The sequence below is a fragment of the Azospirillum canadense genome (genome assembly GCF_025961225.1).
Lineage (GTDB): Bacteria > Pseudomonadota > Alphaproteobacteria > Azospirillales > Azospirillaceae > Azospirillum > Azospirillum canadense.
Genome location: NZ_JAOQNG010000007.1, coordinates 951008 through 1066350 on the forward strand (window position 1 = coordinate 951008; position 115343 = coordinate 1066350).

General features: G+C 67.2%; 98 protein-coding genes and 4 pseudogenes (2 of these 102 running past the window's edge). 31 read left to right on the forward strand and 71 right to left on the reverse strand.

Features of this window, described 5'->3' with window-relative positions; all coding sequences use genetic code 11:
* Positions 1-847: the 5' portion of a YihY/virulence factor BrkB family protein gene (locus tag M2351_RS32020; RefSeq protein WP_264660047.1), read on the reverse strand. It extends 68 nt beyond the left edge of the window; only the first 847 of its 915 coding nucleotides appear in the window; it begins with the start codon at positions 845-847; its stop codon lies beyond the left edge, outside the window.
* Between the two features lie 406 nt (positions 848-1253).
* Here M2351_RS32020 and M2351_RS32025 point away from each other — a divergent pair, with 406 nt between their 5' ends.
* The 4 genes from M2351_RS32025 (at position 1254) to M2351_RS32040 (ending at position 5837) form a co-directional block, all read left to right on the forward strand.
* Entirely contained in the window at positions 1254-2027 is a 774-nt protein-coding gene (locus tag M2351_RS32025; protein ID WP_264660048.1) for a M48 family metallopeptidase, read from the forward strand.
* A 58-nt stretch (positions 2028-2085) separates the two neighbouring features.
* Positions 2086-3900, forward strand: a complete 1815-nt coding sequence (gene nhaA / locus M2351_RS32030; protein ID WP_264660049.1) for a Na+/H+ antiporter NhaA — start codon at positions 2086-2088, stop codon at positions 3898-3900.
* Positions 3901-4177: 277 nt separating this feature from the next.
* Positions 4178-4510 (forward strand): hypothetical protein, encoded by a 333-nt coding sequence (locus M2351_RS32035; RefSeq protein ID WP_264660050.1) that lies wholly within the window; start codon positions 4178-4180, stop codon positions 4508-4510.
* 52 nt (positions 4511-4562) lie between these two features.
* A complete protein-coding gene (locus tag M2351_RS32040) occupies positions 4563-5837 on the forward strand; it encodes a DUF6745 domain-containing protein (RefSeq protein WP_264660051.1) in 1275 nt (424 codons plus the stop codon).
* A gap of 116 nt (positions 5838-5953) precedes the next feature.
* Here the strand turns inward: M2351_RS32040 and nhaA (M2351_RS32045) are convergent, their stop codons facing one another.
* Positions 5954-7132, reverse strand: a complete 1179-nt coding sequence (gene nhaA, locus M2351_RS32045; RefSeq protein ID WP_264660052.1) for a Na+/H+ antiporter NhaA — start codon at positions 7130-7132, stop codon at positions 5954-5956.
* A 241-nt stretch (positions 7133-7373) separates the two neighbouring features.
* The gene (locus M2351_RS32050) at positions 7374-7529 is read right to left on the reverse strand and encodes a hypothetical protein (RefSeq protein ID WP_264660053.1); all 156 of its coding nucleotides are present in this window, start codon (positions 7527-7529) and stop codon (positions 7374-7376) included.
* A 57-nt stretch (positions 7530-7586) separates the two neighbouring features.
* On the opposite strand from M2351_RS32050, the gene M2351_RS32055 reads away from it, so the two are divergent.
* A complete protein-coding gene (locus tag M2351_RS32055; protein ID WP_264660054.1) occupies positions 7587-8237 on the forward strand; it encodes a hypothetical protein in 651 nt (216 codons plus the stop codon).
* Between the two features lie 1105 nt (positions 8238-9342).
* On the opposite strand, the gene M2351_RS32060 is transcribed toward M2351_RS32055, so the two are convergent.
* On the reverse strand, positions 9343-9684 hold the full coding sequence (locus M2351_RS32060; protein ID WP_264660055.1) for a hypothetical protein: 342 nt from the start codon (positions 9682-9684) through the stop codon (positions 9343-9345).
* A 1164-nt stretch (positions 9685-10848) separates the two neighbouring features.
* On the opposite strand from M2351_RS32060, the gene M2351_RS32065 reads away from it, so the two are divergent.
* Positions 10849-11751, forward strand: coding sequence for a PAS domain-containing protein (locus M2351_RS32065; protein WP_264660056.1), 903 nt, complete (start codon positions 10849-10851; stop codon positions 11749-11751).
* A gap of 10 nt (positions 11752-11761) precedes the next feature.
* Here M2351_RS32065 and M2351_RS32070 read toward each other — a convergent pair whose 3' ends face one another.
* Complete coding sequence (locus M2351_RS32070) at positions 11762-12085, reverse strand: hypothetical protein (protein ID WP_264660057.1); 324 nt, start codon at positions 12083-12085, stop codon at positions 11762-11764.
* A 16-nt stretch (positions 12086-12101) separates the two neighbouring features.
* On the opposite strand from M2351_RS32070, the gene M2351_RS32075 reads away from it, so the two are divergent.
* Positions 12102-13286 (forward strand): IS701 family transposase, encoded by a 1185-nt coding sequence (locus tag M2351_RS32075; protein WP_264660058.1) that lies wholly within the window; start codon positions 12102-12104, stop codon positions 13284-13286.
* Positions 13287-13745: 459 nt separating this feature from the next.
* On the opposite strand, the gene M2351_RS32080 is transcribed toward M2351_RS32075, so the two are convergent.
* The 6 genes and pseudogenes from M2351_RS32080 to M2351_RS32105 form a co-directional block, all read right to left on the reverse strand.
* Positions 13746-14765: an amino acid ABC transporter substrate-binding protein gene (locus M2351_RS32080; protein WP_264660059.1), complete on the reverse strand. Its 1020-nt coding sequence runs from the start codon at positions 14763-14765 to the stop codon at positions 13746-13748.
* A 432-nt stretch (positions 14766-15197) separates the two neighbouring features.
* Positions 15198-16061: an IS5 family transposase gene (locus tag M2351_RS32085; RefSeq protein ID WP_264660060.1), complete on the reverse strand. Its 864-nt coding sequence runs from the start codon at positions 16059-16061 to the stop codon at positions 15198-15200.
* A 324-nt stretch (positions 16062-16385) separates the two neighbouring features.
* Positions 16386-17072, reverse strand: a complete 687-nt coding sequence (locus tag M2351_RS32090; RefSeq protein ID WP_264660061.1) for a hypothetical protein — start codon at positions 17070-17072, stop codon at positions 16386-16388.
* A gap of 2 nt (positions 17073-17074) precedes the next feature.
* Positions 17075-17839 carry a ParA family protein gene (locus M2351_RS32095; protein WP_264660062.1) on the reverse strand — a complete coding sequence of 255 codons (765 nt, stop codon included), beginning with the start codon at positions 17837-17839 and terminating at the stop codon, positions 17075-17077.
* A gap of 1484 nt (positions 17840-19323) precedes the next feature.
* A pseudogene (locus M2351_RS32100) lies at positions 19324-20827 on the reverse strand (ISNCY family transposase).
* A 608-nt stretch (positions 20828-21435) separates the two neighbouring features.
* Positions 21436-23058 (reverse strand): ISL3 family transposase, encoded by a 1623-nt coding sequence (locus M2351_RS32105; protein WP_406567473.1) that lies wholly within the window; start codon positions 23056-23058, stop codon positions 21436-21438.
* A gap of 1105 nt (positions 23059-24163) precedes the next feature.
* On the opposite strand from M2351_RS32105, the gene M2351_RS32110 reads away from it, so the two are divergent.
* Together M2351_RS32110 and M2351_RS32115 are read left to right on the forward strand one after the other, a co-directional pair.
* Positions 24164-25204: a replication initiation protein gene (locus tag M2351_RS32110; protein WP_264660064.1), complete on the forward strand. Its 1041-nt coding sequence runs from the start codon at positions 24164-24166 to the stop codon at positions 25202-25204.
* A 212-nt stretch (positions 25205-25416) separates the two neighbouring features.
* Positions 25417-26988 (forward strand): helix-turn-helix domain-containing protein, encoded by a 1572-nt coding sequence (locus M2351_RS32115; protein WP_264660065.1) that lies wholly within the window; start codon positions 25417-25419, stop codon positions 26986-26988.
* Between the two features lie 188 nt (positions 26989-27176).
* Here M2351_RS32115 and M2351_RS32120 read toward each other — a convergent pair whose 3' ends face one another.
* Entirely contained in the window at positions 27177-28376 is a 1200-nt protein-coding gene (locus M2351_RS32120) for an IS256 family transposase (protein ID WP_264660066.1), read from the reverse strand.
* Between the two features lie 321 nt (positions 28377-28697).
* Here M2351_RS32120 and M2351_RS32125 point away from each other — a divergent pair, with 321 nt between their 5' ends.
* The 3 genes from M2351_RS32125 (at position 28698) to M2351_RS32135 (ending at position 33232) form a co-directional block, all read left to right on the forward strand.
* On the forward strand, positions 28698-29447 hold the full coding sequence (locus tag M2351_RS32125; protein ID WP_264660385.1) for a DUF7168 domain-containing protein: 750 nt from the start codon (positions 28698-28700) through the stop codon (positions 29445-29447).
* A gap of 605 nt (positions 29448-30052) precedes the next feature.
* The gene (locus tag M2351_RS32130) at positions 30053-31528 is read left to right on the forward strand and encodes an integrase catalytic domain-containing protein (protein ID WP_406567474.1); all 1476 of its coding nucleotides are present in this window, start codon (positions 30053-30055) and stop codon (positions 31526-31528) included.
* A 363-nt stretch (positions 31529-31891) separates the two neighbouring features.
* Complete coding sequence (locus tag M2351_RS32135; RefSeq protein WP_264657888.1) at positions 31892-33232, forward strand: IS1380 family transposase; 1341 nt, start codon at positions 31892-31894, stop codon at positions 33230-33232.
* 316 nt (positions 33233-33548) lie between these two features.
* On the opposite strand, the gene M2351_RS32140 is transcribed toward M2351_RS32135, so the two are convergent.
* On the reverse strand, positions 33549-35219 hold the full coding sequence (locus M2351_RS32140; protein WP_264660067.1) for a sensor histidine kinase: 1671 nt from the start codon (positions 35217-35219) through the stop codon (positions 33549-33551).
* A gap of 331 nt (positions 35220-35550) precedes the next feature.
* Here M2351_RS32140 and M2351_RS32145 point away from each other — a divergent pair, with 331 nt between their 5' ends.
* On the forward strand, positions 35551-36363 hold the full coding sequence (locus M2351_RS32145) for an IS5 family transposase (protein WP_264660068.1): 813 nt from the start codon (positions 35551-35553) through the stop codon (positions 36361-36363).
* Between the two features lie 52 nt (positions 36364-36415).
* Here M2351_RS32145 and M2351_RS32150 read toward each other — a convergent pair whose 3' ends face one another.
* Entirely contained in the window at positions 36416-36607 is a 192-nt protein-coding gene (locus M2351_RS32150; RefSeq protein ID WP_264660069.1) for a hypothetical protein, read from the reverse strand.
* Here M2351_RS32150 and M2351_RS32155 point away from each other — a divergent pair.
* Entirely contained in the window at positions 36606-36926 is a 321-nt protein-coding gene (locus M2351_RS32155) for a hypothetical protein (protein ID WP_264660070.1), read from the forward strand. The two genes, M2351_RS32150 and M2351_RS32155, sit on opposite strands and share 2 nt — an antisense overlap.
* A gap of 209 nt (positions 36927-37135) precedes the next feature.
* Positions 37136-38167, forward strand: a complete 1032-nt coding sequence (locus M2351_RS32160) for a YjaG family protein (protein ID WP_264660071.1) — start codon at positions 37136-37138, stop codon at positions 38165-38167.
* Between the two features lie 164 nt (positions 38168-38331).
* Here the strand turns inward: M2351_RS32160 and M2351_RS32165 are convergent, their stop codons facing one another.
* The 12 genes and pseudogenes from M2351_RS32165 to M2351_RS32225 form a co-directional block, all read right to left on the reverse strand.
* Entirely contained in the window at positions 38332-39195 is an 864-nt protein-coding gene (locus M2351_RS32165) for an IS5 family transposase (RefSeq protein WP_264660072.1), read from the reverse strand.
* A 303-nt stretch (positions 39196-39498) separates the two neighbouring features.
* Positions 39499-39684 (reverse strand): hypothetical protein, encoded by a 186-nt coding sequence (locus M2351_RS32170; protein WP_264660399.1) that lies wholly within the window; start codon positions 39682-39684, stop codon positions 39499-39501.
* 507 nt (positions 39685-40191) lie between these two features.
* Positions 40192-40959 carry an IS5 family transposase gene (locus M2351_RS32180; RefSeq protein WP_264657561.1) on the reverse strand — a complete coding sequence of 256 codons (768 nt, stop codon included), beginning with the start codon at positions 40957-40959 and terminating at the stop codon, positions 40192-40194.
* A gap of 536 nt (positions 40960-41495) precedes the next feature.
* Positions 41496-42338: a fumarylacetoacetate hydrolase family protein gene (locus M2351_RS32185; protein WP_264660073.1), complete on the reverse strand. Its 843-nt coding sequence runs from the start codon at positions 42336-42338 to the stop codon at positions 41496-41498.
* A 32-nt stretch (positions 42339-42370) separates the two neighbouring features.
* Positions 42371-43702: pseudogene (locus M2351_RS32190) on the reverse strand (MFS transporter).
* 91 nt (positions 43703-43793) lie between these two features.
* Entirely contained in the window at positions 43794-44870 is a 1077-nt protein-coding gene (locus tag M2351_RS32195) for an Ldh family oxidoreductase (RefSeq protein ID WP_264660074.1), read from the reverse strand.
* A complete protein-coding gene (locus M2351_RS32200) occupies positions 44867-46168 on the reverse strand; it encodes an MFS transporter (RefSeq protein ID WP_264660075.1) in 1302 nt (433 codons plus the stop codon). Before M2351_RS32200 ends, M2351_RS32195 begins: the two co-directional genes overlap by 4 nt.
* Before the next feature lie 67 nt (positions 46169-46235).
* Positions 46236-46973 (reverse strand): SDR family oxidoreductase, encoded by a 738-nt coding sequence (locus M2351_RS32205; RefSeq protein WP_264660076.1) that lies wholly within the window; start codon positions 46971-46973, stop codon positions 46236-46238.
* A 30-nt stretch (positions 46974-47003) separates the two neighbouring features.
* Positions 47004-48113, reverse strand: coding sequence for a mandelate racemase/muconate lactonizing enzyme family protein (locus M2351_RS32210; RefSeq protein WP_264660077.1), 1110 nt, complete (start codon positions 48111-48113; stop codon positions 47004-47006).
* A gap of 185 nt (positions 48114-48298) precedes the next feature.
* Positions 48299-48988 carry a GntR family transcriptional regulator gene (locus tag M2351_RS32215; protein ID WP_264660078.1) on the reverse strand — a complete coding sequence of 230 codons (690 nt, stop codon included), beginning with the start codon at positions 48986-48988 and terminating at the stop codon, positions 48299-48301.
* 170 nt (positions 48989-49158) lie between these two features.
* Positions 49159-49923, reverse strand: a complete 765-nt coding sequence (locus M2351_RS32220) for a maleate cis-trans isomerase family protein (RefSeq protein WP_319801951.1) — start codon at positions 49921-49923, stop codon at positions 49159-49161.
* 91 nt (positions 49924-50014) lie between these two features.
* A complete protein-coding gene (locus M2351_RS32225) occupies positions 50015-51370 on the reverse strand; it encodes an IS701 family transposase (RefSeq protein ID WP_264657647.1) in 1356 nt (451 codons plus the stop codon).
* 62 nt (positions 51371-51432) lie between these two features.
* Between M2351_RS32225 and M2351_RS32230 the strand changes: the two genes are divergently transcribed.
* Complete coding sequence (locus M2351_RS32230; protein ID WP_264657648.1) at positions 51433-51711, forward strand: hypothetical protein; 279 nt, start codon at positions 51433-51435, stop codon at positions 51709-51711.
* Between the two features lie 42 nt (positions 51712-51753).
* On the opposite strand, the gene M2351_RS32235 is transcribed toward M2351_RS32230, so the two are convergent.
* Genes M2351_RS32235 through M2351_RS32260 form a run of 6 tightly spaced genes read right to left on the reverse strand, consistent with a single transcriptional unit; the run spans position 51754 to position 58657 of the window.
* Positions 51754-53124 (reverse strand): MFS transporter, encoded by a 1371-nt coding sequence (locus tag M2351_RS32235; protein WP_264660079.1) that lies wholly within the window; start codon positions 53122-53124, stop codon positions 51754-51756.
* Complete coding sequence (locus M2351_RS32240) at positions 53121-54275, reverse strand: FAD-dependent monooxygenase (RefSeq protein ID WP_264660080.1); 1155 nt, start codon at positions 54273-54275, stop codon at positions 53121-53123. Before M2351_RS32240 ends, M2351_RS32235 begins: the two co-directional genes overlap by 4 nt.
* The gene (locus M2351_RS32245) at positions 54272-54754 is read right to left on the reverse strand and encodes an acyl-CoA thioesterase (RefSeq protein ID WP_264660081.1); all 483 of its coding nucleotides are present in this window, start codon (positions 54752-54754) and stop codon (positions 54272-54274) included. Before M2351_RS32245 ends, M2351_RS32240 begins: the two co-directional genes overlap by 4 nt.
* Positions 54751-56424: an AMP-binding protein gene (locus M2351_RS32250; protein ID WP_264660082.1), complete on the reverse strand. Its 1674-nt coding sequence runs from the start codon at positions 56422-56424 to the stop codon at positions 54751-54753. The genes M2351_RS32245 and M2351_RS32250 overlap by 4 nt, the downstream gene beginning before the upstream one ends.
* Before the next feature lie 35 nt (positions 56425-56459).
* A complete protein-coding gene (locus M2351_RS32255; protein ID WP_264660083.1) occupies positions 56460-57338 on the reverse strand; it encodes a VOC family protein in 879 nt (292 codons plus the stop codon).
* A 38-nt stretch (positions 57339-57376) separates the two neighbouring features.
* Positions 57377-58657, reverse strand: coding sequence for an alpha/beta fold hydrolase (locus tag M2351_RS32260; RefSeq protein ID WP_264660084.1), 1281 nt, complete (start codon positions 58655-58657; stop codon positions 57377-57379).
* A 333-nt stretch (positions 58658-58990) separates the two neighbouring features.
* Here M2351_RS32260 and M2351_RS32265 point away from each other — a divergent pair, with 333 nt between their 5' ends.
* A complete protein-coding gene (locus M2351_RS32265; protein WP_264660085.1) occupies positions 58991-59704 on the forward strand; it encodes a TetR/AcrR family transcriptional regulator in 714 nt (237 codons plus the stop codon).
* Positions 59705-59723: 19 nt separating this feature from the next.
* Here the strand turns inward: M2351_RS32265 and M2351_RS32270 are convergent, their stop codons facing one another.
* The 4 genes from M2351_RS32270 to M2351_RS32285 all read right to left on the reverse strand — a co-directional run bounded on the left by M2351_RS32270 (position 59724) and on the right by M2351_RS32285 (position 65018).
* A complete protein-coding gene (locus M2351_RS32270; RefSeq protein ID WP_264660086.1) occupies positions 59724-61667 on the reverse strand; it encodes an adenylate/guanylate cyclase domain-containing protein in 1944 nt (647 codons plus the stop codon).
* A gap of 100 nt (positions 61668-61767) precedes the next feature.
* Positions 61768-62562, reverse strand: coding sequence for a cyclic nucleotide-binding domain-containing protein (locus tag M2351_RS32275; RefSeq protein ID WP_264660087.1), 795 nt, complete (start codon positions 62560-62562; stop codon positions 61768-61770).
* A gap of 28 nt (positions 62563-62590) precedes the next feature.
* On the reverse strand, positions 62591-63892 hold the full coding sequence (locus M2351_RS32280; protein WP_264660088.1) for a patatin-like phospholipase family protein: 1302 nt from the start codon (positions 63890-63892) through the stop codon (positions 62591-62593).
* A 25-nt stretch (positions 63893-63917) separates the two neighbouring features.
* Positions 63918-65018 (reverse strand): hypothetical protein, encoded by a 1101-nt coding sequence (locus M2351_RS32285; protein WP_264660089.1) that lies wholly within the window; start codon positions 65016-65018, stop codon positions 63918-63920.
* Between the two features lie 498 nt (positions 65019-65516).
* Between M2351_RS32285 and M2351_RS32290 the strand changes: the two genes are divergently transcribed.
* Positions 65517-65924 (forward strand): EF-hand domain-containing protein, encoded by a 408-nt coding sequence (locus M2351_RS32290; protein ID WP_264660090.1) that lies wholly within the window; start codon positions 65517-65519, stop codon positions 65922-65924.
* Positions 65925-65994: 70 nt separating this feature from the next.
* On the opposite strand, the gene M2351_RS32295 is transcribed toward M2351_RS32290, so the two are convergent.
* The 3 genes from M2351_RS32295 to M2351_RS32305 all read right to left on the reverse strand — a co-directional run bounded on the left by M2351_RS32295 (position 65995) and on the right by M2351_RS32305 (position 68103).
* The gene (locus tag M2351_RS32295) at positions 65995-66276 is read right to left on the reverse strand and encodes a hypothetical protein (RefSeq protein ID WP_264660091.1); all 282 of its coding nucleotides are present in this window, start codon (positions 66274-66276) and stop codon (positions 65995-65997) included.
* Between the two features lie 100 nt (positions 66277-66376).
* Positions 66377-66871 (reverse strand): hypothetical protein, encoded by a 495-nt coding sequence (locus tag M2351_RS32300; protein ID WP_264660092.1) that lies wholly within the window; start codon positions 66869-66871, stop codon positions 66377-66379.
* 563 nt (positions 66872-67434) lie between these two features.
* A complete protein-coding gene (locus tag M2351_RS32305) occupies positions 67435-68103 on the reverse strand; it encodes an NAD(P)-dependent oxidoreductase (RefSeq protein WP_264660093.1) in 669 nt (222 codons plus the stop codon).
* Between the two features lie 270 nt (positions 68104-68373).
* Between M2351_RS32305 and M2351_RS32310 the strand changes: the two genes are divergently transcribed.
* Entirely contained in the window at positions 68374-68853 is a 480-nt protein-coding gene (locus tag M2351_RS32310) for a VOC family protein (RefSeq protein ID WP_264660094.1), read from the forward strand.
* 54 nt (positions 68854-68907) lie between these two features.
* Here M2351_RS32310 and M2351_RS32315 read toward each other — a convergent pair whose 3' ends face one another.
* From M2351_RS32315 to M2351_RS32325, 3 genes are all read right to left on the reverse strand, one after another.
* A complete protein-coding gene (locus M2351_RS32315; protein WP_264660095.1) occupies positions 68908-69321 on the reverse strand; it encodes a nuclear transport factor 2 family protein in 414 nt (137 codons plus the stop codon).
* Positions 69322-69450: 129 nt separating this feature from the next.
* The gene (locus tag M2351_RS32320) at positions 69451-69573 is read right to left on the reverse strand and encodes a hypothetical protein (RefSeq protein WP_264660096.1); all 123 of its coding nucleotides are present in this window, start codon (positions 69571-69573) and stop codon (positions 69451-69453) included.
* 220 nt (positions 69574-69793) lie between these two features.
* Complete coding sequence (locus M2351_RS32325; RefSeq protein ID WP_264660097.1) at positions 69794-70378, reverse strand: DUF6655 family protein; 585 nt, start codon at positions 70376-70378, stop codon at positions 69794-69796.
* A gap of 220 nt (positions 70379-70598) precedes the next feature.
* Between M2351_RS32325 and M2351_RS32330 the strand changes: the two genes are divergently transcribed.
* Positions 70599-71639, forward strand: a complete 1041-nt coding sequence (locus tag M2351_RS32330; protein ID WP_264660098.1) for a zinc-dependent alcohol dehydrogenase family protein — start codon at positions 70599-70601, stop codon at positions 71637-71639.
* 320 nt (positions 71640-71959) lie between these two features.
* A complete protein-coding gene (locus M2351_RS32335; protein ID WP_264660099.1) occupies positions 71960-74815 on the forward strand; it encodes an ATP-binding protein in 2856 nt (951 codons plus the stop codon).
* A gap of 75 nt (positions 74816-74890) precedes the next feature.
* Here the strand turns inward: M2351_RS32335 and M2351_RS32340 are convergent, their stop codons facing one another.
* A complete protein-coding gene (locus M2351_RS32340) occupies positions 74891-75415 on the reverse strand; it encodes a cytochrome P460 family protein (protein ID WP_264660100.1) in 525 nt (174 codons plus the stop codon).
* Between the two features lie 32 nt (positions 75416-75447).
* Positions 75448-75780, reverse strand: a complete 333-nt coding sequence (locus M2351_RS32345) for a hypothetical protein (RefSeq protein WP_264660101.1) — start codon at positions 75778-75780, stop codon at positions 75448-75450.
* 98 nt (positions 75781-75878) lie between these two features.
* Here M2351_RS32345 and M2351_RS32350 point away from each other — a divergent pair, with 98 nt between their 5' ends.
* From M2351_RS32350 to M2351_RS32365, 4 genes are read left to right on the forward strand one after another with little or no spacing between them, the layout of a single operon-like run.
* Positions 75879-76562 carry a GntR family transcriptional regulator gene (locus M2351_RS32350; protein ID WP_264660102.1) on the forward strand — a complete coding sequence of 228 codons (684 nt, stop codon included), beginning with the start codon at positions 75879-75881 and terminating at the stop codon, positions 76560-76562.
* A 56-nt stretch (positions 76563-76618) separates the two neighbouring features.
* The gene (locus tag M2351_RS32355; RefSeq protein ID WP_264660103.1) at positions 76619-77686 is read left to right on the forward strand and encodes a phosphotransferase; all 1068 of its coding nucleotides are present in this window, start codon (positions 76619-76621) and stop codon (positions 77684-77686) included.
* Positions 77687-77692: 6 nt separating this feature from the next.
* Positions 77693-79021 carry an aspartate aminotransferase family protein gene (locus tag M2351_RS32360; protein ID WP_264660104.1) on the forward strand — a complete coding sequence of 443 codons (1329 nt, stop codon included), beginning with the start codon at positions 77693-77695 and terminating at the stop codon, positions 79019-79021.
* A 36-nt stretch (positions 79022-79057) separates the two neighbouring features.
* Positions 79058-79702, forward strand: a complete 645-nt coding sequence (locus tag M2351_RS32365; protein WP_264660105.1) for an HAD family hydrolase — start codon at positions 79058-79060, stop codon at positions 79700-79702.
* Here the strand turns inward: M2351_RS32365 and M2351_RS32370 are convergent, their stop codons facing one another.
* Genes M2351_RS32370 through M2351_RS32390 form a run of 5 tightly spaced genes read right to left on the reverse strand, consistent with a single transcriptional unit; the run spans position 79703 to position 86487 of the window.
* On the reverse strand, positions 79703-82057 hold the full coding sequence (locus tag M2351_RS32370; protein WP_264660106.1) for a glycoside hydrolase family 31 protein: 2355 nt from the start codon (positions 82055-82057) through the stop codon (positions 79703-79705).
* Entirely contained in the window at positions 82054-83094 is a 1041-nt protein-coding gene (locus M2351_RS32375) for an ABC transporter ATP-binding protein (RefSeq protein WP_264660107.1), read from the reverse strand. The genes M2351_RS32370 and M2351_RS32375 overlap by 4 nt, the downstream gene beginning before the upstream one ends.
* 1 nt (position 83095) lies before the next feature.
* Complete coding sequence (locus M2351_RS32380) at positions 83096-84151, reverse strand: carbohydrate ABC transporter permease (RefSeq protein WP_264660108.1); 1056 nt, start codon at positions 84149-84151, stop codon at positions 83096-83098.
* Positions 84148-85167 carry a carbohydrate ABC transporter permease gene (locus tag M2351_RS32385; protein ID WP_264660109.1) on the reverse strand — a complete coding sequence of 340 codons (1020 nt, stop codon included), beginning with the start codon at positions 85165-85167 and terminating at the stop codon, positions 84148-84150. The genes M2351_RS32380 and M2351_RS32385 overlap by 4 nt, the downstream gene beginning before the upstream one ends.
* 21 nt (positions 85168-85188) lie before the next feature.
* Positions 85189-86487, reverse strand: coding sequence for an ABC transporter substrate-binding protein (locus tag M2351_RS32390; protein ID WP_264660110.1), 1299 nt, complete (start codon positions 86485-86487; stop codon positions 85189-85191).
* Positions 86488-86661: 174 nt separating this feature from the next.
* Between M2351_RS32390 and M2351_RS32395 the strand changes: the two genes are divergently transcribed.
* Positions 86662-87678 (forward strand): LacI family DNA-binding transcriptional regulator, encoded by a 1017-nt coding sequence (locus tag M2351_RS32395; RefSeq protein ID WP_264660111.1) that lies wholly within the window; start codon positions 86662-86664, stop codon positions 87676-87678.
* Positions 87679-87722: 44 nt separating this feature from the next.
* Here the strand turns inward: M2351_RS32395 and M2351_RS32400 are convergent, their stop codons facing one another.
* A complete protein-coding gene (locus tag M2351_RS32400; RefSeq protein WP_264660112.1) occupies positions 87723-89093 on the reverse strand; it encodes an esterase-like activity of phytase family protein in 1371 nt (456 codons plus the stop codon).
* 449 nt (positions 89094-89542) lie between these two features.
* Between M2351_RS32400 and M2351_RS32405 the strand changes: the two genes are divergently transcribed.
* Positions 89543-92446 (forward strand): methyl-accepting chemotaxis protein, encoded by a 2904-nt coding sequence (locus tag M2351_RS32405; protein WP_264660113.1) that lies wholly within the window; start codon positions 89543-89545, stop codon positions 92444-92446.
* On the opposite strand, the gene M2351_RS32410 is transcribed toward M2351_RS32405, so the two are convergent.
* The 5 genes from M2351_RS32410 to M2351_RS32430 all read right to left on the reverse strand — a co-directional run bounded on the left by M2351_RS32410 (position 92434) and on the right by M2351_RS32430 (position 96519).
* Positions 92434-93864: an MHYT domain-containing protein gene (locus tag M2351_RS32410; protein WP_264660114.1), complete on the reverse strand. Its 1431-nt coding sequence runs from the start codon at positions 93862-93864 to the stop codon at positions 92434-92436. The two genes, M2351_RS32405 and M2351_RS32410, sit on opposite strands and share 13 nt — an antisense overlap.
* Positions 93865-94165: 301 nt before the next feature.
* Positions 94166-94492: a TRAP transporter large permease subunit gene (locus tag M2351_RS32415; RefSeq protein WP_319801952.1), complete on the reverse strand. Its 327-nt coding sequence runs from the start codon at positions 94490-94492 to the stop codon at positions 94166-94168.
* Positions 94493-94928: 436 nt separating this feature from the next.
* Positions 94929-95825 (reverse strand): IS3 family transposase, encoded by an 897-nt coding sequence (locus M2351_RS32420; protein ID WP_264660115.1) that lies wholly within the window; start codon positions 95823-95825, stop codon positions 94929-94931.
* The gene (locus M2351_RS32425; RefSeq protein WP_264660116.1) at positions 95822-96193 is read right to left on the reverse strand and encodes a transposase; all 372 of its coding nucleotides are present in this window, start codon (positions 96191-96193) and stop codon (positions 95822-95824) included. Before M2351_RS32425 ends, M2351_RS32420 begins: the two co-directional genes overlap by 4 nt.
* A gap of 122 nt (positions 96194-96315) precedes the next feature.
* A complete protein-coding gene (locus M2351_RS32430) occupies positions 96316-96519 on the reverse strand; it encodes a hypothetical protein (RefSeq protein WP_264660117.1) in 204 nt (67 codons plus the stop codon).
* Between the two features lie 317 nt (positions 96520-96836).
* Between M2351_RS32430 and M2351_RS32435 the strand changes: the two genes are divergently transcribed.
* Positions 96837-97661 (forward strand): class I SAM-dependent methyltransferase, encoded by an 825-nt coding sequence (locus M2351_RS32435; protein WP_264660118.1) that lies wholly within the window; start codon positions 96837-96839, stop codon positions 97659-97661.
* A gap of 88 nt (positions 97662-97749) precedes the next feature.
* Here M2351_RS32435 and M2351_RS32440 read toward each other — a convergent pair whose 3' ends face one another.
* Both M2351_RS32440 and M2351_RS32445 read right to left on the reverse strand, forming a co-directional pair.
* The gene (locus M2351_RS32440; protein ID WP_319801953.1) at positions 97750-98439 is read right to left on the reverse strand and encodes a transposase; all 690 of its coding nucleotides are present in this window, start codon (positions 98437-98439) and stop codon (positions 97750-97752) included.
* Positions 98334-98663: pseudogene (locus M2351_RS32445) on the reverse strand (helix-turn-helix domain-containing protein); the annotation flags it as partial. The pseudogene M2351_RS32445 and the gene M2351_RS32440, both read right to left, overlap by 106 nt.
* Positions 98664-99146: 483 nt before the next feature.
* On the opposite strand from M2351_RS32445, the gene M2351_RS32450 reads away from it, so the two are divergent.
* On the forward strand, positions 99147-100922 hold the full coding sequence (locus M2351_RS32450; RefSeq protein ID WP_264660120.1) for a recombinase family protein: 1776 nt from the start codon (positions 99147-99149) through the stop codon (positions 100920-100922).
* Here M2351_RS32450 and M2351_RS45345 read toward each other — a convergent pair.
* Positions 100884-101468: pseudogene (locus M2351_RS45345) on the reverse strand (transposase); the annotation flags it as partial. The gene M2351_RS32450 and the pseudogene M2351_RS45345 overlap by 39 nt on opposite strands.
* Before the next feature lie 105 nt (positions 101469-101573).
* On the opposite strand from M2351_RS45345, the gene M2351_RS45350 reads away from it, so the two are divergent.
* On the forward strand, positions 101574-101732 hold the full coding sequence (locus M2351_RS45350) for a transposase domain-containing protein (protein WP_406567475.1): 159 nt from the start codon (positions 101574-101576) through the stop codon (positions 101730-101732).
* 179 nt (positions 101733-101911) lie between these two features.
* On the opposite strand, the gene M2351_RS32455 is transcribed toward M2351_RS45350, so the two are convergent.
* The 13 genes from M2351_RS32455 to M2351_RS32515 form a co-directional block, all read right to left on the reverse strand.
* Positions 101912-103111, reverse strand: coding sequence for an IS256 family transposase (locus M2351_RS32455; protein WP_264654291.1), 1200 nt, complete (start codon positions 103109-103111; stop codon positions 101912-101914).
* A gap of 133 nt (positions 103112-103244) precedes the next feature.
* Positions 103245-103808: an MlaD family protein gene (locus M2351_RS32460; RefSeq protein WP_264660121.1), complete on the reverse strand. Its 564-nt coding sequence runs from the start codon at positions 103806-103808 to the stop codon at positions 103245-103247.
* 912 nt (positions 103809-104720) lie between these two features.
* Complete coding sequence (locus tag M2351_RS32465; protein WP_264660122.1) at positions 104721-105623, reverse strand: TauD/TfdA dioxygenase family protein; 903 nt, start codon at positions 105621-105623, stop codon at positions 104721-104723.
* A gap of 32 nt (positions 105624-105655) precedes the next feature.
* Positions 105656-106351: a ThuA domain-containing protein gene (locus M2351_RS32470; protein WP_264660123.1), complete on the reverse strand. Its 696-nt coding sequence runs from the start codon at positions 106349-106351 to the stop codon at positions 105656-105658.
* Positions 106348-107121, reverse strand: coding sequence for an SDR family NAD(P)-dependent oxidoreductase (locus M2351_RS32475; protein ID WP_264660124.1), 774 nt, complete (start codon positions 107119-107121; stop codon positions 106348-106350). The genes M2351_RS32470 and M2351_RS32475 overlap by 4 nt, the downstream gene beginning before the upstream one ends.
* A 29-nt stretch (positions 107122-107150) precedes the next feature.
* Positions 107151-107939, reverse strand: coding sequence for an SDR family oxidoreductase (locus M2351_RS32480; protein ID WP_264660125.1), 789 nt, complete (start codon positions 107937-107939; stop codon positions 107151-107153).
* Positions 107940-107988: 49 nt separating this feature from the next.
* On the reverse strand, positions 107989-108546 hold the full coding sequence (locus tag M2351_RS32485) for a cupin domain-containing protein (RefSeq protein ID WP_264660126.1): 558 nt from the start codon (positions 108544-108546) through the stop codon (positions 107989-107991).
* A gap of 16 nt (positions 108547-108562) precedes the next feature.
* Positions 108563-109369, reverse strand: coding sequence for a sugar phosphate isomerase/epimerase family protein (locus M2351_RS32490; protein ID WP_264660127.1), 807 nt, complete (start codon positions 109367-109369; stop codon positions 108563-108565).
* Positions 109366-110175 carry an SDR family NAD(P)-dependent oxidoreductase gene (locus tag M2351_RS32495; protein WP_264660128.1) on the reverse strand — a complete coding sequence of 270 codons (810 nt, stop codon included), beginning with the start codon at positions 110173-110175 and terminating at the stop codon, positions 109366-109368. Before M2351_RS32495 ends, M2351_RS32490 begins: the two co-directional genes overlap by 4 nt.
* Positions 110176-110186: 11 nt before the next feature.
* Positions 110187-111164 carry an ABC transporter substrate-binding protein gene (locus tag M2351_RS32500; protein WP_264660129.1) on the reverse strand — a complete coding sequence of 326 codons (978 nt, stop codon included), beginning with the start codon at positions 111162-111164 and terminating at the stop codon, positions 110187-110189.
* On the reverse strand, positions 111161-112192 hold the full coding sequence (locus M2351_RS32505) for an amidohydrolase family protein (protein WP_264660130.1): 1032 nt from the start codon (positions 112190-112192) through the stop codon (positions 111161-111163). Before M2351_RS32505 ends, M2351_RS32500 begins: the two co-directional genes overlap by 4 nt.
* Positions 112193-112270: 78 nt before the next feature.
* Positions 112271-113785, reverse strand: a complete 1515-nt coding sequence (locus M2351_RS32510; RefSeq protein ID WP_264660131.1) for an ABC transporter permease — start codon at positions 113783-113785, stop codon at positions 112271-112273.
* A complete protein-coding gene (locus tag M2351_RS32515) occupies positions 113782-114639 on the reverse strand; it encodes an ABC transporter ATP-binding protein (protein ID WP_264660132.1) in 858 nt (285 codons plus the stop codon). Before M2351_RS32515 ends, M2351_RS32510 begins: the two co-directional genes overlap by 4 nt.
* Positions 114640-114887: 248 nt before the next feature.
* Here M2351_RS32515 and M2351_RS32520 point away from each other — a divergent pair, with 248 nt between their 5' ends.
* Positions 114888-115343, forward strand: the beginning of a protein-coding gene (locus M2351_RS32520) for a LysR family transcriptional regulator (protein ID WP_264660133.1). It continues 477 nt past the right edge of the window; the window shows 456 of its 933 coding nt (coding positions 1-456); its start codon is at positions 114888-114890; the stop codon falls past the right edge of the window.

The following is a 115343-nucleotide window of genomic DNA, read 5'->3' on the forward strand; positions in this document are numbered from 1 at the left end:
CGTTGCCAATTCTCTGATTGGTGCTGTACCGCTTGAGCAGGACGTTGATCTCCGAACCGACAAGGATCACGAGCCCGGCGATGTACAGCCACAACATCAGGACGACCACGGCGCCGATGCTGCCGTAAGTCGCGTCGTAGTCGGCGAAACTGCGGGTGTAGAGCGAGAAACCAAGCGAGGCGACGATCAGCAGACCCACGCCGACCACACTGCCGGGGGTGATGAACATAAACCGCAGCTCGACGTTCGGCGCGTAGCGGTAGATCATCGCAAAGCCGAGCAGGAGCGCCAGCACGATGATGACCCACCGGAGCAGGGCGAAAAACGTGAGCAGAAGACCGGAGAAACCGAACCGGTTGCCGATCCAGTCCTGAATGATGCCGCCCAGCACCACCAGCGAGAAAGCGCCGATCACCAGCACGCCGAAGAGCACGCTCAAAACCAGCGCGGTCACCCGCGCCCGCACGAAGCTGCGGGCCTCCTTGACGTCGTAGGTGATGTTGAGTTGCTGCATGATCGCGTACATGCCGGTGGACGCGGCCCACAGCGTCGCCACCACGCTGAAGGACAGCAGGCCGCCGCGGCGCCGGCTGGTGACCTGATGCACGACCTGCGACACCAGATCGGAGGCCTCATTCGGCAGCGCCTCTTTAAGCAAGTCCATGATCGCCTGATCCACCCGGGGGATCGGCAGGTAGGGCAGGATGGTCATGGTCACGACCAGCGCCGGGAAGATTGCCAGCGTCAGGTAGAAACCAAGCGCAGCGGCGCCGTTGAACACGTTGTCGTCGCTGATCGACCGGTAGAGGTCGCGGATGAACCGCTTTGCGGAAACGCCATAGATCATCACCGCCTCCTCACGATGGCCGCCCGGCGACGATGCCGAAAACCGGGAGCCGGTTCGGGGGCCAAATGCCGTGTGCATGCGCCTGTCCGAAGCGATCCCGCTCCCTTCGGCAACGCCCGTGACCTTGCGGAGTTTCCCGTCGGGGGTCATTTCATGATCGGTTTCTCACGAGCCCAGATGGGGGACGGTTCCCATATGGCGGCACCGCCACGCCAAGGGTTTTCAACGATCCCGTGCAAAGGCGGACCGGCGATGTGGACGGCCGTGCGTCAGCGTTGCACCTCCGGCCTTTTCACCCGACGAATTCACCGTGAGCGAGACGAATGACGAGAGGGTTAGGGTCGGGCTCGGAACCGCCACGCGGCCTGGAAGTTGAGGCGGGCGGAAAACTTGCGGAGGGTTGCCCATGTCGAGCGAGACTGTCTGTCCCTTGCGCCTGGCGGCGGCACTGGCAGCGTGCTTGGCATTGGCCGGGTGCACCGGAAACGGCACCGGCCTGGGACTGAACCTTGTGTCGCAGGACCAGCTTGCGGATATGGGCCGGCAGGACTGGCAACGCCTGTTGGCGACAACCCCGACCTCCAACAACCAATCCTACCAGCGCCGGGCCGAGCAGGTGTCGATGCGCCTGCTGCGCGCCGCCGGCCTCAACGCCGGGGAGTGGGAGGTGCGCGTATTCAAGGACGACCAGGTCAACGCCTTCGCCCTGCCCGGCCAGAAGATCGGCGTCTACGAGGGCCTGTTCAACTACGCCAAGACCGACGCGCAGCTGGCCGCGGTCATCGGGCACGAGATCGCCCACAATCTGCAAGGCCATGCGGCCGAACGCGTCAGCACCCAGATGGCCACGGAGGCGGGCACCGGGATTCTCGGCGCCGTGCTGGGGGCAAGCGGGATTGGCGGCAGCGACTTGATCGCCGCGGCTCTCGGCACCGGGGCTCAGTACGGCCTGATCCTTCCCTATTCCCGCAACCAGGAGCTGGAGGCAGACCGCATCGGCTTGCTGATGATGGCCCGCGCCGGTTACGACCCGCAGGCGGCGATCGAGCTGTGGCAGAACATGAAGGAGGCGGGGGCCCAACCGCCGACCTTCCTGTCCACGCACCCCGGCACCGAGGACCGCATCGCCGCGCTGCAAAAACTGATGCCCGAAGCGAAGGCGGCCTACAAGCCAAGCTGATCGGATCACGGACGCCAAGATCACATCCACCGCGTACCGCGTTGAGGAGGATTGCTGGGTGGCAGATTTCCTGAAGCGGCGCCTCGATGCGAAGCGGGACTTTCTGTTCGGTGACCCGCAGGCAAAGTCCAGGCTGGTTTGGTACGTGGACTACACCTTCGAGCCTGCTCGTCGCGCCCGTGACATCTTGCGCCGTTCGGTCCACCGTTTCGGCCGCGAAGGAGCGGTCATCGCCATCCGGCAGAACCCATTGCCGCATCGCGCGCCCGAAAGCGAAACCGCCGCTCGTGCCGCCGTCGCAGCCGGTCGGCAGGGCAAGTTTATGGAGATGCACGATGCCCTGTTCGCACATGAGCACGCCTACAACGAGGCCGCCGTCGTCGCCCTCGCCGAGCGCGTTGGCCTCGATCTTGAGCGCTTTACACACGATTTGAATGCGCGCGAGACCGTGGAACGCGTCGAGCAGGATCGTGCCTCGGTGGTCGATGCGGGGTACCGTTCCGCCCCGATCCTCTTCATCGACAACCGTCTCTACAAGGGGGCATGGGACGAAGACGCGTTGATCGAGGCCTTGGAAAAGCCTCTCGGTGTCAAGCTTCGGCTGGCCAGCACCGACTTCTTCGAATGGGCAGCATCCGCCGGCGTTGTCCTGGTGCTGGCGACCATCGCCGCTTTGGCCTTCGCGAATCTCGGCGGTTACGGAGCATACGAGCACATTCGCGGCACGCCGATCGGGCTTTCGTACGGCGAGCGGGTGTTCACCCTGCCCGTGATGACGTGGATCAACGATGGCCTGATGGCAATCTTCTTCCTCATCGTCGGCATCGAGATCAAGCGCGAGTTGCTCACGGGCGAGTTGTCCGACCCGCGACGCGCCGCACTGCCGTTCATCGGCGCGGTTGGCGGCATGGCGATGCCGGCGCTGATCTATGCGGCGTTCAACTGGGGGCGTGGCACGATCGGTGGGTGGGGCGTACCGATGGCCACCGACATCGCGTTCACCCTCGGCCTCATGGCGCTGCTCGGCCGCAGCGTCCCGACCTCCTTGAAAGTCTTTGTCTCGGCGCTGGCGATCGTCGATGACCTGGGCGCGATCATCGTGATCGCGCTGTTTTACAGCGAAGGTTTGCACGTCTCCGATCTGGTCTGGGCGAGCGGCATGTTCGCCGTCATGCTCGGCCTGAATCGGGCGCGCGTCTACTCGTCCACCCCCTACCTCATTCTCGGCCTGCTCCTCTGGGGCTTCATTCACGAGTCCGGCCTGCACGCCACACTCGCCGGCGTCTTGACCGCGTTTGCCATTCCCTCCCGACGCAGTGGCGACGTGCGCGGCATTGCCGCGCAGACGGCCGTCATGTTCGATGCGGAGTTGCGTCGCACCGATGCGGGGCAGGATGAGCCGGCGGCGGTTCGTTCGACAACCTTGAGAATTCTTGAAAATGCACTCGCTCGGCTGCGCGAACCCGGCTATCACCTCCAGCATCGGCTGGAGAACTGGTCGAACTTTCTGATCCTTCCGCTCTTCGCCTTCTTCAACGTCGGCATTCCGATCACCGGCTCCGGCATGAGCCTGAACGCTCCAGAGGCGTTTGGCGTCATCGCGGGCCTGGTCGTTGGGAAGCCGCTTGGCATCCTGCTTGTGTGTTGGCTCGCGGTTCGGCTGCGCGTCGCAGCCTTGTCATCCGAGATCGGTTGGATGCAGATGCTGGGTGCCGGGGCCTTGGCCGGGGTCGGCTTCACCATGTCGATTTTCATCGCGGCGGCCACCTTCGAAGGGGCGCAGCTGGACATGGTGAAGCTTTCCATCCTTCTTGCTTCCGTCCTGTCCGCGGCCATCGGTGCCGCGATCCTGTTCACAGCGGCCAGGACGTGATCTCAGCGTGAGCCTGCGCTGAAGGCCCCCTGGACTCCGGTATGGGGACGCGGCGGTGAACCGCCTTCATTCCGATGGCCACGCGCCTGTCGGTCGCGCCTGTCGGTCGCGGGTGGACCATCACCGTGGCGTTGGTCGGCACCAACCGGGCTTGGCTTCCCGGGGCCTAGAACCGACAGGCATGTCCATCCGCACCGGTCCCCGCTCGGCGGACATGAGGTTTACACTGGCGTGCGGACCCTAGGTGTGCCGGTGCCGATCCGGCTGGGAGGGGGCGATGCACCGAGCAACACAATACCGCCAAGGCGATGTTCTTCTCGTCGCGGCTACCGACTTGCTGCCCGGCAGCCGGCCCGTGGAGCCGACCGACGGGCGGGTGATCCTCGCCCGTGGCGAGGTGACCGGCCATGCCCACATCATGGCGGCCGAGCGCGTGCGCTATTTCCGCGAGGATGAGACCGGACGCGGCTTCATCCAGGTCCACGGCCCTGGGCCGGTCGCGCTTCGGCACGAGGAACACGCCCCGGTCAACGTCGAACCGGGGCTGTACGAGGTGCGCCGCCAGCGCGAGTACCGGCCGCGCGTCCAAGCCGCCCTGGTTGCCGACTGAGCGATACGGCCAAAACTCGGCATGAGCGGTGGATTACCCGGACCCGACCACCATGGATGATGGGCTTCCCGCGCCTTGGCCGTTGCTGCCAAAGGGCGATCGCGTCAAGGCGGAGCAGAGCATCCGCGACGTCTATGATGCCGCGGGGCTGGCGGCGCCGCGGTTTCTCGTGTGGCTCGCCGGCCCGCGCGACGCCCACCGGGTGCTCGCCTGGGTCGCTTGGCGTCGGTGGGTGCTGTCGATGGCTCTGGTGTTGGGATTGGCCGTCAGCGTGGCTCCGCTGCTGACAACCAGCCCGGCAGGTCTGGGAGAAGCTGCGTCATCATCAACCCGCGTCCCGTGGATCGGCAGCGCCATGGTCCTGGCGCTCGCAGGCCTGATCGGCGGCTTGGACTGGTGCTGGCGGGACGTGCGGCACAGGGTTCACACCGCGCGGGGAGCATGCCTCCTCATCCTCCTGGGTGCGGCGACGGCAGCCCCTTTTGTTGTTCCCCAGCTGTCAGCCGTCAGCGCGGCGGGTGGCGGAATCGCCACCCTGGCTCTGGGCGGTCTCGCCACCCCTCCACCCGCCGGATCCGCGCCCCTGCCCCACCGCTTCGGGCCGCTGCTCAACGCGCGGATAAGCGATCTGCTGAAACGGGCTTCTCCTGGCCCACCGCTGCCGGACACGGCGTTGCACGCCATCGTGCGATGGCTGCGCGGCCGGTTGATGCCGGCACCGTTGTGTCCCGCCGAAGCGTGTTTCTCTGGTCAATCCACCACGGCCCCAGCCTGTCCACGCCCGTCCACAATGCAGCGGGTGGCGATCGGTTTGCTGAACCATGTCGGTGCCCTGTGGATGTATCGGAACGTGGCCCTGGTGTTGGCGCCACCAACTGAGTGCCACGTGAACGGCGAGGGCGCTCTGCACCATGGCACCGGGGCGGCGGTGCGCTGGGCGGATGGCACGGTGCTGCTGGCCATCGACGGCGAGGTCGGAGGCGATCTCGATCTGGACCTGGATCGCCTGTCGGCGGAGGCCGTTCGGCAGGAGCCCAGCCCCGCCTTGCGCCGCGTCCTCATTGAGTGCTTCGGCCCGGAGCGTCTGATGCGTGCACTCCGTGGTCACCAGATCGCTGAGGACGCCGCCGGTCAGCTCTGGTGCGCGCCGCAATTCGATGGTGAGCCGCTGGTGATGGTGCGGGTGCGGAACGCCACGCCGGAGCCCGACGGGCAACGCCGGGTCTATTGGCTGCGGGTGCCGCCCACCACAGCCACACCGCGTGAGGGCGTCGCGTGGACCTTCGGCCTGGATGCCGACGCCTACCGGCCGACGCGCGAGACATGACGCGGACGGACGACGCACACATCCCTTGGGGTGCTCCCGGCCGGTGCCGATGTCGGCCGTGCCGGGCCGCGCCCAGAAAAGCCGACATCGGTCCCACGCCGCCGTTGGCCGCCCATTCACGCCGTCTTGGCGGCGCTCAGTGCCTCACGCGGCGCGCGGCGCAGCACCAGCCAGCCGGCAAGCGCGGACAGCAGGGAGCCGCCGAGAACACCGACCTTCACGGCGTCCGCCAGCTCCGGGGCAGTCGGAAACGCCAGCGCGCCGATGAACAAGCTCATGGTGAAGCCGATGCCACAGAGCAGGGCCACGCCGTAGAGCTGCAGCCAGCTGGCCCCTGCCGGCAGGTCGGCCAGCCCGCTCCGGATGGCCAACCAGGAGGCGGCAAAGACGCCGCATTGCTTGCCGACGAACAGCCCGAGCGCGATGCCCAACGGCACTGGCCCGACGAGCGCCGACGGATCCAGGCCGGTGAACGACACCCCGGCGTTGGCGAAGCCGAAGATCGGGACGATGCCGAACGCCACCCACGGGTTGATCGCATGCTCCAAGCGGTGCAGCGGCGAGGTCAACTCGTCGTGCCGGCCCGGCGTGGGGTACAGCGGGACCGTTAGGGCCAAGGCCACGCCCGCCAGGGTGGCGTGCACGCCGGACGCCAGAACACACGCCCAGAGCGCCCCGCCGACGGTCAGGTACGGCCACAGCCGGGTCACGCCGAAGCGGTTGAGGGCGACCAGCACGAGCAGCGCCGCCCCCGCCAGACCGAGCGCGCCCAGCGACAGGTCGGCGGTGTAGAACAGCGCGATGATCACCACCGCGCCCAGATCGTCGAGGATGGCCAGAGCCGCCAGGAACACCTTCAGCGAGGCCGGCACCCGCGGCCCGATGAGCGAGATGATGCCCAGCGCGAAGGCGATGTCGGTCGCCGCCGGGATGGCCCAGCCGCGCAGGCCGACCGGGTCGCTCGCGTTCACCGCCGCGTAGATCACCGCGGGCGCCAGCATGCCGCCGGCAGCGGCCAGGCCGGGAAGCGCCCGCCGCGGCCAGGAGGCCAGCTGCCCGTCCAGCATCTCGCGCTTGATCTCTAGCCCCACCAGCAGAAAGAACATCGCCATCAGGCCGTCGTTGATCCAATGCAGCACAGCCAGGCCCGCCACCGGGGCGTGGAGAGCAGAAAAGTACAGGGGAGCGAGTGGGGAATTCGCGACCACGAGGGCGAGGGCTGCGGCGGCCATCAGCAGGAGGCCGCCGGAGGCCTCGCTGTCCAGGAAATCGCGAAGGAGGGACAGAGGGCGCATCCGCCTCCGGTCTTTCTGGTGTGTCATGCGGCACAAGATCCTTTTGTTGCAACAGCACGCGTAAGGCGCTTCCCGTCAGGCGGACCGCGACGAGCGCGGTTGGGCGGTCACACGGGGCCAAGCCTTGGCCGGATCCGCACCATCCGCAAGCCCCCCGGGCCGACAGGCTGATTGGGAAGGCCGCCCATCTGAGCGGATCACCGGCGGAAACGCTGCAATTCTTTTTTCAAAGCGCACGGGATTAAATAAGCGCGTTGTGCGTCAGCGCGCCCGGACGAAGAAAGGTTGGGCCGGCTTGCTGATACAGCGCACCGATGCGCAAGGAATTCAGGAAAATCTCATTCGGCACGGGAAACAAGCGTTTATCCAGAACTGAAGTTTTGCTTCCATGAGCCATTGGCTCGGTCCGCTCTTGCTTGCTCCGACCGAAGTCACGCAACGGCAGGGGGAGCCCATGACCGGGATCATCATCAACCCGCGCGGCGCGAGTGGTGCGGGGAAAACCGAGTTCGTGCGCCGCATCATCGCCGACTACACGCGCGAGAACGGCGGTCGCCTGGAGCCCGTCAATCGCCCGGGACGGGAACGGCCGATCGGCTATCGCCTGCCCCACCCGCGCGGCGGGCGTCCGCTCGCGGTGCTTGGGCATTACGGAGGCGTTCGGGGCGGCTGCGACACCATCGGTCTTGGCGATGGCGGTTTGGACGCGGCCTTCCGGCTTGCCGACGATTGCGCGTCCAACGGGCACGACGTGCTTCTTGAAGGCCTGCTGCTCAGCCGCGAGCGCGTCCGGACGGCCATGCTGGCTGAGCGTCATCCGCTCACCATTCTGCGTCTCGGCACACCGCTTGAGCAGTGCATCCGCAACGTCATCGCCCGCCGACGCGCCGGCCGGACCACGTGGCCGCGCATCGCACGGACCGTTGCGGAGACCAGCCGGGACATCGAGGATGCGTGCGCTGCGCTTCAGGACAACGCTATCGTCATGACACTCGGCTTCGACGCAGCCCTATCGTACACCCGCGGCCTGCTCGGGGTGCGGGGAGAGGCCGTAGCGCCACTACCGTCGATCATCGCCGCTGAGCACCACGATGGCGCAGCGTGAGGGCCGGTGCCAGCGAGCCCTCCGCAACCGGGCAGAACACGGAACATGGAACCGGTCAGCCACCCTGCCCGCGAGGTGGCACTGCGCACGTCGAGGAGAGCGGCCAAGCCCCCGAATAACCGGGGGCTCGCTCATGCGCCGCGCTCAAGGGCCTGTCCCCTCCCCCGTTCTGAACGGTTCACGCCAGAACGGCTGAACGCACCGCGAGGCCGTCATACCAACGGCGCTTGATCACTTCCGGTATCCAGAGGAGCGGACAAGGCCGAAGCCTAAAGAACAAGCCAAGTCACATACCGGAACTGTTCACCCGCCGTCCGTATCAGTCGGACGCGGCTATGAGATCGGTGGCGTGGCGGATTGTTTTGGCTTGCCGCTGCGCGAGAGGGCCGATAAAGAAGGAACAGCGGCCGGAGTCTGGGAGGAAACGCCCCCAAAAAAACGGGCAGATCGCGCCAAGCGACGATCAGAACGACAATGCGGCGCTGCGCCAAATCCAGCCTGCAACGGCTGGATTTGGCGTTTCTGGGCGCACCGCCTGGAAATTGCCACAGCCCTGCCGGCTTTTTCTCGCTGCCCTCCTACCCCTTTCGATGTACGATCCGAACCGTCGCTCCGCCAGCGACACATCACGGGCCAGCGATGTCCGGCACGCCCAATGCCTCTCCCACACATCGCTGGCCTCTCCTCCCCACAAACCGCTGAGCCCACGCTGGCCGCCGCATACGATCCCACGTGCGCATGGGCTTGCGGCCATCTTGGCGTGGCTGGGCGTGACGAAGAGGAACTGCAAGGCCGACCTTTGCATGTGGTTTGAGAGCCGACCGACCGACACCGCGACGAACGAGGTGCGCGGGCCGTTCCTGTTGCTTTCCATGGCCCTCCTGTAAAGCGCCACGGCCGTCAGACAACAGCTTTTGAGCCCGCGAAACCGGACCGCTCGGCTGGCGTCATGCGGGTTGCGATCTTGCTGTCGCTGGTGCCGGTCGCTCCAACGCGTACGTGCCCGCCAGCCCCTGCCCGGCTCTCATATCTCAGCGCCGCCGGCTTCTACAGGATATCGCCCGACGTGTTCGTGCGCGGCTCGGCGGAACGACCGGCAACAGCTTTACCATTGGGTCCCGGAGGGGTTGGGCAATGATTGCCGCGTCATGCTCTGCCCCATACCGCGCTCATTCGGCGACGTGGTCCGGTTGTCCGTCCGGCTTTGTCCCGTGCCGTAATAAGTCGAGGTGCTGCTGCCGGACCCCGCCTCAGTGGCGTCGCCAAGGGAACGCCGCGTCATGCTCTGGCCCATGCCGCGCTCATTCGGTGAGATGATCTGGTTGCTCACGCCAGAGTTGCCGGAGGAGGCTCCAGAAAACCCGGTGCTGCTTTGATCGTTCATGCCCGACGCGCATCCGGCGAGCAGGAGCATCATTGACGCAGTTGCGACGTTCACGTAGCGCATATCCAGTTCCAATCTTTACGGATGAAGATCTGGCGGTCTTCGCGAAGCGGAAACGCAGTGAAGGTTCCGGCTTATCGCGAGACGCCGAGTGGACAACTGCGCTCTTTCAAGACGGTTCCGGAAATTTGGTATTGGCGTGGGGGTGCCGGATCGCGTGTTCAAGCCGATGAATGCAGTCCTCTGGCGCTGAGAACCACCAGCGCGATCCCCGCGCCATGGTGCCGACCTGATGGCATTCACCGTGGATGCACCGGAAGGTGAGGCAACGCGTCCCAGTCCTTCGCCCTGTGGCGTAAGTACAAAAAGGACTGCAACGCGGTGCTGCGGGCGGAGTTGTCTCGCATGGGGTTCACCAGGATCGCCAGCAACAAGGGAAATCCACAGCGGAGTAATGCACGAGGACGCACAGCCACAAGGAAAGGGAGAAACCGTGCCTGCACCCCAAGGAGCGCTATGGCGAGCAGGAGGGTGCCTGGCGGACCGAACGCCAAGGCAACTCTGCGGCTCGCCATTGGCGATTTCGGCCGCATGCGCGGTCGCGGAAAAGCCCGATGTTGAGCGACGGCCCAGGTCTGACGCATGGCGCTGCCCTTTCCGGACAACCGCATTCAAGGCTTGAGACTTTGCAGACCGGATACCCGGAATGAACTTCGTCCGAACGGATGTGGCAAAAGAAAGGGGCCGCCTGTCGGCGGCCCAGGTGCTCTCTATGGACCCTGCGCGAATCGAAGAGAAATCTAGTCAAAGCACACATTGTTTGTGCAACTGGCAAAATAGCCTATGCGGTCAGGTCCCACAGAGCCAACCGTCGCCCTGGGGGCGCGTGGACCCGGAGAGAGTGTCCGCTCACCAGCAGGGCATCGCTGACGGGCGCCGGCATCCCATGTGGTGGCCTGGGCTCGCCCGATCACTGGCAGCAGATGGGCCGACACATGATCCGGCCCTGCCAAAGATTATCAAAATTTCGCAAATTGTTAACATCATGGTAAATAGCTTCACAATCAGGCTGCCATGCAGCGACACTTGCGATTCCTTTGCCAGGGCCAGCATGAAGTGTTTTTTAGATCAACCGCCACGGCATCTTGCGTTCCTGTTGCGAGCGGAAGCACACGGCGACGCTGGTAAACATCTGCGGGATTGCTAAAGAGGGAAGGCTTCGGGCCCATGCGGAAGAAGAACGGGAAAGAGCTACCGAGAAACGCTGATCCCGGGGATATGCCGGTCCGAAATGTCGAATGTAAGGACTTGCCGGATCGGGCAACGCACGATGTTCGAATGGCGGCAAGCACGGCAGATGCCGAAACCGTGGCCTTGCTCAACGCGGATCTCCGGCGCGTCAACGCGGACCTCAAGGAGAGCCGAGCCAAGCTGAAGGCAAGCGAGGCCCGGCTTCGCACGGTTCTGGAAAGCGCCACGGAATACGCCATCATCACGACTGATCTTCAGGGCCACATCTCCGGGTGGAACGCCGGTGCGTACAACATCCTTGGATGGTCCGAAGAGGAGGTCATTGGCCGCGATCTGGGCCTCCTCTTCACACCGGAGGATCGTGCACTTGGGATTCCGGAGCGGGAGATGCAAACCGCGCGGCAGGCGGGTCGCGCCGAAGACGAACGTTGGCACCTACGCAAGGACGGTCGCCATTTTTGGGGTCGGGGTATGGTGACTCCGCTCGGCGACAGCGGCGCCCAAGGCTTTCTCAAAATTTTGCGCGACCGCACGGAGGAGCGCGCGGCCGCGGAAGCGGTCCAAGCGGCCAACCGCCGTGCAACGGACATCCTGGAGAGCATCAGCGATGCCTTTGTCGCCCTCGACCGCGACTACCGCATCACTTACCAGAATCGGCAAAGTGAGCGGATCAAAGGCATTCCGACACCAGCGGTGCTCGGCAAAACGGCCTGGGAAGCCTGGCCAACTTCTGTGGGAACGCCGGTCGAAGCCGCTGTCCGGCGCGCGATGGAGGCGCAGGTGCCGGTCGAATTGCAGCACCGGTACCAAGATGACCAGGTGGACGCCTGGCTTGAGTTCAACATCCACCCGACCTCAGCTGGGCTTTGCACGTTTTGAGCGCTTGAGGTTAGGCGTTGATCCAGAAGAAGCCCTCGGTGGCGATGAAGTCGAGCGCCTCGTCGAGCGGCATGATGACGGACCCGAAGTCGCCGGGAGCGGCCCAGGCATCGCGACGCCACCAGAGCACCTGAACCGTATCGTCGCGTCCGGTCGGGCGTAGGCGAGCCAACGGCCCGCCGGTTCGGCGGCTGTAGAGCGTGTAGCCGCGATTGGCGCGCACCACCTCGACCCCGCCGTGCGGAAAGGCGAAGGCCGCGATGCGCTCGCGCAGCGCGTCGCTTTTGGCGGCCGTCGTGATCTCCTCCTCCGGCACGGGTTGCCGTGGCGCCATCCCTCGGAGCGCCCTCATGGTCAACACGGTGCCGCGCCCTTTGGTCCAGTGGCTTTGGCCCTTCATCGGCTGCTTTTCCGCCGCGACCTGGCACCACGTCCAGGTGCTGGTCGCCGGGACCGTGCTGTGTCCCGGCCGGCGCACCGTCACGGGTGCGCTGCGCGTCATGGGCCTGGAGCAGGCCAGCGGCTTCGCCGTCTATCATCGCGTGCTGAGCACCGCCCGCTGGTCGGCCCGGCGCGTCGCCCGCGTGCTGCTGCACCGCCTCGTCAGCGCTCTGGTGCCGCACGGACCGGTGGTCATCGCCCTTGATGACACCATCGAGCGCCGCTGGGGCAAACGGATCGCCCTGCGCGGCATCGACCGTGACCCGGTGCGCTCCAGCCACGGCCACTTCGTCAAGGTCAGCGGCCTACGCTGGCTGCCCGGCCGGACCGTGATCGCCGTGGCCGACAGCAGCTTTTCGGCCATTGAGCTGTTGCGCGCCGTCGCCGCGCACGTCAACGTGATCACCCGCCTGCGCCTCGATGCCGGGCTGTACGAGCCGGCCCCGGCGCGCACCGCGCGGACCCTGGGGCGGCCGCGGGTGAAGGGAGCGCGGCTGCCCACGCTGAACGAGCGGCTGGCCGATCCGGCGACCGCGTGGCAGCGGGTGACGCTGCGCGGCTGGTACGGCAAGACGGAGCGGCGGCTCGACCTCGCCTCGGGCACGGCCATTTGGCATCACCCCGGCCGCCAAGTGGCGATCCGCTGGGTGCTGGTGCGTGACGGCGAAGGCGAGAAACCGCCGCAGGCGTTTCTGAGCACCGATCCCGCCGCCGACCCGGTGGCGATCCTCGGCTGGTTTGTCCAAAGGTGGCGCGTCGAGGTGACGCTGTCCGAAGTCCGTCGCCACCTCGGCGTCGAGACGCAGCGGCAGTGGTCCGACCGGGCGATCCTGCGCACCACGCCGGCCCTGCTCGGGCTGTTCTCGCTCGTCACGCTGTGGGCGGACCGGCTCGCCGCCGACCGCGGGCTCCGGCTGGATAGCGTCCGCTGGTATCGCAAGGCCGAGCCCACCTTCAGTGATGCGCTCGCCCTGGTGCGCCGCGAGCTGTGGACCGCGCCGACTTTCGCAACGTCCCGGCAGGACCGCGACAACGCCGAAATCCCGACCAAGCTCCTGGATCGGCTCATTCACGTCGCCTGCCGACCGCCCTAAACGTGCAAAGACCAGCTCAGTAAAGGTAGGAGAAACTCACAAGGCGGTGTTTGTCGAAGTTATCTCTCCATCTTCGAGCATCATACAAACCCCAGAAGCGCGACGGTCATAATTCAGGGAGAGTTTTTTTGGGTAACGGTACATTTCAGCGATGATACTGATCGGGTTTGATGCGTCGTCAGACCACATGGAAAGGCCCTGCTGGTTGCTCACATGACCAGCAGGGCCTACCGACAAGTTACCCTTGATCGGTCGTTTGCTGTTGGGAGGCGTGACGATTCAAAGCCCTCCGTGCGGTTGATCCTGCGCGTTCAACACGGCTAACCCAGACAGGGTTCCGCCCTCTCCTAACAGAGTAATGCATACCTGTCCGAGCGGCAGAATCGGAGGAACTCCGCCCCGTGCGGCGCTTGCTTTGGGCCGGAACTCATAGTCCGATATCCGAATGGGTGACCGGCCTCACTCTCCCAGCGGCGGCGCGTAGAGCAAGCCGCCGTTGATCCACAGGGCGTTCGGTCCGCGCTCGATGCCCAACGCGGAGCCTTTGCCCAGGTGGCGGTCGTAGATTTCGCCATAGTTCCCCACCTGCGTGATCACCCGCCAGCCCCAGGCGTCATCCAGGCCGAGGCCCGAGCCGAAGCCGGGCCTGCCGCCCAGCAGTTTGCGCACCTCCGCGTCGTCGGAGGCTTTCATCGCCTCGGCGTTGGCCGCGGTGATGCGTTTCTCCTCAGCCAGGACGGTGGCGAGAACGACCCAGCGCACGATGTCGAACCATCGTTTGTCATCGGCGCGCACCATCGGCCCGAGCGGCTCTTTGGAAATGACCTCGGGGAAGACAACATAACCATCACCGTTCGGCGCGTCGTCCAGGCGCTTGCCGTACAGCCCGATGCGGTCGTTGGTGATGAGGTCGCAATGGTGATTGAAGAAGGCCGACAGAGCTCCATCAGACGAGCGTGTCCGCTTCGTCGCGAGCGGCGTGCCGGTTTGGGCCAGCCAAGCCTCCAAGTTGCGCATGCTGGTCGTGTGTTCGACGACACAGACGGAGACGGTCGTTCTGGCGGCGAGCTTCGCCAGGTCCATCAGGCTCGCGATGCCCGAAGAGCGGTGGGCCATGAAGCTTTGCCCATCATAGAGATACACCACCGGGAAATTGACGCCGAGGGTGGTGTCGCGTTGCTGTGTCCAGGTGGTGGCCCCCATAACCACGTCCACCTCGCCGCGGCGCAGGACGTCAAAGCGGTTGGCCGAGGTGACCTCCACGAAGTCCACCCGGTCGGCGCCGCCAGCGACAGCGGCGGCGAGCGCACGGCACATGTCGGTGTAAAAGCCCTCCCAGCGCCCGGACTGGTCCATGGTGGACAGGCCGCGCCCGCTGGCGGTCACGCCACAGCGCAGGAGGCCCGCATCGTGCACGCGCTCCAGCGTGCCCGCTTCCGCTGGCTCACCAACACACAACAGCGTGCCAACGAGCAGCACCGCGAGAGACCGAGCCGACCGCATCCCCTTCGCCTTTTCCGGGTTGAGAACCGAGTTGTCTCAGTGTGACATTGCCGAGCGAGACTCGAAACCGCGATCCGGAGGAGGCGGTTGCTGCCGATGAGAGGTCCAGGGCTCAGACGCCCGGCGGTACTCACGGTCGGCACCGTTCTCGCCGCACTCCGGTTCAAGGTCGGTCCCCCAGGAAGTCGCCTTCCGCGCGAACCACCGCAGGAGCCCAAGCGGCTGGCCGTCGGATCGGGCAGATGCGCCCCAGCCCGGACTTCTGCGAATACTGGCAGCGGTTTACCTCTCACACATCGCTCAGCGATGCGCTGATGGCGTCAGGCGGATCTTCGATCCGCTGAAAGCCGACTTTGCGGGTCGCTGCCACCGCCCTGATTTTCGTCGTTTAGAAGCTGTTTGTAGATGTCATGGGCTGACGGCGTGGGCGGTGAGGCGCTTCAGGCGCCGTGCGAGGATTGAGACGAAGGCGATCTCGACGAAAGCGACGAGGTGCTCCTTCGTCCGCTCGACGATGATGTTCAATCGGCGGTAGCGAGCGGCCCAGGCGAACGAACGCTCCACCGCCCAGCTGATTCCAACTGGGATGAAGGTCCCGTTCCGACCGCGGGCGATCGCCTTGACGGTGATGCCGAGGTCTTCGCCGACCTTGGCCAGGCGCTCGCCGCGATAGCCGAGATCGCCAATGGCTGGTCCTTGGAAGCCTTTCCCGACGAGCTGGCGCAGCACCGGCACGATGCCCTTGGTATCGTGTACATTGGCCGGGGAGGCATCAACCGCCAGCGGGAGGCCGTATTTCTCGACCGCGATATGGACCTTCACCCCACGGATCTTCTTGCCGCCGTCGACGCCCCGCGCGAAGCAGCTTGGGGCCGAGCGGCAGGTCCGGCTGTCGATCACGACGGTGCTCGGCTCGGGCGTGTCGCCGCACGCCACACGCCAGGTCCGGCGCAGCCGGTCGAGCAAGCGGCGCCACAGCCCAAGGCGGGTCCAGCGGGCAAACAGGGCGAAGAGCGTGCCGAAGGGGATGCCCGAGAGCTGGCCGATGGCCCGCCATTGCATGCCGCAATAGCACACGCACCAGACCGCCATAATCGCCTTGCGCAACGCCGCTCCGGTCAACGGCGGCTTCGGCCCGGGTCGCGTCGGCCGCCTGCCGTCCGCGGCCATCGCCGCCAGTTCGGTCAGCACCTCATCCACGAAGGCGTCCACGTCGGTAAACGCGTCCCACGCCGCCGGCGTGGTGCTTGCGGGACGAACGGCGGTGCCCATAAGCTGCTGGTCCGACAGTTGTTGACGAAGGTCACAGCCCTACCAGACCATCCGCCCGGCGCAAATCCCCTCTTCAGCTTAAAGTAGCATCTCGCTCCGCGCCGGCCGGGATGACCCTGCTACAAACATGCTCTCAGATTCCGCCGACTTGTGGAGCGCGGTCGCGCAGCGTGCCGGGCGAGCCCGGGGTTGCGTTCTCCTGCTCCGGCGACGGGCCGCCGTCATCCTTCTCGCAGAACCAGGCGCCCTGAGAAGGGTAGGGCCGTGCATGAGAGGGCCCGCCGCCCTCACCGGACAGGCGGGCCTTTTTGTCCGTCGCCGTTTTCAGTCTGCGATTTCGACAGCCTCGGCGTCGATGACTTCGCTGCCGAGTTCGGCCTCGATCTGACGAAGCTCCTCGGCCAACTTGCGCTGCATGGCGACGATCTGCTCCCGGCGTTTCGCCAGTGCGCTCCGGCGCTCAATGACATTCTGCCGGACGGTGCGCTTGAAGTCATCGACCTCACGCCGCTTTACGTCGGCCCGCACGAGGTTCCGGGACTCGGCCAGCCGGAACTCTTCGCTGCTCAACGTGACGAGCATGTAGGCGACGGAGTAGTCGCCGGGCAGACGATCCTCCGGTAACCGGCCACCGTCCACCGCTTCGGCCACCGCTTTCAGCTTGTAGGCGATGCCCCGCGAGAACGGGAATTCGTCGCCATTGACCATCGAGAAGTAGCGATCCTTGCCGAGCTTCTGGTGGGCGAGGACCAGGTAGCGCCCGATTGCCAGGAAGTGGGCGGAGGCCGCCTGCCATAGCCGGGCGATCTCCGCGGCAAACTCGGCCTCCGACCGGGCATCCATTACGGCCAGACTGACCGCCTGGAAGCGTTCGTCGTTGATCAGCCCTGTAGGGGGCAGGGCCTCCGCTTGCCCAGCGCCGTCCGCCAGCATCTGCGCGGCCTGACGCTTCGACATGGCCAGGGGTGCAGTGCCAGAGGTGCTCGCGGTTGACTTGGTCGCCTTCTGCATTCTCAGAGCCCCAGCTGATTGCGCAGGAAATGCCACACCGCCTGAATGTCGTCCGCCCCTGACATCCCGCGGACCTCGAGCACGCTGACGCCAAGGCGCGCCGCGTTGTCGAAGTCGGTGTACTGCGGCACTTCGATGGGACAGAGCAGACCGGCCTTATTCAGATCGCGCTTGGCGATGTCTAGACTTTTGGTCGCCGACTTGTTGATGCGGTTCAGAACGAACGCGCCGGGGCGTCCGAGGGTCCGCACGAACCCCATCCAGGCGGCCACAGACTCGGTGTCCGAAATGCTGGGCTGCGACGGCACGAGCACGTAGTCGGCGGCGGTGATGAGCGCTTTGATTTGCTCCGGGTGATCCTCAACCCCCGGCGGGGTGTCGATAATCAGCAGGTCGTGGTCGGTGACCTGATAGACCTCGCGCGGCGAGGCCATTTGGCCCTCGTAGAGCTCGATCTGCGTCGCCAGACTGTCCGGCCGACGTTCCCACCACTTCTTGAGGGTCTTCTGCCGGTCGAAGTCGGCCACCGCAACGTTGAACCCCGCCATCGCGGCGGCGACCGCGAGGTTCTTCGTGAGCTCCGTCTTGCCACAGCCGCCCTTCGGGCTGGTGATGAGCACCCTCTTGATGGCGCGCTGCAGCGCCGGGGTTTCGGCCGCACCGGCGGCCTCCACGGCCGAATTTTGGGTCTTCTGGTCCTTCTTGGTCGTCCGCCGTTTGGCGGGGCGGGCGTTGGGCCTCTCAATGACCTCAGCGTCGACAGTCATGTTGTCCCCTCGCGGTTGTCTCCTGGCTTGTGTAACGAAGCCCGGATTCGCCGTGAAGTGACCGTGTGCGGATTATCGCTGTTTTTGACCGGGAACACAGGCGAGTGTGTCCGCGAGGACACCAAGCGCTCGCATGCGAGCGCTTGGTGTCCCAGTTTCGGCGCTCGCATGCGAGCGCCTGCCAATCCGTCACCGCTGCGAAAGGGGCGTGAACCGAATCAGGCGTTCGCATGCGAGCGCCTCTCTTGGGCGACTCGGGCCGGTGTTGACGTGCTGTGTAGTGCATGGGTCAACGGATGTGCTGTGACTCGCGCCACCAGCGAAGGCACCCTCTCGATGCCCCGCGTGCCTCGGCGGCTTCCCCAGCGTCGAGCATCCGCCGCAGGATGCCCGTCGCGAAGGTCGGTAGCCGGACTCTCGAATACTCCGGCTGCCCGGCGTCGGTGCGCAGCCTGGGCATGCAGGCGGCGCAGCGTGTCGCAGGCGGCGCGGGCCCGGGCGAAGGCGGCGAGGAGCCTGGTCTCGGGGTCGATGCGCACCCGGATCTCAGCCACCAATGGCGCGGGGTCGTCGACCAGAAAGGCTTTGGCCTCGGCGTCCCATACGGTGTCAATCCGCCGCACAATGGCGTTGGTCTTAGCGTCGCGCTCGTAGCGGAGCAAGGCCCCGAACGGGCAGAGAGGATGGCGATGGCATTGACCGGGCGCATGGCACAGCCTCCCTTGGCCGTTGACGTTCACTGGGCGCGCTGGTCGGCGTGTTTCTGTCGGGCGGCCGCTTCGAGCGCCGCCAGCGCCTCGATGGCCTCGCGGGGCGCGGCGGCCGTGCCCCGCGTCGAGTATCCCGCGGCTCAGGGCATAATGGCGCGCCCGGACATCGCGCCTCTCCAGGGTGTCACTGCGCCGAGGTCGGCAGCCTGAGAATCGCCACGTCGTCGATCTGCGCCTCATCGTGGGCAGTGGCACCTCAACGGCCACAGCGCACTTGGTAGAGCCTGCGCCGAGGCATCGGGCCCCCACTGTTTGTTACCGTGACCGCCACGCCTTCGACGATGATCTGAATGCGCCTGGTAGCCACTCACCTTTCTCATCCATCAGCGCCGTGTTTCCACCCACCCGACCAACGAGGTAGGGTTCATGGCCGAGGCAGACCCGCGCCCGGCAATCAAAAGACGCTCCGGCGCCTCACTCCCATTCATTCGGCACCCGTTCAGACGGCCTCCGGCACTTAGCCCACAGCCGTGCGATACTCCGGTTCGCCGTCATTCCCAACGCCCTCATCGGGCTCACCCCGGATCACATGCGCGCCCATGGTGCCACCGGTCACAGGCACCCGCTCTGGTCCGCTACCGTCCCTCGTCCGCGTCCCGGTACGGAAGCGGCTGCTTCGGCTGCAATACCCTCCTTACCGGCCCGTACGGCTGCACGACGACGACCGCGCTCCCATGAGGTCCTCCTTGGACCTCATGGGCGGCGCATTTTTTTCTAGGTCGGCAAGCGTGGCTGTCCGGCGCGACGTTCGAGATCGGCAAGGTAGGCGTCCTGAATTCTGCGAACGCGCGTTCGGCACGCACGGGCATGGCGGCGCGCCTCCAGAGCGTTGCGCAGAGCGTGCCATTGCCGGTGGTTGATCGCGGCGAGGTGAAGTCCGGAGAAGGCGGTGGTCCGGGTGGCGGTGGTGGCGACGATGCGCACGGAGCCGCGCAGCACCAGGGAGGGCGAGGCTACCTTGCGGCCGGTGGCCCGGCGCTTGTGATGGCGGTGGCTGCCGAAGAGATGTTCAAGGTCGTTGTTGGTGCGCGGCAGACCGGACACCGCGTAGCAGTGGAACAGGCCGGGCCGATCGCTGGCGGTGACCTTCAGGAAGTGAGCGACGGCCGGCGCCAAGCGGCCGGCTTGGGCGCGCCGTGCGGTCCAGGCGGCGATCAAGCGGTCGTAACGGGCCTGGACCGTGGTCGCAGGATGGGTGGCGGGATTGCCGAGGATGTGGGCCGCTGCGTGCAGCCAGCGATGGGTTTTCCGCACGTCCGGCCACAGCGCCGCGGTGCGTTCCAGACCGCGGCGGATCAGGGCGCGCAACCGGTGCAACGGTTTGCTCAGCCCCCTTTTGTCGCGACCCGGTCGAGGCTGCCGGCGATCGCCTCCAACCGCTCCTTCCGTCTTAGCCCGGGGCGGCCAGCGGCGGGCGGCCATCGTCGGTCAACGCCGAGCGCACGGCAGCGCAGTAGCCCGCGACCACGCGCGCCGCCTCATCGTCGCGTCCTTCCATCCGACGCTCCACCGGGCGCACGCCGCGCACCGTCTTTTTCAGCTCCTTCTTGGCGTGGCGGTCGGCTTCGAAGAGGGGGCGGGCCGCCTCGCGCAGATAATGGAACTGGCATAACTGGTGTGGCACGCCCGGCAAGGCCTCGGCCACGGCTCGCCGGATCGCGTGCTGACCATCGCTCACCACCCCGGCCACCGGCACCTCCAGCGCCGCCGCCACCTCGCGCAGCAGCGAGGCGAGATCCGCCTGGGTCGCCGAGAGCAGCGGACGGGCGAGCAGAACCCGGCCCGACAGGCAGTCGCGGATCACCCACAGCACCTCATGCCCGACGTCGGGCTGCAGGCCGTCCAGCGCCAGGATGACACGGCCTTGAGCGGCGAGCGCCGCCCGCTTCGGCGCGTCCAGCGCGGCGGCCACCAGTTCATCGTAGCGGTCGAGCAGATTGGTAACGCTGCGTTCGCAGATCAGCAGCCCGCGCTCGGTGAGGGCGGCATGGATTTCTGGCACGCTGCGGTGCGCACGATGGCGCAGGGCGCCGATCAGGGCGATGACATCGAGCCCAAACTCATGGTGGGGTAACGCGATGCGCCCTTCGGCTTCCGGCCGGTAAGGCTGGTGATGGCGCGAGCACGCCGCGTTCTCGCACCACTGCACCTTCAGGCGCAACCGCTCCAGCCCTGTCAGCGTGAAGACCGCCCGACGCTTCTCATAGCGAATGCGCATGCGCCGCCCGCACTCCGGACCGTCTCGCCGCTCCGGCTGAAGCAGCCATTCCGCGCTGTGCTGAAGCCGACAAAGCCACCGTGCCATGGCGGCCTCCGGTCTGGCCCCTTTCCGATCCTCAACAGCCAGCCACGCTTGCCGACCTGGTTTTTGTTCTTTTTTTGTTCTTTTTCTCAATGACCCAGTCAAGGCTTCCGCATGCGCAACGACGCACCTGCCACCCGGGCGTTGACGAAGCTATCTCGCAAGTGCCGCCGGAATGTGACGACGATCGCATTCCGGGTTCGGTCAACGTATCCTGGCCGGGTACACCATCAGTGCGACGCTCCTTGCATCCTATTTCGGCGGCGGCCAGCACGCTTGGACTCGCGTGTTCAGTTATTAGTGTGGTGTCCGCGAAATAAGGTTCCTAATCGTTATTTGTGAATGACTGGACTCCGCTATAGGCTTGGGGACCAAATTTCGCGGGCGTGACACTAGGCCTGACTTCGGCCTCTGCCGAACGCTTGGCTTACCGCCTCCACCGCGTCAGGCTCCTTGTGTCAGGCGACGTGAGAATCTGGTTCTTCCGCGTTTTCGGTGCAGCGGGCGGGCTGGAACGCTGCCGTTCATGCGGCCTCCAGGATCCGGTGACGCAGCAGGTCGAACTTGGCGCGGCCGCACATGGTGCGCTTGATGGTCTTCAAGCGGCTGATTTGTCCCTCCACCGGCCCGGTGCTCCACGGCAGCGACAGCGCCGTGCGGATCGCCGCGAGATCACGCGCGAGCCCAGCGGCGAACCCGGCCAGTGCGGTTTCTTTCGCCGCGGCCAACCATCCATCCAACCGGTCCGCCTGCTGACGACGCACCATGGTGCTGAACGCGCGCGCCAACTCGATGACCGTGGTGAGTCCCTCGGATCGGACGAGCAAGGCATCGACGAACCGTTGCTCGGTGGCATCGATCGTCTCCGGATCGGCCACCACCAACCACGCTGCCCGACGTTTCGAGGGCATCTTCCACGGTCCCATCAAACCGACCGCGCCAACTGAGGTCGGGCTTGCATCGCGCAGGCGGCGTACCCAGCGCTGCACGGTGCGGAGTTGCCCGCGAAACCCACGTTCCTGGATCTCCCGCCACAGCCGGGCGGCGTTGTGGCTGCCCTCGCACCAGCGTTGCCGGAGGTACACGGCGTGGAGATCGACCGCGCTGCCGCGATCCCGTTGCGACCAGACCGGAAGTTCGCCGGACCGCACCCACGCGCGAACCGTCTTGCGATTGATGCCGAGCGTGCGGGCGATCCGCTTCATCGGCCAGCCTTGGCCGTGCAACGCCATCACCTCGTCAAACCGAGCCTGCCGAACGCCATGGCGATCCGTCATTGGCAACTCGGCCCCTGGTGCCGGGAGCGGTGCAGCCGCTGGGGACGGCGAGGCGGCCGTACCAACTTCCAGGGCGGCTCCCGAAGCCGCTTTGCTTGCCACGCGCAGGTCATGATGATGCCGGTCGAGAACCCCGGCCAGAGCATCCCCGAGATTGCGCAGAAGGTGCCAGCGATCCGAGACCTGAACGGCGTTCGGAGCGCCGGCCCGTATGCCGTCGGCGTAAGCGCCGGCGCGGTCGCGGGCAACCACCTCCACCCCGGGATGGGCTTCCAACCACGCCGCCACTGTCTCCGCGTGGCGGTCGGGCAGCAGGTCGATGGGACGGTTGCGTTCCAAATCGACGATGATCGTGCCGTAGCGCTGACCGCGCCGCCAGGACCAGTCGTCGATGCCGATGACGCGCGGCGTCGGCACCGCCGGCAGGGGCGCCGCCCGGATCAGGCGCAACAGCGTGTCGCCGCTGACCGGCATGGTCAGGCAAGCCGCCAAGCGGGCACCAGCCTCGCCGCCGGCGCTGAGGGCGATGCGCCGTTGGGCCTCCGAGAGCCGGACCGTCCGCCGAACCTGCGGCAAGGCGACGGCCGGCAGGCGTTCGGCGAAGATGCGGCGCGGACACTCGACAGCGGCGCAGCGGAACCGGCGAACCTGGAGGTCGAGTTGACCGACCCGGCCTTGCCAAGGCAGGTCGCCAAGGCGGCGACTGTAACGGCTGTGCACACGGCGCGACGGACGCCGACACACCGGGCAGGCCGCCGTCGAGGCGCGAGATCGCACGGCCACAACAACGCGATCGTGGGCGACGGTGACGTGATCAACGGCGAGACCAGGCGGAAGCAGGGACAGCAGCGACTTGGACAAGGAAATCAGAACACTCACAGAGGGATAACGTTCTCTCTATGTGCTCTTTCCGGCGCCGATCCGCATCCGGCATGCACCGAATTTGCGGATGGACCCATTCCTGAAGTCGTTTGACACCTTGGTCGGCAGCACGCCCAGCTGGCCGCCAAATTGGCGGCGACATCGGCCTGCGCGTGGTGCAACGGCACAAGAAAGTGGGCAGGGACCACATGCAGGCGCCTTCGACAGCCATGGGTGGCGGCTTGGGATCGGCGGCGCCGGGTCCGCCAATCCGCGAACTGCAAACAGCCCGATGCTCCGCCGCGCATGGCTTATTCGATGGCGCCAGAGACCAGCGGAGTGCTGGTTTGGAACTGCGCCAGCTTGCCCACTGCCGGGCGCTAGGCCGATCGTGAGCGAAGACATGCCGGCAGGACCCAACCGACGCCACCAAAGCAATACCGCCCGGCCGTTGACCATGCGGCGCTCGTCGAATTCACAATTGGCAGCGGCAAGAGCAGGGGGAGTCGGACACAGGGTCTCCGTGATGCGATCGTGGCGGCCACGGTCGGGCGGCTGGCCACGCGGGGCTTGGTCCGGGCCCGTAAGATCCGGTTCAGAGCCTTACGTGAGTGTATGAGGAGGTCGGTCCGCATGGGGGGCGCTGTGACACGCACCACGGAAGGCGCTAGCTTGGCCAACTGGGAGTGGGGCTGTTGAGACGCCTTCCGGAATCAGGGGGATAAGTCGACAAAGACTGCTGCGCGGCCATTGGCGCTTCCGCTATCAGGGGGATAAGGCTGTGGGTAGAAAACTGGGTAGCGGTTATCCGACCGCCCGAATCCGGGTCACCGATTCCCTCGGAGCCGTCTCGATTCCGCGTTAGCCCCCTGATTCCAGAAGCCCGCAAGGGCCTGTAAGCCCCCTGATTCCGGAAAACGGACGCTTAGCCCCCTGGTACCGGAAGTGGATCAACAGCCTTATACCCCTAATACCGGAAGGTGCGCGCGCTTAGCCCCCTGATACCTGAAGTCGGACACCAGAATCTGCCTTATCCCCCCGATACCGGAACAAGATCTTGTTGTCTCGAGGCGGGGGTGAAGCGTGTAATTGTGCCGGAGAAGGGGGAGCAGGTATGGCCAAGAGCCCGCACGAACGCATGCTGGAGCAACTGGAGCTCGATTTGACCGCCGTGCAGCCGCATGGGGGCGAGCGCATCGACGCCAGCTTTCTGCACCGGTCCTTCTGCGCGGCGGGCCTGCCAGTATCCCGACCCAAAGATCCCATACGCTTCGACCGCTACGACGACGCCTTCAGTTTGAACATTCTGTCGCCAGAACGCACGCTGCCCGGCGGCAAGTCGGCGGCGTTCGGTGTGCCGTGGGGGCCCCGCGCGCGCGTGCTCATTTTGTGGATGTCGACGCAGGCGCGCGACCCCAAGCGCGGCGCGGGCGACCGGTGGCTGGAGATCCCGAGCATCAACTCGTGGATCCCGAGCCTGGGCATTCCGCACAGCCATGCTGCCGAGAAATCACTCAAGGAGCAGCTGGTCAAGCTGGCCTTCTCGCAATTTTCAATGTTCCTCAAGAATGAGGACGTGGTGTTGTTACACGACACCAAGCTCATCGAGAGCGTTGCCTTCACCGACAGCGACATCGAAGCCTTTTTGGCAGGTCAGATCGGCAAGGTACGTTGGCCGCTGGCGCTTCGCCTCAGCGAGCAGGCCTTCTCCACCTTCCGCAGCCCCAAGGCCATCCCCATCCCGACGCACCGGTTGGCGACCATCTCCGACAGTGCACTGGCGATCGATGCCTTCATGTATCTCTGCTATCGGCTGCCGGAACTCGCCGAGCAGGGCACCGATGCCAGCGAAATGGTCGGCTGGAGGCGCTTGGTCGCACAGTTCGGCAAGCATGGCCAAGCGCCGAGCAAATTTCGTGAGTTGTTCCTCCCCGCGCTCAAGGACGCCCTAGGGGCCTACCCGGAAGCCGCAGCCGGGGTCGAGGTCACCGATGAGGGCCTGCTGCTGCGCGGTGTCGAGCTCCCGGCGCTGGCCCGTTCCTTTATTGCCGTGCCCCCGCTGCCCACACCGGCCAAGCGACGCAAGGTCAGAAACCGCAACGCGGCGACTGCCGCGCCTGCGCCCGCAACCAACACGGAGGAAGGGATGCCATGACGTAGCGCCTGGCCCCTGAAACGCCAAGGGCCCCGCTCGCCAAAGCGGGGCCCAAGAGGCGTTGATGCAGCAGGGAAATCCCTGGCGTACCTGAGCACTGTGCCCGCCCAGAGTACGTCAGGGTGATCCGTCCGACAAGCAGAATCGCCAAATTCTGCTAAGGGACAGTCTTTGCTTGCGTCCAACCGACATCGCGGACCAAGGAGATCACCGTGGACCCGAAGGAATTCTCGGGACGGCGGGGTTTTGTCCTGGCCTCGTGGCTGGACCACCCTGACGTCGATGTGTCCGCCTTCGCCGTGCTGGCGGCGCTGGCGACCTATGCCGACCCCAGCGGCCTGTGCTGGCCACACCCTAAGACCATTGCCGAGCGCCTCAAGCGGTCGCGCCCCTGGGTGCTCGGCGTCCTGGACCGGCTGGTCGAGGCCGGTTTGATCGAGCGCCGCCCGCGTCGTGGCCATGCCAAGAGCGGCCGGTGGGAATTTGTACTGGTCGGCTTTGCCTTCGCTTTTTCCAGCAACCCGGCGCCCAGGAGTCAGCCGAGTGACTCTCGGAGTCATCCCGCTGACTCGGAACAGTCCCAGAATCAAAACACATCTCTCTCAGCGCTTGTGCGCGGGGATGTGAAGAGGGGCTTCGGTGTTGCCGCTGAGCGACTTGCTCCAGCCAACGTCAACACCGCGACCGCACCCTGGCAGCCGTCGCCGGAGGACTTGGCACACGCTGCCGCCGAGCGGCCGGACCTGACCGCCGAAGACCTCGGTCGCATGACCCGCAAGCTGCTGGCCCACCACAGCGCCCAGTTGCCCGCCAACTCGTCGGCGATTTGGCGGCGCTGGCTGGTTACCGAGCGTGCCGCTCCGGCCCCGCAGACTTCCCGCCCGGCACGCACCACCGCATCGACTTCCGTCCTGAACAGCGCTGTAGCCTCGGCGACGTCGACGCCAAAGCCACTGCTCAGCCCCGAGGAATGGCAGGCCCAACTTGAGGCTCAAACGGTGGCCATGCGGACCCGTCAGCGCGCCGCCGAGGAAGCCCAAGTGGCGGAGCAGGCGGAATGCTACGCCGCGGTGCAGGCCTCGAAGCCGGACATCCTCGAACTGCGCCGCCGCGAGCACCGGGAAGCGGCCCGGCACGTCATGGAATCGCTGGCTGAGCGCCGTCGCATTCTGGCCGAGCGGGCAGGGGAGGGCAAGGCGCCCGACATCGCTTCGGCAATGGTTCCGGACGCGGTCGTTTCCGTCACGGCCTCCACGCCCAGCCCGCAGCCAATCGGCGTGTATTCCTGCAACGGCGGATCAGCCGACAGCTCAATGCCCGCCAGCTCGCACACCGTCCGGTCCAGCGCCGACGCGACTCACACAGAGAACTCCGGCGACACGACGGTGACAAGGTGCTCCATGCGCGACCCCAGTCCGCAGTTTGCCCGGTCCGAATCCAAAAACGCGGAGCAGTGGCAGTCACTGTCACTGGCATACCTGAACATGCCGCGTCCCACGGCTGGGTCATCAAACAGCGCCGCCAGCACCGGCCCGGACAGGCGCGCGTTGCCAGGCACCGCCGCCCGATCCGCCTCACCACGCCAGCCATTCCGAGTACGGAGCGCTTGGCCCACTCTCTTTCACACGCACTACGCTCCAGCATGGCACTCCCCCTCGATCGACCTTCCATCGGCGCATCCCCGGGGTGAAGCGGCCCGTCAACGAGACAGAACGCAAAGCGCATCGGCCCAATCGGGACCCGTAAACCGCCGTGGTTGGACGCTCCTGGCAGACAATTTGTGATCTTGATTGGTTCGCTTTCCGGCGGCTTTCTTGTTCCTGTTTCGCTTAGGAGAGACTCCGCCGTGGAACCGCTCGGGCGAGATGGTGCAAGCTGCACAAGAAGGTGTAACAAGACGCGCCTGGATCGTGTCCCGGGGCGTAGTGTCTGAGGGGGCCTCTGTGCTCTTCGGCGAGCTGAAGCCGCCGGTCTACTCCGCGGCAATGGGCAGCGGGTCAATGGCCTGAGGGTGGCACAGCTCGTTCAGGCTTTCCATGGTCATGTAGCGCCGGCACACCGCCCACTCGTCGTGCTGCTCCAGCAGCAAGGCGCCGACCAGGCGCATAACCGCCCCGTCCCCAGGGAAGATGCCGACGACGTTGGTGCGCCGCTTGATCCCGCCGTTCAGGCGTTCCAGGGGATTCGTGGAGTGCAGCTTGGTCCGCAGATCCTTGGGGTAGGCCATGTAGGCCAGCACGTCGAACTCCGCCTCGTCCATCAGCGCCGCCAGCTTCGAGAACCGCGGGCGCAGGCTGTCAGCGACCCGCCGCCACTGCTCATGCGCCGCCTCAGCGGTCTCCTGGGCAAAGGCGGTGCGGATGGTGGCCGCGACCATCGTCTGGTGCGCCTTGCCGACGCAGGCGAGGAGATTCCTCATACAATGAACGCGACAGCGTTGGAGTGTCGCCCCCAGCACCTTGGAGGCGGCGGCCTTCAGCCCGAGATGCGCGTCGGCGATCACCAGCTTCACCCCGCGCAGCCCCCGGCGCGTCAGGGAACGGAGGAAGTCGCTCCAGAAGGTTTCGGCCTCCGACAGCCCGAGGCCGAGCCCCAGCACCTCGCGCCGGCCGTCGGTGTTGACGCCAATGGCCAGTATGGCGGCCAGCGAGACGATGCGGCCGTCCTGGCGCACCTTCACATACGTCGCGTCCAGCCACACGAAGGGCCAGTCGCCCTCCAGCGGGCGGTTCAGGAACGCCTGCACGCGCTCATCGATGTCCTGGCACAGACGGCTGACCTGGCTCTTGGAGATGCCGGTCATGCCCATCGCCTTGACCAGGTCATCGACGTTGCGCGTCGAGATGCCCTGCACGTAGGCTTCTTGGATCACCGCGATCAGCGCCTTCTCCGCCGTGCGCCGCGGCTCCAGGAAGGCCGGGAAGTAGGAGCCGCGCCGCAGCTTGGGGATGCGCAGGTCGATGGCCCCGGCGCGCGTCTCCCAGGTCCGCTCCCGGTAGCCGTTGCGCTTGGTCAGCCGCTCGTTACGGTGTTCGCCGTAGCCGGCGCCACACAGGCTCTCGACCTCCAGCTCCATCAGCCTCTGGGCGGCGAAGCCGACCATCTCGCGCAGGAAGTCGGCATCCGCGCTTTTTCCAATCAGCTCGTGAAGAGCGATCCTGTCCTCGGTCATCGTGGTCTCCGTGTCCGTTGACGGTCGTGAAGCAACCTCAACTTACCGAAGACACACGGTGACCGCCCGCTCCCGAACGGCCTGCCTGCCTGCGCCAGCTATGGGGAGCGCTCCGGCGGGCCGGCCTCACGCCTCAGACACCACGTCGTGGGACACGGCCCGCGCCCCTGCTAAAACCGCGGTATTCCATGGGGCAAAAAGCGGCAGCCATGCCGACCGCTGAACACGGCCGTCAACCGGCATGTTCGGGGAGCCATTGCTGCCTTGCTTCGGGGCGGAATCTGTGGAAGCTGTCGGACCCGACCGAAGCGGATCTCCGTGATGACCGACATCTCAGCACGCGCCGGTGAGCTTGACCGTCTGAAGGCGCGCATCCAGGCCTTGCGTGCCAAAACCCTAGAGAACGGCTGCACCGAGCAGGAGGCGTTGGCGGCCGCGGCGAAGGTCGCCGAACTGCTCGACCAGCACGACCTGTCGCTCAGCGACATCGAGATCCGCGAGGAGGCCTGCGAGCGCGCCGTCGTCGAGACCCACCGCAAGCAGCGGGTCCCGCTGGACGGCTGCGTGAACGCCATCGCGGTATTCTGCGATTGCCGGGTGTGGCGCAAGAAAAATGGATTTGGCGAGTTCCGCTATGTTTTCTTCGGCCTGTCGCCGGACACCACGGTCGCGCAGTACATCACGGACCCGGTGTCGATGGCCATGCACACCGAGGTTGAGCGGTTCAAGAGGACCAAGGACTATCTGCGCTACCATCCCGACGACCGACGCACGGTCAGCACCTCGTTCCTGCACGGCATGGCGGCATCCGTCGCGGAGAAACTCGCGGACATGAAGAGCCAGCGCGACGCCGCGAACGCCACCACCGGCCGTGACCTGGTGGTCGTCAAGACAGCCGTCGTCGAGGAGGAACTGGCCAAGCTCAACTTAAATCTCCGGAAATCTCGCTCGTCCGGGCGGTCGGTGGCGAAGAATGCCTTCGAGGCCGGGCAGACCGCCGGACGAAAGCTCGCCATCAATCCAGGGGTTTCGGGAGAGGCTGTAGCACGCCTCGCACGGAAGGTCGGCTGACGGAGGCGGCTGAAATGGCGAGCGGGCACAAGTGGGCGTTCCGGTCCAAACTTCGGACCAGCGGCTTCCGATGGCGCGGGTCGAAAACCGCCGTCACGCGGCTGAAGGAGGCTGTGTCGGAGATCAAGACGGTCGCCAAGTCCGATCCGTTGACGGCGGGGGAGGGGGCCGTGGTCCTCGCGGAACGGGTCTGGCCCGCCTTCCAGGACATCGACACCTCCTCGGGGGCGCTCGGGCGTGCCGTCAACAACGCGCTCGAGGCCGTCATCCCGATTTTGATCGCCGCACCCACCAGCCCGAAGATGCGGGCGGCATGGTTGGAGCGTCTGTACGAGGCGATCCAGGACGACGGCGTGCAATACCTCTGGCCGATCGAGGAGCGGTGGGGCGAGATTGCGGTCTATCCGGAACTGATGAACGAGTACGCCGACCGGCTGCTGCCACTGTTGCGGCGGGTCTGGTCCGGGGAGGTGTGTGCAACGACAATTTCGACGTCCGGCCGCATTGCCTCGCTGAAAATGCTACCCGATAGTAGCCGTTGCCTCACGACAAACGTTACTCCGTGCCATGCCACGGGGAGAAGGAACTTGGGGAGACGGTTGAGCATGCCGACACGCCAGGAGCTGATATCGGTGGTTCGGGAGCGCTACGTGGTGGCCACGCGGATGGAGCGGCGGCGTATTCTGGACGAGTTTGTGTTGGTGACGGGCTACCATCGCAAGCATGCGATCCGCCTGCTGGGCGGCGCGCCCCGGGCCTGTGGTGGGGGTGCCGGGGAGGCGCGCCGGGTTTATCGGGAGGCGGAGCGCGCGGCGCTGATCGTGCTGTGGGAAGCGGCCGGCCGGATCTGCGGCAAGCGGCTGAAGGCGGCGCTGCCGACGCTGGTCGAGGCGATGGAGCGGCATCATCATCTGTGCCTGGAGCCGGAGGTGCGGGCGCGGCTGCTGGCGATGAGCGCAGCGACCATGGACCGTCTGCTCACCGCTGTGCGGAAGCGGGCCCAGGGAGGGCGACGTCGGCGCATGGTGGTGAACGCGGTGCGCCAGCAGGTCAAGGTGCGAACGTTCGCGGATTGGGGCGACCCGGCGCCGGGCTGGATGGAGGCCGACTTCGTGGCGCACTGCGGGGCGGTGGCGGCCGGCAGCTTCGTGCATACCTTGACGCTGACCGACATCGCGAGCGGCTGGACCGAGTGCGTGCCGATCGTGGTGCGCGAGCGCTCGCTGGTGGTAGCGGCGATCCACGCGCTGCAGAGCGAGCTGCCATTCGCGCTGCGTGGGCTGGACACGGACAACGACAGCGCGTTCATGAACGAGGCGCTGCTGGACTACTGCCGTGGCGCCGGTATTGAATTGACCCGGTGCCGGGCCTACCGGAAAAACGACCAGGCGTGGGTCGAGCAGAAGAACGGGGCGGTGGTCCGGCGTCTGGTCGGCTACGGCCGCCTGGAGGGGGTTGCGGGCGCCCGGCGGCTGTGGCGCCTGTTCCGGGCGGCGCGGCTGTACGTGAACTACTTCCAGCCGTCGTTCAAGCTCAAAGAGAAGAAGCGGGACGGGGCGCGGGTGAGCAAGCGCTACCACGCGCCGGCAACGCCGTATGAACGCCTGCTGGCGAGCGAGCACGTCGCGGAACCGGAGAAGGAGCGGCTGCGCGTGGCGTTCGCCGAGCTGGACCCGGTGGCGCTGTTGCGCGACATCCGCGTGGCGCAGGCCGCCTTGGCGGATTCGGCCGGCGCGGAGCCCGCCGACGGGGCGGAGGATGGGCTGGCGCCGTTTCTGGCCGGCTTGGCGCGGGCTTGGGAGGACGGCGAGGTGCGGCCGACCCACCGGCGGGCGGCCACAGCGCCGCGGACGTGGCGGACGCGGGTCGATCCCTTTGAGGAGGTCTGGCCGGTGGTCGAAGGCTGCCTGGAGGCGGAACCGGAGCGAACGGCGCGGGAGCTGCTCGGGCGGCTCCAAGACGTCTACCCGGAGTGCTTTCCCAACGGACAGCTGCGGACACTTCAGCGGCGGGTCAAGGCGTGGCGCAGCGCCAAGGCGTATGCCTTGGTCTTCGGCACATCCCGTCCCGCGGCGGCCTGACGGGCGAGACGGCGATCGTCCCGGGCTGCCTGGAGGATGCCACCGTGCTCACTGCGGTCAAGGACACGAGCAAGGCTCGTGCCGCGGGGCGGCGGCCTGCGGCCGTCCTTGACCTCCGCTGCGCGCGATGGCGTTCGGTTCGCAGGTCGGGACGGGAGGATGGTCATTCTGGCCGAACCAGAGGATGGAAATCGGCGAACATGCCTGGGCAAGCTGACGCCTGCCCGTCACCGGAGACGTCACCTCTGCCGCCGCTAGCCGGGATTATGCACCGGGGTTGGCGGGTGTAGCGGCATCCGTTGAGCGGCCGTAGGATTTGGGTGCTGACGCCAACTCCTGCCGTTTTCGGAGCGCCCACCCGCCATGGTTGATCCTACGCTGCCGCTGCCCGGTCTGTCACCCCTGGCTGGAAAGCCGGTGATCGGGCGCTTTGATGGTGGCCGCTTGTCCTCCGATGGCGGGCTGCTGGTCCTGCGCGAGGTCGAACAGCGGCTGCGCGTGGCCGAACGGCTGGCCGCCTGCCTCAAGGATCCGCGCGATCCCACGCGCACCGTGCATCCGTTGGCCGACATCATCGGATTCCGCCTGCTGGCCATCGCGGCGGGCTACGAGGACGGCAACGATGCCGACAGTCTGCGCTCCGATCCGCTGTTCAAAATGGCCCTGGAGCGGCTGCCGTCCGAGCGCGACCTGTGCTCGCAAGCCACCATCTCGCGCCTGGAGAACCTGCCGGATACCCGTGCCTTGCTGCGCATGGGCCGGGCCATGGTCGATCTCTACTGCGCGTCGTTCCGCCACGTGCCCAAGCGCATCGTGCTGGATGTGGACGACACCTTCGACACGGTGCATGGCGGCCAGCAGTTGCGCCTGTTCAACGCCCATTACGACGAGTACGGCTTCCAGCCCATCGTCGTCTTTGACGGCGATGGGCGCTTCGTCACCGCCGTGCTGCGCCCGGCCAAGCGGCCCAAGGGCACCGAGATCCGCGCCTTCCTGCGCCGCCTGCTCCGTGCCCTTCGGGCGAATTGGCCGCACACCGAGATCCTGCTCCGTGGTGACGGTCATTACGCCTGCCCGGAGGTGCTGGACTGGTGTGAGGGCGAGAGGATCGACTACGTGCTGGGCTTACCGACCAGCCGCACCTTGCGCCGTCACGTCACCACGCTGGAGGCCAGCACCGCCGCCCGCTTCCAGGCCACGCCCGGAGCCGACAAGGTGCGCCGCTTCAAGGAGTTCTACGACGGCGCCAGCACCTGGAGCCGGGTGAGGCGCATCGTCGCGCGCGTCGAGGCCGGAGGCCAGGGCACCGACACCCGCTTCATCGTCACCAACCTGCGCCATGGCACGGGACGCTGGCTGTACGAGGTTTTGTACTGCGCGAGGGGACAGGCGGAAAATCATATAAAAGCGTGGAAAGCCCATCTCGCTGCTGACCGCACCTCCTGCACCAAGGCGATGGCCAACCAGTTCCGCCTCTTTCTGCACGCCGGGGCGTACTGGCTGCTGTGGAGCCTGCGCTCACTGATGCCCAAACGCTCCCGCTGGCGCACGGTGCAGTTCGACACCTTGCGTCTGCGTTTGGTGAAGATCGCCGCGCGGATCGTGGAGATGAAGACGCAGATCAAGGTCCACCTGCCGACCAGCGCCCCCGATCAGGCGATCATCCATCTCGCCCTCGGCCGTCTGCCGCGGCTGATCACTTGAACACCGGGGCAGCGTGCCCCAGCCGTCACCCACTCCCGTCCACCGCCAACTCCACCGACCTCACGCCGCCAGCAGCGCGGCGACTGAGGGCGCATGCCCCTGCAACCCCACGCTGAACATCTCCGCTCGGTGGCCAGCCCGCGCCTCACTCCGGTGAATAAAGGCGGCTAGACGATTGCCGGTTACGGCTGGGCGGCAATTGGCGCCGAGTAGCAGTTCTTGGTGCGGCAATACGGCCGGTCAGTGTAATTGGCGCCGTGCAGTAAGACGGGTCAATCAACGCCTACCGGAGCGCGAGGAACCTCCGCAGATGGGATCAACCGGCTAGCCCTGCACCCTGAACGGAAAACGACAGTCGTAGGCTCGTACCGGCGTTGACCTCCCACTCAGGCGCTGCCCCAATCTGTTCAGCGAGCATAGCAATCAGTTGGAGACCGGATGACCGCGTCCGGTTCGCCGGCATGCCAATGCCATTGTCGGCCAACCGCAGCCGGACCGGACCGGCGGCGGGCACGTCCAATTCAAGCGTAATCGTCCCGGCGCCGTGCGGGAACGCATGCTTGGCGCTGTTGGTGACGAACTCGTTGGCGATCAGCCCGAGCGAAACGGCCGCGTTGTGATCGACGTACACCGCACCGACGCTCACCTTCAGTGCCAGCTCTCCAGCGAGGCTTCGGCCGTAAAGGGCAACGGAGTTCCCGCAGAGTTCCCGCAGGTAGCTCCCCAACTCAACCGTGCCAACTTGGCTGGCCTCGTAGAGCCGACTGTGGACGAGGCGAAGCGCTTCGACGCGACCTTGCAACTCCTCCAGGATGCGGCGGGTCTCGGTGCTGCTGGTTTGGCCGCTTTCCAGGGCGATTAGGCTCAGGATCGCCTGGAGGTCGTTCTTCACCCGGTGCTGGAGTTCCCGCATCGCCGTCGTCCGGCGTTCTTCCGCCTCCCGCAGATGCACGTTGGCGCACCGCACCGAATCGTACACCGAAGCCACTTCTGCCACATCGGTGTGCGGCAAGGGCGGCAACACTGCGCCCGGCTCCTGGATCGCTTCCACGATCCGGGCCAGTCCGGCCACCGACCGGGACAGGCGACGGGCGTAGCGCCGCACCAGGAGGGCGGCGACGCCGAGTGCCCCGAGGCTCACCGCCGCCGCTAGCCACAGCGACCGGCGCAGCGGTGTTTCAAACACGGATGATGGAGCGGCAAACGCAACAGTCCATCCCGAAACCGCCGACCGGGAGAAGGCGAGCGTCAACGCCCCGCCCTCCAGAGCGGGACCTTCCGCGCGCCCCTCTGGTGCTGTCTGTATGGCTTCCCGAACCCAACCTGGGGCCGGCTTGCCAACGAACTGTTCGGCGGCGCGCGTACGAGCAATGACAATGCCAGTCCGATCGATGATCCCCGCTACCCAGCTGGAAGCCAGCTCCTGATTCTGGAGAAACTTTTCCCACTTGGATACCGTGACCACCGCGATCAGCACGAAGCGCTTGCCGTCCTTCGCTTGGACGGGAACGCCCACCGCCGCGACGGGCGAATCGATGAGCGAGCTGCGCAGGAGATTGGAAACCTGTGGGCGATCGGCGGCCAGCACCTCGTCCAGCAGAGGTGCGAGGGAGTTCGTCGTGGGCATCGGCGCCCCGTACGGCATGGCTGTGGTGAAGACCATCGTCCCCGCGGCGTCGCGAAGCGTCACGTGCGACCAGTAGGGGTGCTTGGTCATGACGCCCTGGGCGATGCGGTAGAGCCGCGCCGGATCGTCGTCCTCCGCCAGCGCCATGCCGAGGCTTTCAAGGGCGGTCGTGGTCACAAGCAGCTGCTGATCGAGAGCAACGGCGATGGCCCGGACCGTTCTGACCATCTCCGTCTCGGCGAACCGCCGCTGAGACGCCATGTTCCAAGCCACTAGGCCCATGGCGATCAGGGCCATCGACGCCAAGGCCACGATCACAATGCGGAGAAGACAAGAACTGATGTTGTGCCTTGCCGTCACGCCATGAGATATCCAAGCGCCCCGAGAAACCCACACACTCATGTTCGCCAACCCAATAGCGGAAGCGTTGCGGTTACATGATCATCCCCGCTGATGGTTGCAGCTGAAACTGTTAATAACCACTTAACACCAATGGGAACTCGCATTTTGTTGCATTATCAAAAAACGGATTCTCCCCAAATGGCCGAGTGCCACCTGAATATCGCAAGCATTCAACGCAATGCATACCGCAAGTTTGCAGGATATTTTAGTTGCTTTGCAAAATGGATGCCCGACAACCGCCGTCCCGGAAAGCCAAGGGCTTTGGTGTCGTGCTCCCCAGCTGCTTCGGATGGAACGTTTTGAACTGACGGATGCGCAGTGGGCGCAGTTGGAGCCGCGGCTCCCTCCCGAGAAGCCGCGTACCGGGCGGCCAAACCATTCTCATCGCCGTATCCTCAACGGCATTCTCTGGATCAATCGCACCGGGGCGCCGTGGAAGGACCTGCCGGACCACTATGGCCCGGTCGGCACGGTGTCGAGCCGGTTCTACCGCTGGCGCAGGGCCGGGGTCTGGCAGCGCACTTTGGAAGCATTGCAGGCGCGCGCCGATCGCCAAGGGCGGGTGGATTGGTCCCTGCACTTCCTGGACAGCACGATTGTTCGTGCTCATCAGCATGCCGCTGGTGCTCGGAAAGTCGAGTGGTGCTCTGACGACGAGGCGCTGGGACGGTCGCGCGGTGGCTACTCCACAAAGTTCCACGTGCGCGCCGAGGGCCTTGGCAAGCCAGTGACCTTCTGGCTGACCGGCGGCGAAGTTCATGACAGCAAGGCGTTTGCCAGGCTAATGGGGACCGGCTGGACCAAGCGGTTGGGTCGTGGGCGTCCGCGCCTCAAGCCCGACAGGCTGGCCGCCGATAAGGCCTACAGCAGTGGCGCCATCCGTTTGGCCCTGCGCCGACGTGGCATCCAGTCGGTACTCCCAACCAAAAGCAACGAACGCCCGGCCGCCACCTTCGACCGCGACGCCTATCGGGAACGTAACCGTGTCGAGCGGTTGATCAACAAATTGAAACAGTATCGTCGAATCGCCACACGGCATGAGAAGCGCGCCGTCAACTATCTCGCTATGATCACCATCGCGGCGATCCTTCTATGGCTCTGACCTTTGCATACGCGCCCGTGGGCTGAACTTGACGGATCGTGTTGTCTGTAGATCAGTAGAACTGCGGCATGTTGGCGCTCCTGCCGGTGTGCGCGCCCGCACACGTCATAAAACACGTTTTTTGCATGCGCGTATGACGTCCGGCCCCGGTCTCGACTTGAGCCCGCTCTACCACCACCGAGCAGAGCGTCGAGGCGATCGCCGCCGACGGCTGGATCTTCGATTGGACCACGAGGAGTGCCATGACCATCACGGCCCGCGAACTGGCGCTGCGCGCCTACGCCGATCTCGTCGAGAGCATCGCCAGCATCCAGCAGCGCATCGTGCTGCGCAAGCTGCTGGAGGCCGAGTTCGGCGACGCCGCGCTCGACCCGCATCCGGTCTTCCGCCCTCCGACCGGTGCGCTCGTCCGCTCGCCCGAATTTCGCCGCATCGCCGAGGTGTCCGACCGCGAGGACTTGGAGCGCTACACCGCGATGGCACGCGAGTTGGAGCCATATCTGGAGGCGGGCGACACCGATCTCGCCGAGTTCATCGCCAGCCTAAAGCAGCGAGGGTCATAAGCGGCTGGGCCGTTCACGCATGGGGCGCTCCTCGCGCACCGGGCTGTGTAGCGTTGAACAGCCCTGGGGTTGAATGGCGAGATGGCGCGCATTCGCTGAGCTACGAATGATACGATCCGTCTGGGTCGGCCCATCAGCTTGGTTGGTGTCCGTCACGCCATGGGCGTGGGGAGGTCCCACTGTGGCGCGCGACTTGGAGGACAACGACGATGGAACCCGAGTTTGATACTGAGGGGGTGAGGGCGCGCTTACAGGCCTTGGATCGTTGGCAGGTAATCGCCTTCGGGCTGGCCTTGGCCGAGCGCATGCTGCCGGAATACACGATCTGTTCGCGCCGGTATGGATGGCCGGGACGCGACGCGCTCCGCTCCGCGCTGGACCGGGCGTGGCTGGAACTCGGCCGCGGCGCGGAGCCGGTCGATCTGTCCGCCCTCGCCAAGGCGTGTGAAGATTCCCTTCCGGACTCGGACATCATCGACAGCGGTGATGAGCAACGCGGGGTGAATGCCGGGGATGCCATGGCCTTTCTCATGAGAGCGCTGGCGGGGGCCGCGGTAGAGAGCGTGGCGGAGATGGCGGCGCTGGCTCACCACAACGCCGAGCTCGTCGCCCAAGACCACCATGAGGACATGAACTTCCAAGAGCCCGCCTATTGGCGGACAATCCACGCGCACCCTGCGGTACAGACAGAGCTGGGTCGGCAGCGCGAGGACCTGGAGCTCTTGGCGGCATGGCGCTCCGGCTTTGGGGCGGCGTTGCCGATCCTGGCGACCCGGTGGCGGGGTGACGATCAGCGAGCGACCGGTGATGGAGACGCTGGAGAGGGTGACGGGGATCTCGCGGCTTGGCGCGCGGCGCTGCTCGAGCGAGCGGGGGGATGGCTGACGCTCACCGAGGCGGCGTCGGCCACGCGCAGGACCTGGCAGTGGGTGCACTATCAGCATTGCAGGGGCCGCGCGCTGGCCCTGGTGCACAACGGTGAATTGGTCTTGCCAAAGCTCCAGTTCACCGATGGCGAGGGCGAGGCGTCCGGGAAGAGCGTCATCCTACCGGGGGTCGGCACGGTGGTGAGGCTGTTCCGCATCGCGAGAGCGGACGGATGGTCCGCACTCCAATTTCTCGTCGAGGTGGATGCCACCCTGGGACAGGCCCCGTTCGAAGTGCTGAGGATCCGCGAGGTTGACGCCGTCAACGCTGTCGAGCATGCGGCCAAGGCCCACCTGGCCGTGCCCAAAGACTGACGAGCGCATACTGGCGTTCGGCTCCGAATCGGTTTGGCGACAAGGCCTTGCACACGCAAGGACTTGGCAGCTAAGCAGCCAGGACATCTGACGTCTCTCCAAGGTCCTCCACCGCTCCCGGTCAGCTTTCCGTAGCCCCCACCTTCAGAGCTTGTTCGTAGCTGTCATGCTTTGACGGTCTCGGCAGCGAGCCGTTTGAGGCGGCGTGAGAGGATCGAGACGAAGGCGATCTCGATGAAGGCGACGAGGTGCTCCTTCGTCCGCTCGCCGACCGTGTTCAACCGGCGATAGAGGGCGAGCCATCCGAAAGAGCGTTCCACCGCCCAGCAAATTCCGGCCGGAATGAAGGTCCCGTTCCGACCGCGGGCGACCGGTTTGACGGTGATCCCGAGCGCCTCAGCGGCCTTGGCCAGGCGCTCGCCGCGGTAGCCGAGGTCACCCAGAGCCGGCCCGTGGAAGCCGCGCCCGGCCAATTGGCGCAGCACCGGCACGATGCCCTTGGTGTCGTGCACCTTGGCCGGTGAAGCGTCGATCGCCAATGGGATGCCGTACTTCTCGACGGCGATGTGGACCGTCACGCCGCGGACCTTCTTGCCGCCATCGACACCGCGGGCGAAACAACTCGGGGCCGAGCGACAGGTCCGGCTGTCGATCACGACGGTGCTCGGCTCCGCCGTGTCGCCGCAGGCCAACCGCCACGTCCGGCGCAGCCGGTCGAGCAAGCGGCGCCACAGCCCAAGCCGCGTCCAGCGGGCGAACAGCGTGTACAAGGTGCCGAAGGGAATGCCGGAAAGCTGGCCGATGGCGCGCCATTGCATGCCACAGTAAGCCACGCACCAGATCGCCATAATCGCCTTGCGCAACGCCGACCCGGTCAGCGCCGGCTTCGGCCCGACGCGGTTGGGTCGAGTGCCGTCCGCCGTCATGGTGGCCAGTTCCGCCAGGACCTCATCGACGAAGGCATCGACATCGGCGAATGCGTCCCAGGACGCCGGAGCGGTGCTTGCGGGACGAACGGCGGTACCCATAAACTGCTGCCCTGATGGCGGTGGATGACGGCCACAGCCCTACCAGACCGTCCACCCAGCGCAAATCCTCTGTTCAGCTTAAAGTAGCATTTTGGTCAGCACGGGGTGGCGCGGCCAGGCTACAAACAAGCTCTGAAAAGCATTCGTGATCAGGAGCGGCGTGCGGTCGAAACGGCCGAACGGGCCTATGAGTTGCTGGTGTCCAACTGGCGACCGAAGCCCCCCGCTCATCGCTCCGAGTCCTGATCAGCGCCGCACGCCGTTCACGACCCTTGGATTGTGACCTGCCGCTGGCGGGCGCCCTCAAGCCTGCGCCAAAGGCGCACCGCTGCGCGGCTGGCGGGCTTGACCGCGCCGCCGCGGCAGGCTGCTTTGCTCCGTCATGCCGTGAATGGCGCCTTCCGCATGCTTGCGGTTCATCTTGAAGCCCTGAAGGACGATAAAAACACACCGAGGAAGCATGCCTCCCTCCTTTGCGAGCTTGTCCATTTCATCCGTAAATACTTGACTTGGCGCAGTTTGGCGAAACGCCAGAGCCGCCGGTCCCGCAGCATCAGCTCGAGCTCGCGGTACGAGATCGGGAACCGCACGTACCAACGCACCGCCCACAGGATCACCGCCGCCGTGAACTGTCGACCCTTGAACGGGCGCTCTCGCCTCGCCATCCCCGGTCTGCTCCGACCAACTCCGATCCGGCACTTCTACCCGAGCCGCCGGCCGCGACAAATCTTGCAACAGAACCCCTATGGTCTCTACGGCCTTGCCGAGGCCGCTGAGCGTCCAGGGGCGGATCGGGTGTACATCGGCTTCGACGACAGCATGCCGGACCTGCCGCAGAAGCTGTAGCTTGATGAGTATGCCGCCGGGCTGCGCTTCAGCGTACGGTCCAACGACATGGCGACGATGCTGCAGGCGGCTTTCGATGGGCTGGGGATCGCCCTTCTTCCGGATTTTCTGGCTCTTCCCCTTCGGAGCCTCGAGGCTTAGGGACGGTTTTCAGAATGCGCTGAGGCGGTTGGCGACGATGAAGATCGCCGCGGCGGTGAGCAGCGCGAGTATGATCCGCCCCAACCTGTCCTGCCGTCGATCTAGGCGTTTGTTTGCGAGCAGCCAAGCGCAGCCGTGCTCGACGACGCAGCGGACTTTGCCGAGCCCCGAGCCGTGGGGCTCGCCGATCTTGCGGATGTGCGGCTGGATGCCGTCGCGCAAGCAGAGCCAGCGGTTATCGGCGCTGTCGTAACCCGCGTCCGCGTAGAGCCTGCTGATGGCGGCGCAGACAACCTGGGCCAGGCGCAGCAGATCCGGAAAGAGCTTGGTGTCATGCACATTGGCGGGCGAAGGGACGACCGCCAGCGGCAGGCCATCGGTCGAGACGACCACGTGGTACTTGGTCCCGGGCTTACCGCGGTCGGTCGGGTTCGCCCCGGTCAACTCGCCGCCCCGCTTGGCCCGCACCGAGCAGCTGTCCACCACGACGTCCCATGCGGCGGCGTCGGGGCCGGAGCGCGCCATGCGGATGAGGACGGCATGGACACGGCGCAGCAACGCCGTGGTGTGCCACTCGTCCAGGCGGCGGCGCAGGGTGGAGCCCGAGGCGCGTCCGTCCGCAGCCTTCAACTCCCGCCATTGGACACCCTCGCGCACAAAGAAGCCGAGCGTCCGGATCACCTCCGCCGTCGGCACCGGGGGGCGCCCCGGACCGGGGTGCCGGGGCTCGATCCGGTCGATGATGCCAGCCACCAGCTCTACCGCCTGCGCGCGCATGTCCGCTCCCATGCCAAAGGCACGGGAACCGGCATGCGGTTACTTGATCACGCTCGCAGCTGACCTCGGAGAGTTCTGGAAACCGGGCCTTAGGCTCCGGAAATCCCTCCCCCAGTGCATCCTGTGTTCCTGGTGATGCATCCCGACATCCGGCGCTCGCGCCGCGTGCGCCTAGTCGCGGATCATCTCACGGAAGCGCTGAGGCTACGCTTCAAGTCGGTGCAGCGGCGTGGCTGAAGCGTGGCCGATCAAGCGGCTTCCGTGACGCGATTTTCCAAGTGCCATTCACCCTTGCCGAACACCTTCGGCCCGGTGGAATCGAGCACCACGATCACCGGCCCCCCTTGTCGTGGCCAGCGCCACCGGGGAGGAGACAGGGACGAATGATACTGATGCGGTGATTGGCTTCCGAGCTTCAATGAGGCTCGGGCGCTTGTGCGCGGGAAGAATGGGTGCTTCGTGCCCTCCTGTCTCATAGCAGAAAATCGGCTCGGATTCGAGCGATCCGCAAGTTCCCGAAAAACGCGAAACGACCTCTACACCTCGACGGTCTGCTGCTGTTGCTCACCCAGGCCCTGGATGCCCAGCCGCATGGTCTGGCCGGCGCGCAGGTAGAGCGGCGGCTTCTGACCCAGCCCGACGCCCGGCGGGGTGCCGGTGGAGATGATGTCGCCGGGCTGCAGGCTCATGAAGCGGCTGATGTAGGATACCAAGTGGGCGACGCCGAAGATCATCGTCCGGGTGCTGCCGTCCTGGAACCGCTTGCCGTCCACGTCCAGCCACATGGCGAGGTTCTGCGGGTCCTCGATCTCGTCGGCGGTGACCAGCCAGGGGCCGGTCGGGGCGAAGGTGTCGTGGCCCTTGCCCTTGTCCCAGGTGCCGCCGCGCTCCAGCTGGAAGGCGCGTTCGGACACATCGTTGACGATGCAATAGCCGGCGACATGCTCCAGCGCGCGCTCCTCGGGCACGTACTTGGCCGCCTTGCCGATCACCACGGCCAGTTCGACCTCCCAGTCGGTCTTCTCCGCGCCGCGCGGGATCTCCACGTCGTCGCAGGGGCCGCAGATGGAGCTGGAGGGCTTCAGGAACAGCACCGGCTCGGTCGGCACGGCCATGCCGGACTCCGCGGCGTGGTCGGAATAGTTCAGGCCGACGCAGACCATCTTGCCCACCGCGCCGACGCAGGCGCCGATGCGCGGGGTGCCGGAGGTTTCCGGCAGCGACGCCGGGTCGAGCCGACGCAGCCGGTCCAGCGTCCCCGGTTGCAGCGCCTCCCCGACGATGTCCGGGATGTGCCCCGACAGGTCGCGCAGGCGGCCCTCCCGGTCCAGAAGCGCGGGCTTCTCCGCACCGGGCTGGCCGTAACGAACCAACTTCATGATGGTGTCCTTGAATGTGTTGAAAGGGAGGGTCAGCGGTTGACGGACCGCGTCCGGATCACCGCCACGGCGATGATCGTCAGGGCGCAGCAGACCATCAGATAGGCGGCCACGTAGCGCGGGCTTCCGCCGGCCGCGGCCACCAGCGCGGAGGCGATGAAGGGCGTCGGGCCGGCGATCAGCAGGCTGTTGATCTCCCGCGTCAGCGCGATGCCGGAGAAGCGGTAGCGCGTCGGGAACAGGTTCGCCAGGAAGGCGCCCTGCGCCCCCGCCAGCCCGCCGAAGCCGAGCCCGTAGCCGAGGCTCATCGCCAGCGTCGCCAGCACCACGTTCTTCGTGTCGAGCAGCGCGAAGAAGGGGATGGCAAACAGGAAGGTGAAGGCGGCCCCGAAGATGTAGACCTTGGCGTTGCCGATCCGGTCGGCGATGGCGCCCATGATCGGCGTTGTGACGATGCCGGTGAAGGCGGCGATCACCACCGCGGTCAGCGCCTCCACCCGCGGCATGCCCAGCGTGTTTGTCATGTAGCTGAGCGCGAAGGCGCTGAGGATGTAGGCGTTGGCGTTGTGGCCGGTGACCGACAGGAAGCCGAACAGCAGCTCCTTCGGCGAATGGCGCAGCAGCTCCCCGATCGGGACCTTGTGCTCCCGCCGCTCGCGGGCGGCGCGCTCCATCGCCTCGACATACTCCGGCGTCTCGTCGAGGTTGCGGCGGATGTACAGCGCCACGACGAACAGCACGGCGGAGACCAGGAAGGGGATCCGCCACGCCCAGCCCAGCAGCACAGCCTCCGGCGCGGAGGAGACGGCCAGGAAGCACAGCGTCGCCAGCATGATGCCGACCACCGTCGCCGACTGGAGGAGGGCCGTCAGCAGGCTCTGCCGGCCGGGTGTCGCGTATTCCGAGACCAGCGTGACGGCGCCGGCGTACTCCGCGCCCGCTCCGAAGCCCTGCAGCAGCCGGAAGAGCACGAGCAGGATGGGCGCCAGGATGCCGATGTCGCCTTAGGTCGGCAGCAGCCCCATGGCGACGGTGGCGAGGCCCATGGACGCGATGGTGAACACCAGGGCCGGCTTGCGCCCGAACCGGTCGCCGAAATGGGCGATGATGACGCCGCCCAGCGGCCGGATAAAGAAGCCGACCGCGAAGGTCGCGAAGGCGGCGAGGATGCCGCCCAGTTCGGAGAATTGCGGAAAGAACAGCTTGTTGATGACCAGCCCGGACGCAGCACCATAGAGCGCGTAGTCGAACCATTCGATGACCGTGCCGATGGTGGCGGCGGTCACCGCCCGCCGCACGTTCGCCCGGTCGGGCGTTGCGGCTTGCTTGGTGGTTTCCATGGCCGTGTCTTGAAACGTGGACATGCGGACATTCCCTCCCTGTGTCGGTCATGCCGGTGCGTTGCATCGGCCGCCGTCGTTTCGGTTTCGGGATGACGGATGGTCAGGCGGATTGTCAGGCGGGCAGGGGCGCCGGGACGCTGACGCCGAGCGCGCGCGCCCGGTCCGACAGCGCCTCCATCAGCGCCGCCGGAAGCGGGACACCGTCCCGCATCCGTTGTTGGCGGCGGTCGAGCGAGGCCTCGCCGGGCAGCGTCACACGCTCCACCCCCGGCCGCGGTGCGGACGACCGGCAGGCCTGGGCAAGCCAGTCGGCCTGGCGCCGGTACTCCGCCTCACCGCCGAAGGCGGCGGGATCGATCGCCAGCAGGAAGACCGCAGCGCTCCAGCCCTCGCTCAAGTCGGCGCGGCCATGGCCGCTCAGGCACCCCGTCAGCAACTCCACCATCAGGCCGAGCGCGTAGCCCTTGTGCCCGGCGTTCAGCCCGCCCAGCGGCAGGATGGTCCCCGGCGGACTTGCCGCCATGACGTTCGGATCCGTCGAGGGGTGGCCGACGCTGTCCAGCAGGTCGGGGTAGGGCAGGGGCTCGCCCCGCGCCCGATGGGCCGCCACGGCGCCGTTCGTCAGCATCGCCGTCGCCATGTCGACCAGCACCGGCGGGCCGCCGGTTGGCGCGCCGAAGGCGAGCGGGTTGGAGGTCAGCACCGGCGTGGTCCCGCCGAAGGGCGCGACGCTGCTGTGGCCGGGATCGGTCAGCGTCAGGAACAGCAGGAAACCCTGCTCGGTCGCCCGCCGCAGGTAGGTCGCGAGACAGGCGGTGTGGTGGCTGCGCCGGACCGACACGGCACCGATGCCGAAGCGGCGCGCCCGCGTCACCGCCTCTTCCACCGCCCGCAGCATCAGCCAGGGGCCGGGCAGTTTCCGCCCGTCCCAGGTCAGGCAGGCGCCCTGGTCATTGATGATCGAGGGTTCGCCATCCAGGACCATGCCGCCGGTCTCGATCTCCCGCAGATAGTGGGGAAGCAGGGCGAGGCCGTGCGTGGTCTTGCCCAGGCACTCGCCCTCGACCAGGACGTCGGCGACGTCCGCCGCCTTGTCGGCCGGCATGCCTGCCGCGATGAGCAGCGCGCGGGCGAAGCCGGTCAGCGCGTCGGCGCCGTAGTGGGTCGGCTCGGACTGTGTGGTCGTCATGGGCGCACCGCCGGCTTGGGCCAGAAGAGGACGATCAGCAAACCGGCGGCCACCATCATGCCGGCGATCACGGCGACGCTGAACTGCGTGCTCTTGGTCTGGTCGTTCACCCAGCCGATGAAGGCCGGGCTGAAGATGCTGCCGAGGTTGCCGACCGAGTTGATGAAGGCGATGCCGGCCGCCGCCGCGGCCCCGCCGAGGAAGGTCGAGGGCACGGTCCAGAAGACCGGGAAGATCGCCAGGATGCCGGTCGTCGCCAGGGACAGCCCGGCCACGGCGATGGTCAGGTCGGTCGGGAAGGCGGCGCTGACCGCGTAGCCGACGCCGCTCGCCATCGCGCAGAGGGCGAGGTGCCACTTGCGCTCCCCGCTGCGATCGGAATGGCGCGCCACCAGCAGCATACCCAGCCCGCCGATCAGCCAGGGGATAGCCGTCACCTGCCCGACCGCGAAGGCGTCCAGGTTGCCGGCGTTCTTGATCAACTGCGGCATCCAGAAGGTCACGCCGCCCAGGCCGACGAGGATCAGGCAATAGACCGCGGACAGGAACAGCGTGCGCCGGTCGGTGAAGGAACGGCCGATCCCGTGCTGTGCGGCTTCCGTCTGCTCGGCGGCAATGTCGGCCTCGATGGCGCGCTTCTCCGGCTCGCTCAGCCACGCCGCGGTGGCCGGCTTATCGTCGAGCGACCAATAGACCACGAGGCCGAGCAGCACGGCGGGCAGCCCTTCCAGCAGGAACAGCCACTGCCAGCCCGACCAGCCGTTGACCCCGGCGAAGCGGGTGAGGATCCAGCCGCCGAGCGGGCCGCCGGTGATGCCGGACAGCGAGATCGCCGTCATGAACAGCGAGTTCGCCTGGGCGCGGCGGCGGCTGGGAAGCCAGTAGGTGAGGTACAGCACGACGCCCGGCAGGAAACCCGCCTCCATGGCGCCGACGATGAAGCGCATGGCGTAGAAGTGCCAGGGCTGCGTGACGAACATCATCAGCGCCGACGCCAGCCCCCACGATACCATGATGCGTGCGATCCACACGCTGGCGCCGACACGGTGCAGGATGACGTTGCTGGGTATTTCGAAGATGATGTAGCCGACGAAGAACAGGCTGGCGCCCAGGCCGTAGACGGTGTCGCTGAACTTCAGCTCGTCCTGCATCTGCAGCTTGGCGAAGCTGATGTTGACCCGGTCATAATAGGCGACGATGAAACAGAGGATCAGCAGCGGGATGATCCGCCAGCAGACGCGCTTGTAGAGCGCGTCCCGGCCCGCCGCGCCGTCGGCGGCGATGGCTTCGACGCTCATGATCTTTCCTCCCCGGAATATTGTGGCCCCGCGTTTTTGGATCCCGAGCTTTGCGGTTCGGACGGGCTCAGGCCGCCCAGCCGCCGTCGATCACGTGGATCTGGCCGGTCGTGTAGCTGGCGCCCGCCAGATAGAGGACGAGGTCAGCGATCTCCTCCGGCGTTCCGATGCGCCCGATGGGCTGGCGCGCCACGAAGGCGGCGCGGGTCGCCTCGTAATCCCCTTGGGCGCGCAGCCGGTCCTGGAGGGACGGGCTCTCGACCGTCCCCGGACAGATCGCGTTGCAGCGGATCCCCCGCGCGACATAGTCCGCCGCGACGGATTTCGTCAGGCCGATCACCGCGGCCTTGGTCACGCTGTAGGCAAAGCGGTTCGGCACCGCCTTCACACTGCTGGCCACCGAGGCCATGTTGATGATGCTGCCGTCGCCCCGCTCCAGCATGCCGGGCAGCACGGCCCGGATGGTGCGGGCCATCGCCTTGACGTTGAGGTCGAAGGCGAAATCCAGATCGGCGTCGCCGCAGTCCAGCACCGTGCCGTTCTGTACGACACCCGCGCAGTTGAACAGCACGTCGACACGGCCGATCTCGGCGACCAGCCGCTCCACGGCGGCCCCGTCCAGCACGTCGAGACGTCTCCGCTGGAGGCCACCGCCGGGCGGCTCAAGCAGCTTGGCCAGTTTTCCTTCGTCCAGGTCCGTCGCCCAGACCCGCGCGCCGGCGCGTGCGAAGGCCTCGGCGGACGCCCGTCCGATCCCTTGGCCGGCCGCGGTCACCAGCACGACCTTGTTTTCCAAACTCGACATGGTCGATCCCTTGAAAGGTGGGAGGCGCGGTCAGCGTCCCGTGTGGGTGCGGCGGTGCACGACGTGACGGTCGAGCGCCGCCCAATTCCAGTCGATGCCGAGGCCGGGGGCGTCGGACGGGATCGCCTTGCCGGCCTCGATGCGGATCGGCGAGGAGGTCACGAGGTCGAGCTGGGGGATGAACTCCAGCCAGCGGCTGTTCGGCACCGCGCAGCACAGGGGCAGGTGCAGTTCCATCAGGAAATGCGGGCAGACGGGCACGTTGAAGGCTTCCGCCATGTGAGCGACCTTCAGCCAGGGCGTGATGCCGCCGACCCGCCCGACATCGACCTGCACGATGGAGCAGGCGCCGCTTTGCAGGTAATCCTTGAACTGCGACAGGCTGTAGAGGGACTCGCCCACCGCAATGGGCACGCTGGTCGCGGCGGCGAGGCGGCGGTGCGCCTGGACGTCGTCGGCGTGAATGGGCTCCTCGAACCACGCCACGTCGAGATCCTGGTAATGGCGGACGCGGCGGATCGCCTCGTCCAGTGTAAAGCCCTGGTTGGCGTCGGTCATGATCTCCCACCCGGCGCCGACCGCCTCGCGCACCGCGGCGATGCGCCGGACGTCTTCCGCCACGTGCGGGCGCCCGACCTTCAGCTTGGTGCCGCCGAAGCCGCGTTCCTTGGCCCGCAGGGCTTCCTCGACCAGCTCGCGCTCCTCGATGTGGAGCCAGCCGCCCTCGGTGTAGTAGAGGTCGATCCCCTCCTTGGCGCCGCCCGCCAAGCGATGCAGCGGCAGCAGCGCCCGGCGGCCGCGCAGGTCCCACAGCGCCGTGTCGATGGCGGCCAACGCGATCGAGGTCAGGGCGCCGACTGTCGTGGCGTGGACGCGGTAGAACAGGTCGCGCCAGATCCGCTCGATGTCGTCGGCCTCGCGGCCGATCAGCAACGGGACCAGATGGTCGTCGAGCAGCCTGACGACCGACGACCCGCCGGTCCCGATCGTGTAGCTGTAGCCGGTGCCGGTGACGCCGTCGGCGTCGGTGATCCGCACCATCGGCGTTTCCTGGCACTCGAAGCTTTGGATGGCGTCGGTGCGTTTGACTTTGGGTTTCAGGTCCGCCTGTAGGACCTCCACGGAAACGATCTTTGCCACCGGATGTGTCCCTTGTGGTTTTGTCGTGTGTCGTTTTGTCGTGATGTCTCTTTGTTGGGCCGCGAAGCAGGGCGCACAGTGCCCCGTTCCGACGGCCGGCCATGCCGTCGGGCGTGCGTTGCGGGTGCTTGAAGCGAAGCCGCTGGCGGCGCGGGCGATGCGCCGCCGTCAGGTGTGCCCAGGCGTCAGGTGACGGCCACCGGCGCCTCGGCGGTCGTCCAGCCGTCGTAACGCTGCCAGGACATCCGCAGATGACGCTCCAGGGCGGCGGCGGCGGCGTCCTCGTCACCCGACCGGATGGCGTCCAGAATCGCCCGGTGTTCCTCGATCACCGGCGCGATGTCTTGTGGAACCTTGCTGAAAAGCCGTGCGTGATGCAGGTGCGGGTGCAGGTTGCGGACGCTCTGGGCCAGTATCTCGTTGCCGCAGGCGTCCAGCATCGCGTCGTGAAAGCTTTCGTCCGCCTTGTTCGCCGACACGTAGTCCCGCGCCCGCGCGCCGAGCGTGCCCGATTCCAGCGCGTGCAGGCTGTCGGTCATCCGCTCGATCGCGGTGGCCGGCCGAAGCCGCGCGACCTGCCGGGCGGCCCACCCCTCGGCGAGGATGCGGAAGGTCAGAAGCTGCTCGAACCATTCGCGGGTCGGGACGGGCGTGACCGCGAAGCCGGCGAAGGTCGACGACGTCACCAGCCCCATGGCCGACAGCCGCGTCAAAGCCTCGCGGATGGGCGACGAACTGATGTCCAGCTCACGCGAGATGGCGTCGATGTTCAGGCGCCCCCCAGGCTCGTACACGCCGTCCAGGATGCGCTCCTGGAGCAGGTGCATGACCTGGTCCGCAAGGGCGACACGGGAAATGACCGGCTTCTTCGACATGAGGTTCCCCAACTCGTTCTGCGCAGCCTACCGATTGTTCGTGCACCTGTCAATCATGGATCATAAATCGTGCACGATCGCTGATTCGACGCTGGCGACACGTCGGCCCGAGCCGTGCGTCGCATCTCAAGAAAAGACTGGGGGCGCCGGATCCGGCGCCCCCGGGGAGGTCAACCCATGGCTGGCACGCTTTCCGCCAGCAACGTTCCGCCACCCGGAACGACAGGGGCCAAGCCCAGGCGGGTGAGCATGCCGTGCACGGTGCAGACCGCCGTGGAGACGGTCGGGATGCCAAGCATCTCTTCAATGGGACGGATCGCCGGAAGGGACGGCATCTGCACGCAGGCCGACGCGACGACCACGTCCGCCCCCGCCGTCTTCAGCGAACGCACGTCCTCGACCAGCCGCATGGGATCGCGGCGGCCGACCTCCAGGTTGTCGGCGATTTCGAAGCAGCGCCAGTCGATCACCTCGATCCCTTCATGCTCGATGTAGGCGACCACCAACTCGGTCAGCGGCCTCATGTAGGGGGCCATCAGGGAAATGCGCCGTGCGCCGAGCGCCTTCAGCCCCTCGACCAGCGCGCCGGCGGAGGTCATCACCGGCGCGGCGCAGTGGTTCGCGCGGGCGACCTCGGCCAGCTCGCGCTCCACGCTGCGGTGGTGGCCCACGCCCATCGCCATGATGGCGACGAGGCAGGCGGTGCTCATCACGTCGACCCGCGCGTCGGCGAGTTCGGCGGCGCAGCGCAGCCCCTCGCGATTCATCGCCTCCAGCTCCTCCTTCACCACGCGGTGCATGCGCATCCGGCTGGAATGGAAGGTGAAGCGCTCCGGCAGCACCGCCTCGCGGGCGCGCAGCATGGCCGGGATCTCGGTTTCCATGGTGGTGTTGGAGCTGGGCACGATCTGCCCGATGCGGAAGGTCCGGGTCATGTCCTGTTTCCTCGGCTTTGCGCATCGTGGGACATCCGTCCGTTCTGGGACGGTGGTCATCCGGCCAAGCGGAGTGCGGGATTGACGTGGCTCATGGAGCGTAGCAGACGGATTCGATGAGGCGGCGCAGGAGCGGAGGGGCGGTTTTCGTCATCTCGGTGGTTTCGGACGAGATGGCGAAAACCTGTTCGAACCACAGGTGCCGGCGCAGGCGGGCCAACGCATCAGCGAAGGTCGGCGCCGGCTTGGGGTACCACAGGGCGCGCCGCGGCGACAGCGCCAGCCGGTCGGCATGTTGGTGCACGTACAACGTGATCAGCGAATACAGCCCGAACAGCAGCGGCGTCGTGCGGAACACCGCCGGATCGGTCCACTGGCGCTGCGTCGCGATCCCGATGTGGGCGCGACTTTCTTCGTAAGTGGTTTCCATGGACCAGCGACGATTGAACCATTCCAGCACCGTGCGCGGCGGCACCGTCGGATCGGTACACAGGAAGGCTTCGGGCTCGCGCCGGCCGTCGGGATAGCGGACCAGCACCCACAGGATCGGCACGACCGGCTTACCCGCATGATACCACAGCGCCGTGCCGCTGGCGTACTCGATCCAGCCACCGGTGCGCCACTGGGTGCGGCTGGCCTGGACAGCGCGCCGCCAGACCGTCTCCGGGTCGCTCAGCCGAGCGCGCAAGCTCGGCTGCCGGGCTCCCTTGACCGCCGGGCGGCCATAGTGTTGCTCGGCCGGCGGGGGATCGAACAGGGCGGCATCCAAGCGCAAGCGCGTGACGACAATGATGGATGGGCTCAGCGCGTCGAGCAAATCCAGCGCGGCGAACCCGCCGTCCATAACGGCGACCACCAGCCGCTCCGGCAGCCAGCGGTGCAGGCGCCGCAGGACGGCGCGTGCCCAGTCGTTGACCGACCGGTAATGTCGTCCGTGCTCCTGGCACCAGGAGCGGCTGGGCGTCAGCGCGGTGAGCACCGGCAGGCCCCAGATGCGGCCGGCGAACGGCACCTCGACCAGCAGCATGGCGGTCAGCCAGCGCAGGCCGTGGCTGGTGACCCGTCTCTTCTTGGACGACCGCACCGCGTCATAATACTGGCTGGCCGGGCGGATGCACGGGCCGCGCCGGCGCTCCAGAGTGTGATCGACGCCGATGACGACTGGTCCGTCCGGAACGAAGGCGCCGACCAGGGCGTGCAGCAGCGTGCGGGCCAGCACCAACCCCGACCAGGCGTTGCGGTTGAGCACGCGGTGAAACGTCGCGAACCCCGGCTCATCGGCCAGACCGAGGGCGCGCAGCGCATTGGCGACCGTGCGCGGGCCGACCGCCAGCACGGCGCCGACGGCGAGTGCCGCCACCGTGGCGCGGGTGCGTCCGGAGAAGGCCTCCAGGTACGGCCAGAGCCACGCGACGAAGCTTTTGGGGAGGACAATGGGGCGTACCATGGTACACCTCTGGCGGCGCCGGATGTATGACCACCCAACAGACTTGCGCACGCGTGATCGCGATGCCCACGACCGACCCCGTCCTGGAGCGGATTGCCACCTATCCCTGGCCGCGCGGCGGCCTCACCGTCCGCCGGATCAACCGCGGCTACTCACTGTTCAGCGCCCGCACCGGCGCGCCAGTTGCCCGCTTGCGGCCACTGGGCGAGACCAACCGCGTCGAAGTTCTGTGGTGGCGGCGCGAGGCCTGGGGACCGGCTGGACCCTTCGGGGCGGTGTTCGACCTTGAGGACGCTCTCGCCTTCATCGCCGATGAACCGGCCTTCTGGATCCGGGCATGAGGGAAGGAATGCCGTCCCAGATCGCGCAAAGCCGAGGTTTCCTCACGTGCGGGACCGAGCGGGTTGCGGGGGCAGGGCATCGGCGGCACTGCCGGCTGTGCGCGGCAACCGGCCCAGCGCCCAGAGCAGAAGGTTGCCGGCCAGCGCGATCAGGCAGGGCACGGCCGCCACCACCAGCAGGTCGGCGGTGGTCCAGTTCAGCCGCATCAGCTCCCCGCCGACGACCGGCCCGAAGATGGAGCCCAGCCGGCCGATGCCCAGCGCCCAGCCCGCCCCGGTCGAGCGCACCGGCGTCGGGTAGAAGGCGGCGGCGAGCGCGTTCAGCGCGGACTGGCCGCCGAGCACGCAGAAGCCGGCCACCGCGATCACCGTGCCCGCCGTCATCAGCGAGCCCGCCACCTGCCCGATCAGCGCCACGCCGAGCGCCCCGACCAGGAGGTTGATGGACAAGGTCGGGCCGAAGCCGTGCCGGTCGACCAGCCAGCCGAGCAGCAGGTTGCCGACCAGCCCGCCGACCCAGAAAACCGTTCCGACCATCACGGCGGACGAGGTGGCGTGGCCGGCCTCCGTCATGATCACCGGCAGCCAGTTGGCGAGGAAGTAGGCGGCGAGCAGGTTCATGAAGTTCAGCAGCCACAGCAGCGGCGTGCCAACGGCCATGGCACCGCGGAACAGCTCCAGGATCGGGACGCCGCGCGCCGGACGGTCGGCCACGGTCAGCACGGTGTCGGGGCCGATCGACAGGCCCGGCTCGATCCGGGTCAGCCAATGCCGCACCCGGTCCAGGCGCCGTCCCTTCACCGTCAGGTACTGCAGGGATTCCGGCAGCAGGGCCAGCATGGCAATCCCGAGCAGCAGAGGGGCCGCCGCGCCGACGAGGAACACCGAATGCCAGCCATAGGCCGGGATCAGCAGCCCGGCGATGGCCCCACCCACCGCGCCGCCGAGGATGAAGCCGGAGGATGCCACCATCATTAGCGTGATGCGCACCCGCGCCGGGCTGAACTCGCCGGCCAGCGCCACCGCGTTGGGGACGATGGCGCCCATGCACAGGCCGGTCAGGAAGCGCCACCAGCGCAGCTCCTCCACGTTGGTGGCGTGGGCGGTCGCAAAGCTGGCCAGCGCCAGGCACAGCATGGCGGCGACCAGCACCGGCCGGCGCCCGAACCGGTCGGCGACCATGCCCATGACCAGGGCGCCCAGCGTCATGCCCAGCAGCGCCGCGCCGAACACGGCGCCCAGCGCCGCCTTCGCGATGCCCCAGTCCTTGATGATCGCCGGCGCCACGTAGCCCATGGCCTGGACGTCGAAACCATCCACGATCATGCACAGCGTGCACAGCGCGATGACGCGCAGCTGCAGGCCGCCCAGCCGGCTGCGCCCGACGACATCGGAAACGTTGACCGCGCTCATGCCGTCCTCCCCAGAGGTTCGTTGTGGGTCTGCGCCTCGAAGGCGGCGGTGAAATGCGGGTCGCGTTGGCGCAGATCCTCGTGGCTGACCTGCCCGGTGCGCCGCATGTAGTCGTAGGCAAAGCCGACCGGGTCGAGGTGGAGCTTGCCGGCCACCGTCTCGTACCAGTCCAGGCTGCGCGCGGCGGCGCCCTGGAAGCTGGAGGAGGAGCGGCGGCGCTGCGCCTCGAAGGCGGCGAAGGCGGCGGGCAGGTCGCCGGGGTGGTCGGCGATCCCGCGATGCAGGGCGATGGCATCCTGCATCGCCATGCGGGTGCCGGAGCCCAGCGAGAAGTGCACGGTGCGCAGCGCGTCGCCCAGCAGCACGACGTTGCCGTGGTGCCAGCGCTCGTTGCGCACGATGTTCGCCTCGAACCAGTGCGACCGGTTGGTCAGCAGCGGATTGCTGCCGAGGTCGGCGCGAAAGATGTCGGCGCAGGCGCGGCTGCTCTCCTCCTCGTCCATGCGGTCGAAGCCGGCGCGCCGCCACGTCTCTGGATCGACCTCGACCAGGAAGGTGCTGAACTCCGGGCTGTACTGGTAGCTGTGGGCGATGAAGACGCCGGCCTCCGTCTCGCGGAAAATCAGCGAGACGGGGTGGAAGCGCTGGCGCGTGCCGTACCAGGCGAACTTGTTGCGCCGCCGTTCGAAGCTGGGGCGGAACTGCTCCGCATAATGCCGGCGCACCGCGCTGTTGGCGCCGTCCGCCCCGATCAGCAGGTCGGCGTCGCGCGCCAGGGCGTCGATGTCGTCGATGCGCTCCCCGTGGCGGATCTCCACGCCCACCCGCCGGCAGGCGCGCTCCAGCGTCTCCAGCATGGCGAGCCGGGCGGTGCGGGAGAAGTGGTTGCCATGGATCTGCACGCGGGTGTCGCGGTGCACGATCTCCATGTAGTCGCAGCACTCGTGCCCGGCGGTGAACTCGGCGAAGAAGTCGGGGTCCGCCTCCTTCAGGAAGGACAGGCCGACGTCGGAGAAGACCACCCCCCAGCCGTAGGTGGCGCCGCGCGGGTTCTGCTCGAAGATGCGGATGTCGTGCGACGGGTCGTGCTTCTTGGCGAGCAAGGAGAAATAGAGGCCGGCCGGGCCGCCCCCGATGACGGTGATCTTCATTCCGGGTCTCCTTCCGCCGCGCAGGCGGCGCGGTAGCGCTCCAGCGCCTGCCGGAACGCGGGGGGGATGTCGATGGAGCGGCGCTCGCCGCGGGCGACGCAGACCGGGGTCAGGTGCGCCAGGAAGGCGATGTCGCCGGTCAGCGTGCGGGCGCAGATTTGCAGCACGTAGGTCCGGCTGCGGATGTCGGCGACCGTGACGGTCATCTCGAACTCCTCGTCCGGCCGCAGGGAGCGGCGGAAGTCGAAGTCGAGCGCCCGGGTCGGCGTGCCGAACCCCTGCTCGTCCTTGGCACGCTGCGGGGTGGTGCCGAACAGGCTGCCGTAGAACAGCTCGGCCGCCGCGATCACGTATTCGGCGAAGGCGACCGTGTAGACGACGCCGGCCGGGTCGCACTCCCCCCACTTCACGCGGCGGCGGATCACCAGTGGGGCGGTGCGGACGACGTATTCCGTCGCCACAAAGTCGGACGGGGTCATGGCGCAAACTCCCCCGTCTCCGTCGCGATCTTTTCGGCGATCAGGGTTTTCAGCGCAGGCTTGTCCAGCTTGCCGACGCGGGTCAGGGGAAATTCCTCCAACACCTCGACGCGTTCCGGGCATTTGTATTTCGCCAGCCCGCAGCCGGTCAGGAAGGCGCCCAGCTCCTGCACGTCGGGGGCCGGCATGCCGGGCCGTGTGATGATGAAGATGCAGCCCTTTTCTCCGTAGAGCGGGTCGGGCATGGCGACCAGCTTGGCGTCGGCGACGCTGGGGTGGCGGCTGACGTAGGCCTCCACCTCCTCGCAGCCGATCTTCTCGCCGCCGCGGTTGATGTTGTCGCGCAACCGGCCTTCGAAGGCGTAGCAGAGCCGCCCGTCAACCTCGTGCGCCGTCATGATGTCGCCGGTGCGGTAGAAGCCGTCGGCGGTGAAGGCCGTGGCGTTGGCATCCGGGTTGTTGACGTAGCCGCGCAGGCTCGACGGGCCGCGGAAGCACAGCTCGCCCATCCGGCCCGGCGGCACCGGCGTCTCGGTACCCGGTTCCAACAGCCGGATTTCGTCCTGCGGACAGCCGGATGTGCCCTGCGTACGGTGCCGCCGCTCCACCGGCGCGTCCGCCGGGGAGCCGAGCAGCAGCCCCTCGGTGATGCCGTAGAGGTTGGAGCAGGGCACGCCGATGTGCTCCTCCAGCTTGTCGGCGCGGCTCATCGTCGCGAACAGGCGCAGGGACGACAGGTCGTGCCGGCCGACGTCGGTGTAGCCCATCAGCTGCGGTGCGATGGGGCCGACCGACAGGGCGTGGGTGACGCGGTGCGCCTCCACCAGTTCCAGCATGCGCCGGATGTCGACCTTCGGCATCAGTACGACGGTCGCGCCGCCCAGAATCATCGGGATCAGCGCGTAGACCTGGGCGGCGTTGTGCAGCAGGGGCAGCGACCACAGGATGCGGCTGTCCGCCGTCATGCGGTAGAGCCCCATCAGGTGCCGCACATGGCCGAGGTACTCGGCGTGGAAGCGCGGGATGATCTTCGGCAGACCGGTCGTGCCGCCGGACAGCTGGAAGGTCAGCACGTCCTGCGGCCCGAAGGGCAGGGCGGCCAGCCGGTCGCGCACCGCGTCCGCCGGCGTGGCGGCGATCAGCTCGTCCAGCGCCAGTCCGGCGGCGGACGCTTCGCCCCGTGCGACCACGAGGTGTTTCAATGCCCCGTGCCGTTCCATCATGGACGCGGCGAAGCCGACAAGGTCGAAGCGGCTGAAGTCGGCCTGGACGAAGTAACCACGGGCACCGCTCTGCCGGGCCAGCTCGCCGATTTCCACCTCGCGGTGCTGCGGCAGCGTGCAAACGGGGATGATCCCCGCCTTGACGCAGGCGGCCAGCGCCACGACCGTTTCCACCGTCGTGCCCATCTGGAAGATCGCCCGGTCGCCGGTGGCGAGGCCGAGGTCCAGCAGGGCCGCGGCCAGCCGGTCGCTCGCCTCATTCAGTTCGGCGAAGGTGACGGTCCGCTCGTCGCTGATCAGCGCCGGCTTGTCGGGATGGCGCGCGGCGCTGGCGCGCAGCGCGTCACCGACGGTCGACGGGATCCAGGCGCCGTTGGCAAGATACTGTTCGGCCTGGTCGGCCGGCGTGTAGACGACACCGCTTATGGGATTGCGGATTGCTGTCATCTCTGTCCTCCCCTTTGTGCGTGGTCTTTCGCGGGCTAGGCGGCGGGGGCGATGACGACGCGGTCACGGTCGAAGATTTCGATCCGGCCGCGGACGCCACCGGTGAACAGCCCGTACCAGACCGCCGGCTTCAGCCCGAGCGCGCGGCGCTGGAACTCCACCGGGCCGGCGGCGTCGATGCGGTCGTGGGTGTCCAGTGCGGTGACGGTGCAGTCGCCGCGCTCCCGGGCCGCGCGGGTCAGGCAGGCGAACTCCTCCAGCCGCGGCACGAAGATGCTGACCGGCGCCGCCGCGGGACCGCCCTGCGCGTCGAGCAGCGCGGACTTGCGCGTCCAGACCTCGTCGATGGCGGTGACGCGCCGCCCCCCGGCCGCTGCCGCGTCCTCCACCTCCAGCGCGGCGCGCAATGTCAGGGCGGCGTCGGTGGAATCGATGGCGTTCAGCGGTCGCAGCTTGCGCGTGATCTCCACGAAATAGCCGTTGGGATCGCGCACGTAGATGGACTCGATCACCTCGTGCGCGGTCTCGACCGAAACGGTCAGGCCTGCGGCCTCCAGGCGCCGCTTCCAGGCCTTCAGCTCCTCCTCGCTGTCGACGAGCCAGGCGGTGTGGGTGGCGTCGAAGACGTGGTCGTCCGGCAACGGGCGCATCTCCGCGCGCCCGTCCAGCGCCTGGGGCTGGTCGGAGCCGAGATAGTAGAAGAAGGCGATGGTGCTGCCGTTTCCGCTGTCGAAGAAGAAGTGCAGGAAGTCGGGGTGGGTGGCGGGGCCCCAGCCGCGCGCCGAGATGACGTGGACGAGCGGCAGGCCGAGCTTGTCGCGGTAGAATTCCACCGTTTCGCGCAGCTTCCAGGTCGGGCGGGCGGAATGGTCCACGCCGCGCAGGCGCAGCCGCGTCGCGGGTTGGTCGAGCATGCTGGTCTCCTTGGAACGTAATTCTTCGGGGGCGGCGTTCAGCCGCCGAAATGGTCGCGCAGCCAAGCGCCGACCGCCCGGCCAGCGGCGGTGCGCCCCGGCTCCTCCTCCGGCGTCAGCGCCCGGCCGTGGTGGTCGCCGCGGATGCGCAGGTGGGTCTTCCGCCGGTTGGCAAAGCCGTCGAACAGCGCGGCGGCGGTCGACGGGAAGGTCGAGACGTCGCCGGTGTATTCGACGAGCAGCAACGGCTGCTCGATGGCCGGGGCGGTCTTGTGCAGGGCGGCGTTGGACGACAGGCCCGACCAGGTGGACAGCCACGCCTCCGGCGAGCAGACGCGGGCGAAGCCGACCGCGCCGTAGTTGGAGGTGAAGGGATCCCGCCCCCACAGCGTGCCGTAGCCGCGGTCGGAGGGGTCGAGGCTGGGATCGAAGCAGCGCAGGTCGGCGTCGGTCCGCCAGACGGTCATCAGCGGAGTATGGGCGCCGCGCCGCCGGTCGTCGGCGCTACCGGTCTCCTTGGCGCGCTTCCGGGCGGCCAGCCGCTCCGCGATCAGGGCGTGCGCCCGCTCGTCCAGCCGGGCGACGCGCGCTTGCTGGGCGGCGCGGTAGCGCTCCACGAAGGCCGGATCGTAGCGGGATGGCCCCGGCGGCTCCGCGAAGCCGTTCGCCGGGCTGAAAGGGTCGAGCGCCGGGTCGACCGACAGCGCGTCGTCCTCGTCGGTCACCGACGGGTCGATGCAGCCCATCAGCAGCATGCCCTGGCCGGGGTGCGGGGCGACCAGCATCAGCCCGTCCGCCACCGGCATCTCCAGCGTCGCAAGGTTGGTCGGCCGGCCGCCGGGGGTGCGGGCGATCCGCCGCTCCGGCGCCAATTGCGACTGCTGCATGTAGAAGGCGTAGAGGCTGCCGCCGCCGGAATTGCCGAGCAGGACGATGCGGCGGAAGCCCTGGGCGCGCAGGAAGGACAGGCCGGCGGCGACGTCGAACAGCGCCGTCTCGTGCTCCAGTCGGCTGTCGTTGCCGACGGCGCGCGGCGACTGCGACCACGCCGCGAAGCCCGCCTCCACGATGTCCGGGACCAGGTAATGGCAGGCCATGAACTCCCGCGGGTGCATGATGCACACCACGGTGTCGCTGCGGCCGCGCACATACAGCGTGCCGCCCGTGGCCGCCCGGTCGGCCGTGCGCAGCGCCACGTTGCGCGTCACCGTGCCGTCGGGAAGGTCGCGGGGGTTCCAGTCGGTGTTGAGAAATCCGGCCGTTGCTGATTGGTCTGCCAACCGCTGTGCGGCAGGCGCGGCTGTGCCCAAGTCCGGCATGTCCGTCGTCTCCCCTTCCAAGGGCGGGGCGATCCGCCCGTATGGTCGTGATTGGTGGCTGGCGTGGCGCTCCGCCAATGATCCAGCCCTGTTTTTTGACACTGTGACGAATAATTGACGCCACCGTCAATAGGCTGAAATTCCTGTCAAGGCGCGAATTGCCGCAGCTTTTGTGGGGCTGACGCCGTTCGGGGCAGCGTTTTCAAAGGCTTCGATGGTCGGGGGTATCGAACGGACCGTTCGCCAGCACTTCAAAAATTTGACGCGCGCGTCAAATGCACCCATGCTGCGGGCATGACCGTCAATGAAAAGAAACCCGGCGGAGGGGATGGGGTGAGCAGAACATCGGCCAAGGCGGAAACCGGCCGGAAGGCGCTGCTGCGCCAGAGCGTGCTCGACGCCGCGGCGAAGCTGTTCGCCGAACGCGGCTTCGCGGGCACCAGCTTCCAGGACATCGCCGATGCGCTGAACGTCGGGCGCACGGCGCTCTATTACTACTTCAAGAGCAAGGAGGAGGTGCTGGCCTCACTGGTGGAGGAGGTCACCGTCGTCAGCGACCGGCAGTCGGCCCTGCTCTCCGCCCGGACCGACGACGATCCGGTCGATGTGCTGCGCTCCATGGTCAGCGGCCATGTGGAGCTTCTGCTCTCGCACGCCCTCCAGTTCCGCGTCGTGGACCGCACCGAGGTGGAACTGCCACCCGACGTGCGCGCGGTGCATGAACGCTCCAAGCGGGCCGTGCTCGACCATTTCACGGCGCAGATCGCGCGCGGCATCCAGCAGGGCGTGTTCCGTCCGGTCGATGCCCGGGTCGCCGCGTTCGCGCTGATCGGCATGTGCAGCTGGACGACCTGGTGGTTTCACGAGGGCGGGCGCAAGACGGCCAGGGAGGTTGCCGGTATCCTCGCGGATCTGGCCGTGCATGGCCTCTTGCGGTCGGACGATCAGCGCAAGACGTCCGGGGATCCCGGCGATCTGTTCCGCCAGTTGCACGAGAACCTGGATTGCCTGGAAATTCTCTACAAGCAACGGACTGCGGCCCCCTGAGAGGGGGTCTTGAAGGGCCTTACCCGACGCGGTGTTCGGGCGATGCCGACGGGATCAGGTCGCGCGCGGCGCACAGCTCAAGGATTCGGATGGGCTCCTGAAACCCGCGCGGCCGAACCGTGTCGACCACGCGGAACACGAAGCGCTCGGGCACGCGCCCGGCGACCGCCGCGCTCACCAGGATGTCCGTGCCGTAGTCCTTGTTGAGCGATTCCAGGCGGGCGGCCAGATTGACCGTCGCGCCGAGGACGGTGTAGGCCATCCGGTCGGTGGAGCCGATGGTGCCGACCACAGCCTCCCCGGTGTGAAGCCCGAACCGCGTCCGGTAGGCCGGCCAGCCCTCCTGTTCGAAGGCGGCGTTGAGTTCCTGGATCGCCGTCCGGCAGGCCAGAACGGCGGCGCAGGCGCGGGCGACGTGATCGGGATCGTCCGCCGGCGCGTTCCAGATCGCCATGACGGCGTCGCCGATGAATTTGTCGACCGTGCCGCCATGCTCCATGATCGCGGCGGACAGCACGCCGAGGTAGCGGGATGTCTGGATCATCACCTGCTCAGGCGCCACCTTTTCGGTGATCGCGGTGAATCCCTCGATGTCGGTGAAGAGAACCGTCACCTCGCGACGGGCGCCGCCCAGCCGCAGCGCCGCGCCCGTCGTGACCAGCTGCTGGACCAGACGCTTGGGCACGAAACGGGCGAAGGTCAGCACCACCGTCCGCATGGTGGCCACGGAACGCCCGAGATCGTCGATTTCCCGGATCAGGGACCGGACCGTCATTGGCGGACTGGTCGTGTCGAAATGCTGGATGCGATCGGTTTCCATGGCCAGGATCTTCATGGACCGCGACAGCCGCGCCCCGATCCACCAGACGATGGGGAGGAGCGCCGCAACGAACGCGAGGGCCAGGACGATCAGCCGCCGCCGTCCGGCCTCGACCTCGCCGAAGAACTCGTCGAGCGGGACGACGACGGCCAGCCTCAGCCGGGCGGAGCCCGCCGACCGGATGGACCGGAAGGCCGCCACATAGGTTCGCCCGTCGGCGGACCCCGTGAAGATCTGCTCCGCCGCGCCGCCGGCCTGCCACGCGTCCAAAGGGGGATTGATGTCGACATCCAGCACCTGGTCGAGGCGCGGCAATTCCAGCGGTCCACCCGGGACCCGTTGGTGCAGGAACGCCGCCAAGCGCGGATGGGCGACCACGCGCCCGCGGTCGTCGAAGAGCAGCACGACGCCCGACGTTCCCAGCTGCTGGGCGCGCAGGAACGCCCCGATGTCGGCCAGGAGGATGTTCCCCGCCACGACTCCGCGCTGGTCATCGTGGAACGGCAGCCGGACCGTGTAGCCCGGCAGCGGGGTGAACACGGGCACATAGGGATCGGTGACGGCACCGGCGTCGGCGTCGAACGCCGTGCGATACCAGGGGCGCGTGCGCGGATCGTAGGCCGTCTCGCGCTCCGCCTCCGCGATGGTCGAAAGCTCGGCCGACAGATAGCGCGTGACCTGTGTGCGCGTGCGTTCCTCCAGCACCGCGCCGATGATGGCGAGCCGGAAGGCGGCCCCGGGCGGCGCGCCCATCTGCCGGCGCCCCGCATCGCCGACCTGGTCCAGGTCGTCCAATTCGAGGTAGGTGCCATCGTCGTAACCGACATACAGGTTGTAGATCTGCTCATGCCGGCGCAGCAGCGCGGCCATCACCGCGTAAAGGGGCGGATTGTTCCCGATGGCGCTGGACCCGATGGCGGGGAGCTTCGCCATCACCTCCAAGGTGTCGAGAACATCCTTGAACTGGCCGTCGACGCGGTCGGCCGTGTGCTCCGCGACGCGGTCGATGAACGCCAGGGCCGCAGAGCGGGTGATCGACCGTGCCCGGTCGAAGCTCAGGACGACCAGCCCAAGCCCCACCACAAGCACAAGAACCACGAACATCGACGTGATCGAGAGTTGATAGCTGAGACGCACGCGCATGCCTCAACCCTCTGGTTCCTTCGCGGCCGCGGGCCGAGGTCTCCCGGAAGCGTCGTCCGCCGATCGCCTCACACTCCAAGGTCTTGCAACGGTTTCCCGCTCAGCCGACGGACACGGCGAAATCGAAGGGTGATCCACCGCCACCGGCGACGACGCGATTGCCGCCACGACGCAGAAGGGCCGTGTCCCGCATGAAATTCTGCCCGATCGCCTGCCCGTTCACCACCGTCCCGAGCGTGCTGCCGAGATCGGTGACCAGCAGGCGGTCCTGGCTGCGGGCGATCATGAAGTGGTCGCGCGAGAGGCGAAAGGGCTCGTGGTCGTCGAGGCACAGATCGGGTCGCCGCATCGGCGGGGCTTCACCGCTGGCCGGAGCCCGGCCGACGACGAACGGCAGACGCGTGACGGGGAGGGGACCTCCGCCGATCCGGGCGCGCAGGGCGTCGGACTGGGCGATCAGGGTGATGGGCGTGTCGCCGGGGATCAAGTCGTCGGACGGCACCCCGCTGCCCGCGGCGGAGGTGGGCTCGACCGCCTCGGGCAGCAGGTCGCCCGCGATCTTGTCCTCGATCGTCCGCAGGCGAACGCTGAGCCTTTGGATCAGGTCGCGCGCGAGCGCGGCGTCGCGGCTCACCCGATCCAGGAAGTCCTGCGCGCCCAGCACCTCGGCCGCACCGTCCATGGACGCCCGGGCGGTGGCGCTTCGAGGACGGCTTTCGATCACCCCCATTTCCCCCAGCCATTCGCCGCCCCGCACATGGCCGATCAGGATGGACGCGTCCCCGTGTTCGCGCAGGACTTCGATTTCGCCATGCCTGACCCAGAGCACGCAGCCGCTCGGGTCTCCCTGCCGGAACAGCACCTCGCCAGCCTTGAAACGCAGTGGATTTGCCATGGTCGGTTGCTCGCCGCTGTGGGGGTCTTCAGAAGCCGGCGCCGGCCGCGGCCCGCTTGGCGGCTGCCGCCTTGGCCGCCACGGACGGGACCGGCGGTTCCACCTGCGGTGCTGCGTAGCCCGGTGGGGTCTTGGCCCAGGGATAGCCGTTGGCGGCGAGATCGTAGCCGACCTTGAACAGGGCCTGCATGTAGGTTTTGTCAAACGGCTCCCGAAGCGGCGTCTTGAAGCTCTCCGGAATGTAGGCGAGGTTGAAGTCGATGCCGTCGCGCTGGGCGGCGATGTAGATGCGATACAGGTCGCCCACGCCTTGCGTCTGGATCAGCGAGGCGATGGCACGGTTGGCGATGCTCAAGGTCTGGCGATCGACCTGGGCCCAGTCCGGATCGAGCCGCGCGTTGCGGATGACATACAGACGCCGCTGGCGCGTGATCCCCGCCCGCTGCGTTTCCGCCTTCAGGTTGAAGCTGGGCGGATAGACGAACACCTGCGCCGTGGCGCCGCCGTCCACGTGCATCTCCTCGAACGTCTTGCCGTCCGCCTCGACGCTGATCATGACCGGAGGGAAGGCTCCGGGAATGGCCGCCGAGGCCACCAGGAGGGTTTGCACCAGCTCCAGCGCCTGCGGGTGATGGCTGGCCGCGATCTTGGTGACGTTCCAGACGACCGGGCGGCGGGCGTCGAGGTTGGTGGTGCCGATCAGCAGGATGCGGCCCTTTTCATGCTCGGCCGCGATCGCGTCAAGCATCGGCTGATCGAAGAGCCGCCGCACCAGCTTCCGCAGCGGCGCGGTGTCGGCCATGGCGTCGTTGTTGATGGCCGCCAGGAAGCCGCGCTGTTCGAGGATGTCCTTGTTCGTGATGGTCGTGTAGACCTCCTTGAGCTTGTCGTCATACTCGGACCCAAGGAACGCGAAGGGAGCGATCAGCGCCCCGGTGCTGATGCCGGTGACGGCTTTGAAGCGCGGCCGCGTTCCGGTGGCGCTCCATCCCACCAGCAGGCCCGCGCCGAAGGCGCCGTCCTCGCCACCCCCCGAAATCGCCAGGAAGTCGGCCGGGGGCAGAGGGCCGCGACCGCCCGCCTGCTGGAGCAGGTCCCGCTCCCGGCGCACGGACTCCAGAGCATCGGGCAGGAACTCGTCGGCCTTGGCATCGCCCCAGTAGCGCACCTCGGGCATGCCCACGACGCTGGCCTTGGCTTGGCTGGCGACCGGCACCGCGTCGAGGCGCGTGGGCGTGCCGCAGCCCGTCGCGGTGAGCAGAATGAACAGGACGCCAGCCAGGGCGGGCAGGGCGCCCCGCAGCGGCGGCACACGTCGTAGAGATCGCATGGACGTCTCCTCGGAAATGCGGTCCTCAGCAGAGCGCCGTCAGCCCAATCCAGGACATCAGCGTGCGAAACGACCCGCATTCGGGCGAGGACAGCGCCGCCGGCGGGCGAACGGCGGAGCCTCGCGCGTCTTCGGTGTCGAACACGCCGTTCTGCCGCGTCAGAGCCTGGACGACCTCCAGGGCGATGTCCTGCCGCATTGCTACCACCGTGTCGGGCTTGGTCTCCCGGCGGATGTCGTCGGCCCAAAGGTAGCGGCGGTTCCGGCCGTCGCTCAGAACGGTCGTCACCTGGACCTGTTCGCCGGATTGGTTGATGCTGCCCCGAAGCACGTAATCCATGGGAACGTCGGGCCGCGCCTTGTGCAGCGGCGATGGGGAGCGTTCGTGGTTGTCCGCTCCGAACACGCGCACTCTCTGGGACCGGACGAGCGCCCCGACCAGATCTTCGGTGAAGCCATCGGCAACGATGTCCTGGGCCGGGTCGCCGGTGCCGTTGGTGAAGGGCAACACCATCAGCGACGCTGCACGCGTGGCGCCGAACGAAGACGGCTCCGGTCGCGCCGACCGCGTCCCGAATGGAAGGTCCGACATCACGGGCACGAGAAGGGCCGCCACGAACACCAGGACCGCCGCCGCGAGGATGACCATGGATGGGACGGCCATGGATGGATTGATCGCGTGCTCGACCCGCAGGGACGGCGGAGCCCGGTTGCGATCCACCTCTCCACTTTGCCGTTCGGGAGCTTGCAGTTCGGGAGTGCCAGGGGCGTCGCTCCTCACGAGAGCGAATTGTGGAGCGTAGCTGCCCTTTGGAATGGTGATGCGGACCTGGGCGTCGGCCCCTTCCGTGTCGTAATAACGCTCCAGGCTGCGGCGGATGCGGCCGGCCTGGATGCGGACGATCGGGTCGAGCATCGGATCGAAACTGGCGTCACGGTCGAACACGTCCAGCGCGATGGCGTAGGCCTTGATGTGGTCGGTGCGTCCGGCCAGAGCTTCATTCACGACAAACTGGACGAAGCGGCGCTTGCGGGTGGCGTTGCGGAACTCCCGGCTGGCAAGAATGCCCTCCAGCGCCGATGCGACCAACTCACGCGGGATGGTGTCGTCCAAGGAGCATGGCATGGGGGTGTTCCTTCTTCGGGGCCCGACATCCGGTGGACAGCCAACTGGTCCAGGATCGCAAAAGCGCCTTGCGGAAAGTTCACGAATATTTCGCCATGAGTTTTGGCGACAGATTTTCGCCCAATCATCTTGTCAAAAAATACTATTTCAGAAGTTTATTTTTTAAAGATCACCTGAAATCGCGATATGGTTAAGTGTCGACACAAAATGATGCACGCTTTATTGTATTGCAGTTTTCACGATCGAAGGAATATGTCCAGAAGCATGGTCTCTCATCCACTCGAAAGTCCGCCGAGAAGCCTCATGGTGGCTGCTGCCCACCCATCCGTTGGGCATGACGAGCGTCACCGGGCGGCGCGGGGCCCGATGGAGCCATGAGCGGCGTTGGATGAGAGTGGTGGAGCGGTGCCCCCCCTGCCCAAATGCCCCGATTGTCCGGCGTCGAGGCTTGCTGGCATCGTGTACGGATCAGTAACGACGTGCCGAGGAAGGCGGGCCATGATGGCGATGACGCAAAATGGTTCGATGGCGGTGATGCTGCTGGCCATGCTGGTCGCAACGAAGGCGACCGCCGCCGACCTGCCCGCAAACTCCGGCCGCGACGACAAGATTTTTGCTCTCCTCGACGACAATAACGACGGCCGGATTTCAAGGGAGGAGTTCAAAAACAACCAGATGCTTGTGTTCTACGTCATGGATCGGAACAAAGACCTTGCCCTGACGCGCGCGGAAACCACGCTTCCGGCCGACAGTTTCGCCCGTCTCGCCGGTGCGGATGGGAAAATCGGCCCGCTTGAATTCCTGGCCGTGGCTGACGCTGCGTTCACCCAAGCGGACACCAATCATGATGACGCCCTGGATCGGCAGGAGTTCACAATCCTGCTGCAGCATGTCCGAAACGAGTGAGAATGCCGGGAGGTGAGTGGCCGACCAGGCCGCCGTGGGTGGCCGCAACAGAGACCGGCGTGGACGCTGGTCAGAATGGGGGATCATCATCCGAAACCGCGGAATGCGGGTCGTTCCAGAACCTTAGCTCCCGCAGGATTTCATCCTCAAGGTCCGCGACGAGGGCGCGACAGGCCCGCAATCGCGCCAGCGTTTTGTTGCCGGACGCCTTTTCCCATTGGCGCAGCATCTCAACCGCTTTGCCATAGTCTTCGCACAAGCTGCTGAAAAAGCGATTGTCGGCGCTGTATTGCTTGATCGCTTGCGCCAGATCCGGGAAGCGTTCGACGGCGTGCCGCGTTTTCTCTGGCATGGGTGCCCTCGCATGGCCCGCAAGGGTGTGGGAGACGCGCCTCGGCTCATATCCCCGAGCCAGGGCGCGTCCCCTGCGTGGTCACGGCCGTGAACCACCGCTACTGCGAGCTTGATCCCGACATGGTCGCTGGAGGCCCTTCGAGCGCGATGGCGATGCCCGACGGCGCGAGCGTGAGCTGGAGCCCCTGGTTTTTCGACGTGGCCCGGATGACGACGCCGTGCTGATTTTCCATGGCGGCTCCCGCTGCCCCACCGGCGACGGTGGCGCCAGCCGCGGCGGCCATATAGTTGCCAGGGAAATCCTCGACCTTCTTCAGATTGTAGACGTTGCCGGTTGCCTCCACCGACGAGGCGCCGACGTTGACGATGCTGAAGCCGTTTGCCGTGAACGGGTAGTCTTTTCCCTGGAAGTGGAGGACACCATGTCCCCAGCTGTAGCCGATACCCAACGCGACGCTGCCTCCTGAAAAGTCGATGGTGGCGTCCGGCTTTTCCGCTTGGGCTCCGCTCGACGCCGATGTGTTGCCCGACGTGGTGGACGGCTGCTGCGCCGACACGGCGTTGCCGAGCAGCACCATCGTTGCGGCGAGCACGGTGACCGAGATCCTTGAGCAAAGCATTGGCATTCTCCCACGTTGGATGGTCGAACTCGGAATCCGGTGAGACTGCCCAGCGATGCCCAACAATGCGCAAAGCCTCAAACCGGGCAGGGTCGCAGGCAAACCACGTCCAGCGGAGCGGTCGCGGGTCCATACGAAGGCCGCCCGTATCGGTCAGGCGGCAGCCCACACCGAAGGTGGCGTTGCCGGGAATGATCGGGTCGGCGCGAGCTTGGCATGGCCATTGTGGCGACCATGGCGGCAGCCGCAAAACACGCCCGCCCGCAACACCCGCCGGTTGAGCGGATGGTCACGATCCGTCACAGCCCGCTCTTGAGGGGCCCACTCCTGAGGGGCCGGCCCCGAGGCGATGAAGACGCCATTGAGCCTCAACCACGAGAGCCGTTGGAAGTAGCAACCGGGCCTCTGCGCGCGTGATACGGTAACCCCCACGGCGCCCGCGGTTCGTTGTCGGAAGTCGATTGCGGCATGTGGAAAACGTATCAGACAGGTTACCGTAGCAGGATACGGCAGCACTTGTACGCCCGATAAGACTTTCACCAGGTGATCAGGGGAGAACGATGCACCCAGGTGTCGTCACGCACTTGGTCCAAAACAAAACTCGCGACATTCGCTCGTGCTATGGTGCCTCCACTGAAACCGGAGAGATCCGTGAGCGTACGGATTGTATCGCGGCCGGGCTTGTTGTTGAGCACTGAGGGGCGAACGAGCACCCAGTCGAGCCCGCTGTCTCTAACGATTGCCTCCTGTCGATTTTTGTCGGCATAGACCTTGCGCAAGACAAGCGGAAAAATCACGGTGTCGAACAGGAAGCCGCCGTGCCCGGCGCTGTCGCCGGCGCCGATCCCCGTGATGCAGACCAGACGCGAGACGTGCTCGGCCTTCATTGCGCTCACCAGAGCCCGCGTCGCGGACGAGAGAAGGGTCACCTCACGGAACAGGCTGACGGGTGTTCCCAGCGCGCTGACGACGGCGTCCCGGCCTTTGAGCGCCTGGCGCAAGGCATTCTCATCGCGAGCGTCTCCGACGATGAGTGTCGCCCCCGTCAGGTCGCTCGCCTTCTCGGCGGAGCGCACGAGCGCGGTAACGTCGTACCCGCGCGCCACCGCTTGGCTGACGATCAGGCGGCCGGTGCCGCCGGTCGCACCAAGGACCAGTATCCTGGGTTGTTCGGTCCGGCTGCCGCCGGTTTCGGTACGTTGCATGGTGTCTGCCTCGGGTAATGGGGCGCCTCATGAGCGCTCGGGTGTCGGCGTTCCTCGACCATCTGAAGCAAGCCTTTCCCATGGGCACGCCCGACGAACTGGCCGCCTGTATCAGCCGTTGACGGCCCTGTTGCGGACGGGGCTTCGATGGCGCGAGCGTCGTTCGTGTTCGTGGTGTAATGTCGAGGCTGGCTGTGAAACGCTTCCGAAACGCGCGGGAAACCGGGCCGGAATTGACTTCGAATTAACTTCGACGCGAAAGGACAGGCCATGGCAACTGCCAAGAACACCATCTGCCTCTGGTTCGACAAGGACGCCGAGGCGGCGGCCCGCTTCTACGCCGAGACGTTTCCCGACAGTTCGGTGAGCGCCGTCCACCGTGCCCCCGGCGATTACCCGTCCGGCAAGGCAGGCGACGTGCTGACGGTCGAATTCACGGTAGCCGGCATCCCTTGCCTCGGGCTCAACGGCGGGTCCGCGTTCAAGCAGAGCGAAGCCTTCTCGTTCCAGATCGCCACCGACGACCAGGAGGAAACCGACCGCTACTGGAACGCCATCGTCGGCAATGGCGGCCAGGAAAGTGCCTGCGGTTGGTGCAAGGACAAATGGGGCGTCTCCTGGCAGATCACCCCGCGCGTGCTGACCGAGGCGTTGGTGGTCGGCGGCGATGAAGCCAAGCGCGCCTTCGAAGCGATGATGGGCATGACGAAAATCGACGTCGCCGCAATCGAGGCGGCCCGTCGCGGCTGACGGTCCCGGGTCGTCCGGGCTGGATTCCGGGCCGGGCCCCAGGCTGGACTGCGGCTACCGGCATTCGGCGTGGCAGGCGGCCTCGACCGTCGCCTCGTCGAAATGCTCCTCGAAACGCGTGATCTTGTCCCCGCGCAGGCGCAGCCTGTGCTGCGTCGGCACCTCGACCTGCTTGCCGGTGGCGAGGTTCGTGGCCTGGACCAGATTCCGCACCACGACCTCGTCCCCGTCGGCGATCATCGCCGTCGTTTCATGCCGGTCGATGCGCCAGTCGCGACCGAGGCCCTCGAAATAGCGCCGGACTTCGGCCGGACCGCGGAACGTGCCGGAGAAGCTGGAGAGCGCTGGGGACCGGCGGTCCGACACCCATTCGACGTCGGGGGCAAGGTGGTTGAAGATCGCCGCGACGTCGCCCGCGCCATAGCGGTCGTAGAGGTCGCGCAGCCAATCGATGTCCGCCTGCGGCATGGCAAGCTCCGTCTCTGCTGGACATGAACCCGGGGAATGGTAACGCTGCCCCACCCGGCCATGGAGGGCGCAAGGGGGGATGCCCCAACGGGACAGGACCGTTGCGGCCCGGCGGCTTGTGTCCTCGGCTCACGCCCTCGGCCGCTTCGATCCCCGCGCCCGATGGGGGCGCTGGCCGCCTGGCCGATAAGGCCGGAACAGCAGCGCAAGCACAACCAGAGCGGCGATCAGGAACGGCAGCAGCATGTCCATCACGACCTCCGTGATGCCGCGTGATACGGCCGGCGCCTGGAGGCTTCGTCCGTATCACCCTTTTGATCAATGCCAAGGCACTGATCTGTCGGGTTTTGACGGTCGGCGGGCACTGGAAGTGTTCATCCGCCGACCGTATGACACCGATGCGGAGCGTGCGCCCCGAACGCTGCCCCGATCCACCACGCGCAAGGGGTAGCGCCGCCGCCGTGCGCCGGGTTTACTTCGGATCTTCCGCGTATTGCGGCGACGTCCGCCAGGAGAACAGCGACATCGCCCGGTAGCTCTGTTCGCCGGACAGCCCGTAGGCCGGCTCGGCCGCGGCGACCATCTCTCCGGACTTGCGGTCGTAGGCGAAGGCGGAGAACTTCGCGACGGCTTGGTTCTCGGTCGAACTGTAGACGGAGGCTTCCGGCAGCGTGATCGTGCCGGGAAGGGTGATGGGGGGAATGCCGAGCACCGTCTTGCTCTGGTCCACCGACAGCGCGCCAAGCCGGATTTCGATGATCGTGTCGGCGTCGCCCTTGTCGTCGGTCAGGCGGATGCCCTGGCGGAGAAGCGACTCCTTGATGGCGCTGGCCGCGTATTTCGCGTCCGTGCCCTCGAAGTTGCTGGTGTCGACGAACGCCTTCCGACCGTTGGAAAGGTCGAGCTTCAGGCGGTTGGCGGCGCTGTCGGCCGCGCTCGCGATGAGAAGTTGTTCCGTAGCAGTGCGGGATGGAAGGCTCTCCTTCACATCGGTGCACGCAGTCGCCAGCGCCGCAAGGGCAATGAGGGCTGCAATGCTGTGTGTGTTCCGGGGCATGACATCCTCGTAAAGCTCGTGACCTGTCCTCCACCTGCTGCGCGCAGATGCCGCCGCGGGGCCGGCCCGCAGCGGTTTGCTTTCGACAAAAGGCCCAGAAACTTGCAATCCAGCAAGGGGCAGATTTGAGACACCGTGTCCCGGGGCGGAATCATGCGGTTGGAGTTGGAGGTCCGCCGTCCATATCTTGCTGGGCGAAGAGCCGAGCGGAGGGGCAGCGATGCGTGTCATGGAAATCCGTGGCGACTGGTCGGTGGACCACATCGTCGAAGCGCAGCGGCCGGAGCCCGCGCCGGGGCCGACGCAGGTCCTGCTCCGCATGAAGGCGGCGACGCTGAACTACCGCGACCATGTCCTCGTCCGGCGCGGCTACGGCAGCCGCAGCGGGGAATTGCCGCTTGTCCCGGTGTCCGACGGCGTCGGGGAGGTGGTGGCGGTCGGTGCGGCTGTGACACGCTTCAAGGTCGGCGACCGGGTCTGCCCGACCTTCTTCCAGGACTGGGTCAGCGGGCCGTTCCGGGACGGCTGGTGGCGTTCCCAGCTCGGCGGCCCGCGCGACGGCGTGATGCAGGAATTCATGGCCGTGGAGCAGCACGCCGCGGTGCGCGTGCCCGGCTTCCTGACCGACCTGGAAGCGGCGGCGCTGCCCTGCGCCGGGGTGACGGCCTGGAGCGCCGTAGTCGCGCAGAACCCGGTCAAGGCCGGCGACGTGGTGGTGGTGCAGGGAACCGGCGGCGTTTCGCTGTTCGCCCTGCAGTTCGCCAAGATGCAGGGGGCGCGGGTGATCGCCCTGTCCTCCAGCGACGCCAAGCTGGAACGGGCGCGCGCGCTCGGCGCCGACGAGTTGGTCAATTACCGCGCGGACCCCGAATGGGGGCGGACGGTCCGCAGGCTGACCGACGGCGTCGGTGCCGACCATGTGGTCGAGGTCGGCGGCGCCGGCACGCTGGCGCAGTCCGTGCGCGCCGTGCGCGGCGGCGGCACCATCAGCCTGATCGGCGTCCTTGGCGGTGCGGCGGCGGAGTTCGGCCTGGGGCATGTCGTGACGCAGAACATCCGCCTCCAGGGAGTGACCGTGGGCAGCCGCGATCTGTTCGAAGACATGCTGCGGGCGATCGACCTGCATGGGATGCGCCCGGTCGTGGACGAAAAGCTCTACGCCTTCCAGGACGTGGCGGACGCCATCCGCCGCCTGCCGGAGGGCGGGCACGTCGGCAAGGTTGGAGTGGTGTTTGACACGCCCGATCCCGCATCCCGATGACGGCCCGTCGTGATCCATGAGCGTCGCCGTTCCCACCGGCCTGCACGGCGTCGGTGCCGGCTCCGCTCCGGGCCTTTTTCGATGTTATCGAGTAGAGGCCTTTTGAACAAAATTGACCACGTGACCGCTGCATGTGGACAAATTTAAACAAGCATCAGGAACACAGCATTCAACAAAGTGCGCCATGAACACGTAAAAAGTGTAGATATAAGACTTCCTTTCCGTTGACAGAATTTTTGCATCCTTCAACATTCATTGGAATCTGGCGATTCGATAAGCCCTAAGGACCAGGGATAGGCACGAAGGTGCTGAATGAGGGAATGCGGACATTCTTTTTTGGACCATTTTCCCTTATTCCGGAAAAGCAGCTTCTCGTAAAAGGGGAAGAACAGGTCCGAATCGGAAGCCGTGCGTTGGAAATCCTCGTGGCGCTGGTGGAGCGCCCTGGTGAGCTGGTGGAAAAGGGCGCGTTGCTGTCGCGCGTCTGGCCAAACACGTTCGTCGAAGAAGGAAATCTGAAGGTCAACATCGCTGCGCTTCGACGGGCGCTCGGCGGAGCGTCCGGTTGCGACCAATACATTGCGACAATCAACGGCAGGGGCTATCGGTTCGTCGCCCCGGTGCGCGCTTTCGAGCATATCACCGCTCCGCACGAGGCCGCGCCGGCGCTTGCGCGCACTCACAACCTGCCGATCGCACCAACGCGCATCGTCGGGAGAGGAGATGCCATCAACACGCTCCTGCGGAGGCTCGACGCGTCGAGGCTCGTAACGATTGCCGGAGCCGGCGGCATCGGAAAAACGACCGTCGCCATCGCGGTTGCGGAGCGCACCACCGCCGCCTTCAGGAATGGCGTCTGGTTCGTCGATCTTGCCCCGTTGACCGATCCGACGTTGGTGCCGGAGGCAATCGCCGCCGCGATCGGCCTCACCGTGCATTCGGCCAACACGAATTCCGCGCTGAGCGCTTTTCTGCGGGATCGACAGCTGCTGCTCGTCCTCGACAATTGCGAGCACATCATCGACGCCGTGGCCGTCTGCGTCGAACGGCTCCTGGCCGGTGCGGTCGGGGTGCATGTCCTTGCGACGAGCCGGGAACCGCTCCGGGCACGCGGCGAGTCCGTGTACCGCCTGTTGCCCCTCGAAACACCGGAAAGTTCGCATGGCCTTGGAATGGCGGACGCCATGGCCTTTCCTGCGATCGAGCTTTTCGTGGAACGCGCGTCCGCCAGCTGCGGCAGCTTTGTCCTGGATGACGCGAACGCGCCGGTCATTGCGGAGATCTGCCAGAAACTCGACGGAGTGGCGCTTGCCCTGGAACTTGCCGCAACGCTCGTCGACAGCTTTGGAATAACCGAGATCTACGATTTGCTGGACGATCGGTTTCGCCTGCTGAAAGGTTGGCGGACGGCTCCGGAGCGGCATCAGACCCTGACCGCGATGCTGGACTGGAGCTATGATCTCCTGTCCGAGGACGAGCGCACCATCCTGCGGCGTCTCTCCGTCTTCGCAGGAATATTCAGCCTGCAATCGGCCTGCGCCGTGGTCGCCGACGAAAAGGAAGACCGGCGCAACATCGTCGAGGGGCTGGCAAATCTCGTCGGCAAATCGCTTGTGACGGTTGAGGCAAGAGGCGGGACAACACGCTACCGACTGCTTGAAACGACCCGCTATTATGCGCTGCACAGACTTGCGGAAAATGACGAACTCGACAAGTTTCGCCAACGCCATGCCGAGCACGTGCGTGATTTAGCGGAACAGGCCGAGGCGGATTGGAAGATCCTGCCGACGTCCGAATGGCACATCGTCTACGCCCACATGGTCAACGACATCCGCAGCGCGCTGGGCTGGGCGTTCACCGAGGGCCGCAACATTGCGCTTGGTGTTTCACTGACCGCTTCCGCAATTTCGTTCTGGGAACATTTGTCGCTTATTGAGGAATGCCGTGCCTGCGTTGAGCGCGCGCTCGAAGCCATTGCGGACAACTCGTTGGATGTTCGCGACGAGATGAAGCTCTGCATGGCCCTTGGCACGACCCTGCTCCACACACGCGGCCCACTTCCCAAAGTAAAGCTGGTCTGGACGAAGACTCTGCAGATTGCCGAACAGCTCGGCGACACGGAGTATCAGATACGGTGCCTCTGGGGGCTTTGCGACTATCACACCTGGACGGGGAACCATCGCGCCGCGCTCGCCATCGCGCATCGAATCCGCGCGGTCGCAAGCGGATGCGGAGACTCTTCGGCGATCATCAATGTCGACCGGCAGATCGGAACCGCCCTGCGTTATCTTGGACGAGCATCCGAAGCGCGGTTTCACCTGGAACGCATGATCGACCGATACGTTGCCCCGGTCGTGCGTTCGGACATCGCGCGGTTCCAACTCGATCCGCGGCTGGCCGCGCGCGGGACCCTGGCCAATGTCCTTTTGCTTCAGGGATACCTTGACCAAGCCGTGCAGGTAGCGCAGTGCCAGCTTGATGGTGCGAAGGCGGCCGGCCACGCCCTCGCGCTCTGCAACACCCTCGTGCATGCCGCATGCCCCGTTGCTTTGTTTATTGGCGATCTGGTGACCGCGGAACGCCATCTGGCGATGATCCAGGACCATGTGGCACAGCATGCCATGGCCGTTTGGGACTCCATGGGACGGTGCCTGCGCGGGGAATGGCTTCTGAAACATGGCGATGCGTCCGGCTTGACGTTCCTGCGCGACGCGCTGGACGAACTCTCCGAGGTGGGCTTTCGCATGCGCTATCCCGCACATCTCGGAACGCTCGCGGAAGGGCTCGCCGCCCACGGTGACGTCGACGCCGCGCATGGTGCCATCGACGAGGCCATCGCGCTTGCGGCAAGAAACGGGGAGATCTGGTGCATGCCGGATTTGCTGCGCATCAAAGGCGACGTGCTGTGCTCCGCGCCCTCGACAAAGACGACCCAAGGCGCCGAGGATCACTATCGGCAGGCGCTTGAGGAAGCAAGGCGCCAAGGCGCTTTGTTGTGGGAACTGCGTGCGGCGGTCGGCCTCGCGGAACTCCGGCATCACTCGTCCGGAGCCGGGTCGGCGAAAGACCTCCTGTTGTCGACATACAACCGCTTCGAGGAAGGGTTCGGAACGTGCGACCTTCTGCGCGCCCGATCGATCCTCGATAAAATGAAGGGATGCAGCGAGGTCCAGTGATAGGCCCGTCGCCGCGCCGCGGAGTCCGCTGCCGGCCTCGATGCGTAACAAGCCAGGCGTGAGGACCGACCGACGTCAAGGCGCGTAACGGTTGAAGACGTAGTCACGGTCTTCGACGACGGCGTGGCAGCCAAAACAGGTGTTGATCACCGCCTCGTCGGCCGCCTTGCCGTCGTTGAACTGCGCGAACCCCCAGCCGCCGGTCGAGGCGTATTTCACCGAGTCCTTGACCATGAACTGGACTCCGTTCTTGGGTGTCCCGGCCACATAGGACTGGTGATGCCCGAAGGCTTTCTCGCTTTCCGCCAACGGGGCGTAATCCCAGGCGAGCCGGGCGATGATCGTGCCGTCCGGGAATGGGCGCGTCCCGTTCCGGGCGGCCGTGACCGCCACGTCGTTGCCCAGAATGGCGCGCAAGTCGTTGAGCATGCCCTCTTCGTGGGCCACGGAGATCAACCGCCAGTCGCGGTATCCGGGCGGCAGTTTTATGCCGAAGACCGGGGCGGCCTCTCCCTCGGCCTGTGCGGATGCCGCGGCCGTGTAGGCGACGCCAGCGGCCAGCGCTGCTACGGCGGTCAGTGCAAAGACCATCTGTCTCATGCGGTGTGTCCTTCCATGGGTGCCGGCCGCGATCAGCGCAGCGGCCTGAACGCGGCGCGGAGTTTGGCGCTGAACAGGTCCGGTTCTTCCCAGGCCGCGAAATGACCGCCCCTGTCGACCTCTTGGAAGTGGATCAGATTGCGGTAGGCGCGTCGCGTCCAACTCTCCGGAGCTTGGTAGATCTCCCCCGGAAACACCGTGACGGCAACCGGAAGCGCGATCTCCGCCGTTTTCTGCGCGGCCGCGACGATGATGCCGCGCCCGCCGTTCTCCCAGTACAGCCGCGCCGCCGACGCCGCGCTGTTCGTCAGCCAGTGCAGCGTGATGACAACCTCATCGAGTCCACCGGACGGGACTGACGGCAATACCGGAGGGCAACAGGCGACTCAGCCTTGATCTCCGGCACACCTCGAGATATGATGCATCATACAGCAAGAAGCCCAGTGCCGAAAGGAAGGGGACGATGACCGGGTTCGATCTGACCCTTCTTGAACACGACAACCTCGGCAGCACGATTTACCAGAAGCTGTGCGAGGCCCTGATGAAGGGCGCCTTCAAGCCCGGCGATCGCCTGCGCATCCGCGACCTGGCCGAACGTCTGGGGACGAGCGTCACGCCGGTCCGTGACGCGATCCTGCGTTTGGTGCAGGATCAGGCCCTGGTGCTGCGCTCGCCGCGCGACATCCGCGTACCCATGCTGACCAGGGCGGTCTACCTGGAAATCCGCGACATCCGCGTCAACCTGGAAGGGCTGGCGGCGGAGCGCGCCGCCCAGCAGGCCACGTCCGCCCAAGTCCGGGCCCTGGATGCGCTTCTGGCGCGCAACGAAGAGGCGATACGGGCGCACGACACGCCGCTGGCCACCGAACTCAACCAGATGTTCCATTTCGAACTTGCCGACATCGCGGACATGCCCGTGCTTCGCGACATCCTGCGGCGGCTGTGGCTCCAGATGGGACCGCTGATCGCCGACGTCTACGGCGGGGCCGGGCGCACCATGATCGACCACCATTATCCCCTGATGGACGCCATTCGCCGCCACGACGGCCCGGCCGCCGCCCGCGCCATCCAGGCCGACATCCTGCTGGCCAGCGGCCCGATCCTGGAACGCATTGACGCCACTGACGCCCAATCCCTCGCCTCCTGATCCTTCCACGACCGCCAATTCACGCCAACCCGCCCCCTACGATGATGCATCAAACATTGAACACCTCCAGCGATGCGACCGCGGCCACGGCACCGGCCGATGTCCTGACCACTCCGGCGCCCCCGATCTCTATCGACGAAGCCGCGGAAACGGCACTGCGGCATTTCGGCGTGACCGGGACCGTGCGTGGGCTGACCAGCGAGCGCGACCGCAACTTCCACATCGCGGCCCCCGATGGGCAGGGCTATGTGCTGAAGTTCACCAATCCGGCGGAGCCGCAGCTCGTCACCAGCTTCCAGACCGGGGCCATGCTGCACGTCGCCGCGCGCGACGCCACCCTGCCGGTGCCGCGCGTCGTGCCGACGCTGGAGGGGGAGGCGCAGACCACGGTCCAGGTCGAGGGCTGCGGCATGGTCCTGCGGCTGCTGACCTACCTGGAGGGGACGCCGCTCCACGCGGCGCCGGCATCGCCCGGCCAGATGCGGGCGCTTGGAACGACGCTCGCCCGGCTCGACCTCGCGCTGGCCGATTTCGACCATCCCGGCTCGCAGCGGGACCTGCTGTGGGACATCACGCGCGTCCCCAACATCGCCGAGCGGTTGCATTATGTGGAGGACGCGTCCCGCCGGCGGATGGTCGAGCACTTCGTCGCCCGCTTCACCGACGAGGTGGCGCCCCGGCTGCCCACGCTGCGGCATCAGGTCATCCACAACGACCTCAACCCGCACAACGCGGTGGTCGATCCGGTCGGGCATGAAGCGGTCACGGGCATCATCGACTTCGGCGACGCGCTGAAGGCGCCGCTGGCCAACGACCTCGCGACGGCGCTCGCCTACCACGTGACCAGCGGCGAGACGCCCTTCGGCTCCATCGTGGCGATGACCCGCGCCTACAACGCCGTGCTGCCGCTGACGCTGGAGGAGGTGGAGCTGCTGCCCGACCTCGTGGCCGGCCGGCTGGCCCTGACCATCGGGATCACCGCGTGGCGCGCCGCCGAGTATCCCGAGAACAGCGCCTACATTCTGCGCAACGCCGAACGCGCCTTCGCCGGCCTCGACCGGCTGACGGGCGCCGAAGCCGCCACCGCAACCCGACTGATCCATCTCGCCTGCCAGGAAGAGTGACACGCCATGACGATGGTCAACGCCTATGTGCCCGAGGCCGCCGCTTCCCTGCCGGAGCGCGAGCGCGCCCTGATCGCCCGCCGCGAACGGCTGCTCGGCCCGGCCTACCGCCTGTTCTACGCCGACCCGGTCCATGTCGTGCGCGGGGAGGGGGCCTACCTCTATGATCCCGACGGCAACCGCTACCTGGACGCCTACAACAACGTCGCCTCCGTCGGGCACAGCCGGCCGGAGGTGGTGGAGGCGATGGCGAAGCAGGCGGCGGTGCTGAACACGCACACGCGCTACCTGACCGACAACATCCTCGACTTCGCCGAGGCCTTCCTGGCGGAGTTCCCGCCGGAGCTGTCGCACCTGATGCTGACCTGCACCGGCAGCGAGGCGAACGATCTGGCCCTGCGCGTCGCTCGCGTCCGCACCGGCGGCACGGGCGTCGTCATCGCGCACAACGCCTATCACGGCGTCACCTCGGCGCTGGCGGAGATGTCGCCCTCGCTGGGCGCCGCGGTGAAGCTCGGCGACCATGTCCGCGTGGTGCCGGCCCCGGACGGCTACCGCCAGCCGGAGGCCGAGGTGGGCGCCGCCTTCGCTCGCGACGTGGAGGCGGCCATCGCCGACCTGCGCGCGAACGGGATCAAGCCGGCGGCCCTGCTGGTCGACACCATCTTCTCCAGCAGCGGCGTCTTCACCGATCCGGCCGGCTTCCTCGCCCCCGCGGTGGAGGTGATGCGCAAGGCCGGCGGCGTCTTCATCGCCGACGAGGTGCAGCCCGGCTTCGGGCGGCTCGGCACGCACATGTGGGGCTTCGCGCGCCATGGGCTGGTGCCCGACATCGTGACCATCGGCAAGCCCATGGGCAACGGCCACCCGGTCGCGGGTGCGGTGTTCCGGCCGGAGGTGATCGAGGCCTTCGGCAAGAGCCAGCGCTACTTCAACACCTTCGGCGGCAACCCGGTGTCCTGCGCCGTGGCCCACGCGGTCCTGAAGGTCATAAAGGCCGACCGCCTGCAAGAGAACGCCCTGACGGTCGGTACGCAGATGATCGAGGGCCTGCGGTCGTTGGCCGACAAGCACGCGCTGATCGGCGACGTGCGCGGCAGCGGCCTGTTCATCGGCGTCGAGATGGTGCGAGATCGCACCCTGAAGACTCCCGCATCGGAGGAGACCGCCCGCGTGGTCAACGGCATGCGCAAACGCCGGGTGCTGATCAGCGCCACGGGCCAGGAAGGGCACATCCTGAAGATCCGCCCGCCGCTGGTGTTCTCGCCCGACGACGCCACGTTGTTCCTCGACACGCTGGACGAGGTGCTGACCGAAACGACCGGCGCCCACTGAGGAGCAAGCTCCATGATCCCAACTTCAAGCCCCCCGATGGCAGACCGCGTGTTCCCCGAGGCGGTGATCTTCGACTTCGACGGCGTCATTCTCGACTCCGCGCGCATGAAGACGAACGCCTACCTCGACCTCTACGAACTGCGCGATCCGGCGATGCAGGAACGGCTGCGCCGGATCGTCTGGCAGAACGGCGGGCTCAGCCGGATCAAGATGCTTCCCATCCTGGAGCGCGAGCTGTTCGGCCGCGCCACCGGTGAGGACGGGATCATGGAGTTGGCCCGGCGCTACGCGGACATCGTCGACCGGGCGGTGAACGACTGCCCGCTGATCGCCGGGGCGGAAAGCCTGCTGGACCGGCTGAGCGGCACGCCGTGCCATCTGGTGTCCGGAACGCCGCAGGAGACCTTGCTTGGAACCGTGCGCGCCAAGGGGCTGGAGGACCGGTTCGTGTCGGTCACCGGCTCCCCCAGCGTCAAGGCGGAGGTGTTCGCGGCGATCGTCGCCTCCGGCGGTTACGACGCGACGCGCACGCTGGCCGTGGGCGATTCCCTGACCGAATTGGACGCGGCCTGGAAGTCCGGGATCACCTTCATCGGCGTGGTGCCGCTGGACGAGCCCAACCCGTTCCCGGCCAACGTGCCGACCGTCAACGACCTGTTCGGGCTCGCCCAACGGCTTTGATCAGGACTCCACGCTCAGCTTGACGCCGCGGGCGGTGCCGGCCCGCAGCGCAGCGCCGCCAACCGTCCTCAGACGGAGTACCGACCAGGCCGGCCGGTAACGGCCGGTCGCGTCGGCGGAAACCACCGCGGCCCCGCTGTCCCGAACCAGCGAGACCCGCGTAACGAGACCGGCGCCGTCGCGCCAAGCCGCGGTGTCGCCATCGTCGTCGTACAGCACCGCTTCGGCACTCTGCGGATCGCCATAGACGACCAGCTCGCGCTCCGTGTCCGCGGCGGGATCGACGCGCTGGCCGGCGGTGCCCAGGGGGAGCAGGGCGCCGGCCCGCACGAAGAGCGGCGTCCGGCCGAGCGGCGCCGGCACCGTCGCGTCCGTTCCGCCCGGATGGTGGCTGCCGTCGTGGAAGTAGAACCAGCCGCCGGGATGGTCCGGCAGCCGGACGGACCGGCGGTTTGCGCCCGGCTCCAGCACCGGCGCGACCAGAAGGTCGGGGCCGAGCATGAAGGCATCCTCCGTCGCCGCGGCGCCGGGGTCGTCCGGGAAATCGTAGAAGAGCGGGCGCACCACCGGCTCGTCCGCCACCGCCGCCCGCCACATCCGCGTGTAGAGGTAGGGCATCAGGCGGTAGCGCAGGCGGATCGCCTCGCGGATCGGGTCGATGACCTCCGGGTGCATCCAGGGCAGCGTCGTGACGCCATCGCTGTTCCAGGAATTCATGACGAAGCGCGGCCAGAAGGCGCAGAACTCCACGAAGCGGCACAGCAGTTCCGGCCCTGGGCTCGGCCCGTGGAAGCCGCCGACGTCGTGGCCGATGTCGAACATGCCCGACAGGCTCATGTTGAGCCCCTGGGTCAGGTTGAAGCGCAGCGTCTTCCAGGCCGTGGCATTGTCCCCCGACCAGGTCTGGCCATAGCGCCACAGGCCCGCGGCACCGCCGCGGGTGATGGTGTAGGGCCGCTTGCCATGAGTCCAGGCGGCTTGCGTCTCATGCGCGAGCTTGGTCATCAGCAGCGCCTGCGCCGGCCGCGCCAGCGTCTGGGGGAAGGGCCGGCCGTCGCCCGCGGCCACGGCATCCTCGTCCCAGATCTCATATTCGTTGTTGTCGTTCCACACCGACACCATGCCGGGGCCGAGCAACGCCGTCTCGATGCCCCGGCGCCACCAGGCGCGCGCCTGCGCGTTGGTGAAATCAAGGTGGTAGCCGAGGCCGTCCCAGAATTGCGCCACCGCCGGCCGCCCGGTCTCCCCGTCGCGCACCAGCCCGCCCACGTCCGTCACCTCCGCCAGCCGGGGATGGTCGTCGAGCAGGCAGGGCTTGAGGTTGGCGACGGGGTGCAGTCCGGCCGCGTTCAGTGTGCCGAGCGTCGCGGCGGGGTCGGGGAACTTGTCGCGGTTCCAGTGGAAGGCGTAGCGCCGCCCGCCGATCATCGTGTAGCCGGAGCCGAAGTGGAAGCTGTCGCAGGGGATGGCGTGCTCGGCGCAGCGCGCGACGAAGTCGGCGATGCGGGCGTCGGCGTCGGCCGCGTCGGCGATGGCCATGGAGGTGGTGGCGAAGCCCAGCGTCCATTTCGGCCCGAAGGCGTGGCCGCCTGTCAGGCCTGAAAAGGCGCGGACGACGTCCGGCACGCCCGGCCCCGCGAAGACGAAGGCGTCGAGGTCGCCGTCGTCCGCCCGGTAGGAGCGGAAGGGCCCATGGTAATTGTCGATGGTCGCGCCGAGGTCCATCTCCCCGGTGGCGAGGTTGTCGTAATAGACCCCATGCGCCCCCGCCGGCCCAGCGACGATCAGGAACGGAATCATCTTGTAGAGCGGGTCGCTCAGTTCCGCGTCGAAGCCGCAGGGATCGACCGCGTCGATGCGGAAACGGCGGCCGGTGTGGTCCAGCGGCCCGGCCTTGTCGCCCACGCCGTAATGCCGCTCCCCCTCGTTGCGCGTGACGAAGTGGGAGAAGGCGTGGGTCTTGCGCGACACGAAATAGGCTTGGGTGCGCCGGTCCTCCAGGAAGGGCGTTGCCTCGCCCGCCCGGTACCAGGCGATGCCGAAGGGCTCCAGCGTCACGACGGCGGTGAGTTTCGCGCCGCGGATCGTCACCGTGCCTTCACCCTCCTCCACGTCGGCGGAGGGGCAGGAGAAGCCGGCGAGGTCATCGCGGTTGCGCCCCTCATAGGGCGGGTCGATGCCGTCGGGGGCCACCGACCAGGTCCGGTCGAGGCGGTAGGCGCCGTCGCGGCGCATCAGGATGCGGCCCACGTCGTCCTCGACGAGGCCGACGCGCAGGTCGACGCCGTGGTCCAGGTCGAACAGGGCGTAGACGCCGTCGCGTCCGCGGAAACGGGCTCGGGTCAGGGCCTTCATGCGTGGCTCCGGGCGGGAATGGTGTCGGGCCGGCAGGCGAGGCCGGCGGCGTCGAAGAAGTGGAGGTGCTCGCGGCGCAGCCGCACGGGCAAGCGGTCGCCACGGCCAAGGGCGCTCTGGCCGTCGATCCGGATGGTCACTTTGAGATCGTTAGGGCCTGTCGTGTAGAGGAAAGTTTCGCCGCCCAGCTGCTCCACCAGATCCACCTGGACCGTCAGGTCGGCGTCGGCCTCCCCACAGGGCTGCACATGCTCGGGCCGGATGCCCACGGTTGTGGCTTCGCCGAGCGACAGCCGGACGGCGTCCGCCGGCAGCAGGTTCATGCGCGGGGAGCCGATGAAGCCCGCCACGAACAGGTTGGCCGGGCGGTTGTAGAGGTCCAGCGGCGTCCCGGTCTGCTCGATCCGGCCGCCGTTCAGAACGACGATGCGGTCGGCGAGCGTCATCGCCTCCACCTGGTCGTGGGTCACGTAGATCATTGTCCCGCCAATCTCCGCGTGCAGGGCGGCCAGCTCCTTGCGGGTCGCCACGCGCAGTTCGGCGTCGAGGTTGGACAGCGGCTCGTCGAACAGGAAGATCTTGGGGTCGCGCACGATGGCCCGCCCGATGGCGACGCGCTGGCGCTGGCCGCCGGACAGCGCGCCCGGCTTGCGGTGCAGGTAGTCGGTCAGGCGCAGCATCCGGGCGGCGCGGTCCACGCGCCGGGCGATCTCCGCCTTCGGCACGCCCATGTTCTCCAGCGCGAAGCTCATGTTCTGGTGCACGCTCATATGCGGGTAGAGCGCGTAGGACTGGAACACCATCGCCAGCCCACGGTCGGAGGCCGCCGTCCGCGTCACCTCCGCCCCGTCGATGTGGATGTTGCCCGCCGTCGCCGCCTCCAGCCCGGCGATGACCCGCAGCAGCGTGGATTTCCCGCAGCCCGACGGCCCGACGAAGACGACGAACTCGCCGTCGCGGATGCTGAGGTCGATGCCCTTCAGCACGGCGACGCTGCCGAAATCCTTGCGGACTCCGCGAAGCTCCAATCCGGCCATATCACTTCATCCCCGTGTTCGCGATGCCGCTGGTGATGAACCGCTGCAGGAAGGCGAAGACGAGCGCCACCGGCAGCAGGGTCACCACGGTCATGGCGAGCAGATAGTGCCATTGGGTCTGCAGCTCGCCCTGGAAGGCATTCAGGGCGATCGGCAGGGTGTGGACCTCGGTCTTGGTCAGGACGGCCAGCGGCCACAGGAATTCGTTCCACCGCCACATGACCGAGAAGATGGCGAGCACCGCCAGCGCCGGCAGCGACAACGGCATCACGATGCGCGCGTAGATGCGCCATTCCGACGCCTTGTCCATCCGCGCCGCCTCGATCAGGTCGCGCGGGATGGTCAGCATGTACTGGCGCAGCAGGAAGACGCCGGTCGGGGTGGCGGCACCCGGCAGGATCACCGCCCACAGCGAGTCCACGAATCCCAGCTTGGTGACCACCAGATAGACCGGGGCCAGGATGATCGTGATGGGGATCATCAGCGTGCCGATAACGCCCAACATCGCCAGCGACTTGCCGCGGAACTCGTAGACCGACAGGGCGTAGGCGGCCATGGAGTTGATCAGCAGCGTGATCAGCGTGGCGACCACCGTGACGACGAGCGAGTTGCGCAGGTAGCGCAGGAAGTCGAACTGCGTCAGCGGGTCCGTGTAGTTGCCGACCGCGAAGGCCAGATGGCGCACCGGCGTGCGGCGGTCCACCGGCACCCGGATGGTCTTCGCCGGCTCCTTGGGGTCGACCATCTGGGCGGCAATGCCGATGCGGCGGACCTGGGCGAGTTCACGGACGGAGCCGTCCTCCATCGTCACCGTGAACAGCGGCAGGGGCTGCGGGTATCCCTCGACGCGCACCTCCGCCTGCGCCATCGGCAGAAGCGAGGGCGGAAACTCCAGCAGGGCCGACGGCGTCTTGAAGGACGACAGCACCAGCCAGAGCACCGGGCCGAACATCAGCAGCACGCCGAGTGCGAGATAGGCGTAGGACGCGACGTCGGTCCAGTGCCAGCCCCGGCCGCCGCGCCGCCGCGTGAGGAGACGAAGGAGTCCTCCGGTCATCGCGACCTCCGTCGAGTAAGGAACAGCTGGATCATGGTCAGGATGAACAGCACCGCCCCCAGCAGCACGGACGCCGCCCCGGCCAGCCCGAAGTTCTGCACCTGGTTGGCGAAGGCGGTCGTGTAGATGTACTGGACGATCATCAGCGTCGCCGTGCCCGGCCCGCCGCCGGTCAGAACGAAGACCTCGTCGAACACCTGCACCGACCGGATCAGCACCAGAACCAGCACGACCAGCAGGTTCGGCCACAGCAGGGGCAGGGTGATGCGGTGGAAGACGCGCCAGGGCCGCGTGCCATCCATCTCCGCCGCCTCGTAGACGTCGCGGGGGATGGCTTGCAGGCCGGCCAGCAGGATCAGGGTATAGAAGCCCATATGGGCCCACACCGACACGAAGACCGACCAGAACATCGCCCAGCCAGGATCGACGAAGAACAGGATCTTCTGCCCGCCCGCCATGGTCAGCGCGGCGTTCAGCAGCCCATCGCGTTGCAGGATCCATTTCCAGATCAGCGCCACGACGACCGGCGACAGCAGCACCGGGAAGAAGTAGACGGCGCGGAAGAAGCCGCGGGCGCGGATCGGCCGGTTCAGCACCAGCGCGGTGCCCAGCGAGAACAGCACCATCGCGACCATCTGGAAGACGGTGAAGGTCAGCGTGTTCCAGACACCGCGCCAGAACAGGTCTTCTCGGCAACTGCCGGGGTCAAGGTAGGACCCGCAGTCCAGCAGGCGGGCGTACTGCTCCGCCCCGACATAAGGCCGCTCGGCCGGGTACAGCGCCGTCCCGCCGGTCACCGAGAAGACGATGTTGATGGCGATCGGCAGGAAGACGAACAGGCCGAAGAAGACGAGGTTCGGCAGCAGGAAGACGTAGGGCATCCGCGCCGCGCCGATCAGCCGCTGCAAGGCGCGCATCGGCGGGTCGGTCAGGCGCATGACGGCCTGCACGCCCCCCGCCACGAGGCCGGCCGGACGGCGCGCGGCGGCCTCGGGCGATCGCATCATGTCGGTCATGGGTCTACCCCCAAAACGGGGTTACTGCTTCTTCTTGCGCTCGGCGATCTGCTGGGCGACGTCGGCGGTGATGCGCTGGTACGCCTCGTCCAGCGTCGTCTCGCCCACCACCACTTGGCCCAGGCGGCTGATGGCGGCGTTGAAGACGATGCGGCTGTTGGGGTCGCCCTGGATGTGGTAGGCGACCGGGTCGAGCTTGCCGACGGCGTCGCCGAACACCTTCAGGGCGGCGGCGGCCTGCGGCGAGGCGGACGTGTAGGTGATGCCCTTCTTGGCAAGGCCGATGTGGCCCGGCACGAACAGCGTGCGCGCGTAGAACTCGCCCGCGACGTCCTCGCTGGCCAGATAGTCGAGCAGGCGCGCGACCTCGGCCGGGTGGGTGCCCGTCTTCAGGGCGACCAGCGCGGCGCCGCCGGGCATGGCCGAGCAGTTGGCCGGGCCGCAAGGCGTGGGCACGGCGATCCAGTCGAAGGCGTCGCCGATGGTCTTGTCGAACTGCGCGGTCTGCCAGGAACCGGATTCGTACAGGACGACCTGGGCGTTCTTGAACTCCTCGTTGGCGCCGCGGTAGGCGGTGCCGGACACCGACCCCCACAGCTCCTTCGACATCACGCCGGACTTGTGCCAGTCGACGATCAGCTTGGCGGCCCGCTTGAAGCCCTCGTCGACGGCCTGCGGCTCCCCGTTGACCTCGGCCATCTTCGCCCCTTGCGAGACGGCGAGGCCGAAGAAGCGGTGGCCCGACCGGTCGAAGGCGACCGGGAAGGGCGCCTGCACCTTGTCGGCGACCTCCTTCGCGGCCTTGGCCCAGTCGTCCCACGTGGCGTTGGCGCCCGGCATGGCGACGCCGGCCTGCTCGAACAGGGTCTTGTTGACGAAGGGGCCCGTCACCGTCAGCTGCGTCATATAGCCGGGGATCGCGGTGGTGTTGCCCGGCACCCGCATCCATTCCAGGAACGGCCCGTAGTTCTGCTCCCAATAGGCCGCGTCCTTCAGGTGCGGCCGAAGGTCCAGCAGGTAGGGGGCAAGCCCGCCCATGTCGGTGACGCGCGCGAGGTCAGGCCCCTGGCCCGACGCCAGCTGCACCGGCAGCGTCTCGTTGATCGCCTTGAAGGGCACCTGGTCGAGGACGACCTTGATGTCCTTGTTCTTGTCCTCGAAACGGCGGAGCAGGTCGTTCATGACCTCGCCCTCGTTGCCGTCGGAATACCACATCATGCGCAGCGTGGTCTGGGCCTGGGCTTGGGCGATTCCAAAGCCCCCGGTTCCGACGATCGACAGGGCCAGCGCGCAGCCGGCGATCCAAGCGGTCCTTCTCATGGCGTCGTCCTTCCTCCCTTGAGCGGCTTTTTTCGGATCGGTTCCCGCCGGCCACCGGGGCAGCCGTTTCGGAAAAATGCGGGATTTTTCCCGTCGTCATCCTTCGCGCTTGAACATGGCAAACGTTTGCCTAAACTGTCAACGGGAATGTTGGTGCTACTGATGGAGTGGTGGGTGAGCGATCGGCGGCGTGAACCTGGGCAGATTTCCCTGGCCGACATCGCGGCCGAGGCCGGCGTGTCCGTGTCGACCGTGTCCCGGATCGCCAACGGCGACCTGGGGCGGGCGTCGGCGTCGACCGTGGCGAAGGTGCAGCGCCTGATCGCGGAGCGCGGCTACCGCCCCAACCCGGTGGGCCGCAGCCTGCGCGGCGGGGAAAGCCGGCTGGTCGCCATGCTGGCGCCCAACCTCGACAACCCGGCCATGGCGGCGATCGCCGCCTCGACGGAGGCGGCGCTGCGCGCTGCGGGCTACGTCATGGTCCTGTGCGACACCCACGACCGACCCGATTTGCAGGACGAGTATCTGCGCGCCATGCGCTCCCGCTTCGCGGAAGGGTTCATCCTGGTGAGCGCGGTCGCCAGCGCCGAGCTGGAAGCGTCGGTGAAGCGCGGCGAGCCGGTCGTCTTCGTGAACCGGCGCAACCCCTACGGCGACCCCTATGGCGGTGGTGCCTTCGTCGGCATCGACAATCGCAAGGCCGGGGCGGACGCGGCCGACTACCTGCTCGACTGCGGCGTGCGCGCTCCCGCGGTCATCCACCCGGCGGAGCTGTCCTCGACGATCCGGGAACGGGTGGAGGGCTTCATCGACCGCCTGCGCGAAAAGCGGCCGGACATGACCGTGCGCCGCGCCGAGGGAGCGGGGGCGAACCATCTCGATTGCGGCTACGCAGCGGCGCTGAGCCTCGTCGCGGCGGGCGGCTGGCCGGACGGCGTCCTCTGCCCTAGCGACCTGATGGCCTACGGCCTGTTTCGCGCGGCGGGGGAGCGGGGAGGCCGCATCCCCGACGACTGCCGCCCGGTCGGCATCGACGACAACGACCTGAACGCCTGGATCGCGCCCTGGCTCAGTTCGGTGAAGATCCCCTACCGCGCGTTCGGGGAACAGGTCGTGGCCTGCCTGCTGGCGTTGCGCGCCGGGACCTTGGACGGCGAGGTGCTGCTCGGCCACGAACTGGTCCGGCGCTGACGCGACGAGAGCCCGCCCCCTCGTCGCGCCCACTCGCGCTGGTGTTACTTGGCCTTCAGGAAGGCCTCGACGTTCAGCAGGACGAGTTCGTTGTCGTCCGCGACGTTGGGGTCGCGGCTGCTGGAGAAGGGCAGGTTGTTGTCGTTGCCGACCACGATGTGCCGGTCGTCCACCACGTCGACATTCTCGATGGTGAAGAAGGGGAAGGCCAGCACGCCGTCGTTCAGCGGCTTGCGCGCCTTCTTGTCCGGATCGGCAATGCGCATCAGGTCGACGTAGCCGATCTTGCGCGCCGGCCCGCCGGCGTTGGCGTTGGTCAGCTCGATCTTGTAGACCCGTTTGAAAACGGCGACGCTGGAGAAGCAGTTGGTGGTCGGCTGGCCCTGGGCGCAGGCCTTGTCGGGGGTGCCTTCGCCATTGTCACGCTCGATGATCAGGCCCGTGGTGCCGTCGATCATGTTGAAGTCGCCGATGGCGTTGCCGTTCTGCTCCAGCACATACTGCCAGGACCGGCCGGTCCAGGCCTCTTTCTCGACGTCGAATTCCAGGATGCGCAGGTAGTCACGCCCGTCGGCGGTCTTCTCGAACGCCTTCTTCTCGGCGTCCCACACCGGCCCTTCGAGCAGCCCGTAGAGGAACCGGCCGTCCTTCGAGGAGGCGAGGCCCTCGAATCCCTTGGAGCGCCGGATTTGGAACGGCACCGTCTCGGCCGGGCTGGCCGGCGTGGTCACCGCCGGGTTGTCGGGGGAGCGGACGACCTTGCCGTCGACCAGCGTGTCGTACACGGCGAGCACGCGGCCCTTCAGGTCGGCCTTGATGAGGAAGGGGCCGAACTCGTCGCCAATCCACAGCGTGTCGCCGATGATCTGGAAGCTTTCCGTGTCGAAGTCGGAGCCGGTCAGGTAGCGCCGCTCCGTCCCTTCCTGAACGATGCGGAACGGCACCTTCTTGTCCGGGTCGTGCAGGAAGATGGTCTCCAGCCGCTGCATGGTGCCGCCGGCGAAATCGACCTTGTACCGGTTCAGGTACAGCATGCTGTCGGGGGAATTGGCCTTGGAGCCGAACCCGTTGTCGGTCAGGATCCAGAAGGTCCCGTCGGGCATGCGCTTGATTCCCGAATGGCCCTGCAGCGGCTGGCCGGCAAAGGGAAGCGACAGGCCGGTCGGCCGATCGGCGGACTTGCCCTCCACCGTCCCGATGGCCTCGACCCGGCGGCCGGTGGTGAATTTTCCCGACACCCGCAGGTCGGCGGGCGCGTCGGACGGGGCGTCGATGACGCTCTTGGCCGGCAGGATGGCATGGCCGGCCAGCGCGGCGGGAAATGCGTCCTGCGCCCGGGCGGCGGGCGCCAGCGACAGGGCGAGCAGGGCGGCGCCCATCCAGGGGCGTCCCATCCAGGGAAATGTGCGGACCATCGCGTGGACTCCATTCAGGGACAGCAAAAGAGGGTGCCCTTATTGCAATGAATGCGTGTCGAACGCGTGATGGCTTGGCTATGAATTTATGACGGTTCAGGCGGGACGGGCCACCATCTCTGATTGTCGACATCCGGCCGGTCCGACCACATTCGCCATCGCCGCCCACCCAACGACGCCAAAGTCGGCGAACTCGGTTGTTCGATTACGAATATTTTCCTATTTTGCAATCCAGCCTGCCAAATCCGGTGCAGAAAGCAAGGCGGGATGCGGTTTGATACGGCGCGAACCCCCAAGGGGAAGGGGCCTGGGGTCCTTGCAGCGCCCGTCCGCGCGGCATGGGATTTGCCTTGAATTGACGCTTGCGCGGTAACGCCTTGCGCCAATGGGCAAAGGCCGGCCGGGCGCAGGATCGTCCAAGCACCAAGAATGGGAGGAACGGACGGTCCATGCGCGTGAACACACCCGTGACCAACACCGAAATCGAGATGCCGGACGGCGCGACCCTGGTGTCGCGAACCGACATGCAGGGCCGCATCACCTTCGTCAACAAGGCCTTCATCGAGATCAGCGGCTTCGGCGAGCAGGAGTTGCTGGGCGCCCCCCACAACATCGTCCGCCACCCGCACATGCCCAAGGAGGCCTTCGCCGACCTATGGGCGACGATCAAGGCGGGTCGGCCGTGGGAAGGTCTGGTCAAGAACCGGACCAAGGGCGGCGACTTCTATTGGGTCCGCGCCAACGTGACCCCGGTGGTGGAGAACGGGCAGGCCGTCGGCTACATCTCGATCCGCTCCAAACCCACGCGCGCGGAGGTCGCCGAGGCCGAGGCGGCCTACGCGGCCATCCGGGACGGCCGCGGCCGGCATCTGGCGCTGCACGACGGGGTGCTGGCGGCAAACAGTGCCACCGCGCGTCTGGCACGATGGGCCCGCAGCATCGCCGGGCGGCTCAGCCTGCTCGTCGGGACGCTGGTCCTGGTCACGCTGCTCGCCGGCGGCTCGGGCCTGCTCGGCATGAACGCATCGAACGGCGCGCTCAAGACGGTCTACGAGGACCGCACGGTGCCGGCCGGCCAGATTGGCGACATTCTCGACCTGATGCGCGACAACGTGCAGCAGGTCACCCTGCTGGTCCTCGACGCCCGCGACGGCAGCGGCGCCGCGGTCGTGGAGGACCGGGCGCGGCGCGTGATGGCGAACAAGCAGCGGATCGACGGGCTCTGGGCCGACTACCTCGCCACCTATCTGACACCCGAGGAAACGCGGCTGGCCGAGGATTTCCGGGCCAAGCGCGCCACCTTCGTGGGAGAAGGGCTGCTGCCGGCCCTGGACATGGCGCGCGGTGGCGATTCCCTGCGTCTGGAAACCCACCTGCGCACCAAGGTCCTGCCGCTGTTCCAGAGCGCGTTCGAGGTCAACCGTGCGCTGCTCGCCCTGCAGATCCGCGTGGCCAAGGAGGAGTATGACGCCGCGGAGGCGGACTGGTCCCGCCACGCCGTCGCCATCCTCCTGATGGTCGTTGCCGGCTCGCTATCCGCCGGCGTCCTGGGCCTGTTCATGCTGCGGGCGATGCGCCGGCCACTGCGCATGATGGAGGAGAGCTTCGCGCGCATTGCGCGCAATGATTTCGTGACGCCGGTGCCGCAGCCGGGCATCGCCGAGTTCGAGCGCGTCGGCTCCGAACTTCGGGCGATGAAGGCCAAGGTCGCCTACGGGCTGCACGAAAAGCAGGAGCTGGAGGAACGCAGCAAGGAACAGACCCGCACGGCACTTCTGGAAACCTGCAAGGCCATCGAGAGCGACCTGGACGCCACCTGGATCGGGGTGGAGCAGGCGGCCAATCGAGCCGGCGATGGCATCGGCACCCTGATGGACGCGCTGACCGTCGTGCGCGACAACACGGTCGTCGTCGCGGCCGCATCGGAACAGGCGAGTTCGAACGCTTCCTCGGTGGCGGCGGCGACCGAGGAACTGAACGCCGCCGGCGCCGAGATCGCCCGACAGGCCGCGCGCTCCAGCGAGGTCGCGCGGCGCGCCGTGTCAAGCGCGCGGGACTCCGCGCAGGCCATCACGCACATGGAGGTGGCGACCCAGGAGATCGACAAGGTCGCCGGCCTCATCAACTCCATCGCCGGGCAAACCAACCTGCTGGCGCTGAACGCCACCATCGAGGCCGCCCGTGCCGGAGAGGCCGGCAAGGGTTTCGCCGTCGTGGCGGGCGAGGTGAAGTCGCTGGCCGGTCAGACCTCGCGCGCGACGGACGACATCGCCCGGCAGATCGCGCAGCTTCGCCAGGCGGTGGAGGGCAGCGTCGCCTCCATCCAAACCGTCATTCGCGTCATCGAGGAGATCGACGAGGCCGCCGCGGCCACCGCCGCCGCGGTGGAGGAACAGTCCGCCGCCAACGCCGAAATCGGGCGCAGCGCCTCCAACTCCGCCGGAGGCGCGTTGCAGGTGTCGTCGAGCGTGCTGCGCATCCGCGATCAGGCCGACGACATCACCGGTGTCGCCACCGACGTCAGCCGCCGCGTGACCGACACCCGCAACGCCGTGTCCGACCGGATTCCGTGCGAAGTGCCGGTGACGCTGACGGCCGGCGGATCCCGGCACGCCACGACCATGCTCGACCTGTCGCTCGACGGCATGCTGGTCGATCCGGACGGGCTTCCCCCGCTGGCCGAACAGGCCAGCGTCACCCTGTCGCTGCGCGACGTCGGCGATCTGCCCTGCACGGTGGCCGGTGTCAGCGACCTCGGCCTGCACCTCGCCATCGACGTGTCCGAGGGAACGGTCACCGACCGGCTGGAGACCTTCTACCGCGCCCTGGTGGACAGCGACGCCCGGTTCATCGAAAAGGCCCAGGCGACCGCCAGGGCGGTGGAGCAGGCGCTGGAGGACAGCCTGACCCGCGGCGACATTGGCGAGGCGGACCTGTTCGCCACGACGCTCACCACGATTCCCGGCACCGAGCCCGAGCAGTTCATGGCGCCCTTCACCGAGCTGAGCGACCGTCTTTTCCGGCCGCTGCAGGAACCGGTGCTTGGCTTCGACCCGCGCGTCCAGTTCTGCGCGACGGTGACCACCACCGGCTATCTGCCCACCCACAACACCCGCTACGCCCAGCCCCAGCGCCCGAACGACCCGGTCTGGAACACGGCCAACTGCCGGAACCGCCGGGTCTTCGCCGACCGCGCCGGCTTGGCGGCGGCCCGCAACACGCGCCCGTTCCTGTTGCAGGCCTACCGCCGCGACATGGGCGGCGGCACCATCGTGCGGCTGAAGGAGGTCGATGCCCCCATCATCGTCCGCGGCCGTCATTGGGGGGCGCTGCGGCTGGCCTACAAGGCGTAGTCCCGCCCGTCGACGAAGCGCGCGCGGATCGCCAGCATGGCGTCCAGATCGTCGAGGAACACCGCAACCAGATGCGGGTCGAACTGCCGCCCCGCTTGCTCGCGCAGATGCGCCACGATGCGGGGCAGCGGCCAGGGCTGCTTGTAGGGCCGGGGGGACAGCAGCGCGTCGAACACATCCGCCACGGCGACGATCCGGCCCGACAGCGGGATGGCGTCGCCGCTCAGGCCGGCCGGATAGCCGCTGCCGTCCCATTTCTCGTGGTGCGATCCGGCAATCTCCGCAGCAAGGTCGAGCATCGGCAGGCCGCTTCCGCTCAGCAGCCGATGGCCGATGGTCGCGTGCTGCCGCATGATCGCCCATTCCCGCTCGTCCAGCCGCCCCGGTTTCAGAAGCACGTGGTCGGGGATGCCGATCTTGCCGATGTCGTGCAGCGGAGCCGCTTCCAGCAGCCGGGCGGCGAACTCCTCGCCACACCCGGCCGACAGCGCCAGCCGGTGCACCAGATGGGCCATGCGGGCGACGTGCTGCCCGGTGTCGTTGTCGCGGAATTCCCCGGCGCTGCACAGACGACGGATGATCTCGCGCTGCGTCGCCTCCAGCTGGAACTGCACCGCCTGAAGCTCCAGGTTTGCAATCCGCAGAGACGCGGCTTCATGCTCCGCCGCCGCCGAAAGCCGCCGGTCGGCCGCCGCGGACACCAATGCCAAGAGGAGAAGGCCGATCGTCACCACCGCCACCACGGCGACCAGCGGGCCGTTCGCCATGCCGCTGAGGGGCGGTGAGAGGGGGTCGAATTCGATGACCAGCGCGGCCATCCCCGTGTAGTGTGTGCCCCCGATGGCGACGGCCATGACCAGCGCCGCCGCGATTCGCTCGCCCGACCCGTGCATCCGCGTCGACAGCCAGAGCGCGACGATCGCCGCGGGCATGGCGACCAGGATGGACAGCAGCCACAAGCCGGGCTGGTAGGCCACGCGGCCGGGCAGCACCATGGCCGCCCTGCCGATGTAGTGCATCGCGGCGACGCCGATGCCGACCACGATTCCCCCCGCGACGATGGCGCCGGCCGAAGAGGCCATGCGGCGGACGAGGTGGAGGCCAAGCGCGACGAACCCGACGGCGATCGCGAGGGAGAGCAGCGTCTTGAACGTCTGGTAGGCGATCGGGGCGTCGATGATCAGCGCGAGCATGCCGATGAAATGCATGGCCCAGACGCCGCCGCCGAGCGCCCCGGCGGCGCACGCCCGCCAAAGGACGGTGTGGGATGTCGACCGGCGCGCGCGGTCGGCCATGTCCAGCGCGGCGTAGGAGCCGAACGCGGCGATCACGAAGGACAGCGCCACCAGCCAAGGATCGTGCGAGAAGGGAAGACCCGATTCGGACGTGAAGCACAGTCCGGCCATTTCGATCCGCATTCTGGACTCTCCTTGCGGTGGCGGAACTACGGCCGGCGGGGCCGGGCGGCGCGTGAGGCGGGCCGCACCGTGTTCGTTGCCGCCATGGTGCATCCCCAGCTCATTTGTCTTTTGCCACCTTTGGCGTACCTCCATTGGGTAGGCAAGATGCAGGCCAAGCCGTAAGCGGGGAATTCCAGCCACGGTCAAGCCGCGGAGATGTCGCAGGCCGCGCCTTTCCCGCAGCTTGCGTTGCAATTTGCCGCCCCGCGCCCAAAACCGGCACCCGGTGCGTCATCGCACCGGATGGCTTCGTCGCCGCTCACAGCAGGCAGGTCGACAGCCACGGGAAGAGGGCGACGACGCCCAGCGCGGCGACCAGCGCGCCGACATAGGGCCAGATCGCCCGCATGACGGCGTCAGGGGCGACCCGCCCGATGGCGCAGGCCGTGTAGTAGCCGATCCCCAGCGGCGGCGCGAACAGCCCGATGCCCATGGCCAGGATGGCGACCATGGCGTAATGCACCTCGTGGATGCCGACCACGCGGGCGATCGGGAACAGCAGGGGCGCGAACAGCACCAGGGCCGGAATGCCCTCCAGCACGCTGCCCAGCACGATGAACAGCAGGATGGACACCAGCAAGAACACCGTGGCGCCGCCACCTCCGAAACCCGTCAGACGCTGGCGTTACGCTTTTCCGGACCGGCTTGCCAGATCCGCGCCGTGTGTCAGGATTTGCGGGTGGAGCGGATAGCCGAGTACAACAAGAGCATTGATTCACCAATCAACACTCCATGAACGCCAATCAACGCCTCACGAATGTGCAAGGATTAAATCGGCATCTGAATCACAACAGAGCATGTACCGCCACCAATAGACTGGACACCGGGGAGTGGTCAGGGGCTGCAACTCCAGGCGGCATCTCCCGACTGGAACCAAGATGCCACCGAGCTCGGCGCCGTCAAGCACAAGCCGCTGGCGCGGCGGCCTTTGGCCGTGCTTGACCGCACCAGCGCCCGGCGGCCAAGCGGGAGCTTGGTCGGGACGACGGGATCGGTCATTTTCGATCGAACAACAGGATCAGTCATGCGGCAGCCTTCGGCTGGTCGAGAAACCGGGCCCGGTAATCGAGAGGGCTGCGGTAGCCGAGCCGCTCCAGAGGCCAGCAGGCGTTGTAGCGCGCGACGAAGTCGGCGACCGCGGCTTTGACCTCGGCCACGGTGCAGAAGATGCGGCCATAGATCGTCTGCTCTTTCAAGGTCCGAAACCAGCGTTCGGCGATGCCGTTGCACTCTGGCTGGTATGGGTAGGCGTAGCTCATCGCCATGCCCCAGTGCTTGACCTGTTGGGTGAAGTGACGGGCGATGTACTGCGGCCCGTTGTCGGCGCGCACGCTGACGCCACGGGCGGCGTCCGCCCCCACCGCACCGAAGCGCGCGGTCACCGCCTGGCTGAGCGGCTCCAGGGCCGAGAAGCGCGAGCCATCGGTCGAGACATAGTGCCCGATCACCTCGGCGTTGAAGTGGTCCAGCGCGGCGAAGATCCAGACCCGCCCGTCCTCGACCGTCTGCACCATCGTGGCGTCGGTCCCCCACAGCACGTTCGGTGCCTCCGTCACGATGGTCCCGTCGTGATCGTTGGCCGGGCGGGGCGGGCGGCGGTGGGGCGAGAGCAACTGGTTCTCGCGCATGAGGCGCAGGACGCGATTGCGCCCGACCGGCAGGCCCAGGCCATAACGCAGACGAGCCCACACCTTGCGGTGCCCCTCGCCCTGGAACGGCGAGGCCGCGAGGTCGGCCTGGATGGCGGCGAGCAGGCTGGTCTCATCGACCGGCGGCACCGGCCCGCGCCGCGCGGGCGGAGCCGTCTCGGCGGGCCGGTTGGCCGCGGCATAGAAGGAGGAGCGCGCCACGGCCCAGACGCGGCAGACCCGCTGCACGCCGTAGGGCCGCTGGGTGGAGGGCGAGATCGCCGCGCTCATCGACGCGACCTCGCCCTTGGAAAAGACCCGCCGCCTTCCAGGCGGGCGATCTTCTCGCGCAGCAACTCGACTTCCATGCTGAGCTCGCCGACCCGCTTGTACGCGGCGTCCAGCCCGGCCTGCACGGGATCGCCCTCTTGGCGCTCCTTCAGGCTGGCGTCCAGCCCCGCCAGGGCGCGTTCGCGCCAGCGCTCCAGCCGGTATGGCTCGACCCCGATCTCGCGGGACACCGCCTCCAGCGACTCCCCGCGCAGCAGGCGCAGGACCACCTCCCGCTTGCGCACGGCACTCCACCGCTGGACCGGCTTGTCGGCCACCGCCGGGGTGGTTCCACAGGACAACTTCTGGTTCGGATTCGACTCGGTCATCGGACTCCCATATGGGCTGTCCGGTGTCCAGCGCCACCGATGGCAGATCAATCACAACAGAGCATGGCCCTGAACGTGTCGTCCGAGGGCCATGCAGCGTTGTAAAACGACGCACTTGTTGATCAATGGACAAGGATGACGACCTGTCCGGTGCAGGTGTTCTTCTGATACAGATAAGGGGTCGTGTAGGTGACCCACCGGCAGGTCTGAAGATTCGAGGTCGCGGTCGTGGAGGTCTGCGGCTTGAAGAGTTGCGCCGAAGCGCCTGCGGTCCCGAGCATCGTGGCCAGAGCGGCGAGGGCGATCAGTCGAACGGTGCGCGTCATGGCTGGGTCCTCACTCTGCGGGTGCCGGACGATCCGGCTGGTTACGATGGACCTGACCATACGCGGGTCTTGGGCACCCCGCTGTGAGCTGCCCCACAAAGTTGATCAGAATGTTTCTGTCATCTGGATCATTGCGCCGCAAAAAAAGATGACCGCCTTGCGGCGTAATCACGTCGATTACCGGCACCAAAGGGCGTAAGAAGCCCGCCCCTGTGTTGGTCGGCACCGGAGGCCGCCTCACCTACATCGTCTTCGATAACTTCCCCAGCCGAATATCGGTATAGAGTTGGGCACGGACCGCAGCGAGGGAGGCTTCCATGGCGGACGCGCCCACCTCATTTCGCGACTTCGAGCGCCAGGGCTGGTCGGCGGCGGAGATCGTCGCCGGATATCACGATTACCTCTCCCCTCTCACTCGGCAGACCATTGGAGCCCTTCTCGATGCCGCCGGAGTGGGGCGCGGCACGCGCGTCGTGGACGTTGCGACCGGGGCAGGCTATGCCGCGGCTGCGGCTGCTGATCGGGATGCGGCAGTTGTTGGCATCGATTTTTCCACGACCCAACTGACCCTGGCCAGGCAGCGGTGCTCGGCCGTCGAGTTTTACGACGCCGAGGCCGATACGCTTCCGTTTCCGGATGGCGGTTTCGACGCTGTGATCAGCAACTTCGGGGTGGCGCATTTCCCGGATCCCGACGCCTTTTTCCGCGAAGCGTTCCGCGTGCTCCGGAGTGGCGGTCGCCTTGCGTTCAGCGTGTGGGCGTCGCCCCAGCAATCCGATGGCTTTGGGATCATCTACGGCGCCGTGCAAGCACACGGCCGCCTGGACGTGCCCCTGCCGCCCGGCCCCAACTTCTTCCTGTTCAGTGATCCGGTCCAGTGCGAGCGCAGCCTCCAGGCAGCGGGTTTTCAATCGGTTTCCGTGACCACGGTTCCGCAGGTCTGGCGGGTGGCATCGCCGGATGTGCCATTCGAGGCCCTCATGAGGGGCTCCGTTCGCGCCGCGGCGCTGCTCCGCGCCCAAACACCGGAAGCGTTGACGGCAATCCGCGAAGCGATCCGGAGGGAAGTGGCGGCCCACGCACGCGATGGGCAGATCGAGCTGCCGATGCCAGCCATTGTAGCAGCGGCCGAAAGGAGTTAACGCGATCCGCCAGTGGGGAACGGGCACCGCAGCCAGTACGTATGCCCCGCTTTGGACTTCTGAAAACGGTGCCTAAGTGGTGCATCCGCTAAATGAGTGTAGCGTTTGGCATGGTGGCGATCCCGAAGCGGCGGGGTGCGCGGTGCCGCCGCCGGCGTCCCCAGATGAACGGATGCTTGTGAGCGTTCCAATACTCGGTGGCGCGGTGGATGGCGTTCTCGATCTCGGCCCAACACTCGAAGCGCCGCCCCTTCAGCGCTAGGGAGCGCAGCACCTTCCACCGGGGTTCGATGAGGTTCAGGGAAGCGGCGTAGGTGGGCTGGAAGACAAACTCCCAACGCGGATGGGCCAGATTGAACAGAAGCACGTCGAGCACTTTGTGGGTGTTGAGGTTGTCCACCACGGCGTAGACGCGCTCGGCGGCCGGCGCGATCCAGCCCTCGACTTGGCTGAGGAAGTCGATCCAGTTCGTCGTGGTCCGGCCCTCGTAGGTCGCGGTGAAGGCGTCTCCCGTGGCCGGCTGGAACGCGCCGAAGACGGAGCCGGCGACATCACGTCGGCCGTAATCGATCTCTTGGGTGGCCCGCTCGGCTTTTGGTCCGGCCGGCTTGACCAACCGCTGGCCGGGATAGCTTTTGCTCGCCTGCGGGCCCATCTCGTCCAGGCAGAGGACTATGCTGCCGGCCGGTGGTGCCGTGTAGAGGGTCTCGATCGCCCCCTTTTTTTGGCGAAATCGGGATCGACGCGTTCGCCGAACCACGTCTCCTCGTGGCGCCACTTGAGTCCTTCATCGAGCAGGATCTCGCTGATCCGGCTGCGGCGCATGCCGATGCCGTGCTCACTCAAGTAGGCGACCAGGCGGTCCAGCGTCCAGCAGGCGAAGGGCAGTTCCAGCTCCGCCGGACGGCTCAGAGCGAGACGGATCACCGTGCTGCGCTCCTGCGCCGAGTAGGTCGGCGGCCGTCCGGAGCGCATGTCCTCCTGCAAGCCCGGCAGCCCGCGCTCGTTGAGTGTCTGTTTGTAGGCGTCAGGCGCTGATGTCCTGGGCGGTCAGCCGCCGCAGACGCCTGGACAGGATGGAGACGAACGCGATCTCGACGAAGGCGATGAGGTGGGCCTTGGTCCGCTCGACAATGGCGTTCAATCGGCGGTAGCGAGAGAGCCAAGACAGTGAGCGCTCAATGGCCTAATCACAAATGACAAGTTCTGCCTGACGCGCACAGGCCGGCTTCAGCTGAGCTTGTCACACGTGCGGGGCGGCGGGTGGGAGGCGGTTGTGTCCTACCTCTGCGGTGAGGTCACTCACCAAGGAGGGAAGGATGCGGCGGCAAAAGCGGTGTCCTTGGCGCGTTCGGCGCACCGGTGTGTCGACGCCAACCAGTCAGCAGCGGTGGGACCGGGCCTATCAACTCCTTCTGCAGTGGGCGATGACCGCACCGGCGCCAACCCCGACGTGGGCGCCCCCAATCCGGCCGGAGGTGTGTCATGCGCGTAGCGATCTATGGTCGCGTCTCGACCAGCCACCAAGTCGACCACCAGACCATTGAGCAGCAACTCGAGCGCCTGAGCGCGCATGTGCACGCGCACGCGGCCGAGGGCTGGGTGCTCGACCCGGGCCATGTCTTCCGCGACGATGGCTACAGCGGCGCCACGTTGGCGCGCCCGGGGCTCGACCGCCTGCGTGACGCCGTGAAGAGCCGCGAGTGTGACCGTGTGCTCGTCACCGCGCCGGACCGCCTGGCGCGCAACTACGTGCACCAGATGGTGTTGCTGGAGGAGTGGGCCCGGTTTGGCTGCATCGCCGAGTTTCTGGACCGTCCCATGAGTGATGACCCTCATGACCATCTGCTGCTGCAGATCCGCGGGGCGGTGGCGGAGTATGAGCGCACGCTGATTGCCGAGCGCATGCGCCGCGGTCGGCTGGCCAAGCTGCGCGCCGGTCTGCTGCTGCCATGGACGTATCCGCCCTACGGCTATCGCCTGCACCCGGATCGGCCGCGCGACCCGCGTGGTGTTACCCTCGAACCGGCCGAGGCCGCCGTCGTGGCCGAGCTGTTTGCCCTGTACCGCGAGCCGGGCACCTCGCTGATGGACCTCGCCCGCCATCTCGATGCGCGCGGCGTCCCCACCCCCTCGGGCAAACCGTGCTGGTCCTGCCCGACGATCCGGGGGATTTTGTGCAACCCGACCTACATCGGGCAGGTTTATGCGCAACGCACGCGCTGCCGCCCACCCACGCACCGGCGCTCGGCGACGCACCCCATCGGCCGGTCACACGACACGGCGGTGCCGCAACCCGCCGACACCTGGATCCCGGTCGGACCGGTCCCCGCCGTGGTCAGCCAAGCGCACTTCGACGAGGTCCAGGCGAAGCTGGCCACCAACCGCTCCTTCGCGCGGCGGAACAACACCGCCCACCCGTACCTCTTGCGCGTGCTGGTGAGCTGCGGGCGCTGCGGCATGGCCTGCACGGCGCGGGTGGCCAATGGGCGGACCTCCTACTATTTGTGCACCGGGAAGGGGCGGAGAACCAGCGCGTCCCGCGCGGCATGCTGCCCCGCTCGCTATATCCCGGCTGACCAGCTCGACGAGGTGGTCTGGAATGATCTCTGCGCCTTGCTGAGGGAACCGGAACCGCTCGCCGCCGCGGTGGCACGCGCCCATGGCGGGGCGTGGCTGCCGCAGGAATTGCTCGCGCGTCGCGAGACGCTGCGCCGCGCCCAGGCCCACCTCGGCCAGCAGCTCGAACGGCTCACCGACGCCTATCTACGGGCGGTCATTCCGCTCGATGAGTATGAGCGACGGCGGCGCGACCTGGAGCAGCGGATGCAGGCCCTGGCTGGCCAGGAGGAGCTGCTGCGCAATGATGCCGCGCGCCAGCAGCATCTGGCTGGCGTGGCAGCGTCACTGGAGGCGTTCCGCACGCGTGTCCAGCACGGGCTTGCCGCCGCGACCTTCGAGCAGCGTCGGCAACTCGTATTGCTGCTCATCGACCGTGTCGTCGTGACCGATGCCGATGTTGAGATCCGCTACGTGCTGCCCACCAGCACGGAAAGCGAGCACGTCCGGTTTTGTCAATTGCGTAAAGACTACTTCCACGACCCAAGCGATTTCGGTGGGGAGGAACACCCCATCGCGGCCGCGGGCGATCGGCTGGACGATGATGCCCAGCGCCTCCCCGGCTTTGGCCAGGCGCTTGCCGCGATAGCCGAGATCGCCGACGGCCGGCCCTTGGAAGCCGCGGCCAGCGAGTTGGCGTAGGACCGGCACGATCCCTTTGGTGTCGTGCACGTTCGCCGATGACGCGTCGATCGCCAGTGGAAAGCCATACTTCTCTACGCCGAGATGGAGTTTGATGCCGCGGATCTTCTTGCCGCCATCGACGCCGCGCGTGAAGCAACTCGGGGCCGAAGGGCAGGTCCGGCTGTCGATCACCACCGTGCTCGGTTCCGCGGTATCGCCGCAGGCCAGCCGCCACGTCCGGCGCAACCGGTCGAGCAAACGGCGCCACAGCCCCAACCGGGTCCAGCGGGCGAACAGCGTGTACAGCGTGCCAAAGGGAATGCCGGAGAGCTGGCCGATGGCGCGCCATTGCATGCCACAAAAACACACGCACCGGATCGCCATGACCGCTTTGCGCAAGGCTGCTCCAGCGAGCGGTGCCTTGGGTCCGGGACGAGGCGGACGGGTGCCGTCGGCTGCCATCGTTGCCAGCTCGGTCAGCACCTCGTCGACGAAGGCATCGACGTCCGAGAAGGCGTCCCAAGACGCCGGAGTGGTGCTTGCGGGACGAACGGCAGTGCCCATAGAATGCTGGCCTGATGGCTGTTGGCGATAGCCACAGCCCTACCAGACCGCGCCCTCAGCGCAACACTCCTCTTCAGCTTAAAGTAGCATGTCGGTCAGCACCGGCTGGGGCGCACCCGCTGCAAACAAGTTCTCAGCGGCGTCAACCCGCAGACCTGGTTCGCCGAGGTCCTGACCAAACTCGCCGGCGGACATCCGATCACCAGGCTCGATGAACTGCTGCCCTGGAGCTATGCTCGGCAGGCCGAAACCGCCGTGGCCTGAAAACACCGCTTACGTTTTGTCTCCATTCACGATCCGATTGCAAACCTGTTCTATCTCCGTCGTGATCACCGCCCCGCCACAGAGTATCGCAGCGCCCGCACCCAGGGGTTCCAGATCGTGCCCCGAGGCGTGGTGTCTGAGGGGGCCTCTGTGCTCTTCGGCGGGTTGAGGCCGCCGGTCTACTCCGCTGCGATGGACAGCGGATCAGGGGTGTGAGGGTGGCACAGCTCGGCCAGGCTTTCCATGGTCATGTAGCGCCGGGCCACCGCCCATTCATCATGCTGCTCCAGCAGCAAGGCGCCGACGAGGCGCACAACCGCCCCTTCGCCAGGGAAGATGCCGACGACGTTGGTGCGCCGCTTGATCTCGCCATTCAGCCGCTCCAGAGGATTCGTGCTGTGCAATTTGGTGCGCAGGTCCTTGGGGTACTTCATGTAGGCCAGCACGTCGAACTCCGCCTCGTCCATCAGCGCCGCCAGCTTGGAAAAGCGCGGCCGCAGGCTGTCGGCCACCCGGCGCCACTGCTCATGCGCCGCCTCAGCGGTCTCCTGGGCAAAGGCGGTGCGAATGGTGGCCGCGACCATCGTCTGGTGCGCCTTGCCGACGCAGGCGAGGAGATTCCTCATGCAATGAACACGACAGCGTTGAAGTGTGGCGCCCAGCACCTTGGAAGCGGCGGCCTTCAGCCCGAGATGCGCATCGGCGATCACCAGCTTTACGCCGCGTAGGCCCCGGCGGGTGAGGGTGCGCAGGAAATCGGTCCAGAAGGTCTCGGCTTCCGACAGCCCGAGGCCGAGCCCCAGCACCTCGCGCCGGCCATCGCTGTTGACGCCGATGGCCAGTATGGCGGCGAGCGAGACGATGCGGCCGTCCTGGCGCACTTTCACGTAGGTCGCATCCAGCCACACAAAGGGCCAGTCGCCTTCCAGCGGCCGGTTCAGGAACGCCTGCACGCGCTCGTCGATGTCCTGGCACAGGCGGCTGACCTGGCTCTTGGAGATGCCGGTCATGCCCATCGCCTTGACCAGATCATCGACGTTGCGCGTCGAGATGCCCTGCACGTAGGCCTCCTGAATCACCGCGATTAGCGCCTTCTCCGCGGTGCGGCGCGGCTCCAGGAAGGCCGGGAAGTAGGAGCCGCGCCGCAGCTTGGGGATGCGCAGGTCGATGGCCCCGGCGCGCGTCTCCCAGGTCCGCTCCCGGTAGCCGTTGCGCTTGGTCTGGCGGTCCTCGCTGCGTTCGCCATACCCGGCGCCGCACAGGCTCTCCACCTCCAGCTCCATCAGGCGCTGGGCGGCGAAGCCGACCATCTCGCGCAGAAAGTCGGCATCGGCGCTCTTCCCAATCAGCTCCTGAAGAGCGATCCTGTCCTCGGTCATCGTGGTCTCCGTCTTGGTTGATGGTCGTTAAGCAACCTCAACTTAGCCGAAGAACACGGTGACCGCCGCTCCCGAACGGCCGGCCCGCCTGCGCCAGCTATGGGGGAGCGCTCCGGCGGGCCAGCCTCACGCCTCAGACACCACGCGGTGGGACGCGATCGAGCGAAATGGACCCGAGCCGCTTGGCCTTCAGCTGGAAGGTACGGCCCGGAACGTCCGCTTCGAGGACCGGCGGATCCTCCTGGCCGACGAATTCCCGCTGCGCCTTGCCGCCTTCAGCCTGTGGCGGGCGCATGCCGATGTAGGAGCCGGAGAGCAGCGTTTCCAGGCCGGAGACGCTGCCGGCGAACAGCCGCGGCTTGACGACCCAGAACACGGTCTGGTCGGTCAGCAGCGGCTCGGCTTCGCGGGTCGTCGCGACCGTGACCAGCACGCGGGCGTGGTCGGGGGTCAGCGTCAGGCCTTGCACCGTTCCGAACACGATGTCCTTGTAGCGAAGCTGCGACTGGCCGGCCTGGAGCCCTTCGGCGCTGGCGAAGGAGATCGTGATCGTCGGGCCCTGCTTCGACAGCGTGTGCCAGACGAGCCAGCCGCCGACGAGGACCGCGGCCAGCGGGATGATCCAGATGGCGGAGATCCGCCGTGACCGCCGGGTCACGGCGCGCGCGGTCGCCGGCCGCTCGGCGACGTTATCCATGGCGACGTCATCCATGGCGCCACCGCTTCGACACCAGGATGGGTCGTGATACCGTAACAGCCGGATGCAACGCCTCACGTTCGGGGGCGTTTCCCCAGTGCATTTCGAGAGGCCGGCGTGACGGGCGGCGCATGCTCAGGCTCCTCTGGCGGCTGCCGCGCGGCGGTCGTCCACATACGACCGTGCATGATCAAGGCACGACCAAGCACCGCGTTCGGAGACGGGGGTTTGGAAGGCCATCTGGGGAGGCCATCCGGGCAAGCCGCTGAAAACAGGCCATCAAGACCGTGCAGGACCCCTCGACGGCGTGCCGCTGTCGAATCCAGCCAGAATTCTTGTCATGTCTCTGGCGCCGATCCCACTCGGAGCGATCCCACTCAGAGATCACTCAACACTTGGAGCATCGTCAATGCATGAGCGGCTGGATTCAAGCGGGATACGGTATGTAACCGTACCACTCTTGACGGCGGTGTGCGCCTTTCAATGATCGATGTGCGACGATCTGTGTTTCAAAATGCAAGAGAACATTCCGGCGCAGAAGCTGTTGCCCCGTGGCTTTGCCCCGTCGTACCCGTCGTACGCCCGGAAACCCGCTCGCATCTCCTTGCCGCCTTTGGTTTTGCTTTATCGTTTATCCTCAATCCACGGCCAAGTCGGGGGAATGCCGATCATCCCATGCGTGGAAAACTCATGCATGGAAAAGCCCGGCTTTCCGGTCCGACTGGTCGCTTGCGGTCGCGTGGTGCGCGGACGCGGGATTGGCGGTGCTTTGCGACTTGGCGTCAAAACCAGCCCTTGTTGATGCCCGCCAGCACCGCCGCCCAATGCCGTGTCCGCATTATGTGAAAAGACCGGAGACCCGGGCTCCGTCCGTCACCGCACTCCTCGATGCACCACGGCGCCTGTGTGCCGTCAGGAGGGGACCGTGCCCTTCACCACGATGCGCATCAGCACGCGGCGGTGCTTTCCCATTTCAAAGTTCGCGACGGCGCGGTGCAGCAGACAGCGGTTGTCCCAGAACACGAGGTCGCCAAGCTGCCACGTGTGCGTGTAGAGGAAGCGATCCTGCGTGGCGTGGGCGAGCAGTTCCTCCAGCAGGGCGCGGCCGTCCTCTTCCGGCATGCCTTCGATGTGCGAGCTGTACATGCCGATGTACAGGCTTTTGCGGCCGGTTTCTGGATGGGTGCGGACCAACGGGTGGGCGATGGGCGGGGCCGCGGCGATGTCGTCTTCGGTCGGTGGGGCGCTGCCCGTGTAGCGGCGCATGAATTCCAGGCTCTGCACGCTCTTCAATCCGTCGATCCGTCGCTTGGTGGCGTCGGGCAGCGCGTCATAGGCCTTGGTCATGTCGGCGAACTGGGTGTCCCCGCCGTTGGGGGGAAGTTCCACGGCGTGCAGCATCGTCAACAGCGACGGCTCGGCCAGGAAGGACTTGTCGGTGTGCCAGAAATAGTTGGAGCTGATGAAGGGCTTGGCCACCGGGTTACCGGCGGCGTCCAGGTTGGTGATGGTGTGCACGGCGTCCCATTTCGACCCGTCGGCCAGCCGGATCATGTGGCTTTCGATGGGACCGAACAGCTCCGCGAAGCGGTACATGCGCTCCTTGTCCAGGGACTGGTTGCGGATCACCAGCAGGTGATGCTCGCGGAAGGCGGTCCGCACGGCTTCGATCGTGGCCGCGTCGAGCGGCCGGGAGAGGTCGATCGCGTCGGTTTCGGCGCCGAGCGCACCGGAGAGCGGCCGGAAGAGGGGCGTCGGACCGGGCGGGGGAGGGCCCTGGTGTCCGGCCGCCGTCTGTGCGTGCAGGTGTTCCATCACCGTTGTCTCCTTGTTCGTCGTATCGGAAATCAGAGGCGACCGCCCGCCCACAAGGCGGCGCGTGTGAGGATTTGCCGGTGGACCGGATGCTCCAGCGTCGCGCGGTCGTGGCCCAGGGTGTCCGCGACGGCGCGGCCCCGGCCGACGCTGCGCGCCCACAGGGCGGGCCATCGGACGCCGTCCTCGGCCTCGACCGTCGCGAGCGGCTCGACATCGGCGGCCAGATCGAAATCGCCGTAGGCCTCGTCCGTCACCGTGAAGGGCGGCAGCCCGGCGGTGATGGCGTGGGGAAGGCCGGTCGGGCGCAGGGTGACCGGCCCGCGCGGCGGGTGCGAGGAGCGGCCCCACACCCAGGCGCCCCCCAGAAGCTCCTTCCAGTCCGGCCAGTCGTCGAAGCAGATCAGCGCGGTGTGCAGGCCCAGCAGGCCGCCCCCGCCTTCGACGAAGCGGGCGAGGCGCTGCCGTCCCGACGGCGACAGGGAGAAGGCCCACCGGTCGCGGTGGGGAGCGTATTTCTCACTGCCCAGCATCCGCCAGCGCAGCGCGTAGACGGTGACGAGGTCGAAGCCCCCGCGCTCCAGTTCCGCAAGCCCGCCCTCGATGTCGTCGGTGATGGTGGACCGGACGCCGGCCTCCGCCAGGACATCGCCCAACGCCGGAGCGGCGTCGGCGAACGGATGGCCGATCCCGCCGGTCAGGATCAAAGTGCGGACGGCGCCGGTCATCGCTTCACCGTCGGGGCCCGCCGGGGCAGGTGCATCTTGAGGCTGAAGGACACCCCGCCATCGACCATCAGGTGCTGGCCGTGGATGTAGCGCGCCTGGTCCGACACCAGGAACAGGACCGCGTCGGCCACATCGTCCGCGGTGCCGAGCGACCGGGCGGGGACCGCCCCGCCCCGGACCTCGCGCACCGCCTCGTCGGCGTAGATGGGCGCGGACATGCCGGCGTCGATGAAGCCGGGCGCCACCGCGTTGACCCGCACGCCCCGCGGGGCGAGCGCCAGGGCCAGATGTTCGGTCAGCAGCGCCACGGCGGCCTTCGACGCCGGGTAGGCGCCGGCGTCGGGGCTGGGGGCGACGGCGTTCAGCGAGGTGATGTTGACGATGGCCCCCGACCCGCGCGCCACCATCCGCCGCGCCACTGCACGCGTGACGATGAAGGTGCCGTTGAGGTTGACGTCCACCACGCGGCGGAAGTCGGCCACGCTATGGTCCAGGATGTCGCCGAAGCGGACGATGCCGGCGTTGTTCACCAGCACGTCGGGACCGTCGCCGAACGCCTCGGCCATCGCGGCGACCACCTCCTCGACCTGCGCCTCGTCGGTCACGTCGGCCTGAAAGGCGAGGGCGCCGGGAATGCGCGCGGCTTCGACCTCAAGCCCGGCGGCGTCGAGGTCGAGGAGGGCAACGCGATAGCCTTCGCTGGCCAGCCGGCGCGCGATGGCCGCGCCGAGCCCCCCACCAGCCCCGGTCACCAGAGCGGATTTGGTCATAGAGTCCTCCGAAGCGTGGGAAGAGCGCATCACAACGCGCTTTGGACGATGCCGCCGTCCACGGGAATGGCGGTGCCGGTGATGTAGCTGGCCCGTTCCGAGCCGAGAAAGACGATGAGGTCGGCGATTTCCTCCGGGGTGCCGAACCGGCCGACCGGAATTCCGGCGGCGATGCCGGCGGCGGCAACTTCGACCGAACGGCCCTGGCCGGCGGCGCGGACGCCGATGACCTGCCGCATGCGGTCCGTCGCGGTCCAGCCCGGGCAGACGGTGTTTACCAGGATCCCGTCCGGCGCCACCTGCGTCGCCAGCGTCTTGGCCCAGCCGAGCGCGCCAAGCCGCAGGCTGTTGGACAGCATCAGCTCGCCGATCGGCTGCTTGACGGAGTAGGAGCTGATGTTGACGATCCGTCCCCAACGCTGCCGCCGCATGTGGGGCAGCACCGCGCGGGTGGCGTTCACCGCCGACATCAGGGTCAGGCGGAAGGCATCCTCCCAATCGGCCCCGGTCAGGCTGTCGAACGGGCCAGGCTTGGGACCGGCGGCGTTGTTGACCAGAATGTGGACGGTGCCGAAGGCGTCGGCCACCATGTCGACCAGCCGCTCCACATCGCCGGGGGCGCTGACGTCGGCGCGAACGGCCAGCACCGGCACGCCCGCGGCGTCGAGCGCCGCGCGGGCGGCCTCCAGCCGTTCGGCATCGCGGCCGCAGATGGCGACGCTCGCCCCTTCCCGCGCGAAGCCGAGCGCCGCGGCCCGTCCGATGCCCTGGCTGCCGCCCAGCACCAGCGCGACCTTGCCTTTCAGTCCGAAATCCATGCGTTTCGCCCTTTTTGCCCGTTCGGCGTTGCCCGTCCGGCCTGGCCGCTCAGCCGCGGGGGTTCTTGGTGACCACCGTTTTGGCGTCCGGTTGGAAGTAGCAGCGCTCGGCCTTGTAGGTGCCGCTCGCCACGGTGATGCCCCAGCTGTCGTCATCCATGGCCATGAAGCCGTGAATGTCCGCCGGGGGGGCGATCACCACGCTGTCGCCCGGCTCCAGCACGCGGTCGTCGATCACCGCCAGGTCGGCGAAACCGGGGACGGAACCGTCGTCGCGGCGCTGGTAGACCGTGTGCTTCACCCGGCCGCGGTAAATCGCCATGCTTTCCCAGTTCCCGTGGTCGTGGACGGGCACCGGCTTCCCGTTCGGCAGCTCGAACAGCAGGATCGACAGGTCGCCGTCGTAGTACAGGTATTGGGAGTTGGCGACGTGGTTGCCGACGCGCGGCACGCCCGCCTCGCGCAGGTCGGGCCGGGCGACCAGGGCGGCGAGGGGAGCGCGCAGAGCCTCGCTCAGCTTGGCGGTGTCGTGCCCGTGCGCCGCGATGGCCTGGATCACGGCCTGGGCGCAGGCGCGAATGGCGGAACCGGATTCCGGGCTGGCCATGGTGATGCTCCTTCGATCAGAGGCCCGCCAGAAGGCGGCGGGTGGCGGCGACAGCGCGGGCGACGCGGGACTTTGCGTCCATCGTCCGCGCCAGCGTGGCGGTCGGGATTTCCAAGGCGAGCGGCAGGCCGCGGGGCAGGGCGCGCAGCAGCCCCGCTAGGTCGATGCCCCCGTCACCGGGAAACAGCCGCTCCTTCACGGCGGTGTGCAGCAGGGACTCCCGGTCGGTCGCGTGGTCGCGCGGCGCGTCGCACAGATGCGCGTAGGCGAAGAAGCCCGGCGGCACCGCCGCCACGTCGGCGGGCGTCCCGCCGGAGCGGTCGTAATGCAGGGCGTCCAGCGCGATGCCCATGTTGGGCCGGTCGGCCCGGGCCACGAGGCGTGCCGCGGCGGTGACGCTCGGGATGCTCATCCACGACACGAATTCGAACTGCACGGTCAGGCCGAAGCCGGCCGCGTCGTCGCACAGCCGGCCCAGCCGCGCGGCCAGCCGCCCCTCATCGGGGTCGTCGCCGGTCGCCAGCACGTGGCGGGCGCCGAGTTCCGCCGCGGCCTCCAGGAAGGGGCGGAAGGCGTCCAAGTTCGTGTGGGGCAGGACGCGCGCGGTGTTGGCGTCGAGCGCCGTGACGCCGCTCTCGGCCATCCGCTGCTTCATGGCGCGGCGCAGGGCCGGGTCGGCCAGCAGGGGCATCGGCTCGCCGTCGGGCTGCCCTCCCAGAAGGCGCAAACCCACATGGGCGCAGCCGGCCTCCGCCGCGACCGACACCATGTCCGGCGGCGACAGTTCCGGCACCGTGTAGTAGGAGAGCGAGAGCGGGTTCATCCGGCGGCCCCCGCCGGCGTTACCGTCCGGACCGGTGCCGGGCGCACGCCGCCGTACTGCGCCCAGGTGCCGGCGACGTGCCATCCCGCGTCGACCACCAGATTGATTCCGGTGATGGCGGACGCCCGGTCCGACGCCAGGAACTCGATGGACTCCGCCACCTCGCGCGGCTGGACGATGCGGCCCAGGGCGGTGAACTCCGCCGGGTCGGCGGCGTAGCGGCCGGACTTGATCCGCTCCGCCACGCGCGGCACCAGGGTGGAGCCGGGGGAGACGGCGTTGACCCGCACCCCGGCGCGGCCCCATTCCCCGGCGAGGTTCAGCGTCAGGCTGACCACCGCCGCCTTGCTCGACGCGTAGGCGTGGACGGGAACCGAGCCGATGGCCGCGATCGACGCGATGTTGACGATGCTTCCGCGGCCGTGATGCGCCATGCGGGTGCCGAAGGCGCGGTTGGCGTAATAGGTGCCGCTCAGGTTGACCTGCACCGTCCGCTCCCACACCGCCAGCGGCAGTTCGGCGGGGGGAAGCACGTCCTGGAACACGGCGGCGGCGACCACCAGGGCGCCCACGGGGCCATGCGCCGCCTCGATGGCGGCGCAGGCGGCGTCCACCGCCGCGGCGTCGGCGATGTCGAGCGTCACCGCCGCCCCGCCGACGTCGGCGGCCACGCGGTCCGCCGCGGCGGGATCGCGATCGGCGATCACCACGCGCCAGCCGCGTTCGGCCATCAGGCGGGCCGTTTCCTCGCCGATGCCGTTGCCGCCGCCGATGACGACGGCCAAGGTCCCCTGTCCGGTCATCATCGCAGCGACCCTCAGTTGCGCAGGTCGGCGGCGAGGAAGGACCCGTCGAGCACCTTCGACCAGTCCACCGGGCCGGACCACTCGCCCATGCGCTCCATGCCCTTGACCCAGATGTTCAGGGCGTCCATGTCGAAGTCCCCTTGGCTCCAGTACTTGATCGCCGCCATCCGCTTCATGGAGGTGGTCGCGACGTCCAGCGGCAGGGTGTCGCCATAGCGCTTGGAGACCATCTTCGCGGCCTCCTCCGGGTTCTCGTAGATGAAGTTCACCGCCGACCGCCACGCGGCGAGAAGCCCGCGCAGCTGGTCCGGGTTCTTGCGGATGAAGTCGCCGGTGGCGACGCCGACGGTCGGCGTCATCGAGGGGAGGTTTTCCAGCGAGAAGGCGACCTTGTAGCGGTCCTTGCGGGCACTGTAGAGCGGCTCCAGGATCAGGGCGGCATCGACGCCTCCCTGTTCCAGCGCCGACAGGCCGGACCCGACGGAGCCGAGCGCCACCATGTCGGCCTTGCCGGGATAGCCGGCCGCCTCGAACGCCATGGTCACCATCAGCTCGCTCGACGACTTGGGCGCGGTGATGCCGACCTTCTTGCCCACGAGATCCTTGACGGATGCGATGCCGCTGTCCGGGCGCGTCACCCACAGCAGGTCGTCCACGCGGCGGATCGCGGTGTGGACGATGCGGATGTCCATCCCCTGCTTGATGCCGGCCAGCGCGGTGGAGGTGCTGACGATACCGTAGCCGAGCCCGCCGCCGACCATGTTGCGGATGCCGGTGCCGCCGCCGACGGAACTCATCACGTCGGTGACGTCCACGCCGTTCGCCTTGTAGTCGCCGCGTTCCAACGCCACGGCGATGGGGGCGGTGTTCAGCAGGGCGCCGTAGTGGGACGCCATGATCTCCAGCGCATGGGCCTGCGGGGCCGCGAGCAGCCCACCGAGCAGCGGCACGGCCGCCAGCGTTCGCGTCAGGAAACGGGTGATGGTCATGGCGTTCCTCCTTGTTGCGTTTTGCCTGTCTTGTTTTTTCTCAGCAGACGGCGCGCGTTGTCGGCCAGGGTGGGCGAAACGGGGCCGTGGTGCCCGTCCTCCGGCTGGTCCCAGCCGGCGAAGTTGGTGCCGAACACCAGCCGTTCCGGCCCGACCACCTGGGTCAGCAGGTCCAGCGCGCGGCTGTCGTTCAGGTGCGTGTCGAACCACAGGCGCGACAGCATCGCCTCGAAGGCGCCGTCCTTCTTCATCGACTGGCTGGCCCAGGGGCGCTTCATGCCGGCCTGCGCCAAGCGCCCGGCGGTGAAGGCTGCCGCGCCGCCGCCGTGGCTGATCCAGACGTCGAGCTTGGGATGGCGCTCCAGCACGCCGCCGAAGATCAGGGTGGCGACGGCGATGGTTTCCTGCGCGGCGAAGCCGATGATGACGTCCAGGTCGAAACGCTTCAGCGCCGGGTCGCCCGGCGGACCGTCGATCCCGGCGGGGGCCGGGTGCAGGAACAGCGGCACGTCCAGCGTGACGAAGGTTTCGTACAGCGGGTCGAAGGCCGGGCTGTGCAGCGGCTCGCCCGCGAATTCGGTGCCGGTCGCGGCACCCCACAGGCCGAGTTCGGTGACGGAGCGCTCAAGCTCCTCCTTCGCCGCCAGCGGGTCTTGCATCGGCAAGGCGGCGAGCCCGCCCAGACGGTCGGGATAGCGGTTGACCAGCTCCGCCAGGGCATCGTTGTGGCGCCGGCAGAAGGACACCGCCGAGGGTACGTCGATGTGGTGGAAGTAGTTCAGCGGGCTGGCCGACAGCACCTGGAAATCGATGCCCGCCCGGTCCATGCGTTGGAGCCGAAGCTCCGGATCGGTGAAGGGGCTGTTGGCGTGGCGCACGCCGCTCAGCCGGTAATTGCCGACGCGGTACCAGGGCATGCCGTTCTCGTCCACGCCATGCTCCGGGCCATGGACGCCGGCGGCCCCGTTGGTGGCCTCAAGCCGGACATGGGCGTGCACGTCGATCAGTTTTGCGGTCTCGATGGGCATGGTCGGGATCCTTCCCGCGCGTCGGTGCGGCGGGCTCAGATGGTGTCGGGAATTGGCGAGCGTGCGGCTTGCGGGCGGTCAGGCGCGGTGCATGCGGTGGTCGAGCGCAAGCAGCGCGCTGTTCACCACCACCGCGAACAGGCCGATCAGCACGGTCACGCTCATCATCGTCGCGGTGTCGTTGACGCTGATGCCGTTCATGATCATGAAGCCCAACCCGCGCTTGGACGCGAACATCTCGCCCACCATCACGCCCAGCAGCGTGATCGAAAAGCTGATCCGCAAGCCGGTCACGATCTCCGGCACGGTTGCCGGAACCAGGATGGTCGACAGCGTCTGCATCCGCGTGAGCCGCATCGCCTTCGCCGAGCGCCGGAGCACGGGGTTCATGGCGCGGATGGCGCCCATGGTCACCAGCATCATCGGGATGAAGCCGTGCAGCGCGCCGAAGGCGACCTTGGCCGGCATGCCCAACCCGAAAAGCAGGAGGATCACCGGGTAGAGCGTGACCTTGGGAATGGCGTAGAGCGTCACGAACATCGGCTCCAGCACGTTGGAGACGCCGCGGCTGGCGCCGATGAGCAGGCCGGCGAGCCCGCCGCCGATGCAGGAGATCAGCAGGGACAGGCCCAGCGCCTGCGCGGTTTCCGTCACGTTGGTCCAGAAGCTGGGGTTGCCGAACAGGCTGCCCAGCCGTTGCGCCGTGGCCAGCGGCGACGCCAGGGCCTCGTTTCCCGCAATGCCGTGGAAGAGCTGCCAGACCCCCAGCAGGATCAGCGCGATGACGCCGCCGGCCGCCAGCTTCTCGCCCGTTCCGGCACCGCCGCGCGCCGTGCCGACGCGTCCGGCGCCGGAGCGGTGATGGACCTTCTGCTCGGCCCAATGCAGCAGGATGGTCAGGGTGGAGACGAAGACCACGACGAACAGCAGCAGCGCGTACATCGTCCGGTCCTGGAGATTGTTGTACGCGAAGGAGATGGAGTAGCCGAGGCCGCTGCTCGCCAGGATGAACTCCGCGCCGATGACGCCGGTCACGGAATAGCTCAGCGCCAGCTTCACACCGGTGAAGATGTGCGGCCCCGCCGCGGGCAGCTGGATCAGCAGCGCGTCCTGCCACCAGCCGAGCCGGTAGGTCCGGCCGACCTTGCGCAGCACAGGCGGGATGCGGTCCAGCCCGGCCAGCGTGCCGGTGACCATCGCCATCACGGCGTAGAGGAAGCCCATGGCGATGATCGGCACGGCGTTCATGCCGAACAGGACGATGAACAGCGGGTACAGAACGAAAAAGGGCAGGGCGTAATAGCTGGCGATCAACGGCTCCACCGCGCGCCGGACGCGCGGAAAGGCGTGCAGGGCCGCCCCTCCGGCGAAGCCCGCGACCATCGCCGCCACCGCGGCGGCCACGATGTTGCGAAGGGTGGATCCCACCTGCGCCCAGAAGCCGTCCGTCCCCATCAGCCGAACCAGTTCGGCCAGCATGTCCGACGGCGGGATCATGGTGCCGCGGCCGACGTACCCGGTGCGGCAGGCGACCTCCAGAAGCAGGACGCAGCCGACGGTGATGAGCAGGCGCAGGGCGCCGGCCCGGCTCATGCGCCGACCCTCCGCTGGTTGGCCATCGCCTTCATGGACTCCTCCCGCAGCATGGTCCACAGGCGGGAGGTGACCTCCCCGAAGGACGGGTCGGCGGCGATGGCGCTGGTGCGGTCGCGCGGCCAGCCGGTCTCGACGATGTCGATGAAGCGGCCGGGGCGGGCCGACATCACGCCGATCCGGTCCGACAGCATCGCCGCCTCGTCCAGGGCGTGGGTGATCAGCAGCACGGTCGCTCCGCTGGCGCGCCAGAGGCGCAACAGCTCGTCGCCCATCAGCAGACGGGTCTGCTGGTCGAGCGCCCCGAACGGTTCGTCGAGCAGCACCAGGCGCGGGCGCATCACCAGCGTGCGCGCGATGCAGACCCGTTGCCGCATGCCGCCGGACAGCTGGTTGGGATAGGCGTCGGCGAAATCGTTCAGCCCCATGAAGTCGATGGCGTGGCGCACCCGCTCCGCGGCTTCCGGCCCGCGAAAGCCGGCGCGGCGCAACCCGAAGCCGATGTTGTCGCGCACGGTCAGCCAGGGGAAGGAGGCGTCCTCCTGGAACACCACGCCGACCCCGTCGGGAACCGTGCCCCTGACCCGCTTGCCTTCGAAGGTGATGATGCCGTCGGTGGGCGTGCTCAGCCCGGCCAGGACGTCCAGCAGGGTGGACTTGCCGCAGCCGGACGGTCCGACGATGGAGAAGAACTCGCCCCGGCGCAGTTCCAGGTCGACCGGCCCCAGGGCATGGACCGCCGAATCAAAGATGCGGGTGACACCCGTCAGGACGGCGTGGCTGTCCGCCGCCGGAGCGCGTCCGAAAGGGATTGGTTGCGGTTGCCGGAGGGCACCCGAAGAGTCCGGACGCATCGGCATTCGTTCTGGCGACAGGCCACGCATATGGTCGTCTCCCTCCCGGCAGCCGGACATTGTGTTCGGCTTCGGCATAAGTTTGTTTAGCCAACATACAATGCTATGCAGCGGGGCCTGTCCAGGACAGCTTCGGATCACCCCTATAAAAAAATTGTTTGCCCCCCACGCGGTCCGGTGCGAGCCTTCGGGGACCTCCGGGGCGCCGATGCCCCGGCCGGCCGGACCGTGTGGGAGCGACGGGCGCCATGCGCAGCCGCCAATTGGAAAGTTTCGTGCTGGTCTGCGAACTTGGCAGCATCAGCAAGGCCGCGGCGGTCCTGAACATCGCGCAGCCGGCGCTCGGCGTGCAGATCAAGGCGTTGGAGCAGGAATTCGGGGTGCCTCTGCTGGTCCGCACGGTGACCGGCACCCACCCGACGCCCGCCGGCCAGATCTTTCTGGAAGAAGCGAAGCTGATCCTGCGGCGTCTTCAGGATTTGAAACGGACGTTGCGGGAAACCGCCGGCCAAGCGCCGCGCACGTTGTCGCTGGGATTGACGCCCAGCCTCTCCGGGCTGTTGACGAGCCGGCTCGTGGAACGCCTGCGCAAGGCCCTTCCGATGATCGAGTTGAAGCTGTTCGAGGAACTGAGCCACGCGCTGATCGAGCACGTCGAATCCGGCAAGCTCGATCTGGCGCTGGCCTACAGCGTGCCGTCCAGC

Excerpts from the sequence above, each read along its gene's own strand:
- M2351_RS32025 (WP_264660048.1), top strand. The coding sequence starts at position 1,254 with ATGTCGAGCGAGACTGTCTGTCCCTTGCGCCTGGCGGCGGCACTGGCA.
- M2351_RS32035 (WP_264660050.1), top strand. The coding sequence starts at position 4,178 with ATGCACCGAGCAACACAATACCGCCAAGGCGATGTTCTTCTCGTCGCG.
- M2351_RS32040 (WP_264660051.1), top strand. The coding sequence starts at position 4,563 with ATGGATGATGGGCTTCCCGCGCCTTGGCCGTTGCTGCCAAAGGGCGAT.
- nhaA (WP_264660052.1), bottom strand. The coding sequence starts at position 7,132 with ATGCGCCCTCTGTCCCTCCTTCGCGATTTCCTGGACAGCGAGGCCTCC.
- M2351_RS32050 (WP_264660053.1), bottom strand. The coding sequence starts at position 7,529 with ATGGCTCATGGAAGCAAAACTTCAGTTCTGGATAAACGCTTGTTTCCC.
- M2351_RS32055 (WP_264660054.1), top strand. The coding sequence starts at position 7,587 with ATGACCGGGATCATCATCAACCCGCGCGGCGCGAGTGGTGCGGGGAAA.
- M2351_RS32060 (WP_264660055.1), bottom strand. The coding sequence starts at position 9,684 with ATGCGCTACGTGAACGTCGCAACTGCGTCAATGATGCTCCTGCTCGCC.
- M2351_RS32065 (WP_264660056.1), top strand. The coding sequence starts at position 10,849 with ATGCGGAAGAAGAACGGGAAAGAGCTACCGAGAAACGCTGATCCCGGG.
- M2351_RS32070 (WP_264660057.1), bottom strand. The coding sequence starts at position 12,085 with ATGGCGCCACGGCAACCCGTGCCGGAGGAGGAGATCACGACGGCCGCC.
- M2351_RS32075 (WP_264660058.1), top strand. The coding sequence starts at position 12,102 with ATGGTCAACACGGTGCCGCGCCCTTTGGTCCAGTGGCTTTGGCCCTTC.
- M2351_RS32085 (WP_264660060.1), bottom strand. The coding sequence starts at position 16,061 with ATGGGCACCGCCGTTCGTCCCGCAAGCACCACGCCGGCGGCGTGGGAC.
- M2351_RS32090 (WP_264660061.1), bottom strand. The coding sequence starts at position 17,072 with ATGCAGAAGGCGACCAAGTCAACCGCGAGCACCTCTGGCACTGCACCC.
- M2351_RS32095 (WP_264660062.1), bottom strand. The coding sequence starts at position 17,839 with ATGACTGTCGACGCTGAGGTCATTGAGAGGCCCAACGCCCGCCCCGCC.
- M2351_RS32110 (WP_264660064.1), top strand. The coding sequence starts at position 24,164 with ATGGCCAAGAGCCCGCACGAACGCATGCTGGAGCAACTGGAGCTCGAT.
- M2351_RS32120 (WP_264660066.1), bottom strand. The coding sequence starts at position 28,376 with ATGACCGAGGACAGGATCGCTCTTCACGAGCTGATTGGAAAAAGCGCG.
- M2351_RS32125 (WP_264660385.1), top strand. The coding sequence starts at position 28,698 with ATGACCGACATCTCAGCACGCGCCGGTGAGCTTGACCGTCTGAAGGCG.
- M2351_RS32130 (WP_406567474.1), top strand. The coding sequence starts at position 30,053 with ATGCCGACACGCCAGGAGCTGATATCGGTGGTTCGGGAGCGCTACGTG.
- M2351_RS32135 (WP_264657888.1), top strand. The coding sequence starts at position 31,892 with ATGGTTGATCCTACGCTGCCGCTGCCCGGTCTGTCACCCCTGGCTGGA.
- M2351_RS32145 (WP_264660068.1), top strand. The coding sequence starts at position 35,551 with ATGGAACGTTTTGAACTGACGGATGCGCAGTGGGCGCAGTTGGAGCCG.
- M2351_RS32155 (WP_264660070.1), top strand. The coding sequence starts at position 36,606 with ATGACCATCACGGCCCGCGAACTGGCGCTGCGCGCCTACGCCGATCTC.
- M2351_RS32150 (WP_264660069.1), bottom strand. The coding sequence starts at position 36,607 with ATGGCACTCCTCGTGGTCCAATCGAAGATCCAGCCGTCGGCGGCGATC.
- M2351_RS32160 (WP_264660071.1), top strand. The coding sequence starts at position 37,136 with ATGGAACCCGAGTTTGATACTGAGGGGGTGAGGGCGCGCTTACAGGCC.
- M2351_RS32165 (WP_264660072.1), bottom strand. The coding sequence starts at position 39,195 with ATGGGTACCGCCGTTCGTCCCGCAAGCACCGCTCCGGCGTCCTGGGAC.
- M2351_RS32170 (WP_264660399.1), bottom strand. The coding sequence starts at position 39,684 with ATGGACAAGCTCGCAAAGGAGGGAGGCATGCTTCCTCGGTGTGTTTTT.
- M2351_RS32180 (WP_264657561.1), bottom strand. The coding sequence starts at position 40,959 with ATGCGCGCGCAGGCGGTAGAGCTGGTGGCTGGCATCATCGACCGGATC.
- M2351_RS32185 (WP_264660073.1), bottom strand. The coding sequence starts at position 42,338 with ATGAAGTTGGTTCGTTACGGCCAGCCCGGTGCGGAGAAGCCCGCGCTT.
- M2351_RS32195 (WP_264660074.1), bottom strand. The coding sequence starts at position 44,870 with ATGACGACCACACAGTCCGAGCCGACCCACTACGGCGCCGACGCGCTG.
- M2351_RS32200 (WP_264660075.1), bottom strand. The coding sequence starts at position 46,168 with ATGAGCGTCGAAGCCATCGCCGCCGACGGCGCGGCGGGCCGGGACGCG.
- M2351_RS32205 (WP_264660076.1), bottom strand. The coding sequence starts at position 46,973 with ATGTCGAGTTTGGAAAACAAGGTCGTGCTGGTGACCGCGGCCGGCCAA.
- M2351_RS32215 (WP_264660078.1), bottom strand. The coding sequence starts at position 48,988 with ATGTCGAAGAAGCCGGTCATTTCCCGTGTCGCCCTTGCGGACCAGGTC.
- M2351_RS32220 (WP_319801951.1), bottom strand. The coding sequence starts at position 49,923 with ATGACCCGGACCTTCCGCATCGGGCAGATCGTGCCCAGCTCCAACACC.
- M2351_RS32225 (WP_264657647.1), bottom strand. The coding sequence starts at position 51,370 with ATGGTACGCCCCATTGTCCTCCCCAAAAGCTTCGTCGCGTGGCTCTGG.
- M2351_RS32230 (WP_264657648.1), top strand. The coding sequence starts at position 51,433 with ATGCCCACGACCGACCCCGTCCTGGAGCGGATTGCCACCTATCCCTGG.
- M2351_RS32235 (WP_264660079.1), bottom strand. The coding sequence starts at position 53,124 with ATGAGCGCGGTCAACGTTTCCGATGTCGTCGGGCGCAGCCGGCTGGGC.
- M2351_RS32240 (WP_264660080.1), bottom strand. The coding sequence starts at position 54,275 with ATGAAGATCACCGTCATCGGGGGCGGCCCGGCCGGCCTCTATTTCTCC.
- M2351_RS32245 (WP_264660081.1), bottom strand. The coding sequence starts at position 54,754 with ATGACCCCGTCCGACTTTGTGGCGACGGAATACGTCGTCCGCACCGCC.
- M2351_RS32250 (WP_264660082.1), bottom strand. The coding sequence starts at position 56,424 with ATGACAGCAATCCGCAATCCCATAAGCGGTGTCGTCTACACGCCGGCC.
- M2351_RS32255 (WP_264660083.1), bottom strand. The coding sequence starts at position 57,338 with ATGCTCGACCAACCCGCGACGCGGCTGCGCCTGCGCGGCGTGGACCAT.
- M2351_RS32260 (WP_264660084.1), bottom strand. The coding sequence starts at position 58,657 with ATGCCGGACTTGGGCACAGCCGCGCCTGCCGCACAGCGGTTGGCAGAC.
- M2351_RS32270 (WP_264660086.1), bottom strand. The coding sequence starts at position 61,667 with ATGCGCGTGCGTCTCAGCTATCAACTCTCGATCACGTCGATGTTCGTG.
- M2351_RS32275 (WP_264660087.1), bottom strand. The coding sequence starts at position 62,562 with ATGGCAAATCCACTGCGTTTCAAGGCTGGCGAGGTGCTGTTCCGGCAG.
- M2351_RS32280 (WP_264660088.1), bottom strand. The coding sequence starts at position 63,892 with ATGCGATCTCTACGACGTGTGCCGCCGCTGCGGGGCGCCCTGCCCGCC.
- M2351_RS32285 (WP_264660089.1), bottom strand. The coding sequence starts at position 65,018 with ATGCCATGCTCCTTGGACGACACCATCCCGCGTGAGTTGGTCGCATCG.
- M2351_RS32290 (WP_264660090.1), top strand. The coding sequence starts at position 65,517 with ATGATGGCGATGACGCAAAATGGTTCGATGGCGGTGATGCTGCTGGCC.
- M2351_RS32295 (WP_264660091.1), bottom strand. The coding sequence starts at position 66,276 with ATGCCAGAGAAAACGCGGCACGCCGTCGAACGCTTCCCGGATCTGGCG.
- M2351_RS32305 (WP_264660093.1), bottom strand. The coding sequence starts at position 68,103 with ATGCAACGTACCGAAACCGGCGGCAGCCGGACCGAACAACCCAGGATA.
- M2351_RS32310 (WP_264660094.1), top strand. The coding sequence starts at position 68,374 with ATGGCAACTGCCAAGAACACCATCTGCCTCTGGTTCGACAAGGACGCC.
- M2351_RS32315 (WP_264660095.1), bottom strand. The coding sequence starts at position 69,321 with ATGCCGCAGGCGGACATCGATTGGCTGCGCGACCTCTACGACCGCTAT.
- M2351_RS32320 (WP_264660096.1), bottom strand. The coding sequence starts at position 69,573 with ATGGACATGCTGCTGCCGTTCCTGATCGCCGCTCTGGTTGTGCTTGCG.
- M2351_RS32325 (WP_264660097.1), bottom strand. The coding sequence starts at position 70,378 with ATGCCCCGGAACACACACAGCATTGCAGCCCTCATTGCCCTTGCGGCG.
- M2351_RS32330 (WP_264660098.1), top strand. The coding sequence starts at position 70,599 with ATGCGTGTCATGGAAATCCGTGGCGACTGGTCGGTGGACCACATCGTC.
- M2351_RS32335 (WP_264660099.1), top strand. The coding sequence starts at position 71,960 with ATGCGGACATTCTTTTTTGGACCATTTTCCCTTATTCCGGAAAAGCAG.
- M2351_RS32340 (WP_264660100.1), bottom strand. The coding sequence starts at position 75,415 with ATGAGACAGATGGTCTTTGCACTGACCGCCGTAGCAGCGCTGGCCGCT.
- M2351_RS32350 (WP_264660102.1), top strand. The coding sequence starts at position 75,879 with ATGACCGGGTTCGATCTGACCCTTCTTGAACACGACAACCTCGGCAGC.
- M2351_RS32360 (WP_264660104.1), top strand. The coding sequence starts at position 77,693 with ATGACGATGGTCAACGCCTATGTGCCCGAGGCCGCCGCTTCCCTGCCG.
- M2351_RS32365 (WP_264660105.1), top strand. The coding sequence starts at position 79,058 with ATGGCAGACCGCGTGTTCCCCGAGGCGGTGATCTTCGACTTCGACGGC.
- M2351_RS32370 (WP_264660106.1), bottom strand. The coding sequence starts at position 82,057 with ATGAAGGCCCTGACCCGAGCCCGTTTCCGCGGACGCGACGGCGTCTAC.
- M2351_RS32375 (WP_264660107.1), bottom strand. The coding sequence starts at position 83,094 with ATGGCCGGATTGGAGCTTCGCGGAGTCCGCAAGGATTTCGGCAGCGTC.
- M2351_RS32380 (WP_264660108.1), bottom strand. The coding sequence starts at position 84,151 with ATGACCGGAGGACTCCTTCGTCTCCTCACGCGGCGGCGCGGCGGCCGG.
- M2351_RS32385 (WP_264660109.1), bottom strand. The coding sequence starts at position 85,167 with ATGACCGACATGATGCGATCGCCCGAGGCCGCCGCGCGCCGTCCGGCC.
- M2351_RS32390 (WP_264660110.1), bottom strand. The coding sequence starts at position 86,487 with ATGAGAAGGACCGCTTGGATCGCCGGCTGCGCGCTGGCCCTGTCGATC.
- M2351_RS32400 (WP_264660112.1), bottom strand. The coding sequence starts at position 89,093 with ATGGTCCGCACATTTCCCTGGATGGGACGCCCCTGGATGGGCGCCGCC.
- M2351_RS32405 (WP_264660113.1), top strand. The coding sequence starts at position 89,543 with ATGCGCGTGAACACACCCGTGACCAACACCGAAATCGAGATGCCGGAC.
- M2351_RS32410 (WP_264660114.1), bottom strand. The coding sequence starts at position 93,864 with ATGCGGATCGAAATGGCCGGACTGTGCTTCACGTCCGAATCGGGTCTT.
- M2351_RS32420 (WP_264660115.1), bottom strand. The coding sequence starts at position 95,825 with ATGAGCGCGGCGATCTCGCCCTCCACCCAGCGGCCCTACGGCGTGCAG.
- M2351_RS32425 (WP_264660116.1), bottom strand. The coding sequence starts at position 96,193 with ATGACCGAGTCGAATCCGAACCAGAAGTTGTCCTGTGGAACCACCCCG.
- M2351_RS32430 (WP_264660117.1), bottom strand. The coding sequence starts at position 96,519 with ATGACGCGCACCGTTCGACTGATCGCCCTCGCCGCTCTGGCCACGATG.
- M2351_RS32435 (WP_264660118.1), top strand. The coding sequence starts at position 96,837 with ATGGCGGACGCGCCCACCTCATTTCGCGACTTCGAGCGCCAGGGCTGG.
- M2351_RS32450 (WP_264660120.1), top strand. The coding sequence starts at position 99,147 with ATGCGCGTAGCGATCTATGGTCGCGTCTCGACCAGCCACCAAGTCGAC.
- M2351_RS32455 (WP_264654291.1), bottom strand. The coding sequence starts at position 103,111 with ATGACCGAGGACAGGATCGCTCTTCAGGAGCTGATTGGGAAGAGCGCC.
- M2351_RS32460 (WP_264660121.1), bottom strand. The coding sequence starts at position 103,808 with ATGGATAACGTCGCCGAGCGGCCGGCGACCGCGCGCGCCGTGACCCGG.
- M2351_RS32465 (WP_264660122.1), bottom strand. The coding sequence starts at position 105,623 with ATGGAACACCTGCACGCACAGACGGCGGCCGGACACCAGGGCCCTCCC.
- M2351_RS32470 (WP_264660123.1), bottom strand. The coding sequence starts at position 106,351 with ATGACCGGCGCCGTCCGCACTTTGATCCTGACCGGCGGGATCGGCCAT.
- M2351_RS32475 (WP_264660124.1), bottom strand. The coding sequence starts at position 107,121 with ATGACCAAATCCGCTCTGGTGACCGGGGCTGGTGGGGGGCTCGGCGCG.
- M2351_RS32480 (WP_264660125.1), bottom strand. The coding sequence starts at position 107,939 with ATGGATTTCGGACTGAAAGGCAAGGTCGCGCTGGTGCTGGGCGGCAGC.
- M2351_RS32485 (WP_264660126.1), bottom strand. The coding sequence starts at position 108,546 with ATGGCCAGCCCGGAATCCGGTTCCGCCATTCGCGCCTGCGCCCAGGCC.
- M2351_RS32490 (WP_264660127.1), bottom strand. The coding sequence starts at position 109,369 with ATGAACCCGCTCTCGCTCTCCTACTACACGGTGCCGGAACTGTCGCCG.
- M2351_RS32495 (WP_264660128.1), bottom strand. The coding sequence starts at position 110,175 with ATGATGACCGGACAGGGGACCTTGGCCGTCGTCATCGGCGGCGGCAAC.
- M2351_RS32500 (WP_264660129.1), bottom strand. The coding sequence starts at position 111,164 with ATGACCATCACCCGTTTCCTGACGCGAACGCTGGCGGCCGTGCCGCTG.
- M2351_RS32505 (WP_264660130.1), bottom strand. The coding sequence starts at position 112,192 with ATGCCCATCGAGACCGCAAAACTGATCGACGTGCACGCCCATGTCCGG.
- M2351_RS32510 (WP_264660131.1), bottom strand. The coding sequence starts at position 113,785 with ATGAGCCGGGCCGGCGCCCTGCGCCTGCTCATCACCGTCGGCTGCGTC.
- M2351_RS32515 (WP_264660132.1), bottom strand. The coding sequence starts at position 114,639 with ATGCGTCCGGACTCTTCGGGTGCCCTCCGGCAACCGCAACCAATCCCT.